Source organism: Buttiauxella sp. BIGb0471, from assembly GCF_024807715.1.
In the GTDB taxonomy this organism is placed as follows: Bacteria; Pseudomonadota; Gammaproteobacteria; order Enterobacterales; family Enterobacteriaceae; genus Buttiauxella; species Buttiauxella agrestis.
Genome location: NZ_JANUEU010000001.1, coordinates 1037608 through 1152323 on the forward strand (window position 1 = coordinate 1037608; position 114716 = coordinate 1152323).

Below are 114716 nucleotides of genomic sequence, written 5' to 3' on the forward strand. Positions count from 1 at the left end.
ATTTATCAATTTGGGTTGTTATCAAATCGTTACGACATCTTTGTGTTATCTTTAATACTGTCCCTGATCTTCATCCGGGATACCGCTATCCTAAGAAATTTATGGAGGAGCTATGTCGTTAACCCTACGAGAAGCCAGTAAGGACACTTTACAGGCGCTGAATAAAACCTATCACTATTACAGCTTGCCGCTGGCCGCAAAAGAACTTGGGGATATCACCCGGTTACCCAAGTCGTTAAAAGTTTTGCTCGAAAACCTGCTGCGCTGGCAGGATGAAGATTCTGTCACTCAAGATGACATTCACGCGCTGGCCGCCTGGCTGAAAGACGCTCACGCGGACCGTGAAATTGCTTATCGCCCAGCTCGCGTTCTGATGCAAGATTTCACCGGTGTCCCGGCGGTGGTTGACTTAGCCGCCATGCGTGAAGCGGTCAAACGCCTTGGTGGCGATGTGGCCAAAGTTAACCCGCTTTCCCCTGTGGACCTGGTCATTGACCACTCGGTGACTGTCGATCACTTTGGCGACGATGATGCATTTGAGGAGAACGTGCGCCTCGAAATGGAGCGCAACCACGAGCGCTATGTCTTCCTGCGTTGGGGGCAGCAAGCTTTCAGCCGCTTCAGCGTTGTGCCACCGGGAACCGGTATTTGTCACCAGGTTAACCTGGAATATCTCGGTAAAGCCGTGTGGAGTGAAATGCAGGGGGATGAGCTGGTGGCTTATCCTGACACACTGGTGGGGACTGACTCCCATACCACCATGATCAACGGTCTCGGAGTTTTGGGCTGGGGTGTAGGGGGAATTGAAGCCGAAGCGGCTATGCTCGGCCAGCCGGTTTCAATGCTTATTCCGGATGTGGTCGGCTTTAAACTTAACGGTAAATTGCGCGAAGGCATTACCGCGACTGACCTGGTTTTGACCGTCACGCAAATGCTGCGCAAACACGGCGTTGTGGGCAAGTTCGTTGAATTCTACGGCGACGGGCTGGACACATTACCCCTGGCCGATCGCGCAACAATTGCCAACATGGCTCCTGAATATGGTGCCACCTGTGGTTTCTTCCCGATTGACGCCGTGACGCTGGATTATATGCGTCTGAGTGGACGCAGCGAAGAGCAGATAGCATTGGTTGAGGCGTATTCCAAAGCCCAGGGCATGTGGCGTAATACCGGCGATGAACCGGTATTTACCAGCACTCTGGCGCTGGATATGAATGAAGTTGAAGCAAGCCTGGCGGGGCCAAAACGTCCGCAGGATCGCGTTGCGCTGGGCGATGTCCCGAAAGCGTTCAACGCCAGCAATGAACTCGAACTCAACTCCTCTCACAAAGACCGTGCGCCGGTGAATTACACCATGGGTGGGCGCGAATACCAGTTGCCTGATGGCGCGGTGGTCATTTCTGCGATTACTTCTTGCACTAACACCTCAAACCCCAGTGTTCTGATGGCGGCAGGGTTGCTGGCTAAGAAAGCGGTGACTTTAGGTTTAAAACGCCAGCCTTGGGTAAAAGCGTCTCTGGCGCCTGGCTCAAAAGTGGTTTCGGATTACCTGGCAAAGGCCCGATTGACACCTTATCTCGACGAATTAGGTTTTAATCTGGTGGGATACGGTTGTACCACTTGCATCGGGAACTCTGGCCCATTACCGGACCCTATTGAACAAGCAATCAAGAAGGGCGATTTGACCGTGGGGGCCGTGCTTTCGGGGAACCGTAACTTTGAAGGGCGAATTCATCCGTTGGTGAAAACCAACTGGCTCGCATCCCCTCCGTTGGTGGTGGCTTATGCTCTGGCTGGGAACATGAATATTAATCTGACCACCGACCCGCTTGGTCATGACCTTAAAGGCGAGCCGGTTTATCTCAAAGATATTTGGCCGACCAGCCAGGAAATAGCTCGTGCGGTCGCACAGGTGACAACGGAAATGTTCCACAAAGAATATGCCGAAGTCTTCCTGGGGACACCTGAATGGCAAAGCATCGAGGTGGACCATTCAAATACTTACGGCTGGCAAAGCGATTCTACCTACATTCGCCTGTCGCCATTCTTTGATGATATGGAAGCCACACCAAAACCCGTACCGGAGATTCATGGTGCGCGCGTTTTGGCGATCCTCGGCGACTCGGTGACCACAGACCATATTTCACCTGCCGGTAGCATCAAGCCAGACAGCCCGGCTGGGCGCTATCTGCAAAACCATGGCGTTGAGCGTAAAGATTTTAACTCTTATGGCTCACGACGCGGCAACCATGAAGTGATGATGCGCGGCACGTTTGCCAATATTCGCATTCGCAATGAAATGGTGCCGGGGGTTGAAGGAGGCATGACGCGATTGTTACCGGGCGATGAGGTTATCTCGATTTATGATGCGGCAATGAAATACCGTGATAAAGGGATCCCGCTTGCCGTGTTTGCCGGTAAAGAATATGGCTCCGGTTCAAGCCGTGACTGGGCAGCAAAAGGGCCACGTTTGCTGGGAGTGCGGGTCGTTATTGCCGAATCCTTCGAGCGAATTCACCGTTCCAACCTGATTGGTATGGGGATTCTTCCGCTGGAGTTTCCGCAGGGCGTAACGCGTAAAACGTTGGGGCTGACGGGCGAGGAGTTTATCGATATCACTGGCTTGAACGAACTGGTGCCAGGGACTACGGTGCCGGTGTCATTAACCTTTGCCGATAGTAGAAAAGAGGTGGTTGAGTGTCGCTGCCGCATTGATACCAGTAATGAACTGACGTACTTCAAAAATGACGGGATTTTGCATTACGTGATTCGTAACATGCTGAAGTAGTAAAAATTCTCCCCCAGCGATGGGGGAGAAAACAGCTTATTCTTTGGACAGTAAATGACCCATTTTGGCCGCTTTGGTATCCAGATAATGCGCGTTCTTCGGGTTGCGACCCACAATAAGTGGCACTCGCTCAGTGATGTTAATTCCTGCTTCAGAAAGAATCTCAACCTTGCGCGGGTTGTTGGTCAGCAAGCGTACCGCATCGATACCCAATAATTTAAACATGTCTGCGCACAGCGTGAAGTCGCGTTCATCAGCAGCAAAACCGAGTTGGTGGTTTGCTTCAACGGTGTCGTAGCCTTTATCCTGCAACGCGTAGGCACGAATTTTATTCAGCAGGCCGATGTTGCGACCTTCCTGGCGGTGATACAGCAACACACCACGACCTTGTTCAGCAATTTGAGCCAGAGCTGCTTCAAGCTGGAAACCACAGTCGCAGCGCAGGCTGAAAAGGGCGTCGCCCGTCAGACACTCTGAATGTACACGCGCCAGAACAGAATCATTCCCAGTAATGTCACCAAAAACCAGTGCAACGTGATCTTGCCCGGTTGCCAGTTCTTCAAAACCCACCATCAGGAAATCGCCCCATGGGGTAGGCAGTTTGGCTTCTGCCACACGTTTAAGCTGCATGTGATTCTCCAGGTACTCTTATTGGCTCACGAAGTATTGACTCGCGTGATACCTGCCAGCTTTCTGGCTTGTTAAATTCCTATTGGCTATTTTGCCACAACGCCGGGCACTTCGCCTAATTGACTGGGCGCACTCCTATTTTTACGCTTAAAGTCACGCCACGTTTTCCCATCGGTGCGCTTTATCGGGTATTCTTAATGCTCAAATTGCATAAGGAAAAGTGATGCGGGCAATAGCGAAGCGAACGACAATTGGAGCCGGAATACTATTAATCATGCCGCTAGCGGTATGGATTTCAGGTTGGCAGTGGGTTCCTGGTGCGCAAGGCGCCTGGCTAAAAATGATGTATTGGGTGACAGAAACCGTCACCCAACCGTGGGGCATCATCACACATGTTTGCTTGTGCGCCTGGTTTTTATGGTGCCTGAGGTTCCGCCTAAAAGCGGCAGTCATGCTATTTGCCATCCTTGGCGCGGCTATTCTTGTTGGGCAAGGCGTGAAATCCGTCATCAAAGACAAAGTACAAGAACCTCGTCCTTTTGTGGTATGGCTTGAAAAAACACAACATATTCCAACAGATGAGTTCTACAATTTAAAACGTAAGCAACGTAGCGAACTGGTTAAAAGTCAGCTCGAGTCTCAGGCGGAAGTGCCTGGTTGGCTACGTAAACACTGGCAAAAAGAGACCGGATTTGCATTCCCTTCCGGGCACACAATGTTTGCCGCAAGTTGGGCATTACTGGGTGTTGGCCTGTTGTGGCCGCGCAGGAGAACCTGGACTATTGCTTTGTTGCTGGTGTGGGCAGTCGGGGTGATGGGGAGTCGGTTGGTGCTCGGTATGCACTGGCCGCGAGATTTGGTAGTCGCAACATTAATCTCCTGGATATTAATTACCCTGGCAACCTGGCTTGCGCAAAAGTTATGCGGTCCACTATCGCCACCAAGGCAAGAAGATGAGGAAATAGCCGAACGAGACGGCGAACCTTGAGAATCTTGATTTAATCCCCATTTCTTATGAATTGGACGTCGCTAATGGATTCCCCGGAACACCGGGAAATGGTAGTTTATACCGTTGGAAATGCATTAGGGCATAATTTAGTCGCGTAAGACCACATGACGGGAAGTAATGTGAAATATTTATTCATTTTCTTACTGGTGCTAGCGATTTTTGTGATTTCTGTCACTCTGGGCGCGCAAAACGATCAGGTTGTACATTTCAATTATCTGTTGGCACAAGGCGAGTATCGCGTCTCCACCTTGCTGGCGACTCTTTTTGCTGCGGGTTTTTTACTGGGTTGGATGATTTGTGGTCTGTTCTGGCTGCGTTTGCGTGTTTCCCTTGCCCGCGCCGATCGCAAGATCAAACGCCTGGAACAGCAAATCACCACGGGTTCTGACACCACCACAGTGGTTGTACCGGCTGTGAAGGAATAACCTGCCATGTTGGAATTGTTGTTTCTGCTGTTGCCTGTTGCCGCCTTCTACGGCTGGTATATGGGCCGCAGAAGCGCGCATCAAGACAAGCAACAAGAAGCCAACCGCCTGTCGCGTGATTACGTGGCGGGGGTTAACTTTTTGCTGTCTAACCAGCAAGATAAAGCCGTAGATTTATTCCTCGACATGCTTAAAGAGGACACCAGTACCGTTGAGGCTCACCTCACGCTGGGTAACTTGTTCCGTTCTCGCGGTGAAGTCGATCGTGCCATCCGTATCCATCAGTCATTAATGGAAAGCGCCTCGCTAACCTACGAGCAGCGCCTGCTTGCGGTTCAGCAGTTGGGTCGTGACTACATGGCCGCCGGTCTGTATGACCGTGCAGAGGATATGTTTGGGCAACTGATCGATGAAACAGATTTCCGCATTGGTGCCTTGCAGCAATTATTACTGATTCATCAGGCGACCAGCGACTGGCAAAAGGCTATTGATGTTGCCGAGCGTTTGGTGAAACTGGGTAAAGATAAACAGCGTACTGAAATCGCTCACTTCTATTGTGAACAAGCCTTGCAGTTGATGGGGAGCGACGATCTCGACCGCGCCATGTCACTGCTGAAAAAAGGGGCCGCGGCCGATAAAAACTGCGCGCGAGTTTCTATCATGATGGGCCGTATCTTCATGGCTCGAAATGAATATGCAAAAGCGGTTGAGTCATTACAACGTGTCATCGATCAAGATAGTGAGTTAGTCAGTGAAACGTTGGAGATGCTCCAGACGTGCTATCAACAACTCGATAAGCCACAAGAGTGGGAAGCCTTCTTAAAACGCTGTGTTGAAGAGAATACCGGCGCAGGGGCAGAACTGATGCTCGCGGAGATCCTTGAGCACAAAGAAGGGTCTGAAGTCGCTCAAATCTATATCAACCGCCAGCTTCAGCGCCACCCAACCATGCGTGTGTTCCATCGTTTGATGGATTATCACTTACAGGAAGCGGAAGAAGGGCGTGCGAAGGAAAGCCTGATGGTGTTGCGAAACATGGTGGGTGAGCAAGTGCGCACCAAACCACGTTATCGTTGCCAGAAGTGTGGATTTACCGCTTTTACTATGTACTGGCATTGTCCATCTTGCCGGGCATGGTCGACCATTAAACCGATCCGTGGTTTGGACGGGCAATAACGCATATAAAGCGCGGTGTTATAAAAAAACGCGTACTTTAGTTACAACATACTAATGATTAGTATCAGGAACTAAACCTCAGCATCGAGTCGTTTGTGCCTTGCAGAGTGCAATGGCAACTGTAATTTTCTTCCCGCCGCGAGTAGAATGCTTGCCGTTTATCTCTTGCGCCGTGCTGGTGCCCAACAGTCAGAAGGTTTAGCCATGAATTCAACTGCATCCTCCTCCTCCCGTGTTGCCACCGACTCCCCAATTGTTGTTGCACTTGATTACGATAATCGCGATAAAGCCTTGGCTTTCATTGACCGTATCGATCCGCGCGACTGTCGTCTGAAAGTCGGCAAAGAGATGTTCACTCTGTTTGGGCCGCAACTGGTGCGTGATATTCAGCAGCGTGGTTTCGACGTCTTTCTCGATTTGAAATTTCACGATATCCCGAACACAACAGCTCACGCGGTTGCGGCAGCGGCAGATCTTGGCGTGTGGATGGTGAATGTTCATGCAAGCGGCGGGGCGCGCATGATGAGTGCTGCACGAGAAGCATTGCAGTCCTTTGGCAAAGATGCACCACTTCTTATTGCTGTGACCGTTCTGACCAGCATGGAAGCAAGCGATCTGGCGGATCTCGGCATTACCTCGACGCCTGCGGAATATGCTGAGCGTCTGGCGCGCTTAACACAGAATTGCGGATTAGATGGCGTGGTTTGTTCTGCACATGAAGCCGCACGTTTCAAAAGTGAGTTGGGTCAAGCATTTAAACTGATTACTCCGGGCATTCGTCCGGCTGGAAGTGACGCAGGCGATCAGCGCCGCATCATGACGCCACAGCAGGCGCAAAGTGCAGGTGTCGATTTTATGGTAATTGGACGCCCGATCACCCAATCTGCAAATCCAGCTCAGACGCTGCGTGATATCCGTGAGTCTTTGAAGCAGGGGGCATGATGAAAGACGATAACAGCCGTTTAGTTTACTCCACAGAAAGAGGCCGTATTGACGAGCCTAAGGTGGCTCAGGTTCGCGAAAAAGGCGATGGAGTGGTACGCATTCAGCGCCAGACTTCGGGCCGCAAAGGTAAGGGAGTATGTCTTATCACCGGAATTGATGCTGATGATGCTACGCTCACTCTGCTTGCCGCAGAACTGAAGAAAAAGTGCGGTTGTGGTGGCTCTTTAAAAGATGGTGTTATTGAAATTCAGGGCGATAAACGTGACCTGATTAAATCGCTGTTGGAAGCTAAAGGTATGAAAGTAAAATTAGCAGGCGGTTGATTTAGTTGCTGAAAATAATCAGGCCACGGTAAATATACCGTGGCCTTTTATTATGACTGCTGAAAGTCAGACCTGAATATCAAAGCTATTTATAATAAATTAAAAGCGTTTGCGCTTTCACAGGCAACAGGCTTTATTTACCCACCTGATGGCCGATAATACCACCCACTGCGGCACCACCTAATGTACCCAGTGCGCTACCGTCAGTTAAGACAGCACCACCCACGGCACCAGCACCAGCACCAATCGCGGTGTTACGGTCACGTTTGGACCAGTTAGAGCAGGCGCTAAGGGACATTGCAACGGTCAAGGCCAGCACAACGGCAGCAATTTTTTTGTTATTTAAGGTCATATTACTTTCTCCTGAATTATTGATTCACGGAAATAAGTTTCTCTAAAAGTATAGTGGTTCTCAGGCAACTGATAGAAAGTCTCCGCGAAACTGCATGACGATATAAGACCTAAAAGATAACGCCAGTGATTATCACTTCCTGTTATATCGCTAATAAACATTCTAATTTCTACAGTAAATAACAACAGGTAAATAATCTTAAAGGGTGCGCAGGATAATTCTGATAAGAGAACTGCCCGCAAGCGATGCAGGCAGTCTAAATGACATTATTCGAGGGGGAATTGTTTAACGATATTGACCTGTACGCCGCTGTCCTGAATCTGCTGCGTAGCGTTTTCGCTGAGACCATCATCGGTAATCACCCGGTTGATGCGTGAAATGGGGCCTAGCGTGTAGGGATGCATAGCTCCAAACTTACTACTGTCTGTCAGAACAATGGTTTCGCTGCCTTTTTCCAGAACAGTATTCACCACATCAGCACGCATCATATCGCGGCTGGTAAACCCGGTTTCCGGCAAGAATCCATCGATGCCGATAAACGCCTTACTAAAGTGCACTTGCTGAATAAACTGGCGCGTCAGCGGTCCAACCATGCTTTCGCTTTTCTTCTGGTAGATTCCGCCCAGCAAAACAACTTCACAGTCAGTATCTTTCAAAAGATGGGCGATGTAGCTGCTCACGGTAATCAGCGTAATCTTTTTCTGCTCGGCTAAAGCGCGTGCCAGAAGGGCGTTACAGCTACCGTTTTCGATAAAAATGGTTTCACCGTCATTAACCAGTGTCGCCGCAAAATCAGCAAGATGCCGTTTCAGCGAATAATTGTTCATCATCCGCGTTTCAACATCTTCGCTATCCAGCGGTACGGCATAACCGTGAGCACGGCGCAGATAGTTTTTTTTCTCCAGCAGATTAAGATCCTGGCGAATAGTCACTTCTGAGACACCGGTTGTTTTAGCGAGTGAGGCCACACTCATGCGGCCTTGATCGATAACCATTTGTAAGATTATTTGTTGTCTGGAGTTCATGTCAGCCAATTATGGGCGGTGCTTAATGCACCGCCGGGATTATCAAAGTGTATGTTCAGTACGGGCTATAATATCATCCTGAGCGTCTGGAGATAAGGCAGTAAAGAAAGCAGAGTAACCTGCTACACGTACGACCAGATCACGATATTTGTCAGGATGTTGTTTGGCATCTAACAGGGTTTCGCGGGAAACAATGTTGTATTGCACATGCCAGCCTTTATGCGCCTCGAAGAAAGTACGCAGCATAAGCATCAACTTCTCGCGGTCACGCGGGTTATCCAGGGTTGCTGGGTTCAGTTTTTGATTCAGTAAAACGCCCCCCAGAATTTTGCTGGTTGGCAGTTTGCCGACAGAGCTGATTACCGCCGTTGGCCCCAAACGATCGGTACCTGACGCTGGGCTTGCGCCTTCAGCCAGCGGCGTTGTCGCTTTACGACCATCCGGTGTTGCCATGGTTGCGGCACCAAACGGCACGTTAGCAGAAATTGAAGATGTCCCAGCGTAGTAAGTCCCGCCGATAGGGCCGCGGCCAAAGCGCGTGTTGTGATACTGCTTCAGTTCATCAATGTACGTCTGATATGCGCGTGCCAGCAGCAAATCGACTTCATCTTCATCGTTACCATATTTTGGCGCGCCGTTAATCAAACGCTGGCGTAATTGCTCCCCGGTCAAACCGTCAAAGTCATTAGCCAGCGCTTCAGCTAACTGCTGCTGTCCAATAGCACCTTGTTCAAACACCAGTTTCTTGACTGCGGCGAGGCTGTTACCGAGGTTGGCGATACCAACTTGCAGACCTGAAACCCAGTCATATTTAGCGCCACCTTGCTTAATGCTCTTACCGCGTTCGATGCAATCATCCACCAGCGCGGAGCACAGAATATCGTGGGCATTCTCTTCAAGAACCGTATCGACGACACATTCTATCTCGATAGATTTCTGCGTGTAGTAACGAATCTGACTATCCCAGGCATCCATAACCTGTTCAAACTGTGTGAAATTGCCTGCGGAGAGGGCATGTTCTTGTGGCAGGAAGATTTTACCGCTGGTTGCGTCACGGCCATGTTCCATCGCCGCCAACATCACCCTGGCAAAATTAATGAAGCTCATGCCGGTGCAACGATAACCCCATTTGCCTCCCACCGCTGTTTCGATACAACCGATGGCTGCGTAGTCGTAGGCGTCTTCGCGAGCAACACCGAGTTTGATGAATTCCTCAATGACGATTTCATCATTATTAAACGCTGGCATCCCGAAGCCGCAGCGAATGACCTGAACACAGGCGTCGAGGAAGTCATTGCTCATGCCCGCATGGTAGCGCACGCTCAAGTTCGGTTGTGTGGAGCGTAATTGTCCGCAAGATTCCAGAATGGCGTAAGAGAGTGGGTTCACCGCATCTACAGCCTCGCCATTCACCAGGTTTTGTCCACCAATGGTCACGTTCTGGTAGAGCGGGCTACCGGCCGAGGCTTTAGAGTGCGAACCAGAACGAATCTTGTTCACCTCCAGCAATTTTAACCAGCAGCTTTGCAATAGCTCGATGGCCTGCTCGCGACCCAGGGTCTGCTCGAGTTCAACATCACGGCGATACCACGGATACAAGAACTGGTCGAGGCGTCCAAATGACACGGAGTGGCCGTTAGATTCAATCTGCAAGACTAATTGCACGAAGTAGCTCAACTGCAATGCCTGCCAGAAAGAGGCCGGTTTTTGATGCGCGATAAGCTCGCAGTTCTCTGCAATCGCCAGCAATTCATCACGGCGTGCCTCGCGTTGTTCAGTGCCTGCCATTTCTTTAGCCAGGGCAGCGAAACGCATAATGTGGTCACTTAATGCCACAAAGGTAATATCAATCGCTTTCAGGAACTGCTCTTTGTGCAAATCTTCCCAGTCGGTCAGATGCAGACGCGAGCGACGCTCGGCGACTTTGGCCCGCAATCCGTCAATGCCTAGTTCCAGCAAGAGCGGGAAGTTAACTGCCAGATGCGCATCACCCGAAGTCATATTACCTTCAGCTTTGATAATGCCGCTGGCGAGTAACTCTTTCTGCTCGTCGGTAAACATGCCGTAGCAACGATCTTGCACGGTCTGGCCACGCCACCACGGGCAAATCTCATGCATTACCGCTTTATCGGCATCTGAAATAGAGAAGCCAGCGCCTGGGCGGTCGCCTAATTCGTCAATCTCAGTTTCAATCCAGCCCACGGTATATTCCGGGAAGAACGGTGCACCACGAACGTGACTGGCCTGGTTACCCACAATCAGCTCATCGTGCTTAATCCAGATGGTGCGTTCGGCCAGGTGATGGGCGAGGGCAAGAGCGCGTCGCACCGGCAACGGTTTGTCCTGGTGCTGCTGGTAAATCGCGGTGTAATGCTGCGCGCGCTCGGTACAGACCGGCGGCTTCACAATGTGAATCAAGGCTTCTTTATGGTCTTTGATGCGTTGGCTTAAGGTGTTCAGGTTCAGTTGTGTCATCAGTCTATCCTCTTATCCAGGCTGTCATCCCTTTTTGGCTTGCGTACTGCTGGGCAAATTCCAGCAGTTCTGGCGCATCAAGAGGTTGCTGCGCGGCCAGATAAGGGAGATTCAGGAGTTTATATTTGTTGATACCTAAGGTGTGGTAAGGCAAAAAATGAATCGCTTTCACGCCGAGTTCATCGGCGGCAAAATCGCTGATGGCGCGAATAGATTGCTCATCAGCATTAAAATCAGGAATCAGCGGCACACGAATGGTCATCTCCACATTGCGGGCTGCCAGTTTGCGGAAGTTATCCATCACGCGCTCAGCACTGCCATCGGTCCATTGTTTGAAGCGTTTTGCATCGACATGCTTCAGGTCGGCCAGCAACAAGTCGAGATGCTCAATGGACGGCTCGATGTATTTCCACGGTACGTGAAGACAAGACTCGACAGCAGTATGGATGCCCGCTTCTTTGCTTCTCTTCAGAAGTTGTTCCGCGATATCAGGCTGCATAAAAGGTTCGCCACCGGAAAGCGTAATCCCGCCGCCGCTGCGGTCATAAAAGGGTTTATCGCGCAGGACTTTTTGCATAATGGCATCAACGCTTTGCGTTTCACCGCATACGCTTAACGCCTGAGTCGGGCAACAATCCGTCAACGTCACCATATCGTCAGCCATTAATTTTTCGCGTGCGATAACCAACGCGTCGTCAATTCGGCTAATCGCATGAGGTGCTGCCTGCGGACAAAGTTCGCAACCGGCGAGGCACAGGCGCTCATCAAACAACACATCATGTTCACGTGCGCGGCTTTCAGGGTTCTGGCACCAGCGGCAACCTAATGAACAGCCTTTCAGAAACACCACGGTGCGGATTCCTGGACCATCATGTGTTGAGTAACGTTGGATATTAAATAGCATATTTCTGCCCTTAATCTTCTTTCGTAAATTAGATTACTTTCGAATGAAAGTTTTATTGATTTTGATCAGATAAAGAACAGACAGTGACGCTATGATGTCGGCAATAAGATAGATGACCAGTCTGGAGAGCTTATGGAACTGTATTTAGACACTGCTGATGTTGCCGCAGTTAAACGCCTGGCGCGTGTTTTGCCTTTGCAAGGTGTCACCACAAACCCATCCATTGTTGCAAAAGCGGGTATTTCGCTATGGGAAGTGCTGCCCGCGTTGCAGGAAGCATTAGGCGGCGACGGTAAACTGTTTGCACAGGTTATTGCCGCACAAGCTGATGAAATGGTGAAAGAGGCCGAGTTGTTGGTTAAGCGCGTGCCGGGCCTTGTTGTCAAAGTTCCGACCACGATAGAAGGCCTGGCGGCCATGAAACAATTGAAGGTTCTGGGGATCCCAACGTTGGGTACGGCGGTTTATGGTGCCGCTCAAGGTTTATTAGCCGCGCTAGCGGGCGCTGAATATGTTGCGCCGTATGTGAATCGTCTTGATGCGCAGGGCGGGGATGGCATTCAAATGGTGCAGGATTTACAGCAATTGCTGACGTTACACGCGCCGCAATCCAAAGTGCTTGCCGCCAGTTTCCGCACACCACATCAGGCTATGTCATGCCTGCTGGCTGGTTGCGAAGCCATTACTTTACCGATTGATGTGACTGAACAGCTGTTAACCACGCCAGCCGTGAATGCCGCTATCGCGACTTTCGAAAAAGACTGGCAGGGCGCATTCGGTTCACTGAGTTTGTAAATTGAAGTGATCGTTTAAAAGCTGCGCCGGTTCACACCGGCGTTAGACTCAAATCTCCCAGGGTGACTTTTTCAAGTCGCTCTCTTTTTGTTCTTCGCCGTGCGCAATAGCGATTAATTCCGCTTTTAAAATTTCCAGATTATTAATGGCGGAAGCGTGATCGCCACCCACCAGAATATCCAGCACAGTATCAATGCGTTTTGCGAGTTGCAGAGGGTCCACTGTAGGCATTGTGCATCCTGTAATTATTGGAAAAGTGTTGCCATCATAATGCAAAAAATGGCGCTAAAAGAGAAGGCGCAGACGCGCTTTTTTAGCCTTACTCATCAATCAATTATCGAACAATATATAAGTAATAATTATTAAATCCCCCCACACATTCATACATAAGCGGTAGTGGATTAGTCTGATCCTGCGTGTAACGCGCTTTCATAACATGAGGATAAGATAATGACAGTGATTAACCAACCGACTTGCAAATTGTTCACGGATACTTCTCGATTCACGCAATTGTCAGGATATTACGAAGCTGAACGCCGCACCGTGTGGATGATGCTCGGTGCACAGCCACGCCCTTGCTTTAATCACAAGCTGATTGAAGAAATTATGAACCTGCGTTACCTGGTTCAACAGGAGGGATTTGTCGTTGATTTTTGGGTGACGGGCTCACTGGTTCAGGGGATGTATAACACAGGCGGCGATTTAGGATTCTTTGTTGAATCCATTCAACAAGGCCAGCGTGAGGCACTGCGTGCTTATGCGCGGGCTTGCGTCGATTGCGTTCATGCGGCTTCTCGTGGTTTCGATAGCGGTGCAATTAGCCTGGCTATGATTGAAGGCAGTGCATTAGGTGGCGGTTTTGAAGCAGCACTCGCGCACCATTTTATTCTGGCGCAACGAGATGCTCGCCTCGGCTTCCCTGAAATTGCCTTTAATCTGTTCCCCGGAATGGGCGCTTATTCGCTGGTTGCTCGTCGTTCAGGTATGAAACTGGCAGAAGAGCTGATTTATAAAGGGGAGTCACACACTGCCGAGTGGTACGAGCAATTTGGTTTGGTGGATCAGCTTTTCGAACCCGGCCAGGGTTATCTCGCGACCCGGACGTTTATTGATACCCTGCAACCCAAACTGAACGGTGTGCGCGCTATGCTGCGTGCCCGTCAGCGTGTTTTACAGTTGCCGCGAGCTGAATTAATGGATATCACCGAGGACTGGGTTGATGCTGCTTTTTGCCTTGAACCGAAGGACATTGCGTATATGGAAAGGTTGGTACAACTGCAAAACCGTCACAGTGCGACGGCGTTGCGCAAAGCCAGCTAACCGCGCCACTAACGCTCTAAAATGGCTGCGGGTAATGGTTTAGTTAACTTCTGACTCAGCCATCTGTTGACGCCATTCTCGCAAAGAAGGCGTCTTCTTTCACTCAACCTACTGTTTCTGTGCCCGAACCAGCTCAAGGAAAAAGAGCAACGCAGGGGACAGATTTTCCTTCGACCATGCGACAGCAATTCCCATCGACAAACGCTTCGTGTCTTCCTTCAACTTCCGAAAAACCACCCCTTGCCGTTTGATGCACTGCAAAGAGGATGGAACCAAAGCGATGCCTTTGCCTTCGGCAATTAGCCCCAGCATGATGTGGTGATCTGGCGGCTCTGCAATCGCGTTTAGCTTAAAATTGATGCTTTCGAAAAACGTCTGACAATGATCATAAAAGCCAGGATTCATGCGCCGCTCAAACCAAAATATCGGCTCTTCGCGCAGGTCATCAAAAGAAATACTGCGTCTGGCGGCAAGCTTATGACCCGCAGGTAAAGCCACAACAAGGGGATCGTCGATAATTCTCTCAACCGCCAGATCCTGCGTTTCGGTGTGCAAACCCACAAACGCTACATCCATTGTGCCGTTCTTCACTTCGCGAACCAGATTAACTGAATAATTTCCTTTTGAGAGAATTTGCCAGTCTGCAAAACGCTGCTGCATCTCTTTTGTCACATCAGGGATTGCGCTTCGTTCGAACACGGTCGTGTAGCCAATGACAAATTTACCGGCATCAGTGCTCCGTTTCGATCTGGCGACGGCAATGGCTTTTTCCGCCTGAAGTAGCGTCTTTTTAACCTCGGGTAAAAATGCCGTGCCGGCCTCGGTAAGCGTGACGCCACTCTTATGGCGATTAAACAACTGAACACCGAGCTGCTCTTCGAGCTGATGAATTTGCCTGCTTAACGGTGGCTGCGAAATATGCAGACGCAATGCGGCACGGCTGAAGTTGAGCTCTTCACATACCGCGAGAAAGTAACGAAACTGGCGTAAATCGATAGATTCATTCATACCAAAAAGGTATCACAAAAAGGGTATTGGATGCATAGCCCGGCAGAATTTACAGTGCGTTCATCACACAACGTTAAGGAATGAAAAATGGAAAATGAACGCTATTTACGTGGGCTTGCGAAGCTAAAAGAAGTGGACGGTCACGCCGGGGAAAACGTCATCAACAGCCTGAGCGACATTGCGCCAGATTTTGCCCGCCTGCTGATTGAATTTCCTTTTGGCGATATCTATTCAAGGCCGGGGCTGGATTTAAAGTCACGTGAAATTGCGGTGGTTGCCGCACTTACCGCACTGGGTAATGCCACGCCACAACTTAAAGTGCATATCGAAGGTGCGCTTAATGTCGGCTGTACAGAGCAGGAAGTCATTGAAGTGATCATGCAGATGGCAGTTTACGCGGGGTTTCCTTGCGCACTGAATGGGATATTTGCTGCTAAAGAGGTCTTTGCAAAAAGGAAATAGCCAGGCTTGCCCGGCTAAATCAAACTATCGCGCTGTTCTGGCGAGATATCGCTTTAACCAACGCTCGAATACGGCAGCGGGCATCGGTTTAGCAAATAAATAACCCTGCCGTTCGTTGACGCCATTCTTAGTGAGAAAGGCGTCTTCTTTTTGGTTTTCAACACCTTCAGCGATCACTTGCAAATTCAGTGCCTGCGCAACGGCAACGATTGCTCGCACCAGCGATTGCGATACTGATTGTTTGTGAATGTCGCGAACGAAACTTTGGTCGAGTTTAATCGCATCTATTGGAAAGCGCGCAAGCTGAGACAGTGAAGAATAACCGGTTCCAAAATCATCCAGATGTACCTGCGCACCCAAACGGCTGAATTGCTGGATAACGGAAAGGGCGAGTTCTTCATTTTCAATCAGACAGCTTTCGGTCAGTTCCACATCAATCGGGCAGTACTCAAAGTTGAGATCTTTCAGCGCTTGCTTGAGGTCGCTGAAGATAGTTTGATCGGCTAACTGGCGTGCAGAAACGTTCACCGCAACGCGCAAATTAATGCCTTTATCGCGCCATTTCGCCACTTGCTGAACCACACTCAACATCACCCAACGGCCAAGCGGGACAATCAAACCCGATTCTTCGGCATAAGAGATAAAATCCAGCGGCGGAATTAACCCGCGCTCCGGTGATTGCCAGCGCACCAGCGCTTCCAGACTTCGGACTTCACCACGCCAGGTCATTTTCGGCTGATAGTGAATCACCAGTTGGTCGTTCTCCAGCGCTTTGCGCAGGTTGGTATCGAGCCACAAATATTCAAAAACGCGCTGGTTCATCTCAGGCGAGAACACGCAGAATTTACCGCGGCCGCCCTCTTTGGCTGTGTACATTGCGGTATCGGCATTCCGGATAACACTTTCTCTATCTTCACCATGCTGTGGTGCCAGCGAAATCCCTAATGAACAACCGGTGTAAACCTCAATCAGCCCAATACGGAATGGCTGTTTCAGGCGAGTCAGAATACGAGACGACATGGCTTCAAGTGCCGCCTGAGAAGTATCCGTTGCCAGAACGATAAACTCATCGCCACCAAGGCGCGCCAGAATCTGTCCTTCATCAAGGCAGCTGAGAATGGCCAGCGACACCGCCTGTAACAGCTGATCGCCGAACATGTGCCCGTAGGCGTCATTCACTTTTTTAAAGTTATCGAGATCAAGATAAACAATTCCAACTTGAGTATCAGCGCGATTCTCAATGGCAGCAGTGATTAAGTCGTTGATAGCATTGCGATTGGGGAGGCCAGTGATGGTATCGGTATTCGCCAGAACACGCAGTCGCTCCTGAGCGCGGCGTTCTTCGGTAATGTCAGTACCCGAACAAATCAGATAGATTTCGTTTTTGCCGCTGCCACTGTGGACGAATTTATTGCGGAACAAAAACAGGCGCTGGCCTTTACGGGTTTTTACCCAACGCTCGACCTCATAAGAATTCCCGTTACGGAAGAAGCCACTGATATTTCGTTTCGAAGCGGCAGCCTCGCTGCGGCTCATAAATAGTTTAAAGACGTTTTGGCCAATGACTTCTTGTTCTTTCAGTCCGGTATATTCTTCGCTCAAGCGATTGAAACGCTGAATATTCCCCAGGCGGTCAAGAATCACGATGACCGAATTTGCCTCGGAAACGACCTGCTCGGCAAAGGAGAGTCCCTGAACCAAATCGCGCGCGACAGAAGGGGTGTCATTCCAGGCAGATGCCGTGCCAGCCCACTCTTTCTTCGATACTTTGCGCCCCACCAAATGCACAGGAACCTCACTGCCGAACAGTGAAATAGAGAGCGTGACGCTGGAGGTGATAACCGTCATCTGGCGGATTTGGTCTGCCTGCTCTGGCTCAAGAGCTACGACCTGGCTGACGTCTGAACTTTCGCTTGCTGCTAATTGCAGCGCATTGCTATCGTTCGGCAAACGCCAGTATGGGCTGGTTGTCCCTAAATAACGGTAGAGCAGATTCTGCTCCAAATCGTCTTTCATGCTCTCTCCTGAACGGGGCCGACATAGCGTGCCAGTCTCTTATTTATATTAGCAATATAAAACCGATCTTAAAGTGACAACCGTGAGTAAAAGACATTGTTTTTGCAGAAGATGTGAGAAATCTGAATCTTCGCCTTTAGATTGGTGACTTTCCATGAGTTAAAACCGGAAAAAAGGAGTCATAACGCTAATCATTTCCCAGTTGTGATTATTAACTGTAAATCAGTAACCGTGAAAGAAAACAAAAAAAAGCTGAACATAAAGTTCAGCTTTTTAAAGATGGTTCACAAACTTGATATCAGGCAGCGGGGCGAGCTATCACGCTGCGTGTTTCCATACGAACTTCCGCGATGGTGACGTCAATTACGTCAGTGACTTTGTAAGCCACTTCGCCCTTGATTTGCACAGTGCCTAATTCCTGGCTGCACACCATTTCATCACGCACTGAGTGAATAAATGGGGCAGGGATGAAGGCAACCGCACCGTTATCAATCAGGCGAACACGCATTCCGCCACGGCTGACATCAATAATCTCTGCGGCAAATTTGGTATCCGTTCCCGCTTTATCTTGCAGGAAACGAGCATACAGCCAGTCGCCAACATCACGTTCAGCCATGCGGTTCAGACGGCGGCGTTCTGCCATTTGTACCGTAATTTCATCTTGTGGACGTGATGCCGTTTCACCTTTGATGATCGCTTTTAGCAGGCGATGGTTAATCATATCGCCGTATTTACGAATCGGTGAAGTCCAGGTGGCGTAAGCTTCAAGACCCAAACCGTAATGCGGACCCGGCTCGGTGCTGATTTCAGCAAACGACTGATAACGACGAATACGGCTATCAAGGAATCCGGTTGGCTGTGCATCGAGTTCACGGCGCAGTTTGCAGAAACCGTTAAGCGTCAGCACTTCTTGCGCGTTAACTTCGAGCCCATGGCCTTGCAGCATCGTGGCCAGTTGTTCGATGTTTGCCGGATCAAAACCGGTGTGGACGTTATAAACGCCGAAACCAAGTTTTTCACGTAGCACGATTGCCGCACAGACGTTAGCCGCAATCATTGATTCTTCAACGATGCGGTTAGCGATACGACGTGGCTCGGAAACGATATCCAGCACTTCGCCTTTCTCGCCTAATACAAAGCGGTAATCTGGGCGGTCTTTAAACACCAACGCGTGAGTGCGGCGCCATTCAGCACGGCTCAGGCAAACACGCTCGAGCAGGCGAATTTGTTTAGCTATGGCGTCAGATGGTGGCTGCCAGTCGCCTTTTTCTTCTAACCAGTCGGACACATCGTCATATGCCAGTTTGGCTTTTGATTCGATGGTGGCGACGAAGAAGTTAATCTCGCTCTCAATGCTACCGTCCTGCGCGATAACCATGCGACAAGCCACAACAGGGCGCGTGACATTAGGGCGCAGCGAACATAAATCGTCTGACAATTCGCGTGGCAGCATCGGGATGTTGAAGCCCGGCAGGTAGTTTGTGAAGGCGCGAACTTTCGCGATATCGTCAAGCTTGCTGCCTTCTTCAATCCAGGCGGTTGGATCGGCAATCGCGACGGTCAGTTGCAGTTTGCCGTCGGCAAGTTCTTCAACAAACAGCGCATCATCCATATCTTCGGTGCTGGCGCTATCAATGGTGACAAAATCCAGGGCGGTTAAATCTTCACGCACCAGGCCTTCGTCAAGCATTTCAGTCGCTACGCCATTAGGCGCTTCACGCTCAAGATTGTGGCGTGACAGTGTCACCCACCATGGTGCAAGGTGATCGTCACCGGAAGTGATGAATTGAGTCAAATCAGCATAGAAACCGCGATCCCCTTTCAGCGGATGGCGCTTCATCTCTGCGACGGCCCAGTCACCATTCTGGAAATCATGGGTGACGTTACGGTCAGCTCGACACTGAATCGCATCGCGCAGTAATGGGTGGTCCGGAACAATTGTCAGACGGTCGTCTTTACGTTGTACACGGCCAACAAACCGGCTGAGGAACGGTTCGATAAGCTCTTCTGGCTCAGCGGTTTCGCGGTCCTTTTCGGTATGAATCACCGCGCTCACGCGGTCACCGTGCATCACTTTTTTCATCTGCGGTGGCGGAATAAAGTAACTTTTCTGGGAATCCACTTCGAGGAAGCCAAAGCCTTTTTCCGTGCCTTTAACCACGCCTTCAACGCGTGGAGTTTGGGAATGCAGTTGCTGTTTAAGCTGCGCGAGCAGCGGATTATCCTGGAACATGTTTTTTAGTTTTCGTGGCCAAAAGAGCGGCTGACAGTTTTACGCGAAACCACCCTTTGCGGCAAGCGCTGTTTGCCGCAAAGGCACGTGTTAGCTCATGCTTAACTGGCATTACCCAGCCCGATTTTTAGCCGATTCAACCAGCCGTATAGCCCTGAACTGACAAGTAATTTTACAATGTCATGCTCATTAAAACCCTGCTCGTACAAGGGTTGAAGCTGGGCGGCGCTAAAGCTGCCAGGCGATCGTGTTAACACACGCACAGCCTGGATGATTGCCCGTTCACGCGGGTGGTTATGGCACCACGCCTGTAACGCTCTTTCACCATTGCGCATGGCTTCTGGCAGATGACTTTCACCACGCCAGGCAAGTGCAAAATCTGTAAAGCAACTCACGCTGCCGTTAATGCGTGCGGTCAACAGCCCAACCAGAATCGTATCGTCATCAGCCTGAGTTGTCGGCAGGCAAAATAATCGGGTCAACTGGCTCAATGCGTGAAGCGCTGAGGCATCGCTTGCCAACAATCCGCTTAACTCTTGTAACGCTTGCTGAGGTTCACTGAAATTGAGAGCCTCTAATTGTTGGCTATTGGCATAGCGCTGTTCTACCGCAGGCAAAGCGGGCTGCCAGGATTTATCACCTTCGAGGAATAACTCTGCACTGGCGTCCTGTTGCATATCAAGACCCGGCAACCAGCGTACGGGAAGCCCCTGGAGCGCCTGAAACACAGTAATAACGCGGGCCTGAAAACCGATAAAGCCAATCAGTTGATTAAACGTAACGATATCATTTATTGAGAGCGCGACTTCATCGAGCTGCTGGCGCGAATTGTCATCAATTAACGTAGGCTGACTGGCCAGTTGGCGAGCGTACTGCGTGATTTGCGTCAGGCGACGATTGCTCTCGCGGGAGGAGTCAGGACCCGGTTGCGGGGCAAGGCGGGCGGCATAGTGGTTACACAGACGCTGAACGCCGTAAACCTGGGCGACAGTCAGAGCTGTACTCAGACGGTCATAGCAACTTAGCGTGTTCAGGCGCGTAACAGGGGTGCTTTCGGGGAGCAAACATTCTGCGGCATTGCGCGCGACGCAAAGCCAGTCTGCTTCAGTCGTACGTTGCTCAACACTGAGCGCCAGGTCGAGTAAAAAGCGGTCCTGAAGGAATGCGGCCTCAGGAACTAACGGTAATACGGCGTCGCTGCGGCTGGATTGAGTTTCATGATACCAGTGGCCTTTGCCAGAGATTCGGCGTTGTTCCATGGTCGTTCCTTGGTCAAAGAGTTTACAAGCCCGGGTAAAACACCTGACGGCCTGGTTAGCTGCTTTATCCTGGCGTAACCACGTAACACGACAAAAGAATGATAGGAGATAACAAATATCAGAAAAGAATAACTGTCAGAGAGGAAAAGAAGAACAGGGCGGACGAACGCCGCCCCGTTGCGAACGGAATTAGTCTTTCAGTTCCAGTTCGTTCATGGCAGCGATGCTGAAGCCGCCGTCAACGTGCAGGACTTCACCGGAAACACCGGCAGACAGATCAGAGCACAGGAATGCTGCTGAGTTGCCTACATCTTCAATGGTCACGGTACGACGAATCGGGGTAACCGCTTCGCAATGTGACAGCATTTTACGGAAATCTTTAATGCCAGATGCCGCCAGAGTACGGATTGGACCCGCAGAAATCGCGTTCACACGCACGCCTTCTGGACCCATCGCGTTCGCCATATAGCGCACGTTAGCTTCCAGAGAGGCTTTAGCCAGACCCATAACGTTGTAGTTAGGGATAGCACGTTCAGCGCCCAGGTAAGACAGAGTCAGCAGTGCAGAACCAGGGTTCAGCATTTCACGGCAAACTTTAGCCATTGCTACAAAGCTGTAGGAGCTGATGTCGTGAGCGATCTTGAAGCCTTCACGGGTAACTGCATTCACGTAGTCGCCATCTAACTGGTCGCCTGGTGCGAAGCCAATTGAGTGAACGAAACCGTCAAACTTCGGCCAGCTTTTCGCAAGCTCAGCAAACATCGCGTCGATGCTTGCATCTTCTGCCACGTCGCACGGCAGAACCAGGCTTGAACCCAGATCCGCAGCAAAACCTTCCACACGGCCTTTCAGTTTTTCATTCTGGTAAGTGAAAGCCAGTTCAGCACCTTCGCGGTGCATAGCCTGTGCGATACCGTAGGCAATGGAGAGTTTACTGGCGACGCCAGTGATCAGAATGCGTTTACCGGTAAGAAAACCCATAGCTTTGAATCCTTATAGTTTCTGCTAATTTTATGACTTAACAATCACAAGCTTACGATTGATTCGTCACAATTTTTCAACACGAAAGTGAAATTATATCCCACTCAGCGCCTGTTGTGTCAGCTTATTTTTCTGGCTCCGGTTAACTGGTTATCACGTCGCCAGAGGTCATTCCTGTTACGTTCACGCCAAAGCAAAATATAAAAGCCGCAGTAAACTTAAACCTCACCCTACAAAACAGAGAAACCGGAGAGTATTGATGAAAATTACTGTTGAAACTCGCGTTAACGCGCCTGTTGAAAAAGTCTGGCAGGCCTACATCAACCCGGAAGATGTTAAGCAATGGAACACTGCTTCACCCGACTGGCACACGCCAACGGCAGCCGCTGATTTCAGAGAAGGCGGGGCGTTTTCATTCCGTATGGAAGCTAAAGACGGCAGTATGGGGTTTGATTTTGCGGGCGTATATACCCGCATCGTGCCGCTACAACTCATTGAATACACCTTCGGGGACCGTGAAGCGAAAGTGGAATTTACCCAAACAGCCGATGGCGTAGAGGTGCGTCTGGATTTCGACCCCGATCAACAATATCCCGTTGAACATCAGAAGAACGGCTGGCAGGCGATTCTGGATAATTTTGCGCGGTATGTTGAGGCAAAAAGTTGAGATGAGTTTTGTAGGTCGGATAAGCGAAGCGCCATCCGACTTACTTCCCTGATAACTAGCGATCTTTTCGCCATGCATCCGCCGTCAGTGCTTCACCAAAGTGGCTGGTAATCAGGCGTTTGGTCAAATCATGCAGTGGCGAGGCGAGCACTTCAGCGGTGCTACCACGTTCAACGACTTCGCCCTGATGCATCACGATAACTTTGTCACTGATGTGCTTCATCATGCCGATATGCTGTGTGACATAAATATAGGCAATACCGTGTTTTTCCTGCAGTTCCAGCATCAGGTTAATCAGTTGCGAACGCATCGACATATCGAGGGATGCCAGCGCTTCATCGGCAATAACCACTTTTGGCCGCAAAATCATCGCACGGGCTAAACCCAGACGCTGTTTCTGTCCGGGTGCCAGCATATGCGGATAATAACTGGCATGGTCGGGAAGCAAACCGACCATGCGCAGCGTTTCGATAATCTGCTTATGGCGCGCTTCCGGCTCAAGATTGGTATTGAGACGCAGCGGGAAATCGAGGATCTGCGAAATACGCTGGCGCGGATTAAGCGACGTGCTTGGGTCCTGGAAAATCATGCGAATATGCTGGCTACGGTAGGTATAGTCGCCATAATGCAGCAAATGGTCGTCGATCACCATTTCGCCAGTCGTGGGTTCAATCATCCCTGCGAGCATTTTCGCCAGCGTTGATTTGCCTGAGCCGTTCTCACCGATAATCGCCAGCGTCTGTTTTTCTCGCAGGGTGAAACTCAGCGGTTTGACGGCGTCAACATGCTGACGATGGAACAGCCCCGTACGGTAACGAAACGTTTTACTTAAATTACGGACTTCGAGCAGCGTTTCGACCATTACTGACTCTCCATATTCAGCGGGAAGTGGCAGGCATAAAGATGGTTTTTTGCCCCCATCAGACGTGGCGTTTCGATACATTCACGTTGTGCGTAAGGGCAGCGCGGCCCGAGACGGCAACCCATCGGTAAATGCTCCAGTAAAGGGATCGCGCCCGTCATGGTATTCAGTCGGCTTTTGTGCGGCATTGGGCTACCAAAGTCCGGTATGGCGCGGATCAGCGCCTGGGTATACGGGTGGTGCGGCGTGGCAATCAGATCTTCGCTTGTGGCACTTTCCACCGTTTGCCCGCAGTACATCACGTTAATTTTATCGGCCCACTGGCTCAACATCTGCAAGTCGTGGCTGATCAATAAAATCGTGGTGTTGTTGTACTGGTTCAGACGGGTCAGCAATTTGAAAATTTGCAACTGAGTCGTCGGTTCCATGGCGTTTGTCGGCTCATCGGCAATCAACAAACGCGGCTGATTCGCCAGCGCAATGGCAATCATCACCTTCTGGCATTCGCCGTCGGTCAGTTCGTACGGGTAACTGCGCATCGCATCTTTGTGATCTTTAATCCCGACACGGTGAAGCAGCTCTATCGCCCGGCGTTTACGCCAGCCAAACCGTTTCCACCAGCGGCCTTTATAAGTCCAGCCGGGAATATTTTGCGTCAGTTGGCGGCCCACTCGCTCTGATGGATCCAGACACGATTGCGGCTCCTGGAAAATCATCGAAACGTTATGGCCGACCAGGCGTCGACGCTCGCGGCCACTCAAGCGTAGCAGGTCGATGTCGTCAAACCGCATACGGTCGGCGGTGACGCGCCAGTTATCTTTGGTGACACCGCAAATGGCTTTGGCAATCAGGCTTTTTCCTGAACCAGACTCGCCGACTAAACCGCGGATTTCCCCTTCGTTCAGGGTCATACTGACGCGGTCTACCGCTTTAACCCAACCTTCGGATGTCATAAATTCGATGGTCAGATTTCGAATATCAAGTAATGGCATTATTGCACCCCCGCATTGATTGCGCGGCGTAAACCATCGCCCAGCAGGTTGACCAGCAGCACACTGATCATGATAGCCACTCCTGGCAGCATAACTGTCCACGGAGCGACATAAATCAACTCCAGCGCGTCACCCAACATGGAACCCCATTCCGGGGACGGGAGCTGTGCGCCTAAATCCAGGAAACCTAAGGCCGCAATATCAAGAATCGCCATCGACAGCGCGCGGGTAATTTCAGTCACCAGAATCGCGGCGGTATTGGGCATCACGGCAAACCAAAGAATATTTAACGTCGATGCACCATCCAGACGGGCGGCAACCACATAATCCTTCTCCAGCTCGTCGTGCACCGCGCTGTATACCGAGCGCACCATGCGGGGCAAAAGTGCCAGCCACACCGCGAACATAGCGTGAACCAGATGCGGACCGACAAACGCGACCACGATAATCGCCAGCAACAGGGAAGGGATCGACAGCAGCGTGTCGAGAATATGGTTCAGCACCGCAGAACGTAAGCCATGTGTTGAACCCGCAAAAACGCCGAGAATAATCCCGAACACGGCCGCAGCCAGTGTCACCACAAACGCACCACCAACGGTGGGAGCGGCGCCATTTAATAAGCGGCTTAAAACATCGCGACCCAGATCATCGGTGCCGAGGAAAAACGACACATCGCCATAGCGTGACCAGGAAGGCGGTAACAATTGATAACCGAGGAATTGCTGGTCGATGCCATACGGCGCAAAGACGCCACCAAATACACATAACAGCACCAAAGCCCCGCAACCATACAGGCCAATCATTGCCGTGGTGTCGCCGTAAAACTTGCGCCATGTCAGGCGTAGCGTGCTCGGCGGTCGCTTCTCGCGATAGACGCTATCGTAAGGCATACCATTCCTTATGTGTCAGTGGGTTTGCCATAGCACCCAAAATATCGGAGATAACGTTCACAATAATAACCAACGATCCGATGACCATTACGCCTGCGGAAATGGCTGTATAGTCCTGTTGGCGAATAGCGTTGATAAGCCAGCGCCCAAGACCTGGCCAGCTGAACACCACTTCGGTGATCATTGCCAGCGTCAGCATGGTTGAAAATTGCAGGCCGAGGCGTGGAATGACCGGCGGCAGGGCGTTGTGCAAAACATGACGATGCAAAATAGTCAGGCGTGACAAACCCCGCGTCGCCGCGGCTTTTATATAGTTTTGGTCAAACACCTCAATGGTGCTCAGACGCATCAAACGCACCACTTCGGTAGTCGGTGCGACAGCCAGCGCGACCACGGGCAAGATCATGTGGCGAATGGCGCTGATGATCATCTCTTCGCGGTAAGGCGAGTCAGACAGCCAGGCATCCACCAGGGCAAAACCTGTCTCCGATTTCACTTCATAGAGCAAATCAAAACGCCCGGAAACCGGCAGCCAACCTAACGTTAGCGAGAAGAACATCGTCAGCAGGAGCGCAAACCAGAACACCGGAATCGAGAAGCCTAACAGGGCGAGGGCGCTGATCAGTTTATCCTGCCATTTGTTGCGCATGATGCCGGCCAACATTCCTACCGGAATACCCACCAGTAGCGCGAGGCCAAACGCCAGCAGGCAAAGTTCCATCGTGGCCGGGAAGACCATACGCAACTGTTCGTTTATCGACTGGCCGTTAATGCTGGACACGCCGAAATCCCAGTGCAGGATACTTTCAAACCAGAACACCCAGGCGTTCCACAGCGATGCACCCTGCAGCGGAGCGTGGGGAGTAAAGTAGTTGAGGCTAAAACCAATAAAGGTCAGAAAAAACAGCGTAACCAGCAGCAATAGCAGGCGGCGCAAGGTGTAAATAATCATGGTTTTTTCACCTCAACATTCTCACGGGAAACCCCCGCAAACGATGCGTTACCAAACGGACTCAGCACCAACCCTTTAATGTCATAGCGGTAGGCTTGCAAACGCAGCGATGACGCCAGTGGCAGCACCGGCAATTCTGCTGCCAGAATATCCTGCGCTTCGCGATAAGCCTCGATGCGCGACGCCAGTTGCTGAGAGGCCAGCGCCTTCTGTAGCACTTCATCAAACTTAGGATCACACCAGCGAGCATAGTTGGTCTGGGAACGAATGGCGGCGCAGCTCAGCATCGGGCGGAAGAAACTGTCCGGATCGTTACTGTCTGTTGCCCAACCGGCGAGCGTCAAATCATGGTTCATGTCCATCAAACGCGCTTCCTGGAAGCGACCTTCGACCGGCACAATAATCACCTTCACCCCAATCTGCGCCATGTCTGCCTGAATCAACTCTGCTGTTTTTAGCGGACTTGGGTTCCACGCCTGAGAACTGGTCGGCACCCAGAGGCGTAATTCCAGGTTATTCAGACCCAGAGCTTTGAGTTGCTGGCGGGCTTTTTCTGGATTGTATTCGGTAATTTTAGAATCACTGTCATACGCCCAGGAAGCGCGGGGCAAAATAGAAGCGGCGGTTTCGGCAGTCCCGTAATAAATCGACTGCATCAGGCGTTGGTTATTGATAGCCAGCGCCAGCGCATGGCGCACTGCCGGGTTATTTAGCGGGGCTTTATTGGTGTTAAACGCCAGATACGCGATGTTCATCCCCGGGCGCAAAGTCAGCCGTAGACGCGGGTCATCACGCAAAATCGTTAATTGACTGGCCGCAGGATACGCCAACACATCGCATTCCCCCGTCAGCAATTTAGACAGCCTGCCCGTACCGCCTGACCCCAGGTCCAGAACGACCTGCGGCATTAATGGCACGCCGCGCCAGAATTTCTGGTGGCGAGCCAGGCGAATGTACTGCCCGGCACGATACTCGCTAATCTGGAATGGCCCGGTACCTACTGGCTGACGGTCCATCAACTCCTGGCGATCGGCTTTAGTAAGCTGTGCGGCATATTCCGCTGACATGACGGACGCATAGTGCGTTGCCATGTGCCACAGGAATGAGGCGTCAGGTTTTTCGAGACGAAATTCGACAGTGTTATTGTCCAGTTTACGCACACTTTTCACGGAGTCCGGGAACTGGAGGCTATCAAAATAGGGATAGTTGCCGCCGTTAACGTTATGCCACGGGTGTTTGCGGTCGAAAACACGTTGGAAGCTGAACACCACATCGTCGGCATTTAATGCGCGTGTGGGTTTAAACCACGGAGTGGTCTGGAATTGCACATTTGAGCGTAAATGGAAGCGGTAAGTGGCACCGTTATCCAGCACTTCCCAGCTTTCAGCCAGTTCAGGCACCAGGCGATAGGTGTAGGGATCGACATCCAGTAAGCGGTCATATAACTGTGCGGCGAGGGTGTCGACAATCAAGCCGCCGCTGGCCATTTGCGGATTAAAGGTATTGACCTGGCCGCTGACACAATAAACAAATCCGCTGCTACGGATATCTGCTGGCTTTTCAACAGGTGGGGCAGCAAATGCCGCGCCACTCAGGCAGCTAACCGCCAGTAACAGGGAGGATACAATTCCGCGCATAAGTTTTTGAGTTTTCTCGGGTGATAGCCAAAGTGTATCGCACTCTGGAGGGCTTCCCAAAATATGTCAGGCTATTTTGCTTTTTTTATCAACAATGCCGGCAAAAAAAGCAGGGGAATGCTGTTTTTTGCGGCGTTTACCGCATTTGCCCAACCCTGAAGTTAACGCAAAGGGCGTTTATTCGGCCTGAGCTATCTGATGTTTTTTAAGCAATGCGCGTAATTGATGGTACGTAAGCCCCAGCAATTCAGCCGCTTTACGCTGGTTGTATTTCGCCTGTTTCAGGCTTTGTTCTACCAGGATTTTTTCTTGTTCGTTTTGCCAGGCGCGAAGGTCCAGCGGCAGAGTCAGGGGTAATTCCCCATTTTGTTGCTTTGATGGCGCAGGTTTTCGGGCAAACGGGTCGAGGATAACTTCATCCACCGGCTCGTCGCTGGAACCATGGCGATAAACCGAACGCTCTACCACGTTTTTTAACTCACGGATATTTCCCGGCCAGGCGTAATCCAGCAGGGTTAACTGCGCCTCTTCGGTAAAGCCTGGGAAGAAGGGAAGGCCAAGTTCGCGGCACATGGTGATCGCAAAATGCTCCGCCATTAACATGATATCCGGCTGGCGCTCGCGTAGCGGCGGCAGTTTCACGACATCAAAAGCCAGGCGGTCGAGCAGGTCAGCACGGAATTTGCCCTCTTCAGCCAGTTGGGGCAGGTCGGCGTTGGTCGCGCAAACCAGGCGCACATTGACCTGCAAAGGCTGGCTGCCGCCCACACGCTCAAGTTCGCCATATTCCACCACACGCAGCAGCTTTTCCTGCACCATCATCGGTGCTGTGGCGAGTTCATCAAGGAAAAGCGTTCCGCCGTCAGCCCGCTCAAAGCGACCTGGATGGCGTTTTTGCGCCCCGGTAAACGCCCCGGCTTCATGACCGAAAAGTTCTGAATCAAGCAGGTTATCGTTAAGTGCCGCACAGTTCAGGGAGATAAACGGCCCTTGCCAACGGCGTGAAAGAAAATGCAACCGGTTAGCAATCAATTCCTTGCCGGTGCCGCGCTCACCAATCACCAACACGGGTTTCTCAAGTGGTGCCAGCCGCGAGACTTGTTCCAGCACTTCAAGAAAGCTGTTCGCTTCGCCAATCAGGTTATCTTTACTATCTGCCATGATTAAATTAACCAATAGTTAGTGAATATCACCACTATAAACGTTATGCATTATGAGTCAAATTTAATCATTTCGTTTAAAATCAACGGAATAAAAAGTTGGCACACCCATTGCAATATTCTTGTCGAGCAAGGTGCCGGGCACCTGAAATAATGACTAAAGAGGATTGAATTATGGGTATTTTTTCTCGTTTTGCCGACATCGTGAATGCCAACATCAACTCACTGCTTGAGAAAGCAGAAGACCCACAGAAGTTGGTGCGCCTGATGATTCAGGAAATGGAAGACACTCTGGTTGAAGTGCGTTCCACCTCGGCTCGTGCGTTGGCTGAAAAGAAACAGCTTTCCCGTCGTGTAGAGCAAGCGACCGCACAGCAAGCCGAATGGCAGGACAAAGCCGAACTGGCGCTGCGTAAAGATAAAGAAGATCTTGCGCGTGCGGCACTGATCGAAAAACAAAAAATGACTGACATGATTGCCACCCTGGAAGATGAAATGGCGCATGTCGATGAAACCCTGGCGCGCATGAAAAAAGAAATTGGTGAGCTTGAGAATAAACTCAGCGAAACCCGCGCGCGCCAGCAGGCACTGACCCTGCGTCACCAGGCTGCTTCGTCTTCACGTGATGTTCGTCGCCAGCTTGATAGCGGCAAAATCGACGAAGCAATGGCGCGTTTTGAATCGTTCGAACGTCGCATCGACCAGATGGAATCAGAAGCGGAAAGCCACGGCTTTGGCAAGCAAAAAAGCCTCGACACAGAGTTTGCTGAACTGAAAGCGGATGATGAAATCAGCGAACAACTGGCTGCACTGAAAGCTAAAATGAACAACCAGGATCGTGGGTAATTAATTACACGGCGGCATGGGTATCATGCTGCCGTTGCCTGACTTGTAAAAGGAGTACACATGAGCGCGCTTTTTCTTGCCATTCCATTAACGATTTTTGTGTTGTTCGTCGCCCCGATCTGGCTGTGGTTGCACTACAACAACCGCGCTGCAAATGGCGGGCAGTTATCCCAGGGCGAACAACAGCGTTTGGCACAATTGACTGATGAGGCACGCCGTATGCGTGAACGCATTCAGTCGCTGGAGCAGATTCTTGATGCAGAACATCCGAACTGGAGAGACAAATAATGGTGAATTCAATTTCCGGTCGTAAATTATGGCGCATTCCAGAAAAAGGCATGGTGAAAGGTGTGTGTGCGGGTATCGCGCAATACCTTGATGTGCCGGTAAAACTGGTTCGTCTGATTACTGTTTTAGCGATGATTTTTGGCCTGTTTTTCTTTGTTATGGTCGCCTACATCGCACTGACTTTTATCCTTGATCCCATGCCTGCGGGTGCGGAGCAGGGAACACCACAACCGACCAGCCGTGATTTGCTGGATGAAGTGGATGCCGAATTAGCAGCCGGTGAACAGCGTTTACGCTCCATGGAACGCTACATCACCTCTGATACCTTCACATTGCGTAGTCGCTTCCGCCAGCTTTAACCTCAGACTTTCTCCCTCTCCTGGGGGAGAGGGCCGGGGTGAGGGCGAACAGATCTCATGCAAATTCTTAACTGTTTCACCGGAGGTTAAATGTCCAAATTCCAGACGGCTGCGAACAAAGCGAAGCCAGGCCTGAAAATCGTTGGCAAATTAGTGTTGCTGACGGCGCTGCGTTATGGCCCTGCAGGCGTCGCGGGTTGGGCAGTTAAATCGGTAGCGCGTCGCCCGCTGAAAATGCTGCTGGCACTGATTCTTGAACCCATGATGGCAAAAGTTTTGCGCAAAGTTTCAGCGCGTTACAACAGCCCATCAGTGAAGTAACTCTCCATACCAGCCTGTTCCGCTCGTTTTTGAGCGGAACATTCCCATCTCTCTCTTTCCATTCTCCGCCGTTTCATTTTAATTTGCGTTACCTCACAAATATTAATCTTCACTTCCCACTGCGTTGACAGAAAAATAAACCGGGAGTAGTCTCGCTTCTCGTGGTACCGCTCCCATGAGAAAACTAAAAATGCAGAAAATTAAAGAATTGCTGTCATCAATTTATGACAACACGTTAAATAAATCAGTTACAGATACTTTTATTTCGCGGGTAGAGCAGGGCAAGCATGTCAGGATGAAAACCCGCAAGCAAGGTTGGGACGAAAGTGATGTAGTGCTCATTACCTATGCCGATCAATTTCATCATCTGAATGATAAAACCTTAAAAACATTGGGCGACTTTTATAATCAATGGCTAAGTAAGAGTTTTTCACATATACATCTGCTGCCATTTTATCCATGGTCATCAGATGATGGTTTTTCAGTGATTGATTATCATCAGGTTGACCCTGTATGTGGCGACTGGGACGATATTGCAAAATTAAATAAATCAACAAGACTCATGTTTGATTTTGTGTGCAATCATATTTCAGCGAAAAGCAGTTGGTTCCAGCAATATCTCGAAGGGAGTCCTGAATTTAAGAATTTCTTTATATCGGTTGATCCCGAATCTGATTTATCAGCCGTTACACGCCCTCGTGCATTGCCACTTTTATCGCCATTTACTCTTTCAGATGGCACAAAACAACATATCTGGACCACTTTCAGCGACGACCAAATTGACCTCAATTTTGCCAATCCGCAAGTATTGCTGGCAATGGTTGATGTCTTGCTGCATTACCTGGACGCAGGGGCAGATTATATTCGCCTCGATGCGGTGGGATATATGTGGAAAACACCCGGTACCTGTTGTATTCACCTGGAAAAAACACATCAACTCGTTAAACTTTTCCGCGCTATTGTTGATGAAGTCGCACCAGGCACCGTGCTGATTACCGAAACCAACGTTCCGCACAAGGACAATATTTCCTACCTCGGTAACGGTCACGACGAAGCGCATATGGTGTATCAATTCCCGCTGCCGCCGTTGGTTCTGCATGCTATACACAGCGGTTCTGCGAGGGTGTTAAGTCAATGGGCTGCGTCTTTAGAAACCGCAGAAAACAACAATACCACCTGGTTTAACTTCCTTGCTTCTCACGACGGTATCGGCCTCAATCCGTTACGCGGAATTCTGCCTGAAGAAGATATTCTGCACCTGGTCAACGAACTGCAGGAGCAAGGCGCATTAGTTAACTGGAAGAATAATCCGGATGGTACACGTAGCCCGTATGAAGTTAATGTGACTTATATGGATGCGTTAAATCGTCGAGATAGCAGTGACGAAGAGCGTCTTGCGAGATTTATCCTGGCACACGCTATTTTGCTGGCATTCCCCGGCGTCCCGGCAATATACATTCAAAGTATTCTTGGTTCACGTAACGATTATGCAGGTGTTGAACGCCTGGGCTACAACCGGGCTATAAATCGCCAGAAATATGACCTGCATGAAATTGAAAGCCAATTATCAGGTGAAAACGAATTGCGTGAGCAGGTCTATAAAAAATTATCGCACCTGATTAATGTTCGCCAAAAACAGGCTGCGTTCCACCCTGGTAGCTCTTTTAATACGCAATGTATTAATGACAATTTACTTGTGATTAAACGGCATTCAAATAAAGGTGATGACGTCCTGGCGTTATTTAATTTAAGCCATGTGTCGCAGCCCTTTATGCTGCCGGACAATAATTTCGAAGACTTAATCACCGGGCTAAAAATTAACGGAAAGCAATCTTACAACATGCAACCTTATCAGGTGTTATGGCTTAGTTATTAATATAAGGGAATAACCATGAAAACGTCTAAAACGGTGCTGTTATCAGCACTAATAGCCGCTGCTTTGCTCTCAGGGTGTAAACAAGATGATCCTCAACAGGTCACGATAGAATTTATGCATTCATCGGTTGAGCAGGAACGCCAGGCCGTTATCAGCAAATTGATCGAGCGTTTCAGCCAGGAAAATCCACAAATCATCGTCAAGCAAGTTCCGGTTGAAGAAGACGCTTACAACACCAAGGTCATTACGCTTGCGCGCTCCGGGGCGTTACCGGAAGTGATTGAAGTGAGCCATGACTACGCCAAAGTCATGGATAAAGAACAGCTTATTGACAGGGACGCGGTGAAAATGGTCATCGCAGGTGTCGGGGAAAACAGTTTCTATGATGGTGTGCTGCGCGTGGTACGCACCGAAGATGCCACGGCGTTTACAGGCGTGCCAATCAGCGCGTGGTTAGGTGGCATCTGGTATCGCAAATCAGCCCTGGCGAAAGCGGGGATCACGGAGCCAAAAAACTGGACCGAATTGCTTAATGCCGCACGCAGCATGACCAACACGGCGAATAAAAAATATGGCATTGCGCTACCTACCGCTGAAAGCGTGATGACCGAACAAACCTTCTCACAGTTTGCGCTCTCCAACGGGGCGAACGTCTTTGATGCTGCAGGGAAAGTCACGGTTAACTCCCCGGAAATGCTCGCATCACTCAATTACTACCGGGATCTGGCGCAATACACCATGCCGGGTTCCAACGATGTCATGGAAATTAAAGATGCCTTTATGAATGGCACCGCGCCTATGGCCGTCTACTCCACCTACATCCTGCCTGCTTTCTATAAAGACGGCTCGCCGCAGGATTTGGGTTTTGTCGTGCCAACGGAAAAATCACCGGCGGTGTACGGCATGCTCACTTCTCTGACCATCACCTCAGGCCAAAGCAAAGAAGAGACTGAAGCGGCCGAGAAATTCGTCTCCTTCATGGAAAAAGCACAGAACTCTGCCGATTGGGTATTGATGTCACCGGGCGCGGCGCTGCCGGTCACCAAAGCGGTGGTTGAAACCGATAGCTACAAAAATAACAACGTGATCAAAGCCTTTGGTTCACTCCCGTATGAACTGATTGCGCAGTTCGCTAACGTGCAGGTCTTTGGTTCAGTGGGTGAGAAGAACTTTACCCGCATGGGGGATATCACCGGTTCGGCCATTTTAAGTGAGATGGTGAACCAGGTGACGGTTGGCAAGCAGGCCACGGCTCCAGCGTTGGATAAAAGCCAGCAGCGCATCGTTGAATTAATGAAACAACACTGATCCACAGGATAAGTCATTATGAAGAAGTGGTTTTCTGGCCGCTCTGACATGCCATTCGCCATGATGCTTCTCGCACCCAGCTTGCTGTTGCTGGGTGGCCTGGTCGCCTGGCCGATGCTGTCGAACATCGAAATAAGTTTTCTGCGTTTACCGTTGAATCCGAACATTAATGCCCGGTTTATCGGTTTGGAAAACTACATCAATATCCTGACGGATGCGGCTTTCTGGCAATCGTTATGGACCACGTTCTGGTACACCGCACTGGTTGTGCTCGGCAGCACCGGTCTGGGACTTGGCGTGGCGCTGTTTTTCAACCGTGAATTTCGTCTGCGCAAAACGGCGCGTTCGTTGGTGATTCTTTCCTACGTCACACCGTCTATTTCGTTGGTGTTCGCCTGGAAATACATGTTCAACAGCGGCTACGGCATTGTGAACTACCTCGGTGTGGACGTTTTGCATATGTTTAACGAAGCGCCACTGTGGTTCGATAACCCCGGTAGCAGTTTTTTCCTGGTGGTGCTGTTCGCCATCTGGCGCTACTTCCCGTATGCCTTTATCTCATTTCTTGCCATTTTGCAGACCATCGACAAATCGCTGTATGAAGCAGCAGAAATGGACGGTGCAAACGGCTGGCAGAAATTCAAAATCGTTACGCTGCCCGCGATTATGCCGGTGCTGGCAACCGTGGTCACGCTGCGCACCATCTGGATGTTCTATATGTTCGCCGATGTCTGGTTGCTAACCACCAAAGTAAACATTCTGGGCGTCTATCTCTACAAAACGGCCTTTGCCTTTAATGACTTAGGTAAGGCTGCTGCAATTTCTGTGGTGTTGTTCGTCATCATCTTCGCCGTCATCTTGCTGACCAGAAAACGGGTAAATCTAAAATGACTGCTAATAACCGCAAACTGCTCGGCCGTGTGGGTTTTTACATCGGGCTGGCTCTGTTCCTGCTGGTCACATTGTTCCCGTTCTTTGTCATGTTGATGACCTCGTTCAAAAGCTCGCAGGAAGCGATTTCCCTGCATCCGACTATCTTCCCGCAGGCGTGGACGCTGCAGCATTACATCGACATTTTTAATCCGCTCATTTTCCCGTTTTTGACCTATTTCAAAAACAGTCTGGTGGTGTCGTTAACGTCCTCCGCCATTGCGGTGCTGATTGGCATTCTTGGCGCGTATGCACTTTCTAAACTGCGTTTTAAAGGGCGCATGACCATCAATGCCAGTTTCTATGCGGTGTATATGTTTTCGGGAATTTTGCTGGTGGTGCCGCTATTTAAAATCATTACCGCCCTGGGAATTTATGACACCGAACTGGCGTTGATCATCACCATGGTGACGCAAACGCTGCCGACTGCCGTGTTTATGTTGAAAAGTTACTTCGACACCATTCCGGACGAAATCGAAGAAGCGGCAATGATGGACGGCTTAAACCGCCTGCAAATCATCTTTTACATCACGGTGCCGTTGGCAATATCCGGCCTGGTTTCCGTATTTGTCTACTGCTTTATGGTGGCGTGGAACGACTATCTGTTTGCCTCTATTTTCCTCTCCAGTTCTGAAAACTTCACATTGCCAGTTGGCCTGAGCACGCTGTTCAGTACGCCTGATTATGTGTGGGGAAGAATGATGGCCGCCTCATTAGTGACCGCATTACCGGTGGTGGTGATGTATGCGATATCGGAACGGTTTATCAAAAGCGGCCTGACTGCAGGCGGCGTAAAAGGTTAACCACCCAATAATTTAAATATCGGAGTTGAACAATGAAGAAGTTAATCGCAAGCGCACCGCGCGTAGCCCAGTTAGTTGAGTATGAAGATCGCCCGGTACAGGCGCATGAAGTCAAAATTAAAGTCGCGTTTGGCGCACCAAAACACGGCACCGAAGTCGTGGATTTCCGCGGTGCCAGCCCGTTTATCGATGAGGAGTTCAACACCGAGTGGAACCTGTTTGTCCCACGTGCTGAAGGGGCGGCACGCGGCATTGAGTTTGGTAAATTTCAGCTCGGCAATATGGTGGTAGGTGAGGTTATAGAACGTGGTTCTGATGTGACCGACTACCGAATCGGCGACCAGGTTTGTACTTATGGCCCATTGCAGGAAACGGTCATTGCGAATGCTGTAAACAACTATAAATTGCGCAAAATGCCCGCTGGTTCGAGCTGGAAAAATGCCGTGTGCTACGACCCTGCACAGTTCGCCATGAGCGGCGTGCGTGACGGTAATGTGCGCGTAGGGGATTTTGTCGTGGTGGTGGGCCTCGGCGCCATTGGTCAGATTGCTGTTCAGTTGGCGAAGAAAGCGGGCGCGTCGGTGGTGATTGGTGTTGATCCTATTGCCCATCGCTGCGAAATCGCCACACGCCACGGCGCAGATTTCTGCCTGAACCCGATAGGTACCGACGTCGGACTCGAAATCAAGAAAATCACCAACAAGCTTGGCGCTGACGTGATTATCGAAACCAGCGGAAATGACCAGGCGCTGCAAGGTGCTCTGCGCGGTATCGCCTACGGCGGCACCATCTCTTACGTCGCTTTCGCCAAACCTTTCCACGATTTCAACCTCGGGCGCGAAGCGCATTTCAACAACGCAAAAATCGTCTTCTCACGCGGCAGCAGCGAGCCAAACCCGGACTATCCGCGTTGGGATCGCAAACGTATCGAAGAAACTTGCTGGGAACTGCTGATGAACGGTTATCTCAATTGCGAAGACCTGATTGACCCGGTCGTTACCTTCCACGATAGCGCGGAAAGTTACATGAAGTACGTCGATCAACACCCTGATCTGAGCATCAAAATGGGCGTTTTATTTTAATTTAAAAGGACTTAAATCATGAAAATCGGTACTCAAAATCAGGCGTTTTTCCCGACAGATATTCTGGAAAAGTTTAAATATATTAAAGCCATGGGCTTCGACGGCTTTGAAATCGACGGCAAGCTATTGGTGGAAAACGTTCAGGCGGTCAAAGCCGCAATTGCTGAAACCGGTCTACCCGTGACCACGGCTTGTGGCGGCTACGATGGCTGGATTGGCGATTTTATTGAAGAACGCCGCCTTAACGGACTGCAACAGATCACCCGCATTCTGGAAGCGCTGGCAGAAGTGGGCGGCAATGGGATTGTGGTTCCTGCAGCGTGGGGCATGTTTACCTATCGTTTGCCGCCGATGAATTCACCGCGCAGTCAGGCGGGTGACCGTAAAGCCGTGAGTGATTCTCTGCGTTATCTGGATGAAGTCGCCGCGCGTACCGGCACAAAGGTGTACCTCGAACCGCTCAACCGTTATCAGGATCATATGATCAATACCCTGGCGGATGCGCGCTCATATATCGAAGAAAACCAACTCAAACATACGCAAATCATCGGCGACTTCTATCACATGAATATTGAAGAAGACGATATCAGCCAAGCGTTCCATACAAACCGCGATTTGTTGGGCCACGTGCATATTGCCGACAATCACCGCTACCAGCCGGGAAGCGGCAGCATTGATTTCAAAAAACACTTCGAACAGCTTCGCGCCGATGGCTATGACGGATACATCGTCTACGAAGGCCGCATTCGTGCGGAAGATCCGGCAGCGGCATATCAGCAATCGCTGCAATTTTTGCGTACCTGCTAAGAGGCAACGTGAGATGAGTCGAAAACTCAGGGTGGCGATTATCGGTGGCGGCCAGGTCGCAGAAACCGTACATGCGTCGTATTACCTGACCCGAAGCGAACTGGAACTGGTGGCTGTCGTTGACAGCAATATTGAGCGTGCGCAGTCCCTCGCAAACCGTCTGGGAATTGCACATGCCTTCGCGAATACGGATGAAATGTATCGCCAGTGCCAGCCGGATATCATCAGTGTGTGTACACCGAACCGTTTTCACCATCAGCATGTTATGCAGGCGCTGGAAAACGGCTGCCATGTGATGTGTGAAAAACCACCAGCGATGACACCGGAAGAAGCCGCTGAAATGCGTGATGCCGCGCGTAAAACCGGGAAAGTGCTGGCCTACGATTTCCACCACCGTTTTGCCAGCGACACGCAGTTTTTACGAGAACAAGTGGTCGCCGGCACGCTGGGTGAAATTTATGTCACCACCGCAAAAGCGCTGCGCCGTTGTGGTGTGCCCGGCTGGGGCGTGTTTACCAACAAAGAGCTGCAGGGCGGCGGGCCGTTAATTGATATCGGCATTCATATGCTTGATGCGGCCATGTACGTGCTGGGGTTCCCGGCAGTGAAGCGCGTTTATGCTCATTCATTCCAGAAACTCGGGACGCTCAAACATAGCGGGCAATTTGGTGAGTGGGACCCGAAAACCTACACCGTTGAAGACGCGCTGTTTGCCACTATCGAATTTCACAACGGCGGCATCCTGCGCCTGGAAACCTCGTTCGCACTGAATATAGAACCAGTTTCGGTGATGAACGTTGAGTTCTGCGGCGTGAATGCAGGTGCAACGCTGTTCCCGGCGCACATCTATCAGGATGAGTCGGGTAAATTGGTGACGTTGTCACAACGTGAAGGTGCAGACACTGAACGCCACTCCAAAAGTATGCGTGCCTTTGTTGATCATGTGCTTGGCGCACCGGTCAGCATCGCTGATGCAGAGCAGGGCTACCTTATTCAGCAACTGGTCGCGGCAATTTATCGCGCGGCAGAATCAGGAGAGAGCATAGATTTATGAGCACTCTCACAAGGCTTCAGGAGCCGGAATTTAGCCCCCATACGCTGAATAAATTTGCCACTTTGATGACGGCGGGTAACGGCTATCTTGGCCTACGCGCCTGCCATGAAGAAGCGTATACCGACCAGACTCGCGGCATGTATTTGGCGGGCTTTTATCATCGCTGCTCGCCACTTGAAACGACGGAACTGGTGAACTTGCCAGACATCCTGCAGATGCGCATCGAATTGGATGGTGAAATTTTCACGCTGTTGGCAGGTCAAGTCGTGGAATACCAGCGCGAGCTGGATTTTGCCACCGGAGAGCTGCGCCGCAATGTGCTGTGGCTGGCCCCAAACGGCAAGCGTTATCGAATCGAATGCCGGCGGTTTTTATCTGCCGCGCAGCATTCATTGGTCTGTTCACGCATCGCCATTACACCCCTGGATAGCGAAGCTACAGTCACAATCAGCACCGGAATCGACGCCACGCAAACCAACTCTGGCCGCCAACACCTGGATGAAACCAGCGTTCGTGTCTTTGAACAGCGTTACTTGCAAGGCTGCTATCGCACGCTCGATGGTAGCAACGAAGTGATTATCAGCAGTTATTGCGCGCTACCATCTGAAAGTCACAGCAGTTTTTATGCGAAAAACCGCCGTCTGACACAGCACTGTAGCGGCCTTGTCGCCCAGGGTGAGGCTTTCAGCGTGGTGAAAACTAGCTGGATTGCCAGCTCGCTTGATGAAAACTATCGCGCTGAAACCTGCGCGGAACACGCACTGCAAAACCTGATGCAATGCGTTGAGTGCGGGTACGAACAGCTTCTTGCGCAGTCAGCTCAGGTCTGGAATGGCTACTGGCAGCGTAGTCGCGTAAAGCTCGAGAGCGTGAATGAAGAAGATCAAATCGCGCTGGATTTCGCGTTGTACCATCTTTTCGCCATGACGCCCGTTCACAACGAGCGCTGTAGCATTGCCGCCAAAGGGCTGACGGGCGAGGGCTATAAAGGCCATGTTTTCTGGGATACTGAAGTTTTCCTGCTGCCATTTCATTTAATGACTCAGCCACATATTGCCCGCCAGTTACTGAGTTACCGTTGGCATAACTTGCGTGGTGGGCAGAAAAAAGCACAGGAAAACGGCTGGCGAGGCGCGCTATTCCCGTGGGAAAGCGCGTGGACGGGTGAAGAGGAAACACCTGAGTTTGCCGCAATCAATATCCGGACGGGTTTGCGCCAGAAGGTTGCTTCTGCGCTGGCGGAACACCATCTTGTCGCTGATATTGCCTGGGCTGTTGATGTGTATTATCAGGTAACTGCCGACGAAGTTTTCATGCGCGAACGCGGAGTGACCCTGCTTCTGGAAACTGCACGATTCTGGATAAGCCGGACGGTAAACGTGAACGGAAGGCTGGAACTGCACGATGTTATCGGCCCGGATGAATACACCGAGCATGTTGATAACAACGCCTACACCAATTATCTGGCATTCCACAACGTAGAGCGGGCAAGGCACTATGTGCTGCAATTCGGCATTCAGGACGCTGCATTTGTCAGTGCCGCGGATGATTTTCTGGAACGCCTTTGGCTGCCACCTGCCAATGAGCAGAACCTGATTGCACAAGACGATACCTTCTTTAGTAAACCGACTATCGATCTCACGCGTTACAAACAGCAGCAGGGCACGCAGGCGATTTTGCTCGATTATTCACGCGCTGAAGTTAACGAGATGCAAATCCTCAAACAGGCTGATGTGGTGATGCTCACTTACATGTTGCCGTGGCGTTTTACGGCTGAACAGTTGGAGGCGAATCTTGGGTACTACGAGCCAAGGACGATTCACGACTCGTCACTGAGCAAAGCTATTCACGGTGTGATTGCTGCTCGTTGTCACCGAGTCAATCAAGCTTACGAATTCTGGCAGCAGGCGGGCCTTATTGACCTCGGCGACGATCCGCACAGCTGTGACGACGGCATTCATGCTGCCGCCACGGGCGCAATCTGGCTGGGCGCGGTGCAGGGGTTTGTTGGGTTAACCGTCGAACAGGGCGAACTTCACCTAAACCCACGAATGCCCGCGCAGTGGCAATCTGTCGCGCTGCCGTTTTTCTGGCAAGGAACACAAATTCATCTCATGTTAACTCACCAGCACATCACAATTTCTGGCGCGCAAAATACACCGCTAACGCTTTGGCTGGGTGGAAAGCACATCTCATTTGTTGGTACACAAACGTTTTTGCTGGCCGAGTTTTTTACGCCCGCTAATGGGAGCGGTACCAAGAAGGGGGCGGAACAATGAAACCTCAGGCGGTTATCTTTGATTTAGATGGCGTGGTGACCGATACCGCCCATCTGCATTTCCTCGCCTGGCAACGTATCGCTCATGAGATAGGTATTGCGATTGACGAACAAATTAACGAGCAGCTTAAAGGCATCAGTCGTATGGGTTCTCTGGAGAGAATCTTGCGTAGCGGCGGGGCAGAACATCGCTACAGCGCGCAGGATAAACATCGCCTGGCGGAGCGCAAAAATGCGTTCTACGTCGCCTCCCTTCAGCAATTGAACCCCGGTTCAGTATTGCCCGGCATTGCGGCATTGCTCGAAGAACTTCATCGGCAGGATGTGCGCGTTGGCCTGGCGTCGGTTTCGTTAAATGCCCCACGCATTCTTGAGGCGCTCGGTTTAGTCGAGCAATTTGATTTCTGCGCCGATGCCAGTCGAATTCAGCGCTCAAAGCCCGATCCCGAAATATTCATCGCCGCCTGTGCGGGGCTGGGGGTTGCACCCGCTAACTGTATCGGTATCGAGGATGCTCAGGCAGGAATCGAGTCGATTAACGCCAGCGGCATGCTTTCGGTAGGAATTGGAGCGCAACTCTTAAACGCTGATTTATTGCTGCCAGATACCGCGCAACTGAACTGGCCGCTTCTGCAAACATTCTGGCTAACCCAACATAGCGTGAACGCTGTGTGAGAAAAGGAACACGTGATGGCACAACTCTCGTTGCAGCACATTCAGAAAATTTATAATAACCATGTTCATGTGGTGAAAGATTTCACCCTCGAAATCGAAGACAAAGAATTTATCGTCTTTGTGGGCCCCTCTGGCTGCGGAAAATCCACAACTTTACGCATGATTGCCGGGCTTGAGGAGATTAGCGGCGGCGAGCTGCTGATTGACGGCGTATGCATGAACGATGTTCCTGCAAAATCGCGCGGTATCGCCATGGTGTTCCAAAACTACGCGCTATACCCGCATATGTCGGTTTACGACAACATGGCATTTGGCCTGAAAATGCAGAAACTGGATGCCAAAATAATTGATGAACGCGTGCAGTGGGCAGCTTCAATTCTGGGGTTGAAAACCTATCTTGATCGCAAACCGGCGGCACTTTCCGGCGGGCAGCGCCAGCGTGTCGCGTTGGGGCGCGCCATTGTGCGCGAAGCGGGCGTATTCCTGATGGATGAACCGCTGTCGAACCTGGATGCCCGGCTGCGTGTACAAATGCGTGCAGAAATTAGCAAACTGCATCAAAAGCTGAACACCACCATGATTTACGTCACTCATGATCAAACCGAAGCCATGACAATGGCGACGCGTATCGTGATTATGAAAGACGGAATTATTCAGCAGGTCGGGGCGCCTAAAACCGTTTATAACCATCCCGCTAATATGTTTGTTGCCGGTTTTATTGGTTCGCCATCCATGAATTTCATTCGCGGTACGCTGGATAACGGCCATTTTGTTACCGAAACGCTGAAACTGGCGATACCCGAAGATAAATATGCGGCATTAAAGCTCGCGGACTACCAGCATAAACCAGTGATATTGGGGATTCGTCCGGAAGATATTTTGCCATCACCAAAAGATGAAGGGGTTGATGCTCATATTACGGTTGCCGAACTCACCGGAGCTGAATTTATGTTATATGCCACAGTAGGCGGGCATGAATTAACGCTACGAGCTAATTCAGATGTTGATTATCGGGCAGCGCAAAATATAAAAATCACCTTTGATATGAATAAAAGTCATTTTTTTGACGCTGAAACTGAATGCGCCATTAACTAAATAATTAATGCTGTACCCTGCCGGGAAGTTATTCCCGGTTTCTTAGTTATTTTTGACAAGGAAATCAAATGAAAAAGATACTTCAATGCGCAGCGCTTATTGCCTGTGCCGCGCCTCTCTATGTTCATTCCGCAGAAGCTGATGCATGGCATTACAATATTGGCGCCATGTACGAAATAGAAAACGTGGAAGGGCAGGCTGACGATAAAGACGGGCTTTATGAGCCATCGGTCTATTTCAATGCCAGCTACGGGGCGTGGACCATCTCGATGACGATGTATCAGGAAGGTTCTGCTGACTATAGTAATTTTACGCGTGGTACCTATTTTAATCGTCCTGAATTAGATATTCGCTATCAGATTGTTGACAATGACGCATGGTCATTGGGTTTCACCGGGGGGCTTCGTAATTATGGTTATCACTTTAAAAATGATGATGGTTCTAATAATGGAACAGCTAATACCCAACGTTATAAGTTCCAGCCTGACTGGAATGTGAATATCAACAATGACTGGAGCTTTAACGGTTGGTTAGCCTACTATCGTTTTGATAACGATCTTGACCAAACCGGGTACTCTGATAGCCGCGTTGAAACGGAAACTGGATTTACCTGGAAAATCAATGAAACCGTTTCTGTGCGCACTAACTATTATTTGGAACGTGGATTTAACACCGAAAGCGATAAAAATAACGGTGAGTTCTCAACGCAGGAAATACGCGCTTATCTGCCGATTGCTTTAGGGAATACCACCTTAACGCCTTATACCCGATTGGGACTGGACCGCTGGACAAACTGGGACTGGTCTGAAGATATTTATCGCGAAGACCACGACTATAACCGCCTGGGAATGCTCTACGCCTATGATTTCCAGAACGGCCTGTCTATGACGCTGGAATATGCCTACGAATGGGAAAATCATGACGAGGGTGAGAACGATACGTTCCATTACGCGGGCATTGGTGTGAATTACGCGTTCTGATCCAAATGCTTTAGCAAGAATAGTTTTGTAGAGGGTATAAGCATTAGCGTCATCCACCATTTACACCAGTGGTGCCGGATGACGCTGTGCTTATCCGACCTACGAAGAGGCTTTCATCAGTCTCACCCGTTTATTACGTTGACATAATCGAATCAGTCAACGTTATCACTGTCGGAATGATTGTTCTGCCCGGAGCTGCTTTCCCTGTTATTTTATCAAACAACAAGGCACTACCAGCGGTACCTAATTCAAGTGTCGGAACTTCGATTCCACCAGGTGGTGGAGAAAGTAAAAAACTGAGCATGTCATTGCTATAACCCGCAACAGATAATTGCTCGGGTATTTTGATTCCTTTTTCTTGCGCGATACGGTAGATGCTCATTAGCTTCAGGCTATCTGTGGCAAATATTGCTTCTGGGATATTCTCCCCGCTTAACAATTTTTGCGCGGCCTCAAGTGCCGTTTCATTGGTATATCCACCATCAACGATCCATTCATCAGGCAGATTAATATCTTGCTGACGCAGGCAATCTTTAAAGCCAGCAAGGCGGTCGACTGAAACATGATAATCGAGCGGGGCGTGCAGACAGGCAATCTTACGATGCCCTTTATTGAGCAGCGTTTGTGTCAGCGCGATACTGTCGTGATAATTATCGGTGTCGACGGAACAAACATGTTTGAATTCACCGTCGACTTTACCAATCACAACCACCGGAATAGCGTACTGATCTAACTCTTCAAAAAATGATTCATCGGTCGGTGAGCTGAGCATAATTATGCCCTTAATCATTTTCTGTTTGATTTTACTGACGCATTTTTGCAGGTCTTCTTGACTATTTTTGGATGTTTGCAAAATGACGTCAAAACCTTCCAGTTCTGCGCGAGCGGTAATTGCGTGCAACACTTCAGAGAAAAAGGGATTTCCCGCCGTGGTTTTGGTCGAGCGCGTGGAGATCACCATAATCGCATCAAAGCCGGAAGACGTTAGCCCTCGGGCTAATTTATTCGGCTGATAATTTAACTCTTCAATGGCTTTTAAAACACGTTCGAGCGCTTCCGGTGAAATATTGGTTTGCTTATTCAGCACGCGCGATACGGTGGATTTGGAAACATTCGCCAAACGGGCAATATCATAAATGGTGGGCGACATGACTGAACCGGTCCTGTTCTGCGCCAAAAGATAACGCATATTACTGAACACGTAACGGGCTGTCTATTGGCGATGCGTCAGTGTAAATAGGTGTAAAATGATTCTATGTCCTTTGATTTATCACCATTTACCCCCATAACCTTTCTCATTAAAGTCACAGACGGGTGCTGCCAGGACGCATATGAACAGAATCAAGAATGAACTGAATGCCCTGATGAACCGGGGCGTAGACCGGCATTTACGCCTTGCCGTAACGGGTTTAAGCCGCAGCGGTAAGACGGCTTTTATCACCGCGATGGTGAATCAATTATTGAGCGTGCATAACGGTGCACGTTTGCCGTTACTTAACGCAGTGCGCGAAGAGCGTCTGCTGGGCGTCAAGCGTGTGCCGCAGCGCGATTTAGGCATTCAGCGTTTTACCTATGATGAAGGACTGGCGCAGCTTTATGGCTCGCCGCCGAGTTGGCCGACGCCGACGCGTGGGGTGAGCGAAATGCGCCTGGCGCTGCGTTATCGCTCAAATGATTCGCTGCTGCGTCACTTTAAAGATACCTCAACGTTGTACCTGGAAATTGTCGATTACCCTGGCGAGTGGCTGTTGGACTTGCCGATGCTGGCGCAAAATTACCTCACCTGGTCGCGCCAGATGACCAGTTTACTGACGGGCGATCGCGGCGAGTGGTCAGCACAGTGGCGTAAATTGTGTGAAGGGTTAGACCCGCTCGCGCCTGCCGATGAAAACCGACTGGCAGAAATATCTGAAGCCTGGACGGATTACCTGCTGCGTTGCAAGCGTGAAGGTTTGCACTTTATCCAGCCGGGGCGTTTTGTTCTGCCCGGTGATATGGCGGGAGCGCCCGCGCTGCAATTCTTCCCGTGGCCGGATGTGGACGCTATCGGCGAGTCAAAACTTGCTCAGGCAGATAAAACCACCAACATCGGTATGCTGCGCACGCGCTTTGATTACTACTGCGACAAAGTGGTGAAGGGGTTCTATAAGAACCATTTCCTTAAATTTGACCGCCAGATTGTGCTGGTGGATTGCCTGCAACCGCTAAACAGCGGGCCTCAGGCATTTAACGACATGCGTCTGGCGCTCACGCAACTGATGCAAAGTTTCCATTACGGCCAGCGCACACTGTTCCGCCGCCTGTTTTCGCCGGTTATCGACAAGCTGTTATTCGCCGCCACCAAGGCGGATCATGTCACCGTCGACCAACACGCCAACATGGTCGCGCTGCTTCAACAACTGGTGCAGGACGCCTGGCAAAATGCCGCGTTCGAAGGTATCGACATGGATTGCATGGGGCTGGCTTCGGTGCAGGCGACGCAAAGCGGTCTGGTCGATGTGCGCGGAGAACAAATCCCGGCGTTACGCGGCAATCGTTTAAGTGATGGCGAGCCGTTAACGGTTTATCCCGGCGAAGTGCCTGCGCGTTTACCGGGCAGCGCATTCTGGGAAAAACAGGGCTTTCAGTTTGAACAGTTCCGCCCACAGGTGATGGATGTGGACAGGCCGATGCCGCACATTCGCATGGACGCGGCGCTGGAGTTTTTAATCGGGGATAAATTGCGATGAACGAACCATTAAAACCGCGTATCGATTTTGCGCAACCGCTGGATGTGGAAAAAGCAGATACCTACAAAGCGCCGCACGCTTTTAGCGAGCCAGAGGCCGAAAAATTTACGCCTGCGCTCAATACTTTAGACGACGTTGAAGACGATGGACAGGCGGAAGCCGTCATTGAAGCGGCGTTGCGCCCGAAACGCAGCCTGTGGCGGCGCATGGTCCAGGTTGGTCTGGGTCTGTTTGGTGTCAGCGTCGTGGCGCAGGGCATCCAATGGACGCACAACGCTTATGTTACGCAGGACTGGATTGCCCTCGGCGGTGGCATCGCTGGCGGGCTGATTATTGCCGCCGGGGTCGGTTCTGTGGCAACAGAGTGGCGGCGTTTATGGCGCTTGCGCCAGCGTGCAGAAGAACGAGATGAAGCCCGTGAATTAATACACAGCCATGGCATGGGTAAGGGGAAAGCCTTCTGTGAAAAGCTGGCTCGCCAGGCCGGGCTGGATCAGGGTCATCCGGCGTTGCAACGCTGGTACGCCGCGATTCACGAAACACAAAACGACCGCGAAGTGGTGGAACTGTATGCCCGGTTAGTTCAGCCGGTGCTGGATAACCAGGCGCGTCGGGAGATTAGCCGTTCTGCCGCTGAATCCACGTTGATGATTGCCGTAAGTCCATTGGCTATGGTGGATATGGCGTTTATTGCCTGGCGAAATTTGCGTCTGATTAACCGTATTGCCACGGTGTATGGCATTGAGTTGGGCTACTACAGCCGTATTCGGCTATTCCGCCTGGTGTTGTTAAACATCGCTTTTGCCGGAGCCAGTGAACTGGTGCGCGAAGTGGGGATGGACTGGATAGGCCAGGACCTCGCCGCAAGGCTTTCAACACGTGCGGCGCAAGGGATTGGAGCCGGTTTACTGACTGCGCGTTTAGGGATTAAAGCGATGGAACTTTGCCGCCCATTGCCGTGGATTGAGAATGATAAGCCGCGTTTAGGTGATTTCCGTAAGCAGTTGCTCGAGCAATTAAAGGAGACAATCAGTAAACGCCCGGCGTAAATCTGCAAGCGCCCTGATGAAAATACTCAATATCGGTCGGCGAGTTCTCAGTTTTTAAGCGTCGGGTTCCTAAAATAGAAGGAATTTTATCCCGAGGGAACCACGAAGTCTGAAAACAAAGCGCGCGTGCTGGAAAGGATCTCGCCGAAGATGAGCGAGATCCTGGCATTTCACCACGCGCACCCGCAACACTCTTCTATCTGCAACGTGATCGGCATTAATTAAACCCTTTCTCCGCAAGCCAAATTCCCGCAGGCCGGAAAAATATCGCTGGCAACAAACTTCCCCTTTGAAATGAGAAGACTTTTTTTGCTGACTCGATTTTCTTCATATTCTTGAGCGGAACTATTTATGTTTCCTCCTGGAATTGATGCGCATCAATAAACCCACTCATGAATCGACGTCTATTTAGGCGCTTAGATTGCATGAAGACAAGTTTATATAAAAGGTAAGAAAAGAATGGAGCGTCCGTTAATTTTGCCTGAAGGTGTGAGTCGTCGTGATTTTATGAAGTTGTGCGCTGCATTGGCCGCGACCATGGGGTTAAGTCAAAAGGCAGCGGCGGAGATGACGGAAGCTATCGTTTCTGCCGAGCGCCCTCCGGTTATCTGGATCGGGGCGCAGGAATGTACCGGTTGTACCGAATCGTTATTACGCTCTACCCATCCCACCCTTGAGAACTTGCTGCTTAATGTGATTTCCCTCGAATACCACGAAGTGCTTTCGGCGGCGTTCGGCCACCAGGCAGAAGAGAACAAACAGCGGGCGACGGAACGCTATAAAGGGCGTTACGTGCTGGTCGTAGACGGTTCGATTCCCCTCAAAGACGGCGGGATCTACTGCATGGTGGCGGGGAAACCGATTGTGGAGCATATCCGCGAAGTGGCGGAGCATGCGGCGGCGGTGATTGCCATCGGTTCCTGTGCGGCCTGGGGCGGCGTTGCGGCAAGCGGCGTTAACCCTACCGGGGCAGTCAGTCTACAAGAGGTTCTGCCTGGTAAGACGGTGATTAATATCCCGGGCTGCCCGCCAAATCCGCATAATTTTTTGGCGACCGTGGCACACATCATTACTTACCAGCGCCCTCCGGCACTCGATACCAAAAACCGACCTCAATTTGCCTACGGGAGGCTGATTCACGAAAACTGCGAGCGCCGCCCGCACTTTGATGCCGGGCGCTTTGCCAAACAGTTTGGCGACGAAGGCCACAGACAGGGATGGTGTCTTTATCATCTCGGCTGCAAAGGGCCGGAAACCTGGGGAAATTGTTCAACACTGGAGTTTTGCGACATCGGCGGCGGTATCTGGCCGGTGGGGATCGGCCACCCTTGTTACGGCTGCAATGAAAAGGGGGTCGGCTTTACCAAAGGTATCTCTCAGTTGGCGAATGTTGAAAACCCTACGCCGCGCAGTGCAAAACCTGAAATCACCAGCCAGGAGGGGGGAAATATCAGCCTGACATCGGTGGGGCTGCTGGGCGGCGTGGTCGGGCTGGTCGCAGGCGTCAGTCTGATGACGGTGAAAGAACTGGGGCGGCAGCATAAGGATCGTCAGGATCCACCCGAGGGGGAGTGAGCCGTGAACAGACGCAATTTTTTAAAACTCGCCTCTGCGGGGGCATTGCTCGCCGGAGGCACCTCTGCGGCACAGGCCGCGGCAGAAAATAAGCCGCCAATCCCAGGCGCGTTGGGGATGCTATATGACTCCACGCTGTGCATCGGCTGCCAGGCCTGTGTCAGCGAGTGCCAGCGCGTCAATCATACGGATGCACCGCACGGTGACACCTATGCTTATGCGGGAACTGAACCCACCTGGTCGAACAATGACAAACTCAGCCCCTACACCAACAACATTATTCAGGTGTGGCGTAGCGGAAAAGGCGAACACAAAGATCGGTTAGCCGACGGTTACGCCTATATCAAAAAACAGTGTATGCACTGTGTGGACCCCAACTGCGTTTCTGTCTGCCCGGTACAGGCGATGCGCAAAGATCCCAAAACCGGCATTGTCCATTACAACCCAGACGTCTGCACCGGCTGCCGTTACTGCATGGTCGGCTGCCCGTTCAATGTGCCGAAATACGATTACGACAACCCGTTCGGCAAAATTCATAAATGCGAGCTGTGCAATCAAAAGGGCGTTGAACGCCTGGATAAAGGTGAGCTTCCAGGCTGCGTTGCGGTGTGTCCCACCGGGGCGGTGATTTTCGGCACCCGTGAAGAACTGCTGGATGAAGCGAAACGTCGACTCAACGGCAAAGCCGGTGAAAACACCCGCTATCCGCGCCAGACGATTGCGCATGACAGCTACGAACATCCCATTGCCCATTACCAGCCGCATATCTACGGCGAAAAAGAGGGCGGCGGCACTCAGGTTTTAGTCCTGGCGGGCGTGCCTTTTGACAAGCTGGGCTTGCCTGAGCTGGCGGATTTGTCGACCGGGGCGCGTTCGGAACATGTCCAGCACTCTCTGTACAAAGGGATGGTGCTGCCGTTTGCCGCACTGGCGGGGATCACGTTTATGGTGCAGCGCAATATGCGCAATGAGCAGCGTAAGGAAAAAGAGGATCAAGACGATGAGTAACACGAAGCCTCTTGGCGGGCGGCTGGTGAGCTGGCCGGTGATGCTGCTGGCTCCTTTTGCCGTCCTTTGCCTGCTGCTGATCGTCAAACGTCTGGTCTTTGGCCTGGGGAATGTCTCTGATTTAAACGGCGGTATCCCATGGGGGATCTGGATTGCCTTTGATCTGCTGGTAGGCACCGGCCTGGCCTGCGGTGGCTGGGCGCTCGCCTGGGCGGTGTATGTCTTCAACCGTGGGCAATATCACCCGCTGGTGCGCCCGGCGTTATTAGCCAGTTTGTTCGGTTATTCCCTCGGCGGTTTGTCTATCACGATTGACGTCGGGCGTTACTGGAACCTGCCGTATTTCTATATACCCGGCCATTTCAATACCAACTCAGTGCTGTTTGAAACCGCCGTCTGCATGACGATTTACATCGGCATTGTGACGCTGGAATTTGCCCCGGCTCTGTTTGAACGCCTCGGCTGGAAGAAGCCGCTGCGCTTGCTGAATAAAGCGATGTTTTTGATTATCGCTCTTGGCGCGTTGCTGCCGTCGATGCACCAGTCGTCGATGGGATCGCTGATGATTGCCGCAGGCTACAAAGTGCATCCGCTGTGGCAAAGCTATGAACTGCTACCGGTATTTTCACTGCTGACCGCCGCTATTCTTGGCTTTTCGATTGTGATTTTCGAAGGCTCACTGGTGCAGGCTGGGCTTCGGGGAAGAGGGGCGAACGAGACGCCGCTGTTTACCCGCCTGACGCGGCTCACTGAGATCTTCTTACTGCTGTTTATCGTTTTACGCGTAGGCGAAATCATCGTGCGCCAAAAAACAGCGTATCTGTGGCATCTCGACCGTTTTGCGTTGTCGTTCTGGGCCGAAATGGCGTTGCTGCTCTTCCCGCTGGTGATTTTCCGCTGGAAGCGCAACCGCAAAGATCCGCGTCTGCTGTTTCTCGGGGCTTTAAGCATGGTGTGCGGCGCGGCCTTCTGGCGGTTGAATTACGCGCTGCTGGCGTACAACCCAGGTAACGGTTACGCCTATTTCCCGACTGCCAGCGAATTGCTGATTTCCATCGGCTTTGTCGCCATTGAAGTGTGTGCCTACATTCTGCTCATCAGACTTTTACCTGTCCTGCCAGAGCAACACCGTCATAGCGAAAATAACGAAACTACACATTCAGGGGAAGTTAATGAGCCAACGCATCACCATTGATCCTGTCACGCGTATTGAGGGACATCTGCGCATCGACTGTGAAATTGAAGAGGGGAAAGTCGTTAAGGCCTGGTCTTCCGGGACGATGTGGCGCGGCATGGAAGAGATTGTCAAAGGCAATGACCCGCGCGATGCCTGGATGATCGTCCAGCGTATTTGCGGGGTTTGTACCACCATTCACGCGCTGGCCTCGGTGCGCGCGGTGGAAAATGCCCTGGGGATGGAGGTGCCGGTCAACGCGCAGTACATTCGCAATATCATTTCAGCGGCGCACAGCATTCACGACCATATCGTGCATTTCTATCAGCTTTCGGCGCTGGATTGGGTTGATGTCACCTCCGCGCTCAAGGCCGATCCACAGAAAGCAGCAGACATGTTACGCGGTTTGTCCCAATGGCCGCTGAACAGCGCTGCCGAATTTCTTGCGGTACAGAACAAAATCAAAGCGCTGGTAGATAGCGGGCAGTTGGGCATTTTTGCCAACGGTTACTGGGGGCATCCGGCGATGACCCTGCCGCCGGAAGTGAACCTGATTGCTGTAGCGCACTATTTACAGGCTCTGGAGTGCCAGCGTGACGCGAACCGCATTGTCGCGGTGCTCGGCGGCAAGACGCCGCACATCCAGAACCTGGCCGTGGGTGGCGTGGCGAACCCGATAAATCTGGACTCCCCAGGCGTGCTAAACCTTGAACGCCTGATGTACCTGAAAAGTTTTATCGACAAACTGGGGGATTTTATCGAGCAGGTTTATCTGGTCGATACGGCAATTATCGCCGCGCACTATCCGCAGTGGCTGACGATGGGTAAGGGCGCGGATTGCTATCTCTGTGTCCCTGAATTGCCAGTCGATCGTAAAAGTGAGCACTATCTGCTGCCGGGCGGTTATCTGGAAAACGGCAAATTCCGGCCGATTGCCACGCAACACGATGCGTATCTACAACAGGGCATTGAGGAAAGTGGCAAACACGCCTGGTATCAGGACGACCAGCCGCTAGCGCCCTGGGAAGGGCTAACGCGACCGAACTACACCGGCTGGCAGGAAAACGGGAAATACTCCTGGGTTAAAGCGCCAACGTTTTATGGTAAAACCGTGGAGATGGGGCCGCTTGCATGGTTGCAGTGTAGTTTGCACGCCGGGCATCAGCCTACGCAGCAGGTGTTTAGCCAATTCACAGGGATGATGAAAACCCTGACCGGAGAAACAATTAAAACCGAACAGCTTGAATCGACGTTAGGGCGCGTGGTCGGGCGTACGGTTCATGCCTGTGTGCTGCATCAAACGCTCAGTCAGCAGTGGCAAGCGCTGGTCACCAATATTGGCACTGGCGACCACGAAACCTTTATTGCACCAAACATTCCCGCCACCGGTGAAATCCGCGGCGTCGGGTTTATCGAGGCACCGCGCGGGGCTTTGTCGCACTGGATAGTTATCAAAGACGGCAAAATCGCAAACTATCAGGCGGTTGTCCCTTCAACGTGGAATGCCGGGCCGCGCAATTTCAACGATGAGCCTGGCCCGTATGAGCGTGCGCTGGTTGGTACACCCGTGAGCGACCCGGCTAAACCGCTGGAAGTGGTGCGAACCATTCATTCGTTCGATCCCTGTATGTCGTGCGCCGTTCACATCGTCGATGCCACGGGCGGCGAAGTGACCCGCGTTAAGGTGTTGTGATGAGTATTCTGGTGTTGGGCATAGGCAATTTACTGTTGGGTGATGAAGCAATAGGCGTGCGAATCGTCGAGGCGCTTGAGCAACGTTATTTACTGCCGCCGCACGTTGAGGTGTTGGATGGCGGCACGTCGGGCATGGACCTGATGGACGTGATGGCTAATCGCGACCATTTGATTGTCGCCGATGCGGTACTCACCGGGGACGAGCCTGGCAGTGTCGTGGTGCTTCGTGATGATGAAATCCCGGCGATGTTTACCCGCAAGGTTTCGCCTCATCAAATCGGGCTTGCCGATGTGCTGATGGCGCTGCGCCTGACCGATGAGTTCCCGGCAAGGCTGACGTTGGTTGGCGTGGTGCCACAGACCCTTGAGCCGGGAATTGCGTTGTCGCCGGTCGTGCGTCAGGCGATTGAACCTGCATTGCAGCAAATTATGGCGGCGTTACATACCGAAGGTGTGCGCATGATTAGTGCGGAGGTGACAGATGTTACCGGGCATTAACGGTTTTACGCACAACCCATCAGCCTCGCTTGAAGAGGCTTTTCAGGCCGTTGCGCAGACGCAAATGCGCCAGTTGCCTTTTTATCGGGCACATATTCCAGTACGAGCCTGCGGTTTTCAGCTGTTCGAGCACCAATGGCTGGGCTGCATGCTGACGCCCTGGATGCTCAGTTTAATGGTGTTGCCTGGGCCTGGTGAGATATGGCCGACACGCGCAATCGGGGAAAAACTGGCGCTTGCACTTCCCTGCGGCAACGTCCGTTTTACCGTCGGGGAAATGGACGGTTGCGGGCAATATCTGGCTTCTTCGCTGATGTCTCCCCTGCAAAAACACAACGCTGCGGACACGATGATCATGCTCGCGGAGCAGACCGCCAGAATGGCGCTGTCATTGCCGGTGGTGGATAGTACTCAGCCTGAAAATCCAGGGCGCAGGGCTTTTTTCCGTATGCCTGCCAGGAGTCCCGAAGGTGCATGAACTCAGCCTCTGTCTCAATATGGTTGAGCTTATCGAGCAGCAAGCGAGGCTGCATGGCGCACAAAAAGTGACGCAGGTGTGGCTGGAGCTTGGCGCGCTCGCCTGCATTGAAGAGCAGGCGCTGCGCTTTAGTTTTGCCAGTGCTACTCGCGGCACGCTGGCAGAAAACAGCGAGCTTCGCCTCAGCCATCTTCCTGCTTTGGCGTGGTGCTGGGATTGTAGTCACAGTGTGCAGATTGAAAAGTACACCAGCCCGTGTCCGTTGTGCGGGGGCCGCAAGCTGAATATTGAGACGGGCGAAAGTCTGCGTATTAAACAGCTGGAAATTGAATAACCACGCAGCGGAGGAATAAGTATGTGTATCGGTGTGCCCGCAAAAATTATTGAGGTAGGCGAGGATTGCCATCATTTCGCCAGCGCCGAGGTGTCGGGCGTAACAGTCAAAATCAATATCTCGCTGGTGTGCGAAGGTTCGCCCCAGGAGTTGGTCGGGCGCTGGGTTTTGCTGCATGTTGGGTTCGCCATGAGCCTGTTGGATGAGCAAGAGGCATTGAACACGCTCGACGTGCTTAAAGCGATGCAGATGGTTTGACAGGCAACGGAAAATAAACATTTAGCCCTTTTTTTTGTGAGTACTTTATGGGCGACTTTACGGCAAAGCGCCTGAATTTCCAGCAGGCTGTCAATATTTGTTGACACAGCGCTTCCCGCAGCATGGGAACTGTCTTATCATCCAGAGGTTAATAGCTATGAGGATGATATTCCCATGCGTCTTGAAGTCTTTTGCGAAGACCGTCTCGGTCTGACTCGAGAATTACTCGATTTACTGGTACTGCGTAGTATCGATTTACGAGGTATCGAAATTGATCCCATTGGGCGAATCTACCTGAATTTTTCTACCCTCGATTTTGACACTTTCAGCAGCCTGATGGCTGAAATTCGTCGTATACCGGGAGTGACGGATGTCCGTACCGTGCCGTGGATGCCTTCCGAGCGCGAACATCGTGCGTTAAGCGCCTTGCTTGAAGCGCTGCCTGAACCCGTGCTGTCGCTGGATATGAAAAGTAAAGTTGAACTGGCGAACCCGGCAAGCTGTGCACTGTTTGGCCAAAACGAAGACAAGTTGCGTAACCATAACGCCGCGAGCCTGGTGAACGGTTTTAACTTTATGCGTTGGCTGGAAAGTGCGCCGACGGAATCTCATACCGAACATGTGGTGATTAACGGGCAGAATTTCCTGATGGAAATCACGCCGGTTCATCTTGATAGCGAAAACGAAGGCGCTACATTAGTCGGCGCGGTGGTGATGCTGCGTTCAACGGTACGCATGGGGCGCCAGCTTCAGAATCTCTCTAATACTGACGTCGGCGCGTTTAGCCAGATTGTCGCGGTCAGCCCGAAAATGCGCCATGTGGTTGATCAGGCACATAAACTGGCATTGCTGAATGCACCGCTGCTGATTGTGGGTGATACCGGAACCGGTAAAGATTTGCTGGCTCATGCTTGCCATCTTGGCAGCCCGCGGGCGCAGAAACCGTATCTGGCGCTCAATTGCGGTTCGATGCCGGATGACGTGGTTGAAAGCGAATTGTTTGGCCATGCACCAGGCGCATACGCCAATGCTGTCGAAGGTAAGAAAGGCTTCTTCGAGCAGGCTAACGGTGGCTCGGTTCTACTGGATGAAATCGGCGAAATGTCGCCGCGTATGCAGACAAAACTGCTGCGTTTCCTCAACGACGGCACATTCCGCCGCGTGGGCGAGGAACATGAAGTTCATGTTGATGTGCGCGTGATTTGTGCGACGCAAAAGAACCTGATTGAAATGGTGCAAAAAGGCGAATTCCGTGAAGATCTCTATTATCGCCTGAACGTCCTCACGCTGAATTTGCCGCCGCTGCGTGACCGCCCGCAAGATATCATGCCGCTGACCGAGCTGTTTGTAGCCCGTTTTGCCGATGAGCAAGGCGTTCCGCGTCCGAAACTGGCCAATGACTTAAGCAACGTGTTAACGCGTTATGGTTGGCCGGGCAACGTGCGTCAGTTAAAGAATGCGATATACCGCGCATTAACCCAACTGGAAGGGTACGAGTTACGTCCGCAAGACATTTTGCTGCCAGATTTTGATACGGCGAGTTTAGTGGTTGGGGAAGAAGCAATGGAAGGGTCGCTGGATGATATTACCAGCCGCTTTGAGCGTTCGGTGCTCACACAGCTTTATCGTACTTATCCAAGTACGCGCAAGCTGGCTAAACGTTTGGGCGTTTCGCACACCGCGATTGCGAACAAATTACGTGAATACGGCCTGAGCCAGCGTAAAACAGAAGAGTAAAATAATGCCCCCGGGTCCGGGGGCATTCACACTTAAGCCTTCAGAGCTTCCAGTGCTGCGGCATAATCTGGCTCATTAGTGATTTCGTTCACTAACTCGCTGAATACCACTTCGTCTTTCTCATTGAGAACCACTACGGCACGAGCCGTCAGGCCTTTCAGTGCGCCTTCAGAAATACCCACACCGTATGCTTGCTGGAACTCTGGGTTACGCAGAGTAGACAGTGTGACAACATTGCTCAGGCCTTCCGCGCCGCAGAAGCGAGATTGTGCAAATGGCAGGTCAGCGGAAACACACAGTACAACGGTGTTATCCATTTCTGTCGCCAGTTGGTTGAATTTGCGCACGGATGCCGCACAAACGCCGGTATCGATGCTTGGGAAAATGTTCAGTACTTTACGTTTTCCATCGAACTGGCTCAGAGTAACGTCAGACAGATCTTTAGCTACCAGTGAGAAAGCTTCAGCTTTGTTGCCAGCTTGTGGGATTTGACCTGCAACCGCTACAGGGTTGCCCTGGAAATGAACGATTTGTGACATGTTTGATTTTCCTTTTTACATATAATTAACGCCGCCGACAGTGTATGTCAGTATTCATCATCTGAATATAAAAAACTGATACTGCAAGTAAAAGTGTTCTCTGGCTATACTCTGGCAAAGATAAAAACAACGACGACAGGCAAAAAATAATGAGAACAGTCAAGGTTTACCAGGAAGCGTGGCCTCTCCATACCCCGTTTGTGATTTCACGTGGTACACGCAGCGAAGCGGTAGTTGTGGTGGTCGAGTTGGAAGAAGACGGCATTAAAGCGGTGGGCGAGTGCACCCCGTATCCGCGCTATGGCGAGAGTGTTGAGTCGGTGCTGGCGCAAATCACCACGGTGATTCCCCAGTTGGAAAAAGGAATGACGCGTGCGCAACTGCAAGATGCACTCGCGGCGGGCGCTGCGCGTAATGCCATTGATAGCGCACTGTGGGATTTAGAAGCCCGACGCAAACAACGGACGCTTTCTCATATTGCTGGGGTCGAACTCCCGGAACTGGTGACCACGGCACAAACTGTCGGTATTGCCGAACCTGAACAAATGGCGGCTGCCGCGAAACTGCTGTGGGATAAAGGCGCGCGCTTGTTAAAGGTTAAAATTGACGACCGACTCATTACCGAGCGGATGGTGGCGATTCGTGCCGCCGTGCCAGAGGCGGTGATTATCGTTGATGCTAACGAAGCCTGGAAAAGTGACGGCCTGGCGGCGCGTTGCCAGTTACTGGCCGATCTGAATGTGGCGATGCTGGAACAGCCACTGCCTGCCGGGCAGGACAGTGCGCTGGCGAATTTCATCCATCCATTGCCTATTTGCGCGGATGAGAGCTGCCATACTCGTGAAAGCCTTGCCGGGCTAAAAGGGCGCTACGAAATGGTGAACGTGAAACTGGATAAAACCGGTGGTTTAACCGAAGCGTTGGCCTTAACGCAGGCCGCTCGTGAAGCAGGATTTGATGTGATGTTGGGCTGTATGTTGTGTACATCGAGAGCTATCGCCGCCGCTTTACCGCTGGCGGCAAAAGTTCGTTTCGCCGATCTGGACGGCCCAACCTGGCTTGCAGTAGACGTTGAACCCGGTTTGCACTTTGAAACCGGGAAACTTTATCCGTAAGAATTTTATTTTTGCCAGTGCAGTAAGCCCATCATGGCATCCAGATACCGCTCACTCGCTTCGTCAGCCGAGATGGGCGGGAATTCTGCGGTAATACAAGGTAGGTCTAAATCGGCACACCAACTGCCAAATGACCCTGGAGTTTCATAGCCCACACTGGTCACTAACGGCAACGCAAACTCTTTCGCAAGCCATGCGCCAAGCGGCGAGTTATCGGGATCTTCAATACAGCCTAGCGGATCGTGGAAAGAGACAATCCATGCAGGTTGTAACGTATGAATCAGCTGACATAACGCAGCGGTTTCTGGCTCAGAACCGGGCTTTTTGCCGGTCGATAACACCACGTCGCGTGCGTCAGCACTGCTGTTCCAGCGATAAACGGTTTCGCCAGATTTCCAGTTTGCCGCCGGGAAATTACGATTTAAGTCCACACCGTTGGCATTAGCGCGTAAACCCAGTTGGCAACCGTCAGGATTCACCGCCAGCACAACGTGATGACGGCGGTGTTCGGGTTCCAGGGTGCGCAGTGCGCAAGACAACGTGACCATGGCCGCATTTTCATCGCCATGCGTGCCTGCAATGATTAAGCCGCTGCGTTGTTCACTCGGTGCGGCCGGGAACCAGATAAGCGGCGCGCCGAACACAGATTTGCCATAACGCTCAGAGCCTTTCGGCAAATGACCGCGTTGTGAACGAGGGCGGTGGGCTGACATAGCATTCCTTAAATCGACTCAGATTTTTAATGCTGATAGTAATAGCAGTGATTTAAAAAAAACTCATCTGAAACAATCTCCTGTCAGACCAGTTCATCCTTTGCGCCGATATTCACAAAAAACCCACCGGGAGGCGATTTTCGTCACGTTATTTATTTTTGTTATTGGCAAAACAGTTGATTGCGTTACATTGTTTGTCTGTCACTGGCGTGAGCGTAGTGCTGGCCCAAACAAAATTATTCATAAGGGTAAAACATGAAAAAGCGTTTTTTGACTACTTGTTGCGCATTAGCCATTGCCAGCCTCTTTTCTAATGCCTGGGCGGCGGATGTCCCTGCTGGCACTAAACTCGCGGCTGACCAAACACTGGTTCGCCATATCAAAGATGAACCGGCTTCTCTTGATCCTGCCAAAGCCGTTGGGTTGCCAGAAATTCAGGTGATCCGTGATTTGTTTGAAGGCCTGGTTAACCAGAACGAGAAAGGGCAGCTCGAACCCGGTGTCGCCACCAAATGGCAAAGCAATGACAACCGCACCTGGACATTTACCCTGCGCGACAACGCGCGCTGGTCTGATGGCTCACCGGTTACCGCACAAGATTTCGTTTATAGCTGGCAGCGTTTGGTTGATCCGAAAAACACCTCGCCATTTGCCTGGTTCGCCGCCCTTGCTGGCATCAACAATGCGCAAGCCATTATTGATGGCAAAATGCCTGCAGATAAACTGGGCGTGATGGCGGTTGATGATAGAACACTGCGCATTAATCTCGATAAGCCCGTACCGTACTTCCCGAATCTCACCGCTAACTTCTCGCTCTATCCGGTACCAAAAGCAGTGGTCGAGAAATTCGGCAATGACTGGACTAAACCTGGCAATTTGGTCGGCAACGGGGCGTATGCGCTGAAAGATCGCATCGTGAATGAAAAACTGGTGGCGGTGCAGAATAAAAATTACTGGGATAACAGCAAAACGGTCATCACCGAGGTGACATTCATTCCTATCAACCAGGAATCTTCGGCCACCAAGCGTTATCTGGCGGGAGACATTGATATCACTGAGTCATTCCCGAAAAACCTCTATCAAAAATTATTGAAAGATATTCCGGGGCAGGTTTATACCCCGCCACAGTTGGGCACCTATTATTACGCCTTTAACACCCAGAAAGGACCGACGGCTGACGCGCGTGTGCGTCTTGCCCTGAGCATGTCGATTGACCGTCATATCATGGCTGAAAAGGTATTGGGTACGGGTGAGAAACCGGCATGGCGCTTTACGCCAGATGTGACGGCGGGCTTTACGCCAGAGCCTTCACCATTTGAGCAAATGAGCCAGGAAGAAGCCAACGCTCAGGCCAAAACACTGCTGCAAGCGGCAGGCTATGGCCCGAACAAACCGCTTAAGTTAACGCTGCTGTATAACACCTCCGAAAACCATCAGAAGATTGCGATTGCTGTGGCATCGATGTGGAAGAAAAATCTTGGTGTGGATGTGAAGCTACAAAACCAGGAATGGAAAACGTACATTGATAGCCGCAACACCGGTAACTTCGATGTAATTCGTGCTTCGTGGGTTGGGGATTACAACGAGCCTTCGACGTTCCTGTCGCTGTTAACTTCAACGCACAGCGGTAATATTTCGCGCTTCAACTCCCCGGAATATGACAAAGTTCTGGAGCAGGCAAGCCAGGAAACAACCGATGCCGCGCGTAATAAAGATTACAATCAGGCGGAAAAAATCCTCCAGGAAAAAGCCCCGATCGCACCGATTTACCAGTACACCAATGGTCGCTTAATCAAGCCATGGCTGAAAGGGTATCCGATTAATAACCCTGAAGATGTTGCTTACAGCCGTACCATGTATATCGTTGCACATTAATTAAAGTTTGATCTTAAAGGCCCTGACTTTTATCAGGGCCTTTTTTGTTTCATCACGAAACAGAAGTGGCGTAACCCCCGACAATAAACCAGGTGATAAACACGATCGCGGCCACGATGATGGCTATTGGGAACAAAACGCCAATTTTCATTTTCTTCTCATTCTTCAGTATGGAAAAGTTGCCACTGGTTCCGGCCCTGTTCTTTGGCCTGATACAGCGCCGCATCAGCTTGCGCAATCAGTCGCGTAGCAGACATGCCCGGCTCCCAAATCGCGATACCGAGACTCATTGTGACGTAGGGTAATACAAGCGATCCGGCATGGGGAATCGCCAGTGCTTTTAAGTTCTGTTGGATGCGCTCTGCCACCTCAATCGCCTGCTGGGCAGAGGTATCAGGAAGCAACATAATAAACTCCTCGCCTCCAAACCGCGCCGCAACATCTTGTGTCGAACGAACCGCATCTTCAAGGCATTTAGCGACTTTTATCAGGCATTCATCACCGGCCTGATGACCGTAATGGTCGTTATATTTTTTGAAGTGATCGACGTCTAACATAATCACTGACAGTGGCGAGTTGCATTGTTCCTCACGTTGCAGCGCTTTATCCAGCAACAGATGGAACACCCGTCGATTGGCAATCCCGGTTAACGGGTCGCGGTTAGCCAGCGTTTGTAACTGCGTTATCAAATCTCTGTTTTCATGCTCACGGCGGACGGCCAGAATAAACCAACCGCACAAAATCCGGCGGCCCGACTCAAACAAGCCTGCCAGCAGGATATACAACAGCGCATTGAGCACCGTGAGGTCGGAAGGATAAACAAAATTACAAATCAGAATCACCACCCAAATGGGCAGGGTGAAACTCAGTAAAACGCGGGTATCAAAATAGAGTGAAATCAGCGCGGTGAAAATCAGCAACGCGGCGAAGGGGAACACAATCCGCGAATCGCCGCTGGCAATGAAGATGTAAAAACAACACACCCAAAGAGCGCTGATGCCCAGTAATGCCCAGTGCAGGCACTTACTCAGCCACTCGGCGTGTTGATCGGGGGCCATTCGCAAAAGGAAAATCACCGACGACGAGATGGCGAGTATCAACCCCATAAGCAGTTCTAGCACGGGATATGATTGGGTGATGCTGGCGATTTGTTTTATCGGCGAAAAGTAGTGTCGGCCTAAAATAAATAAACAGAACAATAAGTTAATCCATAAAAACCAGACGCCACTGATTGTGATTGCGCGTTGCCGCATGACCTTTAGGCGAAAATCTAAATTGGTGTAAGTTCTGCGTACATCTAGCAAACATCATCTCCGTATGCCCTGGTGGCATTGCTGTATCTGAAAAACAACAGAAATGTAACATTTTTTATTGAGCAAATTCAGGAAGTTTGCCTATTTTTCCGAGTTACATAACAAAAGAAGACGGCTAGACTGACAACAGAAATGTGGCAATACGTGGAGAAATGCTTTGGAAACCATTAAAGGGCACGATTTAAAAGTGCCGGACGCCGTATTAGCCTGGCAACTCGATGGCAATGGCGGCGTCAAAACCATCGAAGATAATGACACTATCGATGCTGCACATCCTGGTTGGCTGCATTTAAATTATACCCATTCCGATAGCGCAAACTGGCTGGCGACCACACCTTTACTGCCCAATTATGCACGCGATGCGCTGGCCGGCGAAAGTTTGCGCCCGCGTGTGACGCGCATTGGCGAAGGGACGCTCATCACGTTGCGCTGCATCAACGGTAGTACCGATGAACGCCCAGACCAACTCGTCGCAATGCGGTTATACATCGACGAACGGCTTATTGTCTCAACGCGTCAGCGCCGGGTACTGGCGCTCGATGACGTGGTGAATGACCTCAAAGAGGGCGCAGGTCCGGTCGATACCGGCGGTTGGCTGGTGGATGTTTGCGATGCGCTGACTGACCATGCCAGCGAGTTTATTGAACAGTTGCATGACAAAATTATCGATCTCGAAGATAACTTGCTCGATCAACAAATCCCTCCACGAGGTTTTCTGGCTTTACTGCGTAAACAGCTGATTGTGATGCGCCGTTATATGGCGCCGCAGCGGGATGTCTATGCGCGTCTTTCGAGTGAGCGACTGCCGTGGATGACCGATGATCACCGTCGTCGGATGCAGGATATTTCCGACAGGTTAGGGCGCGGGCTTGATGAAATCGACGCCTGTATTGCGCGTACTGCTGTAATGGCGGATGAAATCGCCCAGGTGATGCAAGAAGCGATGGGGCGTCGCACCTATACCATGTCATTAATGGCGATGGTTTTCTTGCCAAGCACGTTTTTGACGGGGCTATTTGGCGTGAATTTAGGCGGCATTCCAGGCGGAGGCTGGCATTTTGGTTTTAGCTTGTTTTGCATCATGTTGGTGGTTCTTATTGGTGGTGTTGCCTGGTGGTTACATCGCAGTAAATGGCTGTAAAATTTAACATTTTTAACAAAGCGCTTACTAAAAAAGGCTGCGATAATTGAGCCAGGTCAATAACTGGAACGACGGTTCAAGGCACTATCTCTCTCGCAGGTGAATGCAACGTCAAGCGATGGGCGTTGCGCTCCATATTGTCTTACTTCCTTTTTTAGAATTACTGCATAGCACAATTGATTCGTACGAGCCGACTATTAGTCGGCTTTTTTTTGTCTGCGATTTGTTGTCTATGCTTAAAGGGAAGGTACAAAACTGGAGGCCATAATGACTTTTTATCGAAGCTTATTCATGAGCGACCCGACATTCCCGAGCGAACCTACGCCTGTGCCCGATCCAATACCCAGGCCGCAGCCGATACCCGACCCGCCGCTTGATCCCGATCCAAAACCGATTATCGACCCGCCGCCGCACATGTGAAGGTTTCCCTCTCCGTTGCCGGAGAGGGACTGTCTGACTATTTTATTTCGAGGATATCGAGGCGTTGCGCAGGGGATTCACTGTCTTCGTCTTCTGGCTGCCAGCCAACAGGCTGCATAGGCAACTCTTCGCGGTCGAACGCTAAATCGCCACCGTCTACCACTTCCGCACCGTGCTTCAGGCCTTTGAAATCAAACAGCGTGGTATCGCACATATGCGAAGGCACCACATTTTGCATCGCGCTGAACATGGTTTCGATACGGCCAGGATAACGTTTATCCCAGTCGCGCAGCATCTCGCCAATCACCTGGCGCTGGAGGTTTGGCTGCGAACCACAAAGGTTGCACGGAATAATCGGGTATTCACGCGCGATGGCGAAACGCTCAATGTCTTTCTCGCGGCAGTAGGCCAGCGGGCGAATCACAATGTGCTTGCCGTCATCGCTCATCAGTTTTGGTGGCATGCCTTTCATTTTGCCGCCGTAGAACATATTCAGGAACATCGTCTGAAGAATGTCATCGCGATGGTGGCCAAGGGCAATTTTCGTTGCCCCTAACTCGGTGGCGGTGCGATAGAGAATGCCACGGCGCAAACGAGAGCAGAGCGAGCAGGTGGTTTTCCCTTCTGGAATCTTGTCTTTTACGATGCCGTAAGTGTTTTCTTCGACAATTTTGTACTCAACACCAATGCTTTCCAGGTACGCAGGCAGAATGTGCTCAGGGAAACCGGGTTGCTTTTGGTCGAGGTTAACTGCCACCAGGCTGAAATTGATTGGCGCGCTCTGCTGCAAATTACGCAGAATTTCCAGCATGGTGTAGCTGTCTTTGCCACCAGACAGGCAAACCATAATGCGATCGCCTTCTACAATCATGTTGTAATCAGCGATAGCTTCGCCCACGTTACGACGCAGACGTTTCTGTAATTTGTTCAGGTTGTATTGTTCTTTTTTAGTAACTTCTTGTTTATCTTGCATTTAGTTGACGCTCTAACTCGAAAAGGGGCACCGCAGGGGCATAGCCATGCTACATGGCGTGTATGGTACGGATTGCGGCGACGAAAGTCAGCACGAAATGAAGTAAAAAGCGTTTCTCAATGGCGTGGTTTTAATGAGATTAATATAAGTTTGCCCCATTGAAGCCTTATTTATTGCATGGGTAATTTCACTTATGTATTATGCGCCGCCGGCCAATCTTCATAATCTTCATGTGATTATGAAATGAGAGGTCAGGCATGCGTTAAAAACCGCCACTAGCTCATCGGGAAGAGCGGCAACCTCAGTGTTGTAGTACGGGGTTCGAGGCTCCGGTGGCGGACCAAAACAAAATCTCTTTTATCTCACTCTCGCTACACTATTTGCTTCACATAATCCCGTTATGCATCTGGTTTTTCATAGCGCGGCAACTGCGTAATCTCATAGGTACTTGTGCTCAACACGACGCAGCGATCAGGCTCAGGATTGCCGGAATAAAACATGAAGTAGGTCTGTTTCCCCGGGAAGAACACCAGGTCATCTCCATTTTGAAACCGTGTGACACGGAAAGGGACATCATTCTGGGTTTTGTTCTGTCTGACTCCGGAGGCAACCTGAAAGTGTTCGTCCCATTTCATCGTCGTGAGACTATAAGCAAAACGCGAAATCACCATATTTTCACGCATTGAGCATGATAGTCGGGTCGCTGTGGCGGCAAATACAGAAGAATGAACGAGGCCTAAAAAGCTTAATAAAAGAACAAATTTCATGAGACACCTTGTCATCTAATGTAGGTAACAGGAGGGTAACATGAATCGCCATAGAATTTAAATTTGCGCAATTCATATTGTTTAGATGATTTATCTAATGAAATTGAAGGTTCGCGGAACTCAAAACCGGGAGATATATTCGCAGGCTGATATTAATCAGGGGAGGGTTTAACCCGAGTGAGAATTTAGTAAATTGCTTCTAGCTTATCCAGAAAATAAAAAGAGTGGGCTGGTACATCAAGAGCATTAACCAGCAACATTAACCAGGCCAGCACCACAAGAACTAAAACGATAGCGGCGGCTTTGAATCCCTGAATCATAAAAATATTTTATCGTACAATGAGTTAGATTATTTAAAGCCAGTGCATAACACTGGCTATTTAACTTACTTAGAGCAATAAACGCGTGCATCACGTGGGGTGTAAATACCAAACGTGATAAAGCCGAGGAAACCGTCAGCAAATGTCTGCTGAACTTCTGTACGCACCACTTTATCTGCACCGCCACATACCGCCGCCGCATCAACAGTTTTGGTTTGGCCAATACCGCTGACAAAGAAATGATGTGTCGTGGTTTGCTGTGGTTTCTCAGCAATTTCTTTATTAATAGTGAATGTTTGCTGCGCGCAGCCAGATAAAACCAGAGAAGCAACAGCTGCTATCATTAACTTTTTCATAACAATCCCTTTTTTATTTGTAGTAACCGCGCGCAGAATCGCATTGTAATTATTAATAAGAAATCCGACCAGTTATTAGTATGAGAATTATCTCGGCACTGTTTTGGGTTCGTTTATATCGCATCAAATTAGACGATTTGGATTAACCTTTATCGATCAATTGAAAGATTTAATACTGGAGTAATGACAACCAGGGCAAATCAGCTCTTGTCGCAGCGTGCGGCTTGAAATGGCAGCGCTAATTTGCTGGAAACTGCCGCGTTACAGCGACGAATCTGCTAATATGCGCGCCAGACGCTGTCTGACAGCCCATTAATTGAGAGTATAACTGTGACATCTTTTTCTACCCTAAACGTTCTGCCTGCAGAACAACTCGCCAACCTCACCGAACTTGGTTATCACACCATGACGCCTGTTCAGGCGGCTGCATTACCCGCGATTCTGGCTGGGAAAGATGTCCGCGCACAGGCGAAAACCGGCAGTGGTAAAACCGCTGCATTTGGTCTGGGTTTACTGCAACACATTGACGCGAGTCAGTTTATTACTCAGTCGCTGGTATTGTGCCCGACTCGTGAGCTGGCTGATCAGGTGGCAAAAGAATTACGCCGCCTTGCACGCTACATGCCGAATATTAAAGTGCTCACGCTTTGTGGCGGTCAGCCGTTTGGCGCTCAGCGCGATTCGCTGCAACATGCTCCGCATGTGATTGTTGCAACGCCTGGCCGTTTGCTGGATCACCTGAAAAAAGAGACCGTCAAGCTCGATGCCTTGCAAACGCTGGTGCTGGACGAAGCAGACCGCATGCTGGATATGGGATTTGCTGACGCCATTGACGAAGTGATTAGCCATGCGCCGCAAGATCGCCAGACCCTGCTTTTCTCTGCGACCTGGCCGACGGCAATTGCATCAATTAGCTCCCGCGTGCAGCGTTCGCCAGAAACCATCGAAATTGATTCCGTAGATGAATTGCCTTCTGTAGAGCAGCAGTTCTATGAAATCTCCCGCAGTGGCAAAATCAGCCTGTTGCAGAAACTTCTCAGCAAGCATCAACCTGCGTCTTGCGTCGTCTTCTGTAACACCAAGAAAGATTGCCAGGCCGTTTGTGATGCGCTAACCGAAAGCAACCAAAGCGTGCTGGCGCTGCATGGCGACATGGAACAGCGCGATCGCGATCAAACGCTGGTGCGTTTTGCCAACGGCAGTAGCCGCGTGCTGGTCGCAACGGATGTTGCAGCGCGTGGCCTGGACATCAAAGCACTGGAAATGGTGATTAACTACGAACTCTCCTGGGACCCGGAAGTTCACGTTCACCGCATTGGTCGTACCGCTCGTGCTGGCGAAAGTGGCCTGGCAATTAGCCTATGTGCGCCGGAAGAAGCCCAGCGTGCCAGCGTGTTAGCTGAGATGTTGAACTTGTCTCTGAGCTGGCAGCCCGCGCCTACGGCCGGAAGCATCAAACCGCTGGAAGCGACTATGGCGACGTTGTGCATCGACGGCGGCAAAAAAGCGAAAATGCGTCCGGGTGATATTCTCGGTGCGTTGACCGGTGATTTGGGGCTGGATGGCGCAGATATCGGCAAAATTGATGTCCACCCGATGCACGTTTATGTCGCGATCCGTGAGTCTGTGGCGCGTCATGCCTGGAAGCAATTGCAGAGCGGTAAAATTAAAGGCAAATCCGTCAAAGTGCGTTTGCTGAAGTAAGTTTTTAACACCGCTCCCTGCAACATTAGGGCAGGGAGCGGTTAATTCTATTCCTTCGCGACCGCATCCAGTACCCGCACCAACTGCGTGACGAAACCGTACTCGTTATCGTACCAGGCCACGGTTTTAACCAGTTGTAAATCACCCACTTCAGTCACTTCCGTCTGTGTGGCATCAAACACCGAACCAAAATTCGTGCCGACAATATCGGACGACACAATTTCCTCGTCGGTGTAGCCAAACGATTCGTTGCCGTCGGTCGCTTTTTTCAGCGCCGCATTAATCTCCTCGACCGTTACCTTCTTATCAAGAATCGACACTAATTCAGTGACCGAACCGGTCAGCGTTGGCACACGTTGCGCGTGGCCTTTGAGTTTGCCTTGAAGCTCAGGGATCACCAGACCAATGGCTTTTGCCGCGCCGGTTGTATGCGGAATGATATTTTGCGCTGCCGCACGCGAAGCGCGCAGATCTTTGCCTCGCGGGCCATCAACCAGCGATTGCGTGCCGGTGTAAGCATGGATAGTGGTCATGGTGCCGACCTTAATCCCGAAGTTGTCGTGCAACGCTTTTGCCATTGGCGCGAGGCAATTGGTGGTGCAGGAAGCGACAGAAAGAATTTTATCTTCTGGGGTAATCGTGTTGCAGTTGACGTTAAAGACGATGGTTTTCATGTTGCCAGCAGGGGCGGAGATCAGCACTTTCTTCGCTCCGGCATCCAGATGTGCGCTGGCTTTTTCCTCGGAGGTATAGAAACCGGTGCATTCGATGACTATCTCAACGCCGACTTTTCCCCAGGGAATGTTTTTGGCGTCTTTCTCGGCATACACCGCAATTTTCTTGCCGTTCACAATCAACGCGTCGTCGGTGTAATCCACCGAGCCGTTGAAATTGCGGTAACTGGAGTCGTGTTTTAACAAATAAGCCAGCACTTCAGGCGAGGTGAGATCGTTGATAGCAACAATTTCAACTTCACTTTTGGTTTCAAGAACACGGCGTAACACCAGGCGACCTATACGACCAAAGCCATTGATACCGATCTTTTTCATGACGCGGACCTCACTTTTAATCATGGAAAGTAGCTGAATTCTTAATCAACTCTAGTGATAGTCCATAAATGAAGGGGCCGCAAACCCAGGCCTGGCGAGGAAATGTTGCGGTAATTCGCCTGATGTTAATGATTTTCTAAGTATTTGCCGTTATCCTGGAAAAAATCATTGTGACTATGCAGGACACCTTAATGCGCAGCAAATACACCTCGTTACAGATAACACTTCATTGGCTGGTATTTTTATTGATAGTGGGGGCTTATTGCGCCATGGAACTGAAAGGTTTTGCGCCGCGTTCGTATCGGCCCATTTTTAACGCGACCCATGTAACCTGCGGGATCAGCGTCTTTATTTTGATGATTTCGCGCCTGCTGGTGCGAATTAAGTATCGCGCTCCCGCCATCACGCCCAAGCCACACCCCGCGATTACCGGGATGTCGCACCTGGTGCACACGATTATCTATCTGATGTTTATCGTGTTACCGATTCTGGGATTCATGACGGTGTACTTCAAAGGCAGCGACTGGTCGGTGTTGGGGATCCCGATGCCACACGCCGTTGAGCCGGATGAAGACATGGAATTCAACATCAAAAGTTACCACGAACTGCTCGCCAACATCGGCTACTTCGTGATTGGCATTCATGCTTTCGCCGCGTTGTTTCACCATTACGTCTGGAAAGACAACACGCTGCTGCGCATGATGCCTGGCAAAAAAGAGTGATCTCAGGCCACGCCAGGCAAGAAACACGGCAATTGCCACGCCCGTAACGCGGGCTATGCCGGAAAAATGATCGTTCTCGTAAAAAGTAGTGGCGATGGCGACCGAAAAAAGCAGTACCGTCGCCGCATCCGAAAGCAGTGATTTCGCCGTTTCAGAGAATACTAATCGATTGCCTGATTTCGCCCCCGCCAGGCGCATTAAATAAGTGCCGCCGGAAAGCAGCGCGAGGCCCGCTAAAATTTTCATCGTTTCAGTCATTATTTTTTCCTCGCAAAGACACCCAGCAGCGATAACAAAACAGGCATCCCCACGGGCGTGAAGGGAACGGCAAGCAGCGAAATAGTGGCTCCGGTTAAAGAACGCAGTGCGGTAGTGCGGTTTTTAAAGGCGGGGATCACTAACGCCAATAAAATGGTTGGGAATAGCCTTACGCGCCTCGGGCGTTTTCTGCGATAAACCAAACACCACGCTTTCATCATTCATGATGTGGCAACCGATGAAGCTCGACAGGCGAGTGCCGACTAAGTCACGCACCGCAATGCCGAATGGGAAATGGCGAGCGTTCACCAGTAAACCGGCTATGGCGGCAGCAACCAGAGCGGAAACCCTAGCCTGGAAACCTTATGTGCGCGGCGCGATGTGTATCTTTTAATGGCGCAACCCGGCGAAGAGCGGCGTTCGCATCCGCATCCAGCAGGGTCAGTTGAACATATTATTATCACGCAAGGCAAAGCGCTGGTCGGCACACTGGACAACGCGCATCAGCTTGAGGCGGGGGATTACATTTGTTATCCCGCTGATGAGGAACATTTATTTAAGGCGCTGGAAACCGATACCATGGCGGTGATGGTTTCCGAGCAAAACTAAAAAATCACTCAATCCAGTTCAACAATATTCAGGCCGTCTTGCCCAAATACGTAACGGCAGAGGATCTTGTAACTGTCGCGGTCAAAATGTGTTGTGGGCGTGATCATTGATTTTCCAGATTCCAGAGACTGAGCCGTCCCCAGATATAACCAGTTATTCAGGATATGGTATTCAGTGAGCGCGCCTGATTTCTCTTCTATTGCGATGCGGCCGGGATAAGGCCAACTGCGAACTCGTAACGACTCAAGCGAATCTCTAAGTCGTTGCTGATGGTTTTCCAGCGTCTCTTGCCCGCAACATGCGCCTGCGCATTTCTTCAATGAGAAACGAAAGCACGCTCTACCCGCCGTTAATTTTTCCAGCCCCAGTGCGCCATAGCAAAGCCTTTCCTGATCCGCTAATTCTCTTATCTGATCGATAGCCGCATGCCGGGTTTTAAACAGGCCAAACAAATCTGGTGCATGCGTGAAATCAGTTTCGTTGCTGAAAACAAATTGCGTGGTTTTCTCGGTAATGCGCAGGGAACACAGTTTACGAGCTACCCGTAATCTCTTATTAAACAATGGGCTTTGGTTTTTTATCAGTTGCGATTCAAGCAGCAGGGCACCAATTTCACCGATGGTTTCATGAAAACCAATGTCAGTGGTCATATGCAGCAATTTCGCTTCCGATTGTGTTCTGAAATGTGCCAGAACACGGCTGCGGATGTTGATACTCTTCCCGATATAGAGCGGGAAGGTTTGATCCGAACCATAAAAAATATACACGCCGGGACGCGACGGAAGTGTTTCAAGGGTATGCCGGAGATGCTCAGGATATTGATACTGTAGGGTCATGCTTGAGTCAGATAATTCTCTTCACAGCGGGAAATAGCGCATCCACTTGCAATATCGCAGTCTTTGCATGAGTTTTAACCAGGTTATCGTAATGCTCATTTTGTGGACTTGCAACACTGAGCACCCGCGTCGTCTATGGTTTTATTAGTAGATAAGCAGATTGTTAGCGAAACGCGATAAAACAATGTACCATACCCCCCTATAGTATCAGGAGGTCAAAATGCCCCATTCACCTGAAGACAAAAAACGCATTCTGACTCGCGTACGGCGTATTCGTGGCCAGACAGAAGCGCTGGAGCGCGCGCTGGATAGCGGCGATCCATGTATCGCTATCTTGCAACAAATCGCCGCCGTACGCGGGGCCGCGAATGGCCTGATGGCCGAAATGATGGAAATCCATCTTAAAGATGAACTGGTCGCGGGGGAAACCTCCGAGGATCAGCGTGCGCTGCGCATGGCAGAAGTCGGCCATTTAATTCGCTCTTATCTAAAATAGCGCTTATCTAAAACAACATTCACTCTCACCTGACGACGGAAGAAGAATATGAAATCACGTGCTGCAGTTGCATTTGGCCCAGGAAAACCGCTTGAAATCGTTGAAATTGACGTAGCGCCGCCACAAAAAGGCGAAGTGCTAGTGAAAATTACCCATACCGGCGTGTGCCATACCGATGCGTTTACTTTATCTGGCGACGATCCTGAAGGCGTATTCCCGGCGGTGTTAGGCCACGAAGGTGGCGGGATTGTGGTTGAAGTGGGCGAGGGCGTCACCAGCCTGAAACCCGGCGACCATGTCATTCCGTTGTACACCGCAGAATGTCGCGAGTGTAAATTCTGCAAGTCTGGCAAAACTAACCTTTGCCAGGCCGTTCGCGCTACGCAGGGCAAAGGCTTAATGCCAGACGGCACTACGCGTTTCTCCTACAACGGCGAGCCGATTTATCACTATATGGGCACCAGTACCTTCAGCGAATACACCGTAGTTGCTGAAATTTCACTGGCAAAAGTCAACGAGCAGGCACCGTTAGATAAAGTTTGCCTGCTCGGTTGCGGCGTCACCACAGGTATCGGTGCGGTTCACAACACGGCGAAAGTGAAAGAGGGTGATACCGTTGCCGTCTTTGGTCTGGGCGGCATAGGTCTGGCGGTTATTCAGGGCGCAGTGCAGGCAAAAGCCGGACGTATTCTGGCTATCGACACCAATCCTGAGAAATTCAAACTGGCGACCGAAATGGGCGCGACCGACTGCATCAACCCGAAAGATCACGAAAAACCTATTCAGGACGTGATTGTCGAGTTGACCGACGGCGGCGTAGATTTCAGCTTTGAATGTATTGGCAACGTGAATGTTATGCGTTCCGCGCTGGAATGCTGCCACAAAGGCTGGGGCGAAAGCGTCATCATTGGCGTTGCGGGTGCGGGCCAGGAAATCAAAACGCGTCCATTCCAGTTGGTCACAGGCCGTGTGTGGCGCGGTTCAGCGTTCGGTGGCGTCAAAGGGCGCACGCAGTTGCCGGGCATGGTAGAAGATGCGATGGCGGGCAGAATCAATCTCGACCCGTTTATCACGCACCGTATGCCGCTTGAGCAAATTAACGAAGCGTTCGACCTGATGCACGAAGGGAAATCTATTCGTACCGTGATTCATTTCGGCGACAAATAAACCCTCATCTGGCCCTTGCTGATTTCGCTGCAAAGCGAGTCGGTGAGGGCTGTTCGAATCCATCTATCCCTCCAGTTCCCCGCTATTTTCTCTCATCCAGTGTGCTAAAGGTTTCACAACTCTGGCCGCGCCTCGACGTTTTCGCTTGCGCGCACGCTTTCCGGCGAACAGCGAATTACAGTTGATGCGTACCAGGCCGCCGCTCGCTGACGTGATAATAAAATTCACGGAAATCGGCGGCGGAATCTTCAGCTGCCTGGCGCAATTCGTCGCTGTCTGCCTGGTGGCGCAACAGCATATCGGCACTTTTCACCACCAGATACAGGTGTCCATGCGTTTGCGCTGTGGTCTGGCCGGAAAACAATGCCGCGCCGACCAACAGCAAAATCATCCCCAGTTTTGACCTCAATTGCTTAACCATTCCAGCCCACCTCATTAACGTGACGGGCTAAATGTATAGATAATTGCGTCTGGCGACTATTCAACTTTTAGAAATTTAGCAAAAGAATTGTCAGTTATGTAAAAAGCTCAACAGTTAAAATTTGGTTTACGGTTGGTTAATAATTGGTATGCGATGCTCGCGCGTTTTGCCGGGAGCATCGACGGTAAAAAGAGGGGATTAGTGAGCGACAGATTTTGAAAAAAGATTGATAACTAACACGCCGATAATGATCAGCGCCATTCCTGCAATCGCTGGCCAGTCGAGTTTCTGCCCCAAAAATATCCAGCCCACCGCGCCAATTAACACAATTCCTGCTCCGGACCAAATCGCGTAAATCACCCCAGTTGGAATGGTGCGCATCGTTACCGACAGGCAATAAAACGCCACGCCATAAAAGGCAATCGTGATAACGCTTGGCCATAAACGAGTAAAGCCTTCAGAAAGTTTTAGCGAAGTCGTCGCGATGACTTCAGCGACAATCGCCACAATTAGCCAGATATACGTCATGTCAGTTTCTCCCTCGAGTTCAGGCCGTCAATGTAAAGATCAAAGCGATTTCTGGCAAGAATTGCGGCGCATGGTCATCAATAATTCTTATTAAAATCACGCACGGTAAACGTCCTGTAACAATTGTAAATGTCAGTTGAAAACACTGGCTTTGTTGTTAATGATACAATTTCCGTGATTGTAAATAAGCAAAATATTAGTTTTATATTCTTTCTGTATTTAAATTCTTACATTATGATACCGGTAACATATGAGGCCCTAATGTGTATTAGTCAGACCTCCTGTGGATGACAGCACTGGGTTTCACATGACCTTTGGGGTAAAGAATGGACTGGTTTGTTGATTACTTTTCGACGTATTTATACGGTTTGAAAGTCATCGCTATTACTCTGGCAATTCTGATGTTAATCAGCGGAATTGATGACTTATTTATTGATATCGTCTATTGGGTTCGCCGCGTATGGCGCGCGATCACGGTATACCGCAGCAACGATCGTCTTGACTATAAAGCCCTTTATGAGCCGCAAGAAAAGGCGTTGGCGATTATGGTTCCCGCCTGGAATGAAACCGGCGTTATCGGTAACATGGCGAGCCTTGCCGCCAGTTCACTGGACTACGAGAACTACCATATTTTTGTCGGCACTTATCCTAACGATCCGGATACACAACGCGATGTCGACGAAGTTTGTGCCCGATTTCCGAACGTTCATAAAGTTGTTTGCGCCCGTCCAGGGCCCACCAGCAAAGCCGACTGTCTGAACAACATTCTTGATGCCATTTTGCAGTTCGAGCGCAGCGCGCGGTTTAACTTCTCTGGCTTTATCCTCCACGACGCAGAAGACGTTATCTCTCCGCTGGAATTGCGTCTGTTCAACTATCTGGTCGATCGCAAAGACTTAATTCAGATCCCCGTTTATCCCTTTGAACGCGAATGGACCCACTTCACCAGCCTCAGTTACTTGGACGAATTTTCGGAACTACATGGCAAAGATGTCCCGGTGCGTGAAGCGTTAGCGGGGCAGGTTCCGAGCGCGGGCGTAGGCACCTGTTTTAGTCGTCGCGCCGTGCTCTCATTATTGGCCGATGGGGATGGTATTGCGTTTGACGTGCAAAGTTTGACCGAAGACTACGACATCGGATTCCGCCTGCGTCAAAAAGGCATGGAAGAGATTTTCTGCCGCTTCCCGGTGGTTGACGAAAACGACCGCTCCTCCAAACCCTTTTTACAGCGCGCCCGCACCGCCAATGTGATCTGCGTGCGTGAATATTTCCCGGACACCTTTGCCACCGCCGTGCGACAAAAATCGCGCTGGATTATTGGCATTGTTTTCCAGGGCTTCAAAACTCACCGCTGGAGCACCAGCCCTGTCCTTAACTATTTCCTGTGGCGCGACCGCAAAGGAGCGATTGCTAACTTCCTGAGCTTTGCCGCGATGCTGGTGATGTTACAGCTCGTCGCCATCATGATTTATCAGCGCAGCGTCGAAGGTGCCTGGCAGTTCCTGTCTATTTTTGTCGGCGGCGCGTGGCTGACGACATTGCTGTGGATTAATTTCTTCCTGATGGCTAACCGCATCATTCAGCGCATGATTTTCGTCACGGCCTATTACGGCCTGGCGCAAGGCATGCTGGTGTTGCCGCGTTTGTTCTGGGGCAATCTGATTAACTTCATGGCGAACTGGCGGGCGATAAAACAGGTCATTCAACATGGCGATCCACGTCGTGTGGCGTGGGATAAAACCACGCATGATTTCCCGACCGTCAGCGAACAGCGTTCGGCTCAACCGCTGGGTTACATTCTTGTCGACTCCGGTGTGATTACCCAGGCACAACTCGAAGAGGCATTACAAACACGCGTCCATGGCCTGAAACTGGGCGGCAGCATGGTGCATCAGGGGCTGATTACCGCGAAGCAACTGGCGGTGGCGCTGGCCAAACAGGCTGAAGTTCCGATGGAGTCGATTGACCCGCTGAGTCTGGATCAGTCGCTGGTGCAAAGTGTTGCGGCGAAGGTCGCGCACCATCATGCGGTGCTCCCGATACGCCTGGAAGGCGAAACAATGGTTTTGGCTTCTGAAAACACCATCGATCCCGTTTCGCTTGGCGCGCTGGCACGCAAAATTGGTCGCCCGGTGCGTTATGTCATTGTGCCGCGCGGGCAGGTGGTGATTGGCCTGCGCTACTGGTTCGGTGACGATAAAACCCTCAAAGAAAAACGACTGCTGGACGGTGCGGTGCGCGAACAGCTACTAACTCAGGAGCAGGCTGACGAGCTTTGGGACAAATATGTCTCCGGGCAACTGATGTTCGCCGAAGTGCTGACCAACGAATCGCATCTGAATGAAGCGGTGCTTCGCGCAGTGCTGCTGCGCTATGAACGTAGCGAGGTCATGTTTGGCGAATATCTGGTGCAGGAAGGAGTGGTTAGCCAGCACATTGTTGACCAGTCACTTGAACAACAGCAACAACTGCAACCAAGCATGAGCGCACTGCTGCAAAGTGTCGGTATCAGCGAATTGCAACAGGCTCGTCTGGCGGGGGAAGCGTTATGAATATCCGTTTAAACCCGCTGACGGCGCTGATTTGTGGTGTGTTACTCGCTTCTCCAGCCATGGCGGCACAAGAAGGATCTCGCCAGGATCTTGGCCTTAGCGATTACCGCTATTTCAAGGTGTATCCACACATCGAGCGGGCGCAGAAAGCCCTGAAGCAAAATGACGAAACCCGGGCGTTGCGCAGTTTTGAACATGCACACCAGATGGCACCGGAAAGTTTACGTCTGACCTTGTGGCTTGCCGAGGCGTATCGCCATTTTGGTCACAATGATAAAGCGCAAGCGTTGCTGGAAAGTGAACTCAAAAAACACCCGCAAAATGCTGACTTACAGCGTGCGCTGGAGGCGATCCCCGTTCCGGCTCCAGACATTCACACCACAGAACAGTTGGTGGCGTTACAAAAGCAATGCGATGCCACCCCAACGGTGCGTTGTCGCAGCGACGTGGGCAATTATGCTATCAAGCTCAACCAGTTAGACATTGCGCGTGCGCAGCTAACGGATGCGAAATTCCGCCACACCAAAGAAGGTTTAGCTCTGGCGGACAACTACACGCAGCGGGCGATATTCCTGCAACAGTGGGCCGCTGCGGATCAGGGTTTTGCGCTACTTGATGGCGAGGCCACGCTCACTGACGCGCAGTATCAGCAATGGTTCGCCATCTTGTTGCATATGCAGCGCGACCAGCGGATTCTGGACTTACAAAGTCAGGGCGTGATGAACACGGCAGGTATGCAGCTTGCGTATGCGCAATCGCTGGCTGAACGCCAGGCGCTGGGGCCGTTGCGCCGCTATCTGGCTAACCGTAAACCTGAGTTTTCGACACCCGCCGAAGAACACAACTGGATGCGATTGCTGGCAACTTACAGCCAGCAACCCGGCAACGCCGTCGCTAACTGGCCGGTGAAGCACGCGGAAAACAAAAAGTACGTGTTATCCACCCTGGTGCCTATTCGCATTCAACAAGGCGACTGGCAAGGTGCGAACCAACTGCTCAACACCTTTCCTCAAAACCAGGTGCTCGATCAGCGCCTGGCGTTAAGTCTGGCGCAAAAAGATACGCCATCCAGCCTGCGGTTGCTCAATCAAATCAACCAGACGCGCGGATTAACAGCCCAGGAATTGGGCACCTTAAGCTATCAACTTGCGGCGCACCCGGAATGGATGAACGCCGAACGCAAAGCCCGGCTGGCAAAACCCTTGCCGACACCTGCGCAACGTATGGCGCAGGCACGACTGTTCCAGGGCAAAGAAAATTGCACTATCGTGCGCAATTTACTCGGCGATTTGTCGCCGCAGTATGACGCCGAAAGCTGGTCGCATCTGGCGCAGTGTTATCCATGGCAACCAGGCCTTGCGTTATACGCCGCCCAGCAAGCCGCTGCGCGAGACTCGTCGCCATATTATCAGCGCCAGGTGGGATATCTGGCCTATAGCGCTGAAGATTACGCGCTGGCACAAGCCAACGGGGTCGTCGCGCCACAGACTAGCGCAGCAGCAGAGCCAGACGACGCCGCGCGTGGTTTTGCGCTGGCCGCGCAGGGCAAACACCGTGAGGCCCGTGACGCACTGGAAAAAGCGCGCAAGACACAGCCAGACTCACCAGAAATTCTGCGTCAACTGGTGTTTCTCAATGAACACCTCGACGATAAACCAAACACGAAGCAGTACAGCGAGCGCGTGGTGGACGACATAGATAACACCCTCACGCCACAGCAATCCCTGAGCGACAAACAGCAAGAAGACCGTTTTGCCTTCCGCCGTATTCACGAGGACAGCCAACGCCGCTGGACGTTTAGCTACGACGGCTCATTTGGTTTAACGCCCGACTCGCTAAACAGCGGCGGCAGTAATAACGGTGTGCAGCAAAATAAAAGCTATCGTAGCTACCAGCAATTCGAGGCGGAATACCGCGTCGGTAAGAACAAAATACTCGATGGCGACCAACTCTCTGTTTACAGCCGGGTGTTTGCGGGCAGCAAAGACAACAACTTCGTGCCGGTGGATGAGCCAATGCTCGGAATCGGTGTGCGCTGGAAACCGTTGCGCGACCAGGTCATTTATCTGGCCGCCGAGCAGCAAATCCCGCTCGACCACCACCATGGCGAAGCGGATCTGATGTTACGGGCCAGCGCTTCATTCCTTAACGGCGGGAAATTCAGCGATGACTGGCATCCCACCGGGAATGGCTGGATGGCGCAAAACCTGTATCTGGATGCGGCGCATTTCGTTAAAGCAGATTATCAGATCTACACCGCGGATTACCGCATGAGCTGGCACCAGAAAATCAACCACAAACAAACGCTCGAGCCTTACTGGCACGCGCAGTACAACGCCAGCACCGACACGCCATATCGTGATAACACCCTCGGCGGCGTAGGGGTGCGGCTGAATACCTGGTTTGGTGAATCGCATTACAGTGCCTTCCCGCACAAAGTCAGCGTGGGCCTGGAATATCAACGCGCGTTCTCAGGTCACCATCGCGACACTGATTCCAAAAACAGTCTTTTCCTGACGTTAGGAGCACGCTGGTAATGAAGAAAATCCTGTTAACGACGCTGTTGCTCGTCACACCGCTGGCAAATGCAATGAATGCGGTGATGTATCAACCCCAGTTGCGCGATACCACGGTTTCTGACGCCCAATGGCAAAGCGTGTTAAACAAACTCAAAGGGCAGGGAATCGACACCTTAGTGTTGCAGTGGACGCGCTATGACGATGCGTTCCGCGAGGGAGATTCTCGCGCCTGGCTTGAGCATAAAGCGCAACTCACGACCGCAAGCGGTCTGAAGCTGGTCATCGGCCTGGCGGCGGACGGGCAGTTTTTTGAACGCCAAAAGCAGCCGCTTCCGGCACTGGAAAACTATCTCAACCTTTTACGCGCCGATGACGTTTCGGTGGCAAAACGTTGGGTCGAAGTGCTGGGCAAAAATGCGATTGCAGGCTGGTACATCAGTAGCGAACTCGATGACCGGCGTTGGCGTGAACCCCAAATGCAGCAAGCGGCACAAGACTGGCTGAACAAAACCCGGCTGTCTTTGGCGGCAGTTGCGGATAAACCGGTTGCAGTGAGCAGCTTTTTTGCCGGAAATATGACGCCTGATTCCTACAGCAAATGGGTGACGACACTCAGTCTGAGCGGCGTAAAAGTGTGGGTGCAGGATGGGGCAGGAACGCAGATGCTGAATGAAGCCGAACGCTCGCTTTACCTGAAAGCTCCGTCAGCCGGGAAGGTGATTGAACTCTTCCGCCAGGACAAACAGGCGAAAGTGTTCAAAGCGACACCCGCTCCTGCACAATATCAGGAAAAGTGGCTGGCAACGCCTGTCCCGCCGGGGCAGGACAGAATCTATTTCTCATTACGTTATATGAATGCGGCCAGCGGTGTGCTGGCGTTGTAACGGGGATATTGTCGGATGACGTCTTTGTAGGGTGGATAAGCGTTAGCGTCATCCACCATTTCCCTCACACAAATATCAGGATTTAAATCCGGCGGCGGTCATCAGTAGCCGGAACCCCATTCCCACGGCGGCCAGGGCCAAAACACTGCCGCCCCATAACACCACCAACCACACCAGACGCGATGCCGTTTGTTTCATCAGTGATACCCCTCACCATGCTGTACTTTTCCGCGGAAAACGTAATAACTCCAGAAGGTATAAACCAATATGATCGGGATGATAAACAGCGCGCCGACCAGCATAAACCCCTGACTTTGTGGCGGAGCCGCGGCTTGCCATAGCGTAATAGACGGCGGAATAAGATACGGCCAGATGCTGATGCCTAATCCGCTAAATCCTAAGAAAATCAGCGCCAGCGTCAGCAAAAAAGGCGTGCTGTGCCAGCTTTGCTCAGACCCCACGGCTTTCCATAACCAGATGCTGCACAGCACAACCAACAGCGGAACTGGCAGCAGGAAATAAAGGTTCGGCAAACTAAACCAGCGACTGGCAATTTGTGGATGCGCAAGTGGCGTCCACAGGCTAATGACGGCAATAATCAGCAGCATAACCATCAGCAGCGGTTTGACGATTTTACGCATCACTTTCAGCAGCGGATCCTCGCTCTTCATCACCAGCCAGCTTGCGCCCAATAACGCATAAGCCACGATGAGCCCGACTCCGCAGAACAGATTAAACGGTGTGATCCAGTCGAGCTGCGAACCGCTAAACGCGCGTCCGCTCACCGGGAAGCCAGAAATCACCGCTCCGACGACCACGCCCTGGCAAAATGTCGCTACGATCGAGCCGCCAATAAACGCTTTATCCCAGAAGGGACGGTGCGCGGGTGTCGCTTTAAAGCGGAACTCAAATGCCACCCCACGGAAAATAAGCCCGAGCAGCATGACCGTCAGCGGAATCGTCAACGCATCAATAATCACGGCGTAGGCGAGGGGAAACGCGCCAAACAGCGCCGCTCCACCCAGCACCAGCCAGGTTTCGTTACCGTCCCACACCGGTGCGACACTGTTGACCATCACGTCCCGGTCTTGTGCGCCGCGCACAAACGGAAACAGAATGCCGATGCCGAGATCAAAGCCATCCATCACGATATACATCAACGTGGCGAATACGATAATCACAAACCAGATAACGGATAAATCGACGCCCATTAGTGTGTCTCCTCAAACGGCTGCGGCCCTTTCTTAATCTGCTTGATCATGTAGCTGTAACCCACGCCAAATACTGACATGTACACCACGAAGAAGGTCAGCAGGCTGATGCTCATCTGCAAATTACCGTGTGCGGAAACCGCGTCTTTGGTGCGCAACAAGCCATAAACCACCCACGGCTGGCGACCCACTTCGGTTGTCACCCAACCGGCGAGAATGGCGATAAGCCCGGACGGCCCCATCCACAGCATAAAGCGCAGGAACGTGCGGCTTTCATATAAACGATGGCGATAGCGCAGCCACAAACTGAACACGCCAGCCAGAATCATCAACATGCCCAGCCCCGCCATAATGCGGAATGACCAAAACACCATGGTGGAATTTGGGCGATCTTCTTTTGGGAACTCTTTTAACGCCGGAACTTGTTTATCCAGGCTGTGCGTCAGAATCAGGCTGCCGAGCGCCGGGATTTCCAGCCCGTAACGCGTGCGTTCTTGTTCCATATCCGGCCAGCCAAACAGCAACAGCGGCGTCGGTTCGCCCGGCACGTTTTCCCAATGACCTTCAATCGCGGCTATTTTTGCGGGTTGATGTTTTAAGGTATTCAGACCATGCATATCGCCAATCATCGCCTGTAGCGGGGCGACGATTAATGCCATCCACAGCGCCATCGAAAACATGGTTTTGATGGCTGGCGTTTTGTTGCCTTTCAACAAATGCCAGGCCGCCGACGCCCCGACAAAAAATGCACTACTGAGAAACGCCGCCACCGACATATGCAGCAGTCGGTATGGGAAGGACGGATTAAACACCACGGCAAACCAGTCAACCGGCACCACTTGTCCGTTGTGAATTTCAAACCCTTGCGGCGTTTGCATCCAACTGTTGGACGCCAGGATCCAGAACGTGGAAATAAGCGTGCCTAACGCCACCATACAGGTGGCAAAGAAGTGCAGGCCAGGGCCGACGCGCTTCCAGCCAAATAGCATTACGCCAAGAAACCCGGCTTCAAGGAAGAATGCCGTCAGCACTTCATAAGTCAGCAAAGGCCCGGTGATACTGCCCGCAAACTGCGAAAAACCGCTCCAGTTGGTCCCGAACTGATAGGCCATTACCAGCCCGGACACCACGCCCATGCCAAAGTTGACCGCAAAAATCTTCGACCAGAAATCGTAAAGCGAACGGTAAACAGGGTTTTTAGATTTGAGCCACAAGCCTTCAAGCACCGCCAGATAACTGGCAAGCCCGATGGTGATGGCGGGGAAAATAATGTGGAAGGAAACAGTAAACGCAAACTGAATTCTTGCCAGATGAAAAGCGTCTAAACCAAACATGCGCAACCTCATAGCACAATAACTTCAAGGCTATGTTAGGGAAGGGCGAAGGGAATTATCAGAAACAGAAAGGTGATATTTATCTATAACAGTTGGCGACTGTTATAGGTTTTCGCCTGCATTGCTATTACGCGCACTTATCCGAAAGTATCAATCCGAACATCGTTTACATTAGCCAGTAGCACACAAGTCAATATAATACCGGGTTAGATTTTTACCCTATGTCGCTTCAGCACTACGTGGAATATTAAAAAGGAATAGCATGAAACATTTTTTAAAAATGAGTCTTCTGGCGACTTCATTATCAATAAGCTTTTTGTCACAGGCTGCGCAATCTAATATCGAAATATTAAGTGCCACCGTTAAAGATCAAAAAATTGCGGATGCTCAGGTTGTTGTGCAACACAATGGCGAAAGCTCGCTGGCAACGACCAGTGATGCTTCAGGAAAGGCAAGCTTTACCCGTACGAATGCAGATACCAGCGACAATATCATTATTATTAAAAAGACCGGTTATTCTACGTTGGTCGCAAAATGTCCGTGTGATGGGATGTCGTATGCATTAAGCCCGGTCATGAAAGGCCTTGATAGTATGAGGATTGTTTTGAGCTGGGGAGCCACACCTTCCGATCTTGATTCCCATATCGCGTATCCTGGCAATCATATCTATTTCGATCACAAAGAAGGTCGTGACGGGAATCTTGATGTTGATGATACAGACAGCTATGGGCCTGAAACGATCACATTAACCAAACGCGATGGCGGCCAAAATTACGTTTATGCGGTTCATGATTACACCGATCAGGACCAACCAGAATCATTACAACTATCCAACAGCCAGGCAAAGGTATTTGTTTATGTTGGGGAGTCACTGGTGCGAACATATTATATTCCGCAAGGCCAGAAAGGAAATTTATGGACAGTATTCAGAATTAATGAAAATGGTGAAATTGAAGATATTAATAAATTAAAAGGCATTTCACTGTCAGCGGATAATATCAATTCTGACCTGAGTTCATTAGTGAAAGAGGGTTCTGCTATTGTTACCGCCACCTGGACCGATGCCAATAAAGAACAATCGAAATCGCTGAACCTTAAAGGGGAAGCTGCATATAAAGCTAAAAATTACGAAGATGCTATTGGCTACTTCACGGAAGCGATTAACTATTATTCAGATAATGGTAAAGCCTACGGCAATCTTGGGTTGACATATCAAAAGGTTGGGCGCACAGCGGAAGCTATTTGGGCAAACCGCAAGGCTATTGCGCTGGCATCGGGTAATAATGCAGCAACCATCAGGGCGGGTTCCAACTACAATATCGGTAAGATTTATGAAGCGGCAAATCAATATGCTGATGCGCTTGTCTATTATAAAAACGCAAGAAATGAGAAACAGAATTCCGTGTATGACAATGCTATCGAGCGAGTCAGCAACAAAGTAAATTAATAATCCTGAGTCTAATTTCATACCCCCTTGTAGGGTGGATGACGCTATCGCTTATCCACCCTACAAGGGGTCAGTTTGGATATCGAAAATTATTGTACGTTAAGGTGGTTTTTTGTACCTCTGAGCTGTGGTGGAGCACAGGCAGCTTTGAGCGAAAAGCGGAAGTAGCAAAAATAGATGAAGTTTGTTTTGCCGCATTTAATGATACTTTAAAGTGTGTGCGGTGTTGGGCTATAAGTCACTCACTCTAATTTACCGGCTGCTCATTGAAGGCGCAGCCGTTAAAGATATTTAACTCTACTTGTTCTGGAGAAGATCCCAGCGGTTGCCGTAGATGTCTTCAAATACAACGACCGTACCGTACTCCTCTTCACGTGGCTCCTCACAAAATTCAACACCTTTTGCTTTCATAGCGTTGTAGTCGCGCCAGAAGTCATCTGTCTGAAGGAACAGGAATACCCGCCCTCCACACTGATTGCCTATGAAGTTTTTCTGCCTCTCGTTTGAAGCTCGGGCCAGAAGAATGTTGCAGTCGCTTTCCGGGTTCGGTGTGACCACTACCCATCGTTTCCCAGACTGTGGCGTATCCTCAACCAGGGTAAAGCCCAGCTTGGTTGTGTAATACTCAATCGCGCGGTCGTAGTCGTCAACCACCACGGCCACATACCCCATGCATCGCTTTTGTGTTCTCATTTTATGCTCCGTCAGACTTCAGGCATGACTACCTGGATACTCTTTTTATCACAGAACCTCTATACCTGACCGTCCGCTGTTGGCACGCAGCGGACTTTCCTTACATAGATGATGCGTCAGGCTGCTAATCACAAAAGTTGTTACAGCGCGAACTATTACGCCATGACTGCAAATAAACACCGTTATTCCAGCCTTTCAGGCAGTTTCATTATTTTTATGAAGCGCTTGTATCCGGCAAACCTGTGAAGCACTGTAGCCTGTAGCATCCGCCGTTTCCCGGATACTCAGTTTCTTTACCTGCCGGTAGTACAGGACTTTCTGATGCCGTTCCTGATCGGCCTGCTTACCCCGGTACTTTCCAATTGTATGAGCCCGTTCGATTCCCTGTTTTTGCCGCTGGCGGCGGCTCAGCCAGTCCTTATGTGACATTGCGGCCATCAGATCGATAAGCATGTTATTGATGGCGGTTATCACGGCGCGGGTGATCGGGTCGGCCTGCGAAGGGGCCTTATCTGACAGTGCCTGCCATGATGTGGGCACATCAAGACTGACAATTCGCAGCTCATGTTGTTCTATCTGTTTTTTTAGCGTCATCCAGTCGCTGTTGCTGAGACGTGTAAGACGGTCTATCTGCTCGACCAGTAAAATATCATTGTGGTGACTGTCCATCAGTAAGCGTCCCAGTTCCGGGCGCTCAAGTTTTGTACCACTGATATTTTCCCGGTAGTAGCTGGCGATTTTATGCCCTCGTTCCTGGACGAACTGCTCCAGCATCTCTTTTGCCCGATCGGCGAACTGATCTTCCGTCGATGCTCTTAAATAAGCTCTGATGAACATTTTTTCACCGCATTATCGCATTTAGGTTATTGCATTTAATCTATCGCATTTAGGTTATCTCATTCATTGTGTGCCGTCACGTTTTGGTTATGGCTTCAGGGTGTACCCTTATGCGATAACCATTTTTGTTAAAAATACCGTATCGAATAATTTGTGAGGGAAACTATATGGCAAGGAGGCAGATTCTTTCTCTGTCGGATAGAGAATCATTACTGGCATTGCCAGAAGATGAGTTAACGCTGACCCGAATGGCGTATTTCAGTGAGCATGATCTGGCGCTTATCAGTGCTCACCGTAAACCCGCCAGCCGTTTTGGTTTTGCCGTCCTTCTTTGCTACCTGAAAAATGTCGGCTTTGCCCCGGATAAAAAAATCCCACCCTCTGATGCGCTGCTGAAGCATATAGCCAGCAGGCTAAAGCTTACCGGGGATCTCTGGCCTGCTTACCTTTCCGGCAGGGATACGACCCGGCGTGAGCATTTAACCGAACTGTACCGCTATCTTGGCGTAAAGGCGTTCACCGGCACAATACAGCAGGACTGTATTACACACCTGTTGTCGATGGCGACGCGCACCGATAAAGGTATTCTCCTGGCCGAAGAGTTACTGGTCTATCTCCGGCAGAACAACGTGATAATCCCCGCGATTGATGTCGTGGAGCGTACCTGTGCGGAGGCCATGGCAGGCGGAGATAAAATCGTATTTCAGACTCTGAATGCCCCGTTAACTCCGGCGCACAGGGATGCCCTGGATCGTTTACTTGAGTCATCAGATAATCAGCCTTCCAGGCTGACATGGCTTCTGCAACCGCCGGGTAAAATCAACGGTAAGAACGTGCTGCAACATCTTGATCGGCTCAGTAGCATTGAATCGCTGGCATTACCTGAAGGTATAGATCGTACCATTCACCAGAACCGGTTGCTGAAACTGGCGCGAGAAGGCCGAAAGATGAGTAGCCGGGATTTGACCCGATTTTCAGCAGCCCGCCGTCATGCGATCCTGGTCTGCGTGCTGGAAGAAGCCAGAGCCACACTGACAGACGAAGTGATTGAGCTGCATGAGCGAATGCTGAACAGCCTTTTCAGCAAAGCCAAAAGAACACAGGCTGAGCGCCTTCAGCAGACCGGAAAGCTGATCCAGTCCAAACTGAGACAGTACATCGATGTCGGTCAGGCGCTGTCCGATGCCCGCGATTCCGGTGGTGACCCATGGCTCGCAATAGAAAACATACTCCCGTGGCCTGAATTTGTCGCCAGTCTGGAGGAAACACGCCATCTCGCCAGAAAAAATAATTTTGACCCGCTGCATATTATTACTGAGAAATACAGCACATTACGGAAATATGCCCCGCGCATGTTGTCCGCTTTACAGTTAGTCGCAACCCCGGCAGCGCAACCTCTGGCTGATGCGCTGGTTGTGATCAAGGATATGTACCGGAAGCAGTCACGTAAAGTTCCGGCGACAGCGCCGCTTGAGTTTGTCCCTGAAAGCTGGCGCAAGGTGGTGATTACACCTGCGGGTATTGACCGGCAGTATTATGAATTTTGTGCGCTCAGCGAGCTTAAGGGGGCGTTGCGCTCCGGGGATATCTGGGTTAAAGGCTCGCGCCGCTACAAAAATTTTGATGATTACCTCATACCCGAAAAGGACTTTGACAAACTCACACCGGTGCTGCCACTGCCCGTATCTGCTGATTATCATGAGTACATTACCAGCCGTATGACTCTGCTTCAGTCCAGACTTGAAGAGGTCAATGCCATGGCTGCCCTTGGTGAACTGCCCGATGTGGAAATATCCGACAAGGGCGTAAAAGTCTCTCCGCTGGATAACTGCGTTCCGGCGCAGGTTTCACCGCTGGCAGAGCTGGTTTACAGCATGCTACCGCGACCTAAAATCACGGAAATTCTCGATGAGGTAAACAGCTGGACGGCGTTTACCCGACATTTTTCGCATATAAAAAATGACATTACCCGTCCTGATACCCGCCAGCTCCTCACCACCATTCTTGCGGATGGCATCAATCTTGGCCTGACCAAAATGGCAGAAGCCTGCCCCGGGAGCACCAAATCATCACTCGAAGATATTCAGGCATGGTACATCCGCGACGAAACCTATTCAGCCGCCCTTGCAGAGCTGGTAAACGCGCAGGGGAAAAGACCGCTGGCGGCATTCTGGGGAGACGGGACAACATCATCATCAGATGGGCAGAATTTCAGAACAGGCAGCTCAGGCCGCTACGCAGGGCAGGTTAACCCGAAATATGGGCAAGAGCCTGGACGTCAGTTTTATACCCATATTTCGGATCAATACAGCCCGTTTTACACCTGCATAATCAGTCGGGTCAGGGATTCAACCCATGTGCTCGATGGCTTGCTGTACCACGAAAGCGACCTGGAAATCAGGGAGCATTACACCGATACCGCGGGTTTCACCGATCATGTCTTTGCCCTGATGCATCTGCTGGGATTTGCGTTCTGTCCGCGAATCAGGGATCTCCACGACAAGAAGCTGTTTATCAAAGGGAAAGCGGACCAATACCCGGCACTTCAGTCACTGATATCAACGACCAGCCTGAATCTGAAAGAGATCGAAATCCACTGGCGTGAAGTGCTGCGTCTGGCGACCTCGATAAAGCAGGGAACAGTGACGGCATCCCTGATGCTGAAAAAGCTTGCCAGCTACCCCAAGCAAAACGGACTTGCCAAAGCACTGAGGGAAATTGGCCGTATTGAACGAACGCTGTTTATGCTCGACTGGTTCCGCGATCCGGCACTGCGTCGGCGGGTACAGGCGGGACTGAATAAAGGAGAAGCCCGTAACGCGCTGGCGCGTGCGGTATTCCTGCACCGCCTGGGGGAAATCAGGGACCGGAAACCGGAAAATCAGAGCTATCGCGCAAGTGGACTGACGCTGCTGACGGCAGCTATCTCGCTGTGGAATACCGTCTACATGGAAAGAGCGGTCGAGGCCTTGAAGCGTAAAGGGCTGAAGATCAACGAGCAACTGCTGTCGCATTTGTCGCCGTTGGGCTGGGAGCACATCAATCTGACAGGCGATTATATCTGGAAAAGCAACCGGATACCGGCTTCCGGTAAGTTTCGTCGGCTGAGGCCAGCTAAAGTAGAGAGGTCAAAAAATAGCCTTAACGTACAATAATTTTCGATATCCAAACTGACCCCTACAAAACCCGTTCTCATGCACTCCTCGCATAAAAAAAGCATCATAAAACTATAACAGTTATCTAATAAAGCGTATTTTTAGCTAACTGTTATAGAGCGTGGTGTCATCAACACAATGAAAAAATACCAGCAACTTGCCCAACTTATTACTGATCAGATTGCGCTTGGCGCCTGGCTTGCAGGAGATAAACTGCCTTCATTACGTGAGCAAGTGGCGCTGAGTGGTATGAGTTTTATGACCGTCAGCCATGCTTACCAGACGCTTGAAAGCCAGGGCGTGATTGTTGCAAGGCCGCAGTCGGGTTATTACGTGGCTTCGCGTCCGGCGGCAAGCAACACGCTGGCCCCGGTAAAAGTGACGCGTGACGAAGCGGTGGACATCAATACCTATATTTTTGATGTGCTGCAGGCGAGTTGTGATGCCAGCGTGGTGCCGTTTGGTTCCGCATTTCCCGACCCACGTTTATTCCCGCTACAACAGCTTAATCGCTCGCTGGCGACCGTCAGCAAAACCGCCACGGCCATGAGCGTCATTGAGAACCTGCCTCCGGGGAATGAAGCGTTGCGCCACGCCATTGCGCGGCGTTATGCGCAGCAGGGAATGCAGGTTTCGCCGGATGAAATTGTCATCACGGCAGGTGCGCTCGAAGCGTTAAACCTCAGTCTGCAAGCCGTTACCGAACCGGGCGATTGGGTGATTGTAGAAAACCCGTGTTTTTATGGGGCGTTACAGGCGCTGGAGCGTCTGCGTTTAAAGGCGTTGTCGGTCGCTACCGATCCGCAAAACGGCATTGATCTTACCGCGCTAAAACAGGCTCTTAACGATTACCCGGTGAAAGCCTGCTGGCTGATGACCAACAGTCAAAATCCGCTAGGCGTGACGCTGTCACCTGAAAAGAAACAACAGCTGGTTGAATTGCTGCAACAACATAACGTGACGCTGATAGAAGATGATGTTTACAGCGAGTTGTATTACGGGCGCGAGCGCCCCTTACCGGCTCGCGCGTATGACGAAAAGGGCATTACGCTACATTGTTCATCGTTCTCAAAATGTCTGGTTGCCGGGTTCCGTATTGGCTGGGTGGCGGCGGGGAAACACGCCCGTCGCATTCAGCAGCTCCAGTTAATGAGCACGCTTTCAACCAGCTCGCCGATGCAGTTGGCGCTGGTTGATTACCTGGCGACCAAACGTTATGACACCCATTTGCGCAAATTACGGCGCATTCTTGCGGAGCGCAAACAGCAAACCTGGCAGGCATTGCATCAGCATTTCCCCGCCGGGGTGAAAATTCACCACAGCGAAAGCGGTTACTTTTTGTGGATTGAATTGCCGCAATATATGGATGCCAGCATCCTGAGCGAACAGGCGATTGCACAAAAAATCAGTATCGCTCCGGGGAAAATGTTTACGACTGGAGGCGCCTGGCATAATTATTTCCGTCTGAACGCGTCATGGGCTTTGGGCGAACGTGAGCGACATGCAGTGTTAACCCTGGCAAACTTAATCAGACAAAACATTAAGGAGTGAACATGGAATACCACACCGAGCGCCTGATTTTACGCCGCTGGAAGCAAAGTGACCGTGAGCCTTTTGCGGCGTTAAATGCCAATCCAGAAGTGATGCGCTATTTCCCCAGCACACGCACTCGCGAAGAAAGCGACAAAATGGTCAACGCCGTTGAGCAGATAATCGCCGAGAAAGGCTGGGGTTTGTGGGCGGTTGAAGAAAAGAGTAGCGGGGAATTTATCGGTTTTGTCGGGTTAAATATTCCCGGCTATGAATTGCCTTTTTCGCCGGTAATTGAAATTGGCTGGCGCCTGGATAAACCCTTTTGGGGTAAAGGCTATGCGCCTGAAGCGGCAATAAAAGCGCTGGAAATTGGTTTTGAACAGTTTGGCATGAAAGAAATTGTCGCGTTTACCGCGCTGGAAAACTTACCGTCACAGCGGGTAATGGAAAAAATCGGCATGACACGCTGCGAGGAATTTGATCACCCAATGCTGGCAGAACATCACCCTTTGAGGCGTCATATTCTTTACCGAATTTCGCACCCAAAAGCCGGTTAAAAATAGTTCTTGAACCCATCTCGCAAATTTGCGACATTTTGTCGCGTCGTACGAAAAGATGAGCGTAAACTTATTCACAACTGAAGGTCACAAGGAGGTGATGGAGTATGAACATGGCTATTAGCATACGGTTAGATGACCAGTTTGTAGCGGATGTCAAAATTCACGCCGACGCCTGCAGCCGGAGCGTGCCAAAGCAAATAGAGTACTGGGCGAAGATTGGGCAAATCGTTGAAGATAACCCTGATTTACCTTACAGCTTTATTAAAGAAACGATGCTGGCGCAAAGCGAAATGGAAAATGGCAGAGTGCAAAAATATGTCCGCAGAACGAAACGGCAAACCCCTGACGGTGTATGAAACCGCGCGTTTTGGAAAGGCTCTGGAGAAACTACCAGAAACCTTCCAGGCGCAAGTGGAAGACGAAATTGAAAAGGTGATTGCCGAACCGGAAATTGGCGAGCGTAAAAATGGCGATTTCAGCTATTTACGGGTGCATAAATTTCGACTTAATAACCAGCAAGCATTGCTGGGTTATAGCTGGCAGAACGCCCGCTTAGAGCTCTATTTACTGAGCCTGGGTGCCCATGAGAATTTCTATGAAATGCTCAAGCGCCAGCGCAAAGCAGACTTGCGCTTAATCGAAACCCAAAGCCGTTAACCGGCTTTAGGTTTTTTCTTTCTTTACCGAATGAAAACATCACGAAGTGATCTCAATCAGATTACCGTCTGGGTCGGAAATCACGGCTTCGTAAAAACCATCACCCGTCCAGCGTGCTTCATGGACTAAAGCCCCCAAAGGTTTGAGGTTGGCGACCATTGTATCCACCGCTTCAACGGAGCCAAGGCTTATGGCGATATGCGCCCAACCGGTGCGGTTATCTTCACGCGGTGGTTTATCCACCAGCCCTGGCAACGTCATCAACTCCAGCGCAGGCCCATTTTCCAGCGTCACAAAATGGGAGATAAAACCTTCGCGGCGTTTAGAGTGATAAGCCTCGCCAATATGTGCTTTAAAATGTAGACGCCAGAATGTACAAGCCTCTTCAAGTTTATTCGTCCACAGCGCGATATGTGCAACCTGCATTTATTCTCTCCATCCATATGAAATTTCGATAATTAAGAAAACCAGTGGCGTACTTTCATCGCCTCGCTTACATCTATCTACACTTTATAAATCATCCATTTATCTTACCCCGGAAGAAATATCAGGGGCGTATTTTACTGCGCTGTGTATCACATCCTGATGAAATTTCCTCTTGCCGCCATGCTTGCCATATAGCCGCAGACTATTGTTTTTATACGGGGATTTTTTTGCTCTTTCGGCACTGATTTTTAGCTTGCGTGCCGCCTTTATCTTTCAGACAGGAGTAGCAGCAATGCGTACAAAACAGACTATATGGACTCTTTCAGCCCTCTGTTTGACCGTGCTATCTGCACAGGCGGCGGGGCTTCCGGACAAAATTGGTGCTGGCGAAGGGCAGCTCGATATCATCGCCTGGCCGGGTTATATCGAACGCGGTGATACGGATAAAGCCTACAACTGGGTGACGGATTTCGAAAAAGAAACGGGCTGTAAGGTCAACGTGAAAACAGCGGCCACTTCCGATGAGATGGTTAGCCTGATGGCGAAGGGGGGTTATGACCTCGTCACCGCGTCGGGCGATGCGTCCCTGCGTCTGATTATGGGTAAACGCGTGCAGCCGATAAACACGGCGCTGATCCCAAACTGGAAAAACGTCGATCCGCGCCTGGTGAAAGGATCGTGGTTTAACGTTGACGGCAAAGTCTATGGCACGCCGTATCAGTGGGGGCCAAACCTGCTGATGTACAACACCAAAACCTTCCCGACGCCGCCGGATAGCTGGAGCGTGGTGTTTGTGGAACAAAATTTACCGGATGGCAAAACTAACCAGGGCCGTGTGCAGGCTTACGATGGGCCAATTTACATCGCCGATGCCGCGCTGTTTGTTAAAGCTACACAGCCGCAACTGGGCATTACCGACCCGTATCAACTCACCGAAGAACAATACGCCGCAGTGCTGAAAGTGTTGCGCGACCAACACGGCCTGATTCACCGCTACTGGCATGACACCACCGTTCAAATGAGCGACTTCAAAAACGAAGGCGTGGTGGCCTCAAGCGCATGGCCGTATCAGGCTAACGCCCTGAAAGGTGAAGGTCAGCCGATTGCCACCGTATTCCCGAAAGAAGGTGTCACCGGTTGGGCGGACACCACCATGTTGCATGCTGATGCCAAACACATGAACTGCGCTTACAAATGGATGGATCACTCGCTAAAAGCAAAAGTTCAGGGTGATGTCGCGGCCTGGTTTGGTTCGCTCCCGGCAGTGGCTGAAGGATGTAAAGCCAGCACATTGCTTGGCGATAAAGGCTGTGAAACCAACGGCTATAACTACTTCGATAAGATTGTGTTCTGGAAAACTCCGGTCGCCGAAGGCGGTAAATTCGTGCCGTACAGCCGCTGGACCCAGGATTACATCGCGATTATGGGTGGCCGTTAAGCCCTGGAGGAGTTATGCCGTACGCTGTGCAGTTCAAAAACGTCTCGCGCCTTTATGGTGATGTGCGAGCCGTGGATAACGTCTCGATTGATATCGAAGACGGGGAGTTTTTCTCGATGCTCGGGCCATCTGGCTCGGGCAAAACCACCTGCTTGCGGCTGATTGCGGGCTTTGAGCAGGTGACATCCGGGGAAATCGCCATTTTTGGCAAACCGGCACAAGACGTGCCGCCTTATCAGCGCGATGTGAATACGGTCTTTCAGGATTACGCATTATTCCCACACATGACGGTGCTGGAAAACGTTGCTTACGGCTTGATGGTAAAGGGTGTCGATAAAAAGACGCGCCTTGCCAAAGCGCAGGAAGCTCTGGAGCGCGTGGCGCTGGGATTTGTTCACGCCCGTAAACCCTCGCAGCTTTCTGGTGGCCAGCGTCAGCGTGTGGCGCTGGCTCGCGCTTTAGTCAATCGTCCACGCGTTTTGCTGCTGGATGAACCTTTGGGCGCACTCGATCTCAAATTGCGTGAGCAAATGCAGGGCGAACTGAAAAAGCTCCAGCGCGAATTGGGCATCACGTTTATTTTCGTCACCCACGACCAGAGCGAAGCGCTGTCGATGTCTGACCGCGTTGCGGTATTCAATAACGGTCGCATTGAGCAGGTCGATACTCCGCGCCAGCTCTATATGCAGCCACGCACCGCCTTTGTGGCGAGTTTTGTCGGCACTTCAAACGTGTTGCAACCGGCGCTTTCCGGCAAAGTGTGCGGCGAGGAAGGGCTGTTTTCCCTGCGCCCTGAACATATCGTTCTTCATGATGAACCGGTTAGCAGCGGTGAAATCCGGGTGAGCGGTATGATCCAGGAAATTCACTATCAGGGTGCGGCAACTCGCCTTGAACTGCGCCTGGCAGACGGCGAAAAACTACTGGTCAGCGAGGCGAATCCGCAACGCATTATCAGCGAAGAACGCTATCAAATCGGGCAGCAAGTTACTGCAGTCTGGCCCCGTGCAGCGATGGTTCCGTTGCAGGGGGAAGGATGAAATGGATATGAGTCTTCCCGCGTCCCATCCTGACAACCGCCTGATGCGGCGCGTCGCCACGTTTTTATGGCAACGTCCTGGGTTCTGGCTAGCGTTGTTATTGCTGCCGCCATTGCTATGGTTCGGTGTTATTTATCTTGGTTCGCTGTTAACGCTGCTGTGGCAGGGATTTTACACCTTCGATGATTTCACCATGTCGGTCACGCCGGACCTGACTTTTGCCAACATCGCCGCGCTGTTTAACCCGGCGAACTACGACATTATTTTGCGCACGCTGACCATGGCAGTAGCCGTCACGCTCGCCAGCGCCGTATTAGCGTTCCCGATGGCCTATTTTATGGCGCGTTATACCTCGGGCAAACTCAAAGCATTTTTCTACATCGCCGTGATGCTGCCGATGTGGGCGAGCTACATCGTTAAGGCTTACGCCTGGACGCTGTTGCTGTCTCGTGATGGCGTGGCGCAGTGGTTCCTTAATCATATGGGGTTGGAACCGCTATTAAACCTGATGCTGACGATTCCGGCAGTAGGCGGTAACACGCTGTCGACCTCCGGTTTTGGGCGTTTTCTGGTGTTTCTCTACATCTGGCTGCCGTTCATGATCTTACCGATTCAGGCCGCTCTAGAGCGTTTGCCGCCGTCATTATTACAGGCATCTGCTGATTTGGGTGCTCGCCCAACGCAAACCTTCCGCCATGTAATTTTGCCGCTGGCGATCCCCGGCGTGGCAGCAGGCTCCGTGTTTACGTTCTCACTGACGCTGGGTGATTTTATCGTGCCGCAACTGGTTGGCCCGCCAGGGTATTTCATCGGCAACATGGTCTACTCTCAACAAGGTGCGATTGGCAATATGCCGATGGCGGCGGCTTTTACGCTGGTGCCCATCGTGCTGATTGCGATTTATCTCTCACTGGTGAAACGACTGGGGGCTTTCGATGCACTCTGAACGCGCTCCGTTACTGTTGAAAATTGCCGCCTGGGGTGGGGTGATTTTCCTGCATTTCCCGCTGCTGATTATCGCGCTGTATGCGTTTAACACCGAAGAGGCGGCATTCAGTTTCCCGCCCCAAGGGCTGACGCTGCACTGGTTCAGTGTGGCGGCATCGCGTGGCGATATTCTTGATGCGGTGACGTTGTCACTTAAAATTGCCGCGCTGGCAACAGGACTTGCTTTGATTCTTGGCACGCTGGCAGCTGCGGCGCTGTGGCGGCGGGAATTCTTCGGCAAAAACGCCATCTCTTTATTGCTGCTGTTACCCATTGCTTTGCCGGGGATTATCACCGGACTGGCGCTGTTAACCGCTTTTAAGATGATGAATTTTGAGCCGGGGTTTTTCACGATAGTGGTCGGGCACGCGACGTTCTGCGTGGTAATTGTCTTTAACAACGTCATCGCCCGTTTTCGCCGCACCTCGTATAGCCTGATTGAAGCGTCGATGGATTTAGGGGCCGATGGCTGGCAGACCTTCCGCTACGTCATTTTGCCCAATTTAGGTTCGGCGTTACTCGCCGGGGGCATGCTGGCGTTTGCGCTGTCGTTTGATGAAATTATTGTCACCACCTTTACCGCCGGGCATGAACGCACATTGCCGCTGTGGCTGCTCAACCAACTGGGCCGCCCGCGTGAAGTACCGGTGACAAATGTCGTGGCGTTAATGGTGATGCTGATGACCACCATTCCGATTTTAGGGGCGTACTGGCTGAGCCGTGGCGGAGATGAAGTCGCGGGCAGCGGTAAATAACGAAAGGGTATCACTATGCAAAGCCAACTCTTAATTAACGGCCAGTTAGTGAACGGCCTGGGTGAAAAATTGCCGGTCTACAATCCGGCAACGGGGGAAGTGCTGCTTGAGATTGCGGAAGCCACAACGGAGCAGGTAAACGATGCGGTGAATGCCGCAGAGTTTGCATTTGCATCCTGGGGGCAAAGCACACCGAAAGAGCGCGCCGAACATCTGCTCAAGCTGGCGGATGTTATCGAGCAAAACGGCGAAGCGTTTGCCCGTCTGGAATCGCAAAACTGCGGCAAGCCTTACCACTGCGTGTTAAATGATGAAATTCCGGCGGTCGTGGATGTCTTCCGTTTCTTCGCGGGAGCCAGCCGTTGCCTGAATGGCCTGGCCGCGGGGGAATATCTTAGCGGCCACACCTCGATGGTCCGCCGTGATCCGGTCGGAGTGGTGGCGTCTATCGCACCGTGGAACTACCCGCTCATGATGGCAGCGTGGAAACTTGGCCCGGCACTCGCCGCAGGCAACTGTGTGGTGATCAAACCGTCAGAAATTACGCCGCTCACCGCGCTGAAACTCGCTGACCTGGCGAAAGATATCTTCCCGGCGGGCGTACTGAACGTGCTGTTTGGACGTGGGCAAACCGTGGGTGATGCGCTGACCGGACATCCAAAAGTGCGCATGGTGTCGCTCACCGGATCGATTGCCACGGGCGAACATATCATCAGCCACACCGCGCCTTCGATTAAGCGCACCCATATGGAGCTGGGTGGCAAAGCGCCGGTTATTGTGTTTGATGATGCCGACTTAGATGCTGTCGTCGAAGGGGTTCGCACCTTTGGTTTTTACAACGCCGGGCAAGATTGCACTGCCGCGTGTCGTATCTACGCTCAGAAAGGAATTTACGACAAACTGGTCGAGAAACTGGGTGAGGCGGTCAGCACGCTGAAATTTGGCGCGCCGGATGATGAGTCCACCGAACTTGGCCCACTGAGTTCCGCCGCCCATCTTGAACGCGTAAGCAAAGCGGTAAATGCCGCTAAAGCCCTGGCGCACGTGAAAGTGGTGACGGGTGGGGAAAAAGTAGACGGGCCGGGATATTACTTCCAGCCGACGCTGCTTGCCGGTGCGAAACAGGAAGACGACATCGTGCAAAAAGAGGTATTTGGCCCGGTTGTCAGCGTCACAACGTTTGACGATGAAGAGCAAGTTCTGGGCTGGGCCAACGACTCCAGTTATGGGCTGGCTTCATCAGTCTGGACGAAAGACGTGGGTCGCGCGCATCGCCTGAGTGCGCGGTTGCAGTACGGTTGCACCTGGGTGAATACCCATTTCATGCTGGTGAGCGAAATGCCGCACGGCGGGCAAAAACTTTCAGGTTACGGCAAGGATATGTCGTTATTCGGGCTGGAAGATTACACCGTGATTCGGCATGTGATGATTAAGCACTAGCTTTTCGTGAAAGCGGATAGCGAATATCGCTATCCACTTTTATAAATTCACACGTAACCTAACTGCGTAAATAACGTTTTCAGGCTATTGAGAAGGACAGGGTGTTGCGCAAACGACCAGTTGGCATGGGCGATTTTCCATTGACCATCCGTCAGGCGATACACCTCGGTGCAGTTCCACAGCGGCATTTGATGTAATTCGCCATCATTTTTACTGCGAATGTGATTTTGCTGGTTGTAAGTCAGAATAGCGGTATTTGCCGATTCGTTGACGACGACGTTAATATTTGACCATTCCGCCTTTTCTATCTGAACGCCTAAATAAGATTTATCGAAATACGCCCTCACTGCATTTTTATCAGTGAGCATGCCGGGTGTCATCGGGTCAACATACGTGACGTCATCATGGTAAATATCCAGATATCCGGAAACATCCCCTTTATTGAAACGCTCACTTGCTGCGCGTTCAATTTCTAATATCGTGCTGATAATTTGCTTATGTAGATGTTCCATTTACAAATCCCTGTATGATTTATTGCCATTCATCGTAATCTAAAAACAACTCAAATAAATGCCAGTTATTCACAGATATTAATGAGCAAAACAAAATCAGAATTTGTTTAAGGTGTTTGCTTATAAGTTCTTAATATTAATGGTCAATATACAGATAGTGCATCCAACTGGTCATCCGCAGCAGCACTTTACGCATCACCGAAACATGGGTGAAGTGGTCAGAGTAAACGGCGACCTGCGCAAAAATCCCATCCGGTAGATCATCGACTTGCTGGTTTGGCTCAAGCTCAATGACCGCGAGAACTCCGTCACTGCCGGGAGTTAGTGTTAATGACTGCAATGTTCCTTGTGCCTGGTAACTGCCGCCAGGCACCACCGGGAGAATTGAAGTGAGTTTTCCACGGAAAACCTGGCCGGGAAGAGCATTAAACACCACTTCAGCTTCATCACCCGCTTCCAGGCGTAACAGAGAGTTTTGCCTGAACTGCGCAATTATTTGTCGTTTTTGTTGCGGTATAAACACCATCACCGGGCGTAATGGCAGGGCGGCTGCATAAGTGCCGGGGCGAATCAGCACTTGTGTTACGTACCCGTCGCTGGGGGCGCGAATCACTGTCTGGTTGAGATTATATTTGGCTTCAGCAAGCTGGGCGCGCAGGCTGACAATCTGCGATTGTTCGCCATTCACCATGCTGTCTAACTGGCTTTTAATTTGCGATTGTTCAGCAAGCGAGCCTTTCACCAGCGCATCCTGAGCCAGGTAATTCTGCCGGGCATTATCAATATCGCTTTCAGAGAACGGGTTTACTCGCGCCTGACTGCCGCGCAAGTAACGTTGGTAATCTTTATATAATCTATCGCGCTCTGCGGTGACTCGCGTGGTATTCGCAATGGCTTCATCGAGTTCACCTTTCAGTGACTGCGTGCTGTGAATCGCCGTGGTTAAATCAGCCTGGAGTCTGTCCACTCGCGTTTGGTAGCGGGTGGGGTCTAATTTAAACAGCACTTCTCCTTTTTTAATCATCATATTTTGTTTATCAGTCACTTCACTCACTACACCGGTGACTTGCGGAGTAAGTGGAATAGAAATGACCGCTTTTTGCGCTAGATAAGTATAAGGATGGTTGTAGTTCATTAACAAAATAAGCGCGCCAATTAAAAATACGCCGCCGAGGGCAGCCGTTGGCACTGTCCATTTATTTACCGGTATTTTAAATATTTTGAAGATTGACCAGGCAATAGCAACATATGTCAGGATAATGAGCAAATCCATGATGTTACTCCGATGGCGGTATTATTTTATTGTCGCCTAACTTTTGCTCCAGCTCAGAAACTCTTTGCTGCAACGAAGCCAGTGTAGCGTCGGGGTTTTGTTGCATACCCCAGCCTCTTTCAGGTCGGTAAAGAGTGGCCCAAATCCACAAAAACGGCCAGATAACATGCAGCGTAAACAAACTCACCCAGCCAGCCACATGAATAGCATCGGCATGGGGATGATTACGTGCTTTCGCAATAAGATAAGGAATATCGTGAAGAATAATGATCCCGTAAAAAATAATCAGGAAAACGAAAATAAGCACGCCGAGCGCAAAATAGTTAAGAAACATAGCGGCCTCGATTCATAGAACGACGGTTCTGTATTAAAGATAGACGCTATAAAACCAGGCGATAGGGAATTATAAAAATCTCACCCGTTATCATTAAGTTCTCCCCGTTAACAGGGATGGCACGTGCTTTTCCTTGGATGCTTTGAAGCCCAGCAGGGTCGCTAAAACTTGATCTGAGTCATAAAAAACGGCATATTTCGCAACATAATTTTTCAAAGCCCTTAATTATTCATGACTACTTATCAACATATGTTGGTTTTTTACGCTGCAATGTCGTTAATCACCGCTTTTATCACATGGTTTTTGGCTCGCGATACCAAACGCATTAAACTGTTAAGCTCTGTGCTGGTGGGCGCAACGTGGCCGATGAGTTTTCCAGTCGCGTTGATGTTTTCTCTTTTCTAAAACCCGTCATATACATGGCTTAGGGTTTAGCCGAACAGGTATTCCATGAACGACATAACATTTTTCCAACGCTTTGAGAGCGATATCGTTGCCGGGCGCAAAACCATTACGCTGCGCGATGTTTCGGAGTCGCACTTCATCCCAGGCCAACAGTTGCGCGTCGGGCGTTATGAAGATGACGTTTACTTTTGTACCATTGAAGTCGTGAGCGTGACCCCCGTAGCGCTTGAAAAGCTGACCGACGAGCACGCGCGTCAGGAAAATATGACACTGCCGGAACTCAAAGAAGTGATTGGTGAAATTTACCCCGGTTTGACGGAGCTTTACGCGATTGTTTTTAGATTGCTGACAAAGGGCGATAAACGGGTTTTGTAGGATTCATATGCGCTAGCGTCATCCACCATTAGCGTTAATAGTGTCGGATGACGCTTTGCTCATCCGACCTACGAAGAGGTTTGCTGACTGGCCTTCTTCAACATCTGATACAACTCATCTTTTAGCCGCAACTTTTCTTTTTTCATCTGCACGACCTTTTCGTTGCATCCCGTTCCTTGCGGTCCTCCCTTGCGTAAAATTTCGTCGTCGAGTTGATTGTGCTTGTCAAACAAGCTGAGGAAACGCGGGTTAGCGGATTTTAGTTCGTTGATCAATTCACGGTACTCAGGAAACATGACATACCTCCTGGACTTGGGTGGGTGAATGGAATGTCGGTTGGCACTTGCTGCCATAGCCAGTGTAGGCACTCCTTAAGGCAAATTGAAAGCACCGCTTCGTAAGGGTTTGTCAATTTGCGACCCATCTTGTGAGTTCACTATTCTGATTATATTTTCACCACGTTATACCTTGCATAAAAGCAAAAATTGACAACGACAATCTCATTATCGTGTGCTAAAACATATCTATGATATATCTTAAACGCCGAATAAATGAGAATCCAATGACCTTACAAACCAAACCCAATCTCCCACAACGCGTAAAAAATGAACTCAAATTCCGCGAGCTAACCGTTAAAAATAAAGAAACTATCGCCGGGTGTTTTCACCGCATTGTGTTTACCAGCCCGGAGCTGGCGGGTTTTTCTTCACAGGGTTTTGATGACCACGTAAAAGTCTTCTTCCCACCTGAAAACGGTGACTTCGCGCGTCCATCCGTGACTGACGACGGGATTGTCTGGGGGGAAGGTGCTCGCCCCATTTCCCGCGACTACACGCCGCTGCATTTTGATGCGACGCGTAATGAACTGACGCTGGATTTCTATATTCACGATGGTGGTGTAGCCAGCCTGTGGGCGGAAACCGCGCAAGCAGGCGATACGCTGCTGATTGGCGGGCCAAGAGGTTCGCTGGTTATTCCCGTTGATTACGCTTTCCAGCTTTATGTTTGTGATGAAAGTGGCTTGCCTGCGGTGCGCCGTCGTTTGGCTTCGCTGGCGCAACACATTTCCCCGCGGGTGCTGGTTAACAGCCACCACCCGGATACTCACGAATACCTCAGTGAGTTTGAACACGCACATATCGAATGGCTTGATACCGAATCTATCGCCAGACGCATCAGCGAACTTGAATTCCCATCCAGCGACTATTTCATCTGGATAACCGGTGAAGGGCGCGATGTGAAACAACTGAGCGATGAACTGCTGGAAAACCGAGGGCTGGACGGGGATTACGTCCGCGCTGTGGCTTACTGGCATAACAAATAAGGATACCAATATGAGAATCCATCATCTTCACCACGGCTTTTGCGCCAGACATGAACGCCACGAAAGACACGGCCTGCACGGCGGTCACCACGAACACGGCGGCATGGAAGGCAAAGCACGTATGCGCCGCGAACGTCTGTTTGATGCCAGCGACATTCGTTTGCTGATCCTGCATTTCCTTTCCGGTAACTCAGCCCACGGTTACGAGCTGATTAAGTCCATCGAAGCGACGGCTAAAGGTGAATACGTACCAAGCCCTGGGATTATCTACCCGAACCTTTCGTTACTGGAAGAGATGGGATTTATCGCTGCGGTGCAGGGCGATAGCAGTAAAAAAGCCTGGATGTTAACCGAAGAGGGCCAGGCTGAACTCGCGCAACAACAGGAACATCTTGGGCATATCATTGCGAAGCTCGAATCGTTAGGCGTGCTGGGTGACAACCGCCGTTTACCTGAGATTCAGCGCGCGATTCATAACTTCAAAATGGCGCTCAATACCAAACTTGGCCAGAGCGATTTACCTAAAGAGACGCTGTATAAAATCATCGATACCCTGGATCAGGCCGCGAAAGATATCGAGCGAAGTTAATTTCGCCTATTCTCGACAATGAAGCATAAAGATTCGCCCAAATCTGCCGAAACTATATGCTTCTGTTGCCATGAGAATAAAAAAGCATGTTAAATCGTATAAAAGTTGTTACCAGCCTACTATTTGTGCTGGGTTTATTTGGAATTTTACAAATGACGTCCGGCGGGTTGTTCTTCAACGCGCTGAAAAACGACAAAGAAAACTTCACTGTGCTGCAAACGATTCGCCAGCAACAGTCGACGCTCAACGGTAGCTGGGTGGCGTTATTGCAAACCCGCAACACGCTTAACCGTGCCGGCATCCGTCATATGATGGACACCAACAATATCGGCAGCGGTGCGACGGTCAATGAGCTGATGCTGATTGCCAGCCAGTCACTCAAGCAGGCCGAGAAAGAGTGGGCCGCGTATGAAGCGCTGCCACGCGATCCGCGCCAGAGCGAAGAGTCCATCAATGAAATCAAGCGTAACTACGCGATTTATCATGGTGCGCTGGCCGAGCTGATTCAGTTGCTGGGCGCGGGTAAAATTAATGAATTCTTCGACCAGCCGACGCAGAAGTATCAGGACGGGTTTGAGAAAGAGTACGTTAACTATCTGCAACAAAACGACCACTTGTATCAGGAAGCGGTTGACGACAATAACCAGTCTTATTCACAGGCCATCTGGATCCTGGTTGTCATTCTGGCGCTGGTTGTCGCGGCCATTATCACCGTGTGGTTGGGTATCAAGAAAACGCTTATCGAACCACTTCATCGCTTGATTGATAACATCCGCCACATTGCGGATGGCGATTTGGTACACACCATCGATGTGCATGGCACCAATGAAATGGGCCAACTGGCGGCAAGTCTGCGACACATGCAGTCAGAGCTTGTGAGCACCGTTAACGAAGTTCGTAACGGCGCACATGCGATTTATAGCGGTGCCAGCGAAATCTCTATCGGTAATAACGATCTGTCTTCCCGTACCGAGCAACAAGCCGCTTCGCTTGAAGAGACGGCTGCCAGCATGGAACAGCTGACCGCGACTGTTAAGCAGAACGCCGAAAACGCCCGCCAGGCAAGCCAGCTGGCGTTGAGCGCGTCAGAAACCGCGCAGAAGGGCGGCAAAGTGGTGGATAACGTGGTGCGTACCATGAATGACATCGCTGGCAGCTCGAAGAAAATTGCCGACATTACCAGTGTGATTGATGGTATCGCTTTCCAGACTAATATCCTGGCGCTGAACGCCGCTGTTGAAGCGGCGCGTGCCGGTGAACAAGGCCGAGGTTTTGCGGTGGTGGCAGGTGAAGTGCGCAACCTGGCACAACGCAGCGCGCAAGCGGCGAAAGAGATCAAAGGTCTGATTGAAGATTCCGTCAACAAAGTGGACACCGGTTCAACGCTGGTTGAAAGCGCGGGCGAAACCATGGGTGAAATCGTCAATGCGGTCACGCGTGTGACGGATATCATGGGCGAAATCGCATCGGCATCGGATGAGCAAAGCCGGGGTATCGACCAGGTCGGTCTGGCGGTGTCTGAGATGGACCGCGTAACCCAGCAAAACGCCGCCCTGGTGGAGGAGTCTGCCGCCGCCGCTTCTGCACTGGAAGATCAGGCGAGCCGTTTGACTCAGGCTGTTGCCGTATTCCGTATTGGTCAGGAAGCCAAAAAGGAGTCTCGTCAGGTTGAGCCAAAACTGACTGTCGCTCCGGTGATGAATCGTAAAGCCGCTGTCAGCGATTCAAACGAGAACTGGGAAACCTTCTGATTTTCGTGATGTAAATGTCATTGGTGGATGACGCTTGCGCTTATCCACCCTACAAATTTGAAATCGTAGGTCGGGTAAGCGTAGCGTCACCCGACTCTTTTTCACCCTTCAGTTTCACAATTCCGCCTCATCCAGGCGCATCAACCTGTCCAGCCGCTGATAGTAACAACGCAGCGTGGCGTCAATCGCCTCGGGTGGCATAAACGAATCACGATATACCGCTTCCACAATGCGGCTCTCTTTTTGCAAATCACTCAATAACTTCACGATAAGTTTGTCGGTCAATCCTATCGCCAGGCCGAGTTCCCGGAAATCCATACCAAGATATTCACCATATGCAGTTTTAAAACCTGGAGCTAACTCGCGGTCGCCTTCCTCGCAACTCAGTAACGGCAGCGCCATAAACCCTGAGCTAAAAATGGCCGGATAGGGCGCAACCGAGACAAAATCGTAAACCGGCGATAATGTCGGCTCGCCGATACGCGGGTGTATCAGCCCGAAATTGCGCAGATGCATATCGTTATTGCCCAGCAGATACGCGTAAGCAATGCGCCGGAACAGGTCGATTTTAAAGGCGAGGTTGCTGTTCACATGTTGCGTCAGAAACTCGGCTAATTGCTGATAGCTGACGTTCTGTTTGCCGTCGCTACCGGTTTTTCCGTACTTTTCGCCGACATTCATCGCCGCATCCAGTTGCTCCTGGTGGATCGCGGCCCCGGTTTGAATGTCTCTGTCAAAGCGGCGGATCACAAAGGCTAGTTCTGGTGTGGTTTGGTTGTCTTCACGCGCAAAACTCACCAGCCCATGAGGCGGCACGTCAAATCCCAGCCGCGACATAAGCCGCATGGTGGCGTGTTCGTTTTCCGCCAGATGGGGGAATTCTGCCGGAGACGGTTTAAGAATGTATTCACCCTGGTGTTCAACCACGGCAAATTCACCGTCGCGCACCACCATTTGCAGTTTAGGCTGATAGCCGGAAATGCTCATTCCGCGCTGGGCTTTGGGCAATTCATGTATAAATTCATTGCGTGTAAAACTCAGCTGCGGGTTCACTTTGCCAGAGCCAGTCAGGTACTTCAGCCCTTTGGTTGAATAGCCGGACTCCTGCTCTTTAGCCTGCACCAGCGGCGTCAAAAGAATATGGCAACGCATCGTTACTCCTCCTGCATGCTGACCAGTTGCACCGCACCAATCAGGTTTTTACCGTTGTCGATAAGCATCCCGAGAAGGTCATGCTCGTCGCGCTGCTGTAATTGGCTGTAGCGCATTTTCAGCCAGCCTTCCGGTGCCAGCGAGGCAAAAAAGGGCGGCAGTGTCGGGCTTTGAAAATGACCCACACGCACCGGTAAACTGAGCGACAGCGGCGGGCCGATATAATCGGCGCGATAGCTAAACGCAAAACCGCCGTCATCCTGGCGCAGCTCACCCACCGGCTCACCGTATAACCAGACCTCTACACGGCGGCGCATAATTTCACACCCAGTGCATCGGCAACGCGTAATACCGTGCCAAATTTAACCTGTTCCGGATCTTTAAACAGGCGTTTGAGCGTGGATGCCGACACGCCGGTTTGCAGCTCAAGTGTTGCCAGGTCGATGTCGAGTTCTTTGCGGCGCTGGTTGAGTTGCACCCCGAGTTGTGCGGATTCACTAATAACGTGTTCGCTTACCGCCAGGTCTGATTCTTGCGCCCGCAGGATCACCGCTTTTTTAACGTCATTCAATAATTCGCCCATAGCATGCAGTTTGTCTGCAAGCGTGGTGGTGTCGTAGTTCATATTTGACCCCAGTTGTATTTTTTATCTTATAAATGGTTATTTATGAGCCATGAAAACAAGAATGTATCATAAATGGTCTTTTTGTTCTCAATTAAATCAAATTGGGTCAATTAAGGTCTTTTTAGACGTTGCATGGTCATAAAAAGCCTTGTATCTATTATTAATTTTAAATATAGACCATATATGAGCCAGCAGGAGGGATGAAAAACGGCTTATCCAGATTCTGGATAACCAAATGTAAATTAATTGTTTCACTCAGGTAGCGCGAACCCCTATTAATGAAGGCATGTTAATCAACACGAGTTTGTTGCATGTCTTATCGAATCAGTTTGTTGGATAAAATCCCGGTCGCACAGGATGACACGCCTGCGGAGGCTTTGAAGCACACGTTGCATCTGGCACAACAGGCCGAAACCTGGGGCTATCACCGCTTCTGGATTGCTGAGCACCATAACACCGCCCGGCTGGCAAGCCCTTCGCCGGAACTGCTTATTGCATGGATCATCGGGCAAACAAACCGTATTCGTGTCGGTTCCGGCGGGGTGATGTTGCAACACTACAGCCCGTATAAAGTGGCCGAAAACTTCAACTTACTGGCGAACCTGGCGCCGGGGCGCATTGATCTCGGTGTTGGTAAAGCGCCTGGCGGTTTACCGCTTTCGACCAAAGCGTTGCAGCGCGGCGTGCAGGATAAAGCCTCATTTGCCGATCAACTCGCCCAGCTTGATAACTGGCTTTCTTTGCCTACCACACAAGATGACGAAGAAACCCTGCGTGCCACGCCGGTTCCCGCTCGTAGCGCCGACCGATTCTTGTTAGGTGCCAGCCTTGAAAGTGCGACGCTTGCCGCAAACCTGAACTGGAATTTTGTCTACGCCGCCCATCTGAATGGCGACAAAGCCCTGATGCGCGAAGTGTTGAGTTCATGGCGTAGCCGCAGTTCGCTCGACACGATTGTCGCGGTGCAGGTGATTGTCGCCGCTGACGCTGGAAAAGCGGATCAACTGGCCAGTCTTGTTGAGATCTGGAGTGTTGAGCTGGAAAACGGCCAGCGCGTCAGTGTGGCCAGTGAAGTGCAGGCCCACGCTTTTGCTCGCCAGGCGGGGAGCACCATCAAAAAAATCGAACGCCGGGAACCTTCACTGCTAAAAGGCACCGCGGAGACGGTTCACGCCGGGCTTGCAGCATTAAGCAAAGAATTTGGTATCGACGAATTTATTATTGATACCCCGATTGCCGACCCAACTGCTCGTCTTCAATCGCTGCGTTTGTTAGCTGGCGTTCAACCTGCCATATCGCACCTCGATTTTGCTGCCCAGCATGATGCCTGGTAAGAGGACGCAGATGACATTTGAACAGCAGCTTATCGACTGGCGGCGTGAACTCCACCAGAACCCGGAGCTTTCGGGGGAAGAAGTGGCAACAACCGCGCGGATACGCCACTGGCTGGAATCTGCTGGCATACGGTTATTGCCTTACTCACTGGCGACCGGCGTGGTGGCAGAAATCGGGCAGGGCGAGAAGGTGATCGCGCTGCGTGCGGATATTGACGCGCTGCCGATTCAGGAAACCAGCGGCGTTGCGTTCAGTTCACATAATGAAGGAGTGATGCACGCTTGTGGGCATGACGTTCACAGTAGCGTGATCCTCGGCGCCGCACTGTTATTAAAAGCGCGTGAATCGCAACTGGCCGGGCGCGTGCGCCTGTTATTCCAACCCGCAGAAGAAAACTTTACCGGCGCGAAAGCGTTGATTAAAGCAGGAGCGTTGGAAAACGTGACCGCGATTTTCGGCATGCACAATGAACCGGGTTTACCGGTAGGCACCTTTGCCACCCGAGGCGGCGCGTTTTACGCCAACGTTGACCGTTTTGTTTTGCGGGTGCAGGGCAAAGGTGCGCACGCTGCCCGTCCGCATCAGGGAAATGATCCCATTGTGCTTGCCAGCCAGTTGGTGATTGCCCTGCAAACCATTGCCAGCCGCAATATCGACACGCTGGATTCAGTGGTCGTCAGCGTCACACGCATTCAGGGAGGGAATACCTGGAATGTGTTGCCTGAACACGTCGAACTCGAAGGAACCGTGCGTACCCATAACGCCGATGTTCAACGTCACGTTGAGAAACGAATCAGTGAGATTGCAGCCGGTTTAGCCAGTGCGTTTGGCGCACACATAGAAGTGGAATGGTTTAACGGGCCAATAACATTGCTCAACGATGAACAATGGGCGGCTTTTGCGATGCAGGTCGCACAAGATTTTGGATATCAGACCCAAACCTCTGAACTGCACATGGGCGGCGAGGACTTCGCGGTTTATCTGCAAAACATTCCCGGCGCATTTGTCAGCATTGGCAGCGCCAGCGCATATGGTTTACACCATTCGGCATTTAATCCGGATGAAGCATTAATAGAAGATGCAGCAAGATATTTCGCCACACTTGCTGAACAGGCGCTACTGGTTAATTAACTATTTGGAGAACCACCATGTCAAACAACAGACAATTGCGCCTGGGCACCATATTACATGGCGCGTCCGGGAATATGTCGGCCTGGCGTCACCCGGCAGCTATTGCGGATGCCAGTATTAATTTTGAGTTTGTCAAAGAGACAGCATTAAAAGCCGAAGCCGGCAAACTGGACTTTTTATTTGTCGCGGACGGTTTATATATTAACGAAAAATCTATTCCGCATTTTCTGAATAGATTTGAGCCACTCACGGTGCTGTCGGCATTAGCCAGCGTGACCACGCATTTAGGGCTGGTCGGTACGCTGTCCACCTCTTACAGCGAACCTTTTACCGTCGCACGCCAGTTCGCAAGCCTGGACCATTTAAGCAAAGGCCGCGCGGGCTGGAACGTGGTGACTTCGCCGCTGGAAGGTTCGGCGAAGAACTTCTCTCGTGAGAAACACCCGGAACACGCGCTGCGTTATCGCATTGCGGATGAATATCTCGATGTAGTGAAAGGGCTGTGGGATTCCTGGGAAGAAGATGCGTTTATTCGTGATAAAGAAAGCGGGCAGTTTTTTGATGCGAATAAATTACACACCTTAAATCACCACGGCGATTTCTTTAAAGTGGCGGGGCCGCTGAATATTTCTCGCACCCCACAAGGTCGCCCAATTGTATTTCAGGCAGGCGCTTCTGATGATGGTAAAAAATTAGCCGCGCGCCATGCGGATGCTATTTTCACCCATCATGAAACCCTTGAAGAAGCGCAGCATTTTTATCGTGACGTGAAAGGCCAACTGGCAAATCACGGGCGCTCGCCTGAGGATCTGCATATCTTCCAGGGCGTGAGCGTGATTGTCGGTAAAGATGCCGCCGACGTTGAAAACCAATATCAAACCACCGCCGCGCTGGTTTCTATTAACGATGCTCTGAATTACCTCGGTCGCTATTTTGAACACCACGATTTCAGCCAGTATCCGCTGGATGAAGCGTTCCCGGATATCGGGGATTTGGGGCAGAACAGTTTCCGTAGCACCACGGATGAAATCAAACGTAATGCCCGCGAGCGCAATCTGACAGTACGCCAGGTGGCGCTGGAAGCGGCGTCGCCTCGTCCGCGTTTTTCTGGCACCGCGCAAGAGGTTGCAGACGGATTACAACAGTGGTTCGAGAGCCACGCCGCAGACGGTTTTATCATTCAGGGCGGCACGCCGGACACCTTCCCACGCTTTGTGGATGAAGTGGTTCCGGTCCTGCAAGCCCGCGGGTTGTTCCGCACCGAATATCCGGGTACCACGCTGCGTGAAAGCCTCGGGCTGGCGAGTCCGGTTAATCAATATTTGTGAAAATGGTGGATGACGCTTCGCTTATCCACCCTACAACACCGTATTCGTAGGTCGGATAAGCGAAGCGTCATCCGACAACAACACCAAAATAATAAAGAGAATCTGTTATGAACAAAACATCGCTAATTCTGGCTATCGCTCTGGCACTGTCATCGGCACAAACTTTCGCACAAGAGGTCACGATCAACGGCACTGGCGTCAGCCTGGAAGCCAATAAAACGCCTATTAATACCGCCGTGAATCCGGCTGCGGTGGCACAACTGCCTAAAGACTATCGCTTTGCGGTGCCGGGGAAATTTACCGTGGCGGTTGCGGCACTCAATTCGCCGCCGCTGACGGTGTTTGCCGAAGACAACAAAACGCTGCTGGGCAGTGAAGTGGATATTGCTCGCCTGGTGGCAGACAGCTTAGGGCTTGAGCTTAACGTGGTGCCGACCTCCTGGGAGGACTGGCCGCTGGGGGTGACATCAGGGAAATACGATGCGGCAATCAGCAATATTACCGTCACCAAAGATCGCAAACAGAAATTCGACTTTGCGACCTACCGTAAAGATTCGCTCGGCTTCTACGTGAAAGCCAACAGCCCGATTAAGAAAATTGAGAAAGCAGAAGATATCGCCGGGCTGCGCATTATCGTCGGCTCTGGCACCAACCAGGAATCTATTTTGCTGGCGTGGAACGGAGAGAACCTGAAAAAAGGGCTTAAACCTTTCACCCCGGTTTACACCAAAGACGATGCAGCACAAACCCTCGCACTCCAGTCCGGTCGCGCCGATGCCTTCTTTGGCCCGAATGTGACCGGTGCCTGGAAAGCGGCGTTAACTCAGAAAACGCAATTAGTCGGCGTGGTGGATGGCGGCTGGCCGAAAGCGGCGCATATCGCTGTGACGCTGAAAAAAGGCAGTGGGCTGGTTGACCCGGTGCAAACCGCACTCAACGGCGTCATCAAGAATGGCGATTACAACAAAGTGCTGAACCGCTGGGGAGAAGGTGTCGAGCAAATCCCGGCATCTGAAATCAACCCGGCAGGCCTTGGCGATTAAGGAGACGAACATGAGCGAACAATTTCGAGATGTTTCCCCCGAAGCGCCAGAACTCCAGCCTATTATCGCCGGGCTGTTTGGCGAATATGAAGCGCGTTACGGGGACTACTTTTCCCGTGATGCGGAAGTGGAATTAACCGAATGGTATCTGGCACCTCAAGGGTTGTTCATCGTGCTTGAACGTGACGGCGAGATTATCGCTACCGGCGCATATAAGCCATTCGATGAATATACCGCCGAGATAAAACGTATCTGGACGCATCCAGAATTACGTCAGCAAGGGCTTGCCCAGCGCATGATGCGGGAGCTGGAAAATAGGGCGCAGCTTGCCGGTTACAGCCATCTGTATCTCACCACCGGCTTTCGCCAGCCGGAGGCAGTAAAGCTGTATCTGAGCCTTGATTACCAACCGCAGTTTGATATCTACCGCGACCGGGAAGAATACAGCGTGGCTCCTTTCGACGGGCGCTTACGGTTTACCAAACAGCTAACCGTTGCGCAGCTGAAAACGGCCTGAGGAATCATCATGACTACACCTTCAAACACCCCATCAACTATCAAAGTGGTTCCGGCGCGTTATCCGTGGCGCACTTTCGGGGCGATTGTCGCCCTGTTTGTGCTGGCGATTGTGGTTCAGTCGGTGGCGTTTAACCCGCGCTGGGAATGGAGTGTGTTTGCCCGCTGGTTCTTTGATCCGGTGATTCTGGAAGGGCTGGCGCAAACATTGCTGCTGACGTTGATTGGCACCGCGCTGAGTGTCGCATTTGGGGGATTGCTGGCGCTGGCCAGGCTCTCATCGTCATGGCTGCTGAATAGTCTGGCGTGGGGTTATATCTGGCTGTTTCGCTCGCTGCCGCTGATTGTGGTGCTGATCATCCTCTATAACTTCTCCTATTTGTACGACACGCTTTCGATTGGTATTCCGTTCACCCAAATCAGTTGGGGAAGCTATCAGACCATTAACGTGCTCGGCCAGTTTTCAACGGCGGTTGTCGGGCTGACGTTAGTGCAAAGCGCGTATACGGCGGAGATTATTCGCGGCGGGTTTCTCGGCGTCGATCACGGGCAATATGAAGCGGCGGCGGCGTTAGGGCTTCCGGCATGGCGACGTACGGTGCGCATTATTCTGCCGCAAGCGTTGCGGACCATTTTGCCTTCCGGTTTCAATGAAATTATCAGCCTCGCGAAAGGGACGGCGATGGTTTATGTGCTGGCGATGCCAGAGTTGTTCTACACCATTCAGATGATTTACAACCGCACCCAGGAAGTGATCCCGCTGCTGATGGTCGGCGCGGTCTGGTATCTGGTTATCACAAGCGTACTGTCTTTGATTCAGCATCTGGTCGAACGTTGGCTGGCTCGCAGTGAACGCCGCTCGGCTATCAATCAACAAAGCCCGGCCCGCCTGGCACCACGCCAGCCCGTACTGCAAACTCAGGAGGCCGCCCATGCTCCACTCCCATAATCCAACCGGCCATATTTCGATTACTGGCGTCAGTAAATATTTTGGCCGCCATAAAGCGCTGGATAATATTTCCCTCGAGCTGGAACCGGGTTCAGTCACGGTGATCCTTGGGCCGTCAGGTTCCGGTAAATCCACCTTATTGCGGGCGATTAACCACCTGGAACGTGTTGATGAAGGTTTTATCCAGATTGACGGGGATTACATTGGCTATCGCCAGTCCGGGGACAAACTGTATGAGCTGAAAGAAAAAGAGATCCTGCGTCAGCGCGTCAACGTTGGTTACGTATTCCAGAACTTCAATTTGTTCCCGCATCTCACGGTGCTGGAAAACCTGATTGAAGCGCCGATTGCCCATAAGCAACTCAATCGCAAAGCGGCGATTGAACAGGCGTATCAACTGCTGGATGTGGTGGGGCTGCGTAATAAAGCGGACGCCTGGTCACGGCATCTTTCCGGCGGGCAGCAGCAACGTATCGCCATAGCCCGCGCTCTGGCGCTGCGCCCGCGCGTGATGTTGTTTGATGAGCCCACCTCGGCGCTTGATCCTGAGCTGGTGGGCGAAGTGTTGGACGTCATCAAAAAGCTCGCGCGTTCCGGCACTACGCTTGTGGTCGTGACCCATGAAATCGGTTTTGCCAGGGAAGTGGCGGATAACGTGGTGTTTATGGTGGATGGCAAAATTGTTGAGCAAGGTAGCAGCGACGAAGTGCTTAACCATCCGCAGCATTCGCGAACGCGTCAGTTTTTATCGAAAGTACTTTAAGGAGCAGGCATGAAATTTGTCCCACTGGCGCTGATTGTTTTGAGTACCGCGAGCTTTGCTCAGGGAAGTCTGGATCTGAAGGCGAATGAACAGCCGATACATACGGCTAAAGATCCGATTGCTATCGGTAAAATTCCGCAGAACTATCAATTTGTTGAACCGGGAACGCTGACGGTGGCAATTTCCGCCCTCAATTCACCGCCGCTTGCGATGCTGGCGAGCGATAACCGCACCCGGATCGGCAGCGATCCGGATATCGCCCGTTTGCTTGCCGATAGTCTCGGGCTAAAACTCAAATTGGTGCCGACCGCCTGGGAAGACTGGCCGCTGGGGATTACGTCCGGGCGATATGATGTGGCCCTGGTGAATATCGCGGTGACAGAGCAGCGTAAAACGAAGTTTGATTTTGCGACCTATCGCGTAGATTCCCTGGCGTTTTCGGTGAAATCAGACAGTCCGATTCAAAAAATTGCAGGCCCGGTAGATGTTGCCGGGTTACGGATTATTTTGGGTTCCGGCACGAATCAGGAAAAGATCCTGTTGGGTTGGAATGAGCAAAATGAACGTGAAGGGCGCAAACCGGCCCAGCCGATTTACCTGACGGATGACGCTTCCGGCAACCTGTATATTCAGGCTGGCCGGGCAGATGCGACATTCGGCCCTCAAAGTGTGGCCGCCTATAAAGCGGCGTTAACCGGGAAAACACGCGTTGTGGGACTTGGGCCTAAAAAAGCGTATGTCGCCACCACCACCAAAAAAGGTAACGGGCTGGTTTATGCCTTACAAGCCGCGCTTGATGGTGCGGTGAAACGTGGCGAATATCAGCAAGTTCTCGACCGTTGGGGAGAAAAGGGTGAAGAAGTCGCGGCGTCTGAGGTGAATCCACCCGGCATTACTTATCCTTGATTAACGCTTAATAACGAGCAAAACCTGCTCAATAAAACCATAAATATCTTCCAGCGCCTGATCTCTGGCCAGCGGGGCGCTGTCGATGATCAGTTGATCCGAGTACCCGTTCAGCAAAGCTCCAAGCTGGCGGGTCACTCGCCAGACATCGGTCTGGCGAAATACGCCGCTTTCAATGCCCGCGCGAATGATATTCGCCAGCAACGCATCCCACTTTTCAGTCAGCGTTAGCGCAAAGTCGGCATACACCTTGTTGTGTACCGCGAGACGCCACAACGAGCCATACAGCTCCCAAACCGCATCGGCGCGGTCAGGCAAATAATCTTCGATAAAAGTCTTCAAACCCTGCTCAGGCGGCAGCGCGCAAGACTTTTGGCTAAAAGTTTCCAGCTCTGCATACATGAAACGCGAAAACGCTTCGAGACACAGCGTCTGCCAGTCGGGGAAATAGTGATAAATATGGCTGCGTGCGATGCCGACTTGCTCGGTTAATTCGCGCGTGGTGACTTTTTCCACCCCTTTTTCAGTGAACAACACGATCGCGGCATCGAGAATATTCTCTTTCAGAACAGATGCTTTTTCTTTCATCACAGTACCCCGGTTGACTTTGAGCAAGTGCTCAAATAGACTCTTTTCATTCTTTGAGCAACCGCTCAAGAATAACAACGAAAGAAATTAAAGTCATGGAAACCTCACAAGCCGCGCAGCTTCAGCCTTCACGCGGTGCATTAAATACCATCAAAAAACTCGCAAAACTCCACAGTAAAAAATTAGTCATTACTCTGATGCTGGTGGTCGCCGAAAACATCATTTACCTGCTTTACCCGCTGATGGCCGGTTTTGCTATTAACGCCATTATCAAAGGCCAGCCGCTTCATGCATTGCTGTATGCGCTGGTGGTCTTTGTGATGTGGGCGATTGGCGCGGCACGCCGGAGTATGGACACCCGCACCTTTGCCAGAATTTATGCAGAACTGGCCGTGCCGGTGATTGTGGCGCAGCGTAAAGATGCGCATAGCCATTCAACTATCGCCGCACGTGTGACGTTGTCACGTGAATTCGTCAACTTCTTCGAGACACACCTGCCGCTGC

The 114716-nt window shown here is 51.1% G+C and carries 113 protein-coding genes and 5 pseudogenes (1 of these 118 running past the window's edge); 73 read left to right on the forward strand and 45 right to left on the reverse strand.

Annotated features, from left to right (window positions below):
* The first annotated feature begins 112 nt into the window (after nucleotides 1-112).
* Nucleotides 113-2788: an aconitate hydratase AcnA gene (gene acnA / locus M2371_RS04890; RefSeq protein ID WP_259267037.1), complete on the forward strand. Its 2676-nt coding sequence runs from the start codon at nucleotides 113-115 to the stop codon at nucleotides 2786-2788.
* A 36-nt stretch (nucleotides 2789-2824) separates the two neighbouring features.
* Here the strand turns inward: acnA and ribA are convergent, their stop codons facing one another.
* The gene (ribA, locus tag M2371_RS04895; RefSeq protein WP_034495662.1) at nucleotides 2825-3418 is read right to left on the reverse strand and encodes a GTP cyclohydrolase II; all 594 of its coding nucleotides are present in this window, start codon (nucleotides 3416-3418) and stop codon (nucleotides 2825-2827) included.
* A gap of 223 nt (nucleotides 3419-3641) precedes the next feature.
* On the opposite strand from ribA, the gene pgpB reads away from it, so the two are divergent.
* The 5 genes from pgpB to yciH all read left to right on the forward strand — a co-directional run bounded on the left by pgpB (nucleotide 3642) and on the right by yciH (nucleotide 7296).
* Entirely contained in the window at nucleotides 3642-4406 is a 765-nt protein-coding gene (gene pgpB, locus M2371_RS04900) for a phosphatidylglycerophosphatase B (protein ID WP_172894073.1), read from the forward strand.
* 140 nt (nucleotides 4407-4546) lie between these two features.
* Nucleotides 4547-4852, forward strand: coding sequence for a LapA family protein (locus M2371_RS04905; RefSeq protein ID WP_115628451.1), 306 nt, complete (start codon nucleotides 4547-4549; stop codon nucleotides 4850-4852).
* A gap of 6 nt (nucleotides 4853-4858) precedes the next feature.
* On the forward strand, nucleotides 4859-6028 hold the full coding sequence (lapB, locus tag M2371_RS04910; RefSeq protein WP_115628452.1) for a lipopolysaccharide assembly protein LapB: 1170 nt from the start codon (nucleotides 4859-4861) through the stop codon (nucleotides 6026-6028).
* A 204-nt stretch (nucleotides 6029-6232) separates the two neighbouring features.
* Entirely contained in the window at nucleotides 6233-6970 is a 738-nt protein-coding gene (gene pyrF, locus M2371_RS04915) for an orotidine-5'-phosphate decarboxylase (protein WP_259267038.1), read from the forward strand.
* Nucleotides 6970-7296: a stress response translation initiation inhibitor YciH gene (gene yciH, locus M2371_RS04920; RefSeq protein ID WP_259267275.1), complete on the forward strand. Its 327-nt coding sequence runs from the start codon at nucleotides 6970-6972 to the stop codon at nucleotides 7294-7296. Before pyrF ends, yciH begins: the two co-directional genes overlap by 1 nt.
* A 133-nt stretch (nucleotides 7297-7429) precedes the next feature.
* Here the strand turns inward: yciH and osmB are convergent, their stop codons facing one another.
* From osmB to M2371_RS04940, 4 genes are all read right to left on the reverse strand, one after another.
* Nucleotides 7430-7648, reverse strand: a complete 219-nt coding sequence (gene osmB / locus M2371_RS04925) for an osmotically-inducible lipoprotein OsmB (protein ID WP_034495655.1) — start codon at nucleotides 7646-7648, stop codon at nucleotides 7430-7432.
* Between the two features lie 266 nt (nucleotides 7649-7914).
* Nucleotides 7915-8673 (reverse strand): DNA-binding transcriptional regulator YciT, encoded by a 759-nt coding sequence (locus M2371_RS04930; RefSeq protein ID WP_172894076.1) that lies wholly within the window; start codon nucleotides 8671-8673, stop codon nucleotides 7915-7917.
* 42 nt (nucleotides 8674-8715) lie between these two features.
* Entirely contained in the window at nucleotides 8716-11148 is a 2433-nt protein-coding gene (locus M2371_RS04935) for a formate C-acetyltransferase/glycerol dehydratase family glycyl radical enzyme (protein WP_259267039.1), read from the reverse strand.
* Nucleotides 11149-11152: 4 nt separating this feature from the next.
* Complete coding sequence (locus M2371_RS04940; RefSeq protein ID WP_259267040.1) at nucleotides 11153-12052, reverse strand: glycyl-radical enzyme activating protein; 900 nt, start codon at nucleotides 12050-12052, stop codon at nucleotides 11153-11155.
* Between the two features lie 132 nt (nucleotides 12053-12184).
* On the opposite strand from M2371_RS04940, the gene fsa reads away from it, so the two are divergent.
* A complete protein-coding gene (gene fsa, locus M2371_RS04945) occupies nucleotides 12185-12847 on the forward strand; it encodes a fructose-6-phosphate aldolase (protein ID WP_172894079.1) in 663 nt (220 codons plus the stop codon).
* A gap of 48 nt (nucleotides 12848-12895) precedes the next feature.
* On the opposite strand, the gene M2371_RS04950 is transcribed toward fsa, so the two are convergent.
* Nucleotides 12896-13078, reverse strand: coding sequence for a hypothetical protein (locus tag M2371_RS04950; protein ID WP_172894080.1), 183 nt, complete (start codon nucleotides 13076-13078; stop codon nucleotides 12896-12898).
* Between the two features lie 219 nt (nucleotides 13079-13297).
* On the opposite strand from M2371_RS04950, the gene M2371_RS04955 reads away from it, so the two are divergent.
* Nucleotides 13298-14167, forward strand: a complete 870-nt coding sequence (locus M2371_RS04955) for a crotonase/enoyl-CoA hydratase family protein (RefSeq protein WP_259267041.1) — start codon at nucleotides 13298-13300, stop codon at nucleotides 14165-14167.
* Nucleotides 14168-14275: 108 nt separating this feature from the next.
* On the opposite strand, the gene M2371_RS04960 is transcribed toward M2371_RS04955, so the two are convergent.
* The gene (locus tag M2371_RS04960) at nucleotides 14276-15175 is read right to left on the reverse strand and encodes a LysR family transcriptional regulator (RefSeq protein ID WP_259267042.1); all 900 of its coding nucleotides are present in this window, start codon (nucleotides 15173-15175) and stop codon (nucleotides 14276-14278) included.
* An 87-nt stretch (nucleotides 15176-15262) separates the two neighbouring features.
* Between M2371_RS04960 and M2371_RS04965 the strand changes: the two genes are divergently transcribed.
* Nucleotides 15263-15637 carry a carboxymuconolactone decarboxylase family protein gene (locus M2371_RS04965; protein WP_259267043.1) on the forward strand — a complete coding sequence of 125 codons (375 nt, stop codon included), beginning with the start codon at nucleotides 15263-15265 and terminating at the stop codon, nucleotides 15635-15637.
* 24 nt (nucleotides 15638-15661) lie between these two features.
* On the opposite strand, the gene pdeR is transcribed toward M2371_RS04965, so the two are convergent.
* From pdeR to fabI, 4 genes are all read right to left on the reverse strand, one after another.
* On the reverse strand, nucleotides 15662-17653 hold the full coding sequence (pdeR, locus tag M2371_RS04970) for a cyclic di-GMP phosphodiesterase (RefSeq protein WP_172894084.1): 1992 nt from the start codon (nucleotides 17651-17653) through the stop codon (nucleotides 15662-15664).
* 298 nt (nucleotides 17654-17951) lie between these two features.
* Complete coding sequence (locus M2371_RS04975; protein ID WP_259267044.1) at nucleotides 17952-19886, reverse strand: exoribonuclease II; 1935 nt, start codon at nucleotides 19884-19886, stop codon at nucleotides 17952-17954.
* A 101-nt stretch (nucleotides 19887-19987) separates the two neighbouring features.
* Nucleotides 19988-21145 (reverse strand): CMD domain-containing protein, encoded by a 1158-nt coding sequence (locus M2371_RS04980; protein WP_259267045.1) that lies wholly within the window; start codon nucleotides 21143-21145, stop codon nucleotides 19988-19990.
* 189 nt (nucleotides 21146-21334) lie between these two features.
* A complete protein-coding gene (gene fabI, locus M2371_RS04985) occupies nucleotides 21335-22126 on the reverse strand; it encodes an enoyl-ACP reductase FabI (RefSeq protein WP_034495629.1) in 792 nt (263 codons plus the stop codon).
* A gap of 259 nt (nucleotides 22127-22385) precedes the next feature.
* Between fabI and M2371_RS04990 the strand changes: the two genes are divergently transcribed.
* On the forward strand, nucleotides 22386-22793 hold the full coding sequence (locus M2371_RS04990) for an SRPBCC family protein (RefSeq protein ID WP_172894087.1): 408 nt from the start codon (nucleotides 22386-22388) through the stop codon (nucleotides 22791-22793).
* 55 nt (nucleotides 22794-22848) lie between these two features.
* On the opposite strand, the gene sapF is transcribed toward M2371_RS04990, so the two are convergent.
* From sapF to pspF, 6 genes are all read right to left on the reverse strand, one after another.
* Nucleotides 22849-23655, reverse strand: a complete 807-nt coding sequence (gene sapF, locus M2371_RS04995) for a putrescine export ABC transporter ATP-binding protein SapF (RefSeq protein ID WP_172894088.1) — start codon at nucleotides 23653-23655, stop codon at nucleotides 22849-22851.
* Nucleotides 23655-24647, reverse strand: coding sequence for a putrescine export ABC transporter ATP-binding protein SapD (sapD, locus tag M2371_RS05000; RefSeq protein ID WP_115628469.1), 993 nt, complete (start codon nucleotides 24645-24647; stop codon nucleotides 23655-23657). The genes sapF and sapD overlap by 1 nt, the downstream gene beginning before the upstream one ends.
* A complete protein-coding gene (gene sapC, locus M2371_RS05005) occupies nucleotides 24647-25537 on the reverse strand; it encodes a putrescine export ABC transporter permease SapC (protein WP_172894089.1) in 891 nt (296 codons plus the stop codon). Before sapC ends, sapD begins: the two co-directional genes overlap by 1 nt.
* On the reverse strand, nucleotides 25524-26489 hold the full coding sequence (gene sapB / locus M2371_RS05010) for a putrescine export ABC transporter permease SapB (protein ID WP_172894090.1): 966 nt from the start codon (nucleotides 26487-26489) through the stop codon (nucleotides 25524-25526). The genes sapC and sapB overlap by 14 nt, the downstream gene beginning before the upstream one ends.
* Nucleotides 26486-28126 carry an ABC transporter substrate-binding protein SapA gene (gene sapA / locus M2371_RS05015; protein WP_259267046.1) on the reverse strand — a complete coding sequence of 547 codons (1641 nt, stop codon included), beginning with the start codon at nucleotides 28124-28126 and terminating at the stop codon, nucleotides 26486-26488. Before sapA ends, sapB begins: the two co-directional genes overlap by 4 nt.
* A 177-nt stretch (nucleotides 28127-28303) precedes the next feature.
* Nucleotides 28304-29302 carry a phage shock protein operon transcriptional activator gene (pspF, locus tag M2371_RS05020; RefSeq protein ID WP_259267047.1) on the reverse strand — a complete coding sequence of 333 codons (999 nt, stop codon included), beginning with the start codon at nucleotides 29300-29302 and terminating at the stop codon, nucleotides 28304-28306.
* A 158-nt stretch (nucleotides 29303-29460) separates the two neighbouring features.
* Between pspF and pspA the strand changes: the two genes are divergently transcribed.
* The 15 genes from pspA to M2371_RS05095 all read left to right on the forward strand — a co-directional run bounded on the left by pspA (nucleotide 29461) and on the right by M2371_RS05095 (nucleotide 43988).
* Nucleotides 29461-30132, forward strand: a complete 672-nt coding sequence (pspA, locus tag M2371_RS05025) for a phage shock protein PspA (RefSeq protein WP_115628474.1) — start codon at nucleotides 29461-29463, stop codon at nucleotides 30130-30132.
* Between the two features lie 60 nt (nucleotides 30133-30192).
* Nucleotides 30193-30420: an envelope stress response membrane protein PspB gene (gene pspB, locus M2371_RS05030; protein WP_034495605.1), complete on the forward strand. Its 228-nt coding sequence runs from the start codon at nucleotides 30193-30195 to the stop codon at nucleotides 30418-30420.
* Nucleotides 30420-30779, forward strand: coding sequence for an envelope stress response membrane protein PspC (gene pspC / locus M2371_RS05035; RefSeq protein ID WP_172894094.1), 360 nt, complete (start codon nucleotides 30420-30422; stop codon nucleotides 30777-30779). The genes pspB and pspC overlap by 1 nt, the downstream gene beginning before the upstream one ends.
* A 90-nt stretch (nucleotides 30780-30869) precedes the next feature.
* Nucleotides 30870-31100 carry a phage shock protein PspD gene (pspD, locus tag M2371_RS05040; RefSeq protein ID WP_034495713.1) on the forward strand — a complete coding sequence of 77 codons (231 nt, stop codon included), beginning with the start codon at nucleotides 30870-30872 and terminating at the stop codon, nucleotides 31098-31100.
* Between the two features lie 190 nt (nucleotides 31101-31290).
* On the forward strand, nucleotides 31291-32976 hold the full coding sequence (locus M2371_RS05045; protein WP_259267048.1) for a sugar phosphorylase: 1686 nt from the start codon (nucleotides 31291-31293) through the stop codon (nucleotides 32974-32976).
* A gap of 15 nt (nucleotides 32977-32991) precedes the next feature.
* The gene (locus M2371_RS05050; protein ID WP_259267049.1) at nucleotides 32992-34284 is read left to right on the forward strand and encodes an ABC transporter substrate-binding protein; all 1293 of its coding nucleotides are present in this window, start codon (nucleotides 32992-32994) and stop codon (nucleotides 34282-34284) included.
* 18 nt (nucleotides 34285-34302) lie between these two features.
* On the forward strand, nucleotides 34303-35175 hold the full coding sequence (locus M2371_RS05055) for a carbohydrate ABC transporter permease (RefSeq protein WP_259267050.1): 873 nt from the start codon (nucleotides 34303-34305) through the stop codon (nucleotides 35173-35175).
* The gene (locus M2371_RS05060) at nucleotides 35172-36017 is read left to right on the forward strand and encodes a carbohydrate ABC transporter permease (RefSeq protein WP_259267051.1); all 846 of its coding nucleotides are present in this window, start codon (nucleotides 35172-35174) and stop codon (nucleotides 36015-36017) included. Before M2371_RS05055 ends, M2371_RS05060 begins: the two co-directional genes overlap by 4 nt.
* Before the next feature lie 32 nt (nucleotides 36018-36049).
* Nucleotides 36050-37099, forward strand: coding sequence for a zinc-binding alcohol dehydrogenase (locus tag M2371_RS05065; RefSeq protein WP_259267052.1), 1050 nt, complete (start codon nucleotides 36050-36052; stop codon nucleotides 37097-37099).
* An 18-nt stretch (nucleotides 37100-37117) separates the two neighbouring features.
* On the forward strand, nucleotides 37118-37906 hold the full coding sequence (locus M2371_RS05070) for a sugar phosphate isomerase/epimerase (RefSeq protein WP_172894102.1): 789 nt from the start codon (nucleotides 37118-37120) through the stop codon (nucleotides 37904-37906).
* Between the two features lie 13 nt (nucleotides 37907-37919).
* Entirely contained in the window at nucleotides 37920-38960 is a 1041-nt protein-coding gene (locus tag M2371_RS05075) for a Gfo/Idh/MocA family protein (RefSeq protein ID WP_259267053.1), read from the forward strand.
* A complete protein-coding gene (locus M2371_RS05080) occupies nucleotides 38957-41239 on the forward strand; it encodes a glycoside hydrolase family 65 protein (RefSeq protein WP_259267054.1) in 2283 nt (760 codons plus the stop codon). The genes M2371_RS05075 and M2371_RS05080 overlap by 4 nt, the downstream gene beginning before the upstream one ends.
* Nucleotides 41236-41913 carry a beta-phosphoglucomutase gene (gene pgmB, locus M2371_RS05085; protein WP_259267055.1) on the forward strand — a complete coding sequence of 226 codons (678 nt, stop codon included), beginning with the start codon at nucleotides 41236-41238 and terminating at the stop codon, nucleotides 41911-41913. Before M2371_RS05080 ends, pgmB begins: the two co-directional genes overlap by 4 nt.
* A 15-nt stretch (nucleotides 41914-41928) precedes the next feature.
* On the forward strand, nucleotides 41929-43008 hold the full coding sequence (locus M2371_RS05090; RefSeq protein ID WP_172894110.1) for an ABC transporter ATP-binding protein: 1080 nt from the start codon (nucleotides 41929-41931) through the stop codon (nucleotides 43006-43008).
* A 68-nt stretch (nucleotides 43009-43076) separates the two neighbouring features.
* Nucleotides 43077-43988: an OmpG family monomeric porin gene (locus M2371_RS05095; RefSeq protein WP_259267056.1), complete on the forward strand. Its 912-nt coding sequence runs from the start codon at nucleotides 43077-43079 to the stop codon at nucleotides 43986-43988.
* A 133-nt stretch (nucleotides 43989-44121) separates the two neighbouring features.
* Here the strand turns inward: M2371_RS05095 and M2371_RS05100 are convergent, their stop codons facing one another.
* Nucleotides 44122-45138, reverse strand: a complete 1017-nt coding sequence (locus tag M2371_RS05100) for a LacI family DNA-binding transcriptional regulator (protein ID WP_172894114.1) — start codon at nucleotides 45136-45138, stop codon at nucleotides 44122-44124.
* A gap of 181 nt (nucleotides 45139-45319) precedes the next feature.
* Between M2371_RS05100 and M2371_RS05105 the strand changes: the two genes are divergently transcribed.
* The 11 genes from M2371_RS05105 (at nucleotide 45320) to tyrR (ending at nucleotide 56523) form a co-directional block, all read left to right on the forward strand.
* A complete protein-coding gene (locus M2371_RS05105; RefSeq protein WP_115628489.1) occupies nucleotides 45320-46717 on the forward strand; it encodes a YcjX family protein in 1398 nt (465 codons plus the stop codon).
* Nucleotides 46714-47766, forward strand: coding sequence for a YcjF family protein (locus M2371_RS05110; RefSeq protein ID WP_259267057.1), 1053 nt, complete (start codon nucleotides 46714-46716; stop codon nucleotides 47764-47766). The genes M2371_RS05105 and M2371_RS05110 overlap by 4 nt, the downstream gene beginning before the upstream one ends.
* Nucleotides 47767-48225: 459 nt before the next feature.
* Entirely contained in the window at nucleotides 48226-49341 is a 1116-nt protein-coding gene (hybO, locus tag M2371_RS05115; protein WP_172894119.1) for a hydrogenase 2 small subunit, read from the forward strand.
* Nucleotides 49342-49344: 3 nt separating this feature from the next.
* Nucleotides 49345-50349 carry a hydrogenase 2 operon protein HybA gene (gene hybA, locus M2371_RS05120; protein WP_259267058.1) on the forward strand — a complete coding sequence of 335 codons (1005 nt, stop codon included), beginning with the start codon at nucleotides 49345-49347 and terminating at the stop codon, nucleotides 50347-50349.
* Nucleotides 50342-51544 carry a Ni/Fe-hydrogenase cytochrome b subunit gene (gene hybB / locus M2371_RS05125; protein ID WP_259267059.1) on the forward strand — a complete coding sequence of 401 codons (1203 nt, stop codon included), beginning with the start codon at nucleotides 50342-50344 and terminating at the stop codon, nucleotides 51542-51544. Before hybA ends, hybB begins: the two co-directional genes overlap by 8 nt.
* Nucleotides 51522-53216, forward strand: a complete 1695-nt coding sequence (hybC, locus tag M2371_RS05130; protein WP_259267060.1) for a hydrogenase 2 large subunit — start codon at nucleotides 51522-51524, stop codon at nucleotides 53214-53216. Before hybB ends, hybC begins: the two co-directional genes overlap by 23 nt.
* Nucleotides 53216-53716, forward strand: coding sequence for a HyaD/HybD family hydrogenase maturation endopeptidase (locus tag M2371_RS05135; RefSeq protein WP_172894127.1), 501 nt, complete (start codon nucleotides 53216-53218; stop codon nucleotides 53714-53716). The genes hybC and M2371_RS05135 overlap by 1 nt, the downstream gene beginning before the upstream one ends.
* The gene (gene hybE, locus M2371_RS05140; protein WP_259267061.1) at nucleotides 53700-54194 is read left to right on the forward strand and encodes a hydrogenase-2 assembly chaperone; all 495 of its coding nucleotides are present in this window, start codon (nucleotides 53700-53702) and stop codon (nucleotides 54192-54194) included. The genes M2371_RS05135 and hybE overlap by 17 nt, the downstream gene beginning before the upstream one ends.
* Nucleotides 54187-54528 (forward strand): hydrogenase maturation nickel metallochaperone HypA, encoded by a 342-nt coding sequence (gene hypA / locus M2371_RS05145; protein WP_172894131.1) that lies wholly within the window; start codon nucleotides 54187-54189, stop codon nucleotides 54526-54528. Before hybE ends, hypA begins: the two co-directional genes overlap by 8 nt.
* Before the next feature lie 21 nt (nucleotides 54529-54549).
* Nucleotides 54550-54786, forward strand: a complete 237-nt coding sequence (gene hybG / locus M2371_RS05150; protein ID WP_259267062.1) for a hydrogenase maturation factor HybG — start codon at nucleotides 54550-54552, stop codon at nucleotides 54784-54786.
* Nucleotides 54787-54960: 174 nt separating this feature from the next.
* Nucleotides 54961-56523: a transcriptional regulator TyrR gene (tyrR, locus tag M2371_RS05155; protein ID WP_172894133.1), complete on the forward strand. Its 1563-nt coding sequence runs from the start codon at nucleotides 54961-54963 to the stop codon at nucleotides 56521-56523.
* A 32-nt stretch (nucleotides 56524-56555) separates the two neighbouring features.
* Here the strand turns inward: tyrR and tpx are convergent, their stop codons facing one another.
* On the reverse strand, nucleotides 56556-57062 hold the full coding sequence (tpx, locus tag M2371_RS05160; protein WP_034495560.1) for a thiol peroxidase: 507 nt from the start codon (nucleotides 57060-57062) through the stop codon (nucleotides 56556-56558).
* A 149-nt stretch (nucleotides 57063-57211) separates the two neighbouring features.
* On the opposite strand from tpx, the gene ycjG reads away from it, so the two are divergent.
* Nucleotides 57212-58177 (forward strand): L-Ala-D/L-Glu epimerase, encoded by a 966-nt coding sequence (gene ycjG / locus M2371_RS05165; protein ID WP_259267063.1) that lies wholly within the window; start codon nucleotides 57212-57214, stop codon nucleotides 58175-58177.
* 5 nt (nucleotides 58178-58182) lie between these two features.
* Here the strand turns inward: ycjG and mpaA are convergent, their stop codons facing one another.
* The gene (gene mpaA, locus M2371_RS05170) at nucleotides 58183-58890 is read right to left on the reverse strand and encodes a murein tripeptide amidase MpaA (protein ID WP_115628514.1); all 708 of its coding nucleotides are present in this window, start codon (nucleotides 58888-58890) and stop codon (nucleotides 58183-58185) included.
* A gap of 255 nt (nucleotides 58891-59145) precedes the next feature.
* On the opposite strand from mpaA, the gene M2371_RS05175 reads away from it, so the two are divergent.
* On the forward strand, nucleotides 59146-60765 hold the full coding sequence (locus M2371_RS05175) for an ABC transporter substrate-binding protein (protein WP_259267064.1): 1620 nt from the start codon (nucleotides 59146-59148) through the stop codon (nucleotides 60763-60765).
* Nucleotides 60766-60817: 52 nt separating this feature from the next.
* Here M2371_RS05175 and M2371_RS05180 read toward each other — a convergent pair whose 3' ends face one another.
* Complete coding sequence (locus M2371_RS05180) at nucleotides 60818-60916, reverse strand: YoaK family small membrane protein (protein ID WP_034495548.1); 99 nt, start codon at nucleotides 60914-60916, stop codon at nucleotides 60818-60820.
* Between the two features lie 7 nt (nucleotides 60917-60923).
* Nucleotides 60924-62018 carry a GGDEF domain-containing protein gene (locus M2371_RS05185; protein ID WP_259267065.1) on the reverse strand — a complete coding sequence of 365 codons (1095 nt, stop codon included), beginning with the start codon at nucleotides 62016-62018 and terminating at the stop codon, nucleotides 60924-60926.
* 217 nt (nucleotides 62019-62235) lie between these two features.
* Here M2371_RS05185 and zntB point away from each other — a divergent pair, with 217 nt between their 5' ends.
* The gene (gene zntB, locus M2371_RS05190; protein ID WP_259267066.1) at nucleotides 62236-63219 is read left to right on the forward strand and encodes a zinc transporter ZntB; all 984 of its coding nucleotides are present in this window, start codon (nucleotides 62236-62238) and stop codon (nucleotides 63217-63219) included.
* A 267-nt stretch (nucleotides 63220-63486) separates the two neighbouring features.
* Nucleotides 63487-63639 carry a hypothetical protein gene (locus M2371_RS05195; protein WP_156104874.1) on the forward strand — a complete coding sequence of 51 codons (153 nt, stop codon included), beginning with the start codon at nucleotides 63487-63489 and terminating at the stop codon, nucleotides 63637-63639.
* 37 nt (nucleotides 63640-63676) lie between these two features.
* Here M2371_RS05195 and ttcA read toward each other — a convergent pair whose 3' ends face one another.
* The 3 genes from ttcA to M2371_RS05210 form a co-directional block, all read right to left on the reverse strand.
* Nucleotides 63677-64612, reverse strand: coding sequence for a tRNA 2-thiocytidine(32) synthetase TtcA (gene ttcA / locus M2371_RS05200; RefSeq protein WP_259267067.1), 936 nt, complete (start codon nucleotides 64610-64612; stop codon nucleotides 63677-63679).
* 398 nt (nucleotides 64613-65010) lie between these two features.
* Entirely contained in the window at nucleotides 65011-65379 is a 369-nt protein-coding gene (locus M2371_RS05205) for a hypothetical protein (protein ID WP_259267068.1), read from the reverse strand.
* Between the two features lie 385 nt (nucleotides 65380-65764).
* Nucleotides 65765-66055, reverse strand: a complete 291-nt coding sequence (locus tag M2371_RS05210) for a Bor family protein (RefSeq protein WP_034495534.1) — start codon at nucleotides 66053-66055, stop codon at nucleotides 65765-65767.
* 330 nt (nucleotides 66056-66385) lie between these two features.
* On the opposite strand from M2371_RS05210, the gene dbpA reads away from it, so the two are divergent.
* Entirely contained in the window at nucleotides 66386-67759 is a 1374-nt protein-coding gene (gene dbpA / locus M2371_RS05215; RefSeq protein ID WP_034495531.1) for an ATP-dependent RNA helicase DbpA, read from the forward strand.
* Between the two features lie 47 nt (nucleotides 67760-67806).
* Here the strand turns inward: dbpA and gap are convergent, their stop codons facing one another.
* Complete coding sequence (gene gap / locus M2371_RS05220) at nucleotides 67807-68808, reverse strand: type I glyceraldehyde-3-phosphate dehydrogenase (protein ID WP_172894146.1); 1002 nt, start codon at nucleotides 68806-68808, stop codon at nucleotides 67807-67809.
* A gap of 191 nt (nucleotides 68809-68999) precedes the next feature.
* Here gap and cybB point away from each other — a divergent pair, with 191 nt between their 5' ends.
* A complete protein-coding gene (gene cybB / locus M2371_RS05225; protein ID WP_034495529.1) occupies nucleotides 69000-69530 on the forward strand; it encodes a cytochrome b561 in 531 nt (176 codons plus the stop codon).
* Nucleotides 69531-69539: 9 nt separating this feature from the next.
* Here cybB and M2371_RS05230 read toward each other — a convergent pair.
* Together M2371_RS05230 and M2371_RS05235 are read right to left on the reverse strand one after the other, a co-directional pair.
* A pseudogene (locus M2371_RS05230) lies at nucleotides 69540-69788 on the reverse strand (AzlD domain-containing protein); the annotation flags it as partial.
* Nucleotides 69788-70124, reverse strand: a pseudogene (locus M2371_RS05235) (branched-chain amino acid ABC transporter permease); the annotation flags it as partial. The pseudogenes M2371_RS05230 and M2371_RS05235, both read right to left, overlap by 1 nt.
* 33 nt (nucleotides 70125-70157) lie before the next feature.
* Here M2371_RS05235 and M2371_RS05240 point away from each other — a divergent pair.
* A pseudogene (locus M2371_RS05240) lies at nucleotides 70158-70397 on the forward strand (cupin domain-containing protein); the annotation flags it as partial.
* Nucleotides 70398-70405: 8 nt separating this feature from the next.
* Here M2371_RS05240 and cho read toward each other — a convergent pair.
* Nucleotides 70406-71233, reverse strand: coding sequence for an excinuclease Cho (gene cho, locus M2371_RS05245; protein WP_259267069.1), 828 nt, complete (start codon nucleotides 71231-71233; stop codon nucleotides 70406-70408).
* Nucleotides 71234-71453: 220 nt separating this feature from the next.
* Here cho and M2371_RS05250 point away from each other — a divergent pair, with 220 nt between their 5' ends.
* Nucleotides 71454-71729 carry a metal/formaldehyde-sensitive transcriptional repressor gene (locus M2371_RS05250; RefSeq protein ID WP_259267070.1) on the forward strand — a complete coding sequence of 92 codons (276 nt, stop codon included), beginning with the start codon at nucleotides 71454-71456 and terminating at the stop codon, nucleotides 71727-71729.
* 48 nt (nucleotides 71730-71777) lie between these two features.
* Nucleotides 71778-72896 (forward strand): S-(hydroxymethyl)glutathione dehydrogenase/class III alcohol dehydrogenase, encoded by a 1119-nt coding sequence (locus M2371_RS05255; protein ID WP_034495521.1) that lies wholly within the window; start codon nucleotides 71778-71780, stop codon nucleotides 72894-72896.
* Nucleotides 72897-73071: 175 nt separating this feature from the next.
* Here M2371_RS05255 and M2371_RS05260 read toward each other — a convergent pair whose 3' ends face one another.
* Together M2371_RS05260 and M2371_RS05265 are read right to left on the reverse strand one after the other, a co-directional pair.
* On the reverse strand, nucleotides 73072-73317 hold the full coding sequence (locus tag M2371_RS05260) for a DUF2554 family protein (protein WP_115628530.1): 246 nt from the start codon (nucleotides 73315-73317) through the stop codon (nucleotides 73072-73074).
* A gap of 198 nt (nucleotides 73318-73515) precedes the next feature.
* Nucleotides 73516-73845 (reverse strand): SMR family transporter, encoded by a 330-nt coding sequence (locus tag M2371_RS05265; RefSeq protein WP_259267071.1) that lies wholly within the window; start codon nucleotides 73843-73845, stop codon nucleotides 73516-73518.
* 326 nt (nucleotides 73846-74171) lie between these two features.
* Here M2371_RS05265 and nrfB point away from each other — a divergent pair, with 326 nt between their 5' ends.
* The 3 genes from nrfB to M2371_RS05280 are packed head-to-tail and all read left to right on the forward strand — an operon-like array spanning nucleotide 74172 to nucleotide 79800.
* Entirely contained in the window at nucleotides 74172-76397 is a 2226-nt protein-coding gene (gene nrfB, locus M2371_RS05270) for a cyclic di-3',5'-guanylate-activated glycosyltransferase NrfB (protein ID WP_172894157.1), read from the forward strand.
* A complete protein-coding gene (locus tag M2371_RS05275; RefSeq protein ID WP_259267072.1) occupies nucleotides 76394-78934 on the forward strand; it encodes an NfrA family protein in 2541 nt (846 codons plus the stop codon). The genes nrfB and M2371_RS05275 overlap by 4 nt, the downstream gene beginning before the upstream one ends.
* Nucleotides 78934-79800 carry a DUF4434 domain-containing protein gene (locus M2371_RS05280; RefSeq protein ID WP_259267073.1) on the forward strand — a complete coding sequence of 289 codons (867 nt, stop codon included), beginning with the start codon at nucleotides 78934-78936 and terminating at the stop codon, nucleotides 79798-79800. The genes M2371_RS05275 and M2371_RS05280 overlap by 1 nt, the downstream gene beginning before the upstream one ends.
* 75 nt (nucleotides 79801-79875) lie before the next feature.
* Here the strand turns inward: M2371_RS05280 and M2371_RS05285 are convergent, their stop codons facing one another.
* Genes M2371_RS05285 through M2371_RS05295 form a run of 3 tightly spaced genes read right to left on the reverse strand, consistent with a single transcriptional unit; the run spans nucleotide 79876 to nucleotide 82345 of the window.
* Nucleotides 79876-79998 carry a DUF2474 domain-containing protein gene (locus tag M2371_RS05285; protein WP_172894163.1) on the reverse strand — a complete coding sequence of 41 codons (123 nt, stop codon included), beginning with the start codon at nucleotides 79996-79998 and terminating at the stop codon, nucleotides 79876-79878.
* On the reverse strand, nucleotides 79998-81011 hold the full coding sequence (gene cydB, locus M2371_RS05290) for a cytochrome d ubiquinol oxidase subunit II (protein WP_259267074.1): 1014 nt from the start codon (nucleotides 81009-81011) through the stop codon (nucleotides 79998-80000). Before cydB ends, M2371_RS05285 begins: the two co-directional genes overlap by 1 nt.
* Nucleotides 81011-82345, reverse strand: coding sequence for a cytochrome ubiquinol oxidase subunit I (locus M2371_RS05295; RefSeq protein WP_310473312.1), 1335 nt, complete (start codon nucleotides 82343-82345; stop codon nucleotides 81011-81013). The genes cydB and M2371_RS05295 overlap by 1 nt, the downstream gene beginning before the upstream one ends.
* Before the next feature lie 262 nt (nucleotides 82346-82607).
* Between M2371_RS05295 and M2371_RS05300 the strand changes: the two genes are divergently transcribed.
* Nucleotides 82608-83792: a hypothetical protein gene (locus M2371_RS05300; RefSeq protein ID WP_259267075.1), complete on the forward strand. Its 1185-nt coding sequence runs from the start codon at nucleotides 82608-82610 to the stop codon at nucleotides 83790-83792.
* 297 nt (nucleotides 83793-84089) lie between these two features.
* Here the strand turns inward: M2371_RS05300 and M2371_RS05305 are convergent, their stop codons facing one another.
* Nucleotides 84090-84485, reverse strand: coding sequence for a VOC family protein (locus M2371_RS05305; RefSeq protein WP_259267076.1), 396 nt, complete (start codon nucleotides 84483-84485; stop codon nucleotides 84090-84092).
* Between the two features lie 195 nt (nucleotides 84486-84680).
* Nucleotides 84681-85322: a recombinase family protein gene (locus tag M2371_RS05310; RefSeq protein WP_163658955.1), complete on the reverse strand. Its 642-nt coding sequence runs from the start codon at nucleotides 85320-85322 to the stop codon at nucleotides 84681-84683.
* A gap of 167 nt (nucleotides 85323-85489) precedes the next feature.
* Here M2371_RS05310 and M2371_RS05315 point away from each other — a divergent pair, with 167 nt between their 5' ends.
* From M2371_RS05315 to M2371_RS05335, 5 genes are all read left to right on the forward strand, one after another.
* On the forward strand, nucleotides 85490-88477 hold the full coding sequence (locus M2371_RS05315; protein WP_259267077.1) for a Tn3 family transposase: 2988 nt from the start codon (nucleotides 85490-85492) through the stop codon (nucleotides 88475-88477).
* A 138-nt stretch (nucleotides 88478-88615) separates the two neighbouring features.
* Nucleotides 88616-90028: a PLP-dependent aminotransferase family protein gene (locus M2371_RS05320; protein ID WP_259267078.1), complete on the forward strand. Its 1413-nt coding sequence runs from the start codon at nucleotides 88616-88618 to the stop codon at nucleotides 90026-90028.
* A 2-nt stretch (nucleotides 90029-90030) separates the two neighbouring features.
* Entirely contained in the window at nucleotides 90031-90567 is a 537-nt protein-coding gene (locus tag M2371_RS05325; RefSeq protein ID WP_034495501.1) for a GNAT family N-acetyltransferase, read from the forward strand.
* 113 nt (nucleotides 90568-90680) lie between these two features.
* Nucleotides 90681-90926, forward strand: coding sequence for a TA system antitoxin ParD family protein (locus M2371_RS05330; protein WP_034495706.1), 246 nt, complete (start codon nucleotides 90681-90683; stop codon nucleotides 90924-90926).
* A complete protein-coding gene (locus tag M2371_RS05335; RefSeq protein ID WP_259267079.1) occupies nucleotides 90886-91227 on the forward strand; it encodes a type II toxin-antitoxin system RelE/ParE family toxin in 342 nt (113 codons plus the stop codon). The genes M2371_RS05330 and M2371_RS05335 overlap by 41 nt, the downstream gene beginning before the upstream one ends.
* A gap of 39 nt (nucleotides 91228-91266) precedes the next feature.
* Here M2371_RS05335 and M2371_RS05340 read toward each other — a convergent pair whose 3' ends face one another.
* Entirely contained in the window at nucleotides 91267-91653 is a 387-nt protein-coding gene (locus tag M2371_RS05340; RefSeq protein ID WP_172894176.1) for a VOC family protein, read from the reverse strand.
* A 292-nt stretch (nucleotides 91654-91945) separates the two neighbouring features.
* Between M2371_RS05340 and ydcS the strand changes: the two genes are divergently transcribed.
* The 5 genes from ydcS to patD are packed head-to-tail and all read left to right on the forward strand — an operon-like array spanning nucleotide 91946 to nucleotide 97313.
* The gene (ydcS, locus tag M2371_RS05345; RefSeq protein WP_115628542.1) at nucleotides 91946-93091 is read left to right on the forward strand and encodes a putative ABC transporter substrate-binding protein YdcS; all 1146 of its coding nucleotides are present in this window, start codon (nucleotides 91946-91948) and stop codon (nucleotides 93089-93091) included.
* A 14-nt stretch (nucleotides 93092-93105) separates the two neighbouring features.
* A complete protein-coding gene (locus M2371_RS05350) occupies nucleotides 93106-94131 on the forward strand; it encodes an ABC transporter ATP-binding protein (protein WP_259267080.1) in 1026 nt (341 codons plus the stop codon).
* Nucleotides 94132-94138: 7 nt separating this feature from the next.
* Entirely contained in the window at nucleotides 94139-95077 is a 939-nt protein-coding gene (locus M2371_RS05355; RefSeq protein ID WP_370511299.1) for an ABC transporter permease, read from the forward strand.
* Nucleotides 95067-95873, forward strand: coding sequence for an ABC transporter permease (locus tag M2371_RS05360; RefSeq protein WP_259267081.1), 807 nt, complete (start codon nucleotides 95067-95069; stop codon nucleotides 95871-95873). Before M2371_RS05355 ends, M2371_RS05360 begins: the two co-directional genes overlap by 11 nt.
* Before the next feature lie 15 nt (nucleotides 95874-95888).
* The gene (gene patD, locus M2371_RS05365; RefSeq protein WP_259267082.1) at nucleotides 95889-97313 is read left to right on the forward strand and encodes an aminobutyraldehyde dehydrogenase; all 1425 of its coding nucleotides are present in this window, start codon (nucleotides 95889-95891) and stop codon (nucleotides 97311-97313) included.
* A gap of 47 nt (nucleotides 97314-97360) precedes the next feature.
* Here the strand turns inward: patD and M2371_RS05370 are convergent, their stop codons facing one another.
* From M2371_RS05370 to M2371_RS05380, 3 genes are all read right to left on the reverse strand, one after another.
* The gene (locus M2371_RS05370; protein WP_259267083.1) at nucleotides 97361-97825 is read right to left on the reverse strand and encodes a nuclear transport factor 2 family protein; all 465 of its coding nucleotides are present in this window, start codon (nucleotides 97823-97825) and stop codon (nucleotides 97361-97363) included.
* Nucleotides 97826-97961: 136 nt separating this feature from the next.
* Nucleotides 97962-99098 carry an HlyD family secretion protein gene (locus M2371_RS05375; protein WP_259267084.1) on the reverse strand — a complete coding sequence of 379 codons (1137 nt, stop codon included), beginning with the start codon at nucleotides 99096-99098 and terminating at the stop codon, nucleotides 97962-97964.
* Between the two features lie 4 nt (nucleotides 99099-99102).
* Complete coding sequence (locus M2371_RS05380) at nucleotides 99103-99432, reverse strand: DUF3302 domain-containing protein (RefSeq protein WP_034495476.1); 330 nt, start codon at nucleotides 99430-99432, stop codon at nucleotides 99103-99105.
* A gap of 231 nt (nucleotides 99433-99663) precedes the next feature.
* Here M2371_RS05380 and M2371_RS05385 point away from each other — a divergent pair, with 231 nt between their 5' ends.
* Entirely contained in the window at nucleotides 99664-99837 is a 174-nt protein-coding gene (locus M2371_RS05385) for a GhoT/OrtT family toxin (RefSeq protein WP_115628548.1), read from the forward strand.
* 45 nt (nucleotides 99838-99882) lie between these two features.
* On the forward strand, nucleotides 99883-100212 hold the full coding sequence (gene yqfB, locus M2371_RS05390; RefSeq protein WP_172894188.1) for a N(4)-acetylcytidine aminohydrolase: 330 nt from the start codon (nucleotides 99883-99885) through the stop codon (nucleotides 100210-100212).
* A gap of 68 nt (nucleotides 100213-100280) precedes the next feature.
* On the opposite strand, the gene M2371_RS05395 is transcribed toward yqfB, so the two are convergent.
* On the reverse strand, nucleotides 100281-100508 hold the full coding sequence (locus M2371_RS05395) for a YdcH family protein (protein ID WP_115628550.1): 228 nt from the start codon (nucleotides 100506-100508) through the stop codon (nucleotides 100281-100283).
* 266 nt (nucleotides 100509-100774) lie between these two features.
* Between M2371_RS05395 and M2371_RS05400 the strand changes: the two genes are divergently transcribed.
* From M2371_RS05400 to tsr, 3 genes are all read left to right on the forward strand, one after another.
* Nucleotides 100775-101536: a siderophore-interacting protein gene (locus tag M2371_RS05400; protein ID WP_259267085.1), complete on the forward strand. Its 762-nt coding sequence runs from the start codon at nucleotides 100775-100777 to the stop codon at nucleotides 101534-101536.
* 10 nt (nucleotides 101537-101546) lie between these two features.
* Nucleotides 101547-102125, forward strand: coding sequence for a PadR family transcriptional regulator (locus M2371_RS05405; RefSeq protein WP_081908397.1), 579 nt, complete (start codon nucleotides 101547-101549; stop codon nucleotides 102123-102125).
* 86 nt (nucleotides 102126-102211) lie between these two features.
* On the forward strand, nucleotides 102212-103876 hold the full coding sequence (gene tsr / locus M2371_RS05410) for a methyl-accepting chemotaxis protein (protein WP_172894194.1): 1665 nt from the start codon (nucleotides 102212-102214) through the stop codon (nucleotides 103874-103876).
* 114 nt (nucleotides 103877-103990) lie between these two features.
* Here tsr and M2371_RS05415 read toward each other — a convergent pair whose 3' ends face one another.
* From M2371_RS05415 to M2371_RS05425, 3 genes are read right to left on the reverse strand one after another with little or no spacing between them, the layout of a single operon-like run.
* Nucleotides 103991-105028: a type II toxin-antitoxin system HipA family toxin gene (locus M2371_RS05415; RefSeq protein WP_259267086.1), complete on the reverse strand. Its 1038-nt coding sequence runs from the start codon at nucleotides 105026-105028 to the stop codon at nucleotides 103991-103993.
* A 2-nt stretch (nucleotides 105029-105030) separates the two neighbouring features.
* Nucleotides 105031-105345 (reverse strand): HipA N-terminal domain-containing protein, encoded by a 315-nt coding sequence (locus M2371_RS05420; RefSeq protein ID WP_172894199.1) that lies wholly within the window; start codon nucleotides 105343-105345, stop codon nucleotides 105031-105033.
* On the reverse strand, nucleotides 105330-105653 hold the full coding sequence (locus M2371_RS05425; protein WP_259267087.1) for a helix-turn-helix domain-containing protein: 324 nt from the start codon (nucleotides 105651-105653) through the stop codon (nucleotides 105330-105332). The genes M2371_RS05420 and M2371_RS05425 overlap by 16 nt, the downstream gene beginning before the upstream one ends.
* A 311-nt stretch (nucleotides 105654-105964) precedes the next feature.
* Here M2371_RS05425 and M2371_RS05430 point away from each other — a divergent pair, with 311 nt between their 5' ends.
* The 8 genes and pseudogenes from M2371_RS05430 (at nucleotide 105965) to M2371_RS05460 (ending at nucleotide 113624) form a co-directional block, all read left to right on the forward strand.
* On the forward strand, nucleotides 105965-106987 hold the full coding sequence (locus M2371_RS05430) for an MsnO8 family LLM class oxidoreductase (RefSeq protein WP_259267088.1): 1023 nt from the start codon (nucleotides 105965-105967) through the stop codon (nucleotides 106985-106987).
* 10 nt (nucleotides 106988-106997) lie between these two features.
* Complete coding sequence (locus M2371_RS05435; protein ID WP_259267089.1) at nucleotides 106998-108119, forward strand: amidohydrolase; 1122 nt, start codon at nucleotides 106998-107000, stop codon at nucleotides 108117-108119.
* Nucleotides 108120-108136: 17 nt separating this feature from the next.
* Nucleotides 108137-109439, forward strand: a pseudogene (locus M2371_RS21615) (LLM class flavin-dependent oxidoreductase); the annotation flags it as partial.
* A 101-nt stretch (nucleotides 109440-109540) separates the two neighbouring features.
* Nucleotides 109541-110490: pseudogene (locus M2371_RS21620) on the forward strand (ABC transporter substrate-binding protein); the annotation flags it as partial.
* Nucleotides 110491-110500: 10 nt separating this feature from the next.
* Complete coding sequence (locus M2371_RS05445; protein ID WP_259267090.1) at nucleotides 110501-111007, forward strand: GNAT family N-acetyltransferase; 507 nt, start codon at nucleotides 110501-110503, stop codon at nucleotides 111005-111007.
* 9 nt (nucleotides 111008-111016) lie between these two features.
* Complete coding sequence (locus tag M2371_RS05450; protein ID WP_172894210.1) at nucleotides 111017-111955, forward strand: amino acid ABC transporter permease; 939 nt, start codon at nucleotides 111017-111019, stop codon at nucleotides 111953-111955.
* A complete protein-coding gene (locus M2371_RS05455; protein WP_259267091.1) occupies nucleotides 111939-112718 on the forward strand; it encodes an amino acid ABC transporter ATP-binding protein in 780 nt (259 codons plus the stop codon). The genes M2371_RS05450 and M2371_RS05455 overlap by 17 nt, the downstream gene beginning before the upstream one ends.
* Nucleotides 112719-112727: 9 nt before the next feature.
* Nucleotides 112728-113624, forward strand: coding sequence for a transporter substrate-binding domain-containing protein (locus M2371_RS05460; RefSeq protein ID WP_115628567.1), 897 nt, complete (start codon nucleotides 112728-112730; stop codon nucleotides 113622-113624).
* Here the strand turns inward: M2371_RS05460 and M2371_RS05465 are convergent, their stop codons facing one another.
* Nucleotides 113625-114212, reverse strand: a complete 588-nt coding sequence (locus tag M2371_RS05465; RefSeq protein ID WP_259267092.1) for a TetR/AcrR family transcriptional regulator — start codon at nucleotides 114210-114212, stop codon at nucleotides 113625-113627.
* A 95-nt stretch (nucleotides 114213-114307) separates the two neighbouring features.
* Here M2371_RS05465 and M2371_RS05470 point away from each other — a divergent pair, with 95 nt between their 5' ends.
* Nucleotides 114308-114716: the start of an ABC transporter six-transmembrane domain-containing protein gene (locus M2371_RS05470; RefSeq protein WP_115628569.1), read on the forward strand. It continues 482 nt past the right edge of the window; only the first 409 of its 891 coding nucleotides appear in the window; it begins with the start codon at nucleotides 114308-114310; its stop codon lies off the right edge, out of view.

Coding starts and splice junctions, on each gene's coding strand:
- acnA (WP_259267037.1), top strand. CDS start 113: ATGTCGTTAACCCTACGAGAAGCCAGTAAGGACACTTTACAGGCGCTG.
- ribA (WP_034495662.1), bottom strand. CDS start 3,418: ATGCAGCTTAAACGTGTGGCAGAAGCCAAACTGCCTACCCCATGGGGC.
- pgpB (WP_172894073.1), top strand. CDS start 3,642: ATGCGGGCAATAGCGAAGCGAACGACAATTGGAGCCGGAATACTATTA.
- lapB (WP_115628452.1), top strand. CDS start 4,859: ATGTTGGAATTGTTGTTTCTGCTGTTGCCTGTTGCCGCCTTCTACGGC.
- pyrF (WP_259267038.1), top strand. CDS start 6,233: ATGAATTCAACTGCATCCTCCTCCTCCCGTGTTGCCACCGACTCCCCA.
- yciH (WP_259267275.1), top strand. CDS start 6,970: ATGAAAGACGATAACAGCCGTTTAGTTTACTCCACAGAAAGAGGCCGT.
- osmB (WP_034495655.1), bottom strand. CDS start 7,648: ATGACCTTAAATAACAAAAAAATTGCTGCCGTTGTGCTGGCCTTGACC.
- M2371_RS04930 (WP_172894076.1), bottom strand. CDS start 8,673: ATGAACTCCAGACAACAAATAATCTTACAAATGGTTATCGATCAAGGC.
- M2371_RS04935 (WP_259267039.1), bottom strand. CDS start 11,148: ATGACACAACTGAACCTGAACACCTTAAGCCAACGCATCAAAGACCAT.
- M2371_RS04940 (WP_259267040.1), bottom strand. CDS start 12,052: ATGCTATTTAATATCCAACGTTACTCAACACATGATGGTCCAGGAATC.
- fsa (WP_172894079.1), top strand. CDS start 12,185: ATGGAACTGTATTTAGACACTGCTGATGTTGCCGCAGTTAAACGCCTG.
- M2371_RS04950 (WP_172894080.1), bottom strand. CDS start 13,078: ATGCCTACAGTGGACCCTCTGCAACTCGCAAAACGCATTGATACTGTG.
- M2371_RS04955 (WP_259267041.1), top strand. CDS start 13,298: ATGACAGTGATTAACCAACCGACTTGCAAATTGTTCACGGATACTTCT.
- M2371_RS04960 (WP_259267042.1), bottom strand. CDS start 15,175: ATGAATGAATCTATCGATTTACGCCAGTTTCGTTACTTTCTCGCGGTA.
- M2371_RS04965 (WP_259267043.1), top strand. CDS start 15,263: ATGGAAAATGAACGCTATTTACGTGGGCTTGCGAAGCTAAAAGAAGTG.
- pdeR (WP_172894084.1), bottom strand. CDS start 17,653: ATGAAAGACGATTTGGAGCAGAATCTGCTCTACCGTTATTTAGGGACA.
- M2371_RS04975 (WP_259267044.1), bottom strand. CDS start 19,886: ATGTTCCAGGATAATCCGCTGCTCGCGCAGCTTAAACAGCAACTGCAT.
- M2371_RS04980 (WP_259267045.1), bottom strand. CDS start 21,145: ATGGAACAACGCCGAATCTCTGGCAAAGGCCACTGGTATCATGAAACT.
- fabI (WP_034495629.1), bottom strand. CDS start 22,126: ATGGGTTTTCTTACCGGTAAACGCATTCTGATCACTGGCGTCGCCAGT.
- M2371_RS04990 (WP_172894087.1), top strand. CDS start 22,386: ATGAAAATTACTGTTGAAACTCGCGTTAACGCGCCTGTTGAAAAAGTC.
- sapF (WP_172894088.1), bottom strand. CDS start 23,655: ATGGTCGAAACGCTGCTCGAAGTCCGTAATTTAAGTAAAACGTTTCGT.
- sapD (WP_115628469.1), bottom strand. CDS start 24,647: ATGCCATTACTTGATATTCGAAATCTGACCATCGAATTTATGACATCC.
- sapC (WP_172894089.1), bottom strand. CDS start 25,537: ATGCCTTACGATAGCGTCTATCGCGAGAAGCGACCGCCGAGCACGCTA.
- sapB (WP_172894090.1), bottom strand. CDS start 26,489: ATGATTATTTACACCTTGCGCCGCCTGCTATTGCTGCTGGTTACGCTG.
- sapA (WP_259267046.1), bottom strand. CDS start 28,126: ATGCGCGGAATTGTATCCTCCCTGTTACTGGCGGTTAGCTGCCTGAGT.
- pspA (WP_115628474.1), top strand. CDS start 29,461: ATGGGTATTTTTTCTCGTTTTGCCGACATCGTGAATGCCAACATCAAC.
- pspB (WP_034495605.1), top strand. CDS start 30,193: ATGAGCGCGCTTTTTCTTGCCATTCCATTAACGATTTTTGTGTTGTTC.
- pspC (WP_172894094.1), top strand. CDS start 30,420: ATGGTGAATTCAATTTCCGGTCGTAAATTATGGCGCATTCCAGAAAAA.
- pspD (WP_034495713.1), top strand. CDS start 30,870: ATGTCCAAATTCCAGACGGCTGCGAACAAAGCGAAGCCAGGCCTGAAA.
- M2371_RS05045 (WP_259267048.1), top strand. CDS start 31,291: ATGCAGAAAATTAAAGAATTGCTGTCATCAATTTATGACAACACGTTA.
- M2371_RS05050 (WP_259267049.1), top strand. CDS start 32,992: ATGAAAACGTCTAAAACGGTGCTGTTATCAGCACTAATAGCCGCTGCT.
- M2371_RS05055 (WP_259267050.1), top strand. CDS start 34,303: ATGAAGAAGTGGTTTTCTGGCCGCTCTGACATGCCATTCGCCATGATG.
- M2371_RS05060 (WP_259267051.1), top strand. CDS start 35,172: ATGACTGCTAATAACCGCAAACTGCTCGGCCGTGTGGGTTTTTACATC.
- M2371_RS05065 (WP_259267052.1), top strand. CDS start 36,050: ATGAAGAAGTTAATCGCAAGCGCACCGCGCGTAGCCCAGTTAGTTGAG.
- M2371_RS05070 (WP_172894102.1), top strand. CDS start 37,118: ATGAAAATCGGTACTCAAAATCAGGCGTTTTTCCCGACAGATATTCTG.
- M2371_RS05075 (WP_259267053.1), top strand. CDS start 37,920: ATGAGTCGAAAACTCAGGGTGGCGATTATCGGTGGCGGCCAGGTCGCA.
- M2371_RS05080 (WP_259267054.1), top strand. CDS start 38,957: ATGAGCACTCTCACAAGGCTTCAGGAGCCGGAATTTAGCCCCCATACG.
- pgmB (WP_259267055.1), top strand. CDS start 41,236: ATGAAACCTCAGGCGGTTATCTTTGATTTAGATGGCGTGGTGACCGAT.
- M2371_RS05090 (WP_172894110.1), top strand. CDS start 41,929: ATGGCACAACTCTCGTTGCAGCACATTCAGAAAATTTATAATAACCAT.
- M2371_RS05095 (WP_259267056.1), top strand. CDS start 43,077: ATGAAAAAGATACTTCAATGCGCAGCGCTTATTGCCTGTGCCGCGCCT.
- M2371_RS05100 (WP_172894114.1), bottom strand. CDS start 45,138: ATGTCGCCCACCATTTATGATATTGCCCGTTTGGCGAATGTTTCCAAA.
- M2371_RS05105 (WP_115628489.1), top strand. CDS start 45,320: ATGAACAGAATCAAGAATGAACTGAATGCCCTGATGAACCGGGGCGTA.
- M2371_RS05110 (WP_259267057.1), top strand. CDS start 46,714: ATGAACGAACCATTAAAACCGCGTATCGATTTTGCGCAACCGCTGGAT.
- hybO (WP_172894119.1), top strand. CDS start 48,226: ATGGAGCGTCCGTTAATTTTGCCTGAAGGTGTGAGTCGTCGTGATTTT.
- hybB (WP_259267059.1), top strand. CDS start 50,342: ATGAGTAACACGAAGCCTCTTGGCGGGCGGCTGGTGAGCTGGCCGGTG.
- hybC (WP_259267060.1), top strand. CDS start 51,522: ATGAGCCAACGCATCACCATTGATCCTGTCACGCGTATTGAGGGACAT.
- M2371_RS05135 (WP_172894127.1), top strand. CDS start 53,216: ATGAGTATTCTGGTGTTGGGCATAGGCAATTTACTGTTGGGTGATGAA.
- hybE (WP_259267061.1), top strand. CDS start 53,700: ATGTTACCGGGCATTAACGGTTTTACGCACAACCCATCAGCCTCGCTT.
- hybG (WP_259267062.1), top strand. CDS start 54,550: ATGTGTATCGGTGTGCCCGCAAAAATTATTGAGGTAGGCGAGGATTGC.
- tyrR (WP_172894133.1), top strand. CDS start 54,961: ATGCGTCTTGAAGTCTTTTGCGAAGACCGTCTCGGTCTGACTCGAGAA.
- tpx (WP_034495560.1), bottom strand. CDS start 57,062: ATGTCACAAATCGTTCATTTCCAGGGCAACCCTGTAGCGGTTGCAGGT.
- ycjG (WP_259267063.1), top strand. CDS start 57,212: ATGAGAACAGTCAAGGTTTACCAGGAAGCGTGGCCTCTCCATACCCCG.
- mpaA (WP_115628514.1), bottom strand. CDS start 58,890: ATGTCAGCCCACCGCCCTCGTTCACAACGCGGTCATTTGCCGAAAGGC.
- M2371_RS05175 (WP_259267064.1), top strand. CDS start 59,146: ATGAAAAAGCGTTTTTTGACTACTTGTTGCGCATTAGCCATTGCCAGC.
- M2371_RS05180 (WP_034495548.1), bottom strand. CDS start 60,916: ATGAAAATTGGCGTTTTGTTCCCAATAGCCATCATCGTGGCCGCGATC.
- M2371_RS05185 (WP_259267065.1), bottom strand. CDS start 62,018: ATGCGGCAACGCGCAATCACAATCAGTGGCGTCTGGTTTTTATGGATT.
- M2371_RS05195 (WP_156104874.1), top strand. CDS start 63,487: ATGACTTTTTATCGAAGCTTATTCATGAGCGACCCGACATTCCCGAGC.
- ttcA (WP_259267067.1), bottom strand. CDS start 64,612: ATGCAAGATAAACAAGAAGTTACTAAAAAAGAACAATACAACCTGAAC.
- M2371_RS05205 (WP_259267068.1), bottom strand. CDS start 65,379: ATGAAATTTGTTCTTTTATTAAGCTTTTTAGGCCTCGTTCATTCTTCT.
- M2371_RS05210 (WP_034495534.1), bottom strand. CDS start 66,055: ATGAAAAAGTTAATGATAGCAGCTGTTGCTTCTCTGGTTTTATCTGGC.
- gap (WP_172894146.1), bottom strand. CDS start 68,808: ATGAAAAAGATCGGTATCAATGGCTTTGGTCGTATAGGTCGCCTGGTG.
- cybB (WP_034495529.1), top strand. CDS start 69,000: ATGCGCAGCAAATACACCTCGTTACAGATAACACTTCATTGGCTGGTA.
- cho (WP_259267069.1), bottom strand. CDS start 71,233: ATGACCCTACAGTATCAATATCCTGAGCATCTCCGGCATACCCTTGAA.
- M2371_RS05250 (WP_259267070.1), top strand. CDS start 71,454: ATGCCCCATTCACCTGAAGACAAAAAACGCATTCTGACTCGCGTACGG.
- M2371_RS05255 (WP_034495521.1), top strand. CDS start 71,778: ATGAAATCACGTGCTGCAGTTGCATTTGGCCCAGGAAAACCGCTTGAA.
- M2371_RS05260 (WP_115628530.1), bottom strand. CDS start 73,317: ATGGTTAAGCAATTGAGGTCAAAACTGGGGATGATTTTGCTGTTGGTC.
- M2371_RS05265 (WP_259267071.1), bottom strand. CDS start 73,845: ATGACGTATATCTGGCTAATTGTGGCGATTGTCGCTGAAGTCATCGCG.
- nrfB (WP_172894157.1), top strand. CDS start 74,172: ATGGACTGGTTTGTTGATTACTTTTCGACGTATTTATACGGTTTGAAA.
- M2371_RS05275 (WP_259267072.1), top strand. CDS start 76,394: ATGAATATCCGTTTAAACCCGCTGACGGCGCTGATTTGTGGTGTGTTA.
- M2371_RS05280 (WP_259267073.1), top strand. CDS start 78,934: ATGAAGAAAATCCTGTTAACGACGCTGTTGCTCGTCACACCGCTGGCA.
- M2371_RS05285 (WP_172894163.1), bottom strand. CDS start 79,998: ATGAAACAAACGGCATCGCGTCTGGTGTGGTTGGTGGTGTTATGGGGC.
- cydB (WP_259267074.1), bottom strand. CDS start 81,011: ATGGGCGTCGATTTATCCGTTATCTGGTTTGTGATTATCGTATTCGCC.
- M2371_RS05295 (WP_310473312.1), bottom strand. CDS start 82,345: ATGTTTGGTTTAGACGCTTTTCATCTGGCAAGAATTCAGTTTGCGTTT.
- M2371_RS05300 (WP_259267075.1), top strand. CDS start 82,608: ATGAAACATTTTTTAAAAATGAGTCTTCTGGCGACTTCATTATCAATA.
- M2371_RS05305 (WP_259267076.1), bottom strand. CDS start 84,485: ATGAGAACACAAAAGCGATGCATGGGGTATGTGGCCGTGGTGGTTGAC.
- M2371_RS05310 (WP_163658955.1), bottom strand. CDS start 85,322: ATGTTCATCAGAGCTTATTTAAGAGCATCGACGGAAGATCAGTTCGCC.
- M2371_RS05315 (WP_259267077.1), top strand. CDS start 85,490: ATGGCAAGGAGGCAGATTCTTTCTCTGTCGGATAGAGAATCATTACTG.
- M2371_RS05320 (WP_259267078.1), top strand. CDS start 88,616: ATGAAAAAATACCAGCAACTTGCCCAACTTATTACTGATCAGATTGCG.
- M2371_RS05325 (WP_034495501.1), top strand. CDS start 90,031: ATGGAATACCACACCGAGCGCCTGATTTTACGCCGCTGGAAGCAAAGT.
- M2371_RS05330 (WP_034495706.1), top strand. CDS start 90,681: ATGGCTATTAGCATACGGTTAGATGACCAGTTTGTAGCGGATGTCAAA.
- M2371_RS05335 (WP_259267079.1), top strand. CDS start 90,886: ATGTCCGCAGAACGAAACGGCAAACCCCTGACGGTGTATGAAACCGCG.
- M2371_RS05340 (WP_172894176.1), bottom strand. CDS start 91,653: ATGCAGGTTGCACATATCGCGCTGTGGACGAATAAACTTGAAGAGGCT.
- ydcS (WP_115628542.1), top strand. CDS start 91,946: ATGCGTACAAAACAGACTATATGGACTCTTTCAGCCCTCTGTTTGACC.
- M2371_RS05350 (WP_259267080.1), top strand. CDS start 93,106: ATGCCGTACGCTGTGCAGTTCAAAAACGTCTCGCGCCTTTATGGTGAT.
- M2371_RS05355 (WP_370511299.1), top strand. CDS start 94,139: ATGAGTCTTCCCGCGTCCCATCCTGACAACCGCCTGATGCGGCGCGTC.
- M2371_RS05360 (WP_259267081.1), top strand. CDS start 95,067: ATGCACTCTGAACGCGCTCCGTTACTGTTGAAAATTGCCGCCTGGGGT.
- patD (WP_259267082.1), top strand. CDS start 95,889: ATGCAAAGCCAACTCTTAATTAACGGCCAGTTAGTGAACGGCCTGGGT.
- M2371_RS05370 (WP_259267083.1), bottom strand. CDS start 97,825: ATGGAACATCTACATAAGCAAATTATCAGCACGATATTAGAAATTGAA.
- M2371_RS05375 (WP_259267084.1), bottom strand. CDS start 99,098: ATGGATTTGCTCATTATCCTGACATATGTTGCTATTGCCTGGTCAATC.
- M2371_RS05380 (WP_034495476.1), bottom strand. CDS start 99,432: ATGTTTCTTAACTATTTTGCGCTCGGCGTGCTTATTTTCGTTTTCCTG.
- M2371_RS05385 (WP_115628548.1), top strand. CDS start 99,664: ATGACTACTTATCAACATATGTTGGTTTTTTACGCTGCAATGTCGTTA.
- yqfB (WP_172894188.1), top strand. CDS start 99,883: ATGAACGACATAACATTTTTCCAACGCTTTGAGAGCGATATCGTTGCC.
- M2371_RS05395 (WP_115628550.1), bottom strand. CDS start 100,508: ATGTTTCCTGAGTACCGTGAATTGATCAACGAACTAAAATCCGCTAAC.
- M2371_RS05400 (WP_259267085.1), top strand. CDS start 100,775: ATGACCTTACAAACCAAACCCAATCTCCCACAACGCGTAAAAAATGAA.
- M2371_RS05405 (WP_081908397.1), top strand. CDS start 101,547: ATGAGAATCCATCATCTTCACCACGGCTTTTGCGCCAGACATGAACGC.
- tsr (WP_172894194.1), top strand. CDS start 102,212: ATGTTAAATCGTATAAAAGTTGTTACCAGCCTACTATTTGTGCTGGGT.
- M2371_RS05415 (WP_259267086.1), bottom strand. CDS start 105,028: ATGCGTTGCCATATTCTTTTGACGCCGCTGGTGCAGGCTAAAGAGCAG.
- M2371_RS05420 (WP_172894199.1), bottom strand. CDS start 105,345: ATGCGCCGCCGTGTAGAGGTCTGGTTATACGGTGAGCCGGTGGGTGAG.
- M2371_RS05425 (WP_259267087.1), bottom strand. CDS start 105,653: ATGAACTACGACACCACCACGCTTGCAGACAAACTGCATGCTATGGGC.
- M2371_RS05430 (WP_259267088.1), top strand. CDS start 105,965: ATGTCTTATCGAATCAGTTTGTTGGATAAAATCCCGGTCGCACAGGAT.
- M2371_RS05435 (WP_259267089.1), top strand. CDS start 106,998: ATGACATTTGAACAGCAGCTTATCGACTGGCGGCGTGAACTCCACCAG.
- M2371_RS05445 (WP_259267090.1), top strand. CDS start 110,501: ATGAGCGAACAATTTCGAGATGTTTCCCCCGAAGCGCCAGAACTCCAG.
- M2371_RS05450 (WP_172894210.1), top strand. CDS start 111,017: ATGACTACACCTTCAAACACCCCATCAACTATCAAAGTGGTTCCGGCG.
- M2371_RS05455 (WP_259267091.1), top strand. CDS start 111,939: ATGCTCCACTCCCATAATCCAACCGGCCATATTTCGATTACTGGCGTC.
- M2371_RS05460 (WP_115628567.1), top strand. CDS start 112,728: ATGAAATTTGTCCCACTGGCGCTGATTGTTTTGAGTACCGCGAGCTTT.
- M2371_RS05465 (WP_259267092.1), bottom strand. CDS start 114,212: ATGAAAGAAAAAGCATCTGTTCTGAAAGAGAATATTCTCGATGCCGCG.